109 protein-coding genes, 3 tRNA genes, 1 other RNA gene and 2 pseudogenes (1 of these 115 running past the window's edge) are annotated in these 110,009 nt (G+C 64.6%); 64 read left to right on the top strand and 51 right to left on the bottom strand.

Annotation, left to right across the window (positions count from 1 at the left end; all coding sequences use genetic code 11):
• Both ACKTEK_RS15795 and mutM read right to left on the bottom strand, forming a co-directional pair.
• Positions 1-400: the 5' portion of an enoyl-CoA hydratase gene (locus tag ACKTEK_RS15795; protein WP_409166277.1), read on the bottom strand. 374 nt of this gene lie to the left of the window's left edge; only the first 400 of its 774 coding nucleotides appear in the window; it begins with the start codon at positions 398-400; its stop codon lies off the left edge, out of view.
• Between the two features lie 102 nt (positions 401-502).
• A complete protein-coding gene (gene mutM, locus ACKTEK_RS15790; protein ID WP_409166276.1) occupies positions 503-1,390 on the bottom strand; it encodes a bifunctional DNA-formamidopyrimidine glycosylase/DNA-(apurinic or apyrimidinic site) lyase in 888 nt (295 codons plus the stop codon).
• Positions 1,391-1,522: 132 nt separating this feature from the next.
• Here mutM and ubiE point away from each other — a divergent pair, with 132 nt between their 5' ends.
• The 7 genes from ubiE to moeB all read left to right on the top strand — a co-directional run bounded on the left by ubiE (position 1,523) and on the right by moeB (position 8,041).
• Entirely contained in the window at positions 1,523-2,290 is a 768-nt protein-coding gene (ubiE, locus tag ACKTEK_RS15785) for a bifunctional demethylmenaquinone methyltransferase/2-methoxy-6-polyprenyl-1,4-benzoquinol methylase UbiE (protein ID WP_409166275.1), read from the top strand.
• 10 nt (positions 2,291-2,300) lie between these two features.
• On the top strand, positions 2,301-3,818 hold the full coding sequence (gene ubiB / locus ACKTEK_RS15780) for a 2-polyprenylphenol 6-hydroxylase (protein WP_409166274.1): 1,518 nt from the start codon (positions 2,301-2,303) through the stop codon (positions 3,816-3,818).
• A 63-nt stretch (positions 3,819-3,881) separates the two neighbouring features.
• Positions 3,882-5,117, top strand: coding sequence for a bifunctional phosphopantothenoylcysteine decarboxylase/phosphopantothenate--cysteine ligase CoaBC (coaBC, locus tag ACKTEK_RS15775; RefSeq protein ID WP_409166273.1), 1,236 nt, complete (start codon positions 3,882-3,884; stop codon positions 5,115-5,117).
• Entirely contained in the window at positions 5,114-5,584 is a 471-nt protein-coding gene (gene dut, locus ACKTEK_RS15770; RefSeq protein ID WP_409166272.1) for a dUTP diphosphatase, read from the top strand. The genes coaBC and dut overlap by 4 nt, the downstream gene beginning before the upstream one ends.
• Before the next feature lie 76 nt (positions 5,585-5,660).
• On the top strand, positions 5,661-6,104 hold the full coding sequence (locus tag ACKTEK_RS15765) for an RrF2 family transcriptional regulator (protein WP_409166271.1): 444 nt from the start codon (positions 5,661-5,663) through the stop codon (positions 6,102-6,104).
• Positions 6,105-6,231: 127 nt separating this feature from the next.
• A complete protein-coding gene (gene cysK / locus ACKTEK_RS15760) occupies positions 6,232-7,203 on the top strand; it encodes a cysteine synthase A (protein ID WP_409166270.1) in 972 nt (323 codons plus the stop codon).
• Positions 7,204-7,258: 55 nt separating this feature from the next.
• Positions 7,259-8,041, top strand: coding sequence for a molybdopterin-synthase adenylyltransferase MoeB (gene moeB / locus ACKTEK_RS15755; RefSeq protein ID WP_409166269.1), 783 nt, complete (start codon positions 7,259-7,261; stop codon positions 8,039-8,041).
• Between the two features lie 32 nt (positions 8,042-8,073).
• Here moeB and ACKTEK_RS15750 read toward each other — a convergent pair whose 3' ends face one another.
• From ACKTEK_RS15750 to ACKTEK_RS15740, 3 genes are read right to left on the bottom strand one after another with little or no spacing between them, the layout of a single operon-like run.
• Positions 8,074-8,631, bottom strand: a complete 558-nt coding sequence (locus ACKTEK_RS15750; protein WP_409166268.1) for a dihydrofolate reductase family protein — start codon at positions 8,629-8,631, stop codon at positions 8,074-8,076.
• 32 nt (positions 8,632-8,663) lie between these two features.
• The gene (locus ACKTEK_RS15745; RefSeq protein ID WP_409166267.1) at positions 8,664-9,140 is read right to left on the bottom strand and encodes a cupin domain-containing protein; all 477 of its coding nucleotides are present in this window, start codon (positions 9,138-9,140) and stop codon (positions 8,664-8,666) included.
• A 10-nt stretch (positions 9,141-9,150) separates the two neighbouring features.
• Positions 9,151-10,137: a 2-hydroxyacid dehydrogenase gene (locus tag ACKTEK_RS15740; protein ID WP_409166266.1), complete on the bottom strand. Its 987-nt coding sequence runs from the start codon at positions 10,135-10,137 to the stop codon at positions 9,151-9,153.
• Between the two features lie 225 nt (positions 10,138-10,362).
• Between ACKTEK_RS15740 and ACKTEK_RS15735 the strand changes: the two genes are divergently transcribed.
• Positions 10,363-10,992: an SH3 domain-containing protein gene (locus ACKTEK_RS15735; RefSeq protein WP_409166265.1), complete on the top strand. Its 630-nt coding sequence runs from the start codon at positions 10,363-10,365 to the stop codon at positions 10,990-10,992.
• Between the two features lie 68 nt (positions 10,993-11,060).
• On the opposite strand, the gene irrA is transcribed toward ACKTEK_RS15735, so the two are convergent.
• Entirely contained in the window at positions 11,061-11,486 is a 426-nt protein-coding gene (gene irrA, locus ACKTEK_RS15730) for an iron response transcriptional regulator IrrA (RefSeq protein WP_409166312.1), read from the bottom strand.
• 470 nt (positions 11,487-11,956) lie between these two features.
• On the opposite strand from irrA, the gene fabA reads away from it, so the two are divergent.
• The 3 genes from fabA to fabI are packed head-to-tail and all read left to right on the top strand — an operon-like array spanning position 11,957 to position 14,565.
• A complete protein-coding gene (fabA, locus tag ACKTEK_RS15725) occupies positions 11,957-12,472 on the top strand; it encodes a 3-hydroxyacyl-[acyl-carrier-protein] dehydratase FabA (RefSeq protein WP_409166264.1) in 516 nt (171 codons plus the stop codon).
• Between the two features lie 46 nt (positions 12,473-12,518).
• Entirely contained in the window at positions 12,519-13,739 is a 1,221-nt protein-coding gene (gene fabB, locus ACKTEK_RS15720; protein WP_409166263.1) for a beta-ketoacyl-ACP synthase I, read from the top strand.
• Positions 13,740-13,776: 37 nt separating this feature from the next.
• Complete coding sequence (gene fabI, locus ACKTEK_RS15715) at positions 13,777-14,565, top strand: enoyl-ACP reductase FabI (RefSeq protein ID WP_409166262.1); 789 nt, start codon at positions 13,777-13,779, stop codon at positions 14,563-14,565.
• Here fabI and ACKTEK_RS15710 read toward each other — a convergent pair.
• The 7 genes from ACKTEK_RS15710 to infC all read right to left on the bottom strand — a co-directional run bounded on the left by ACKTEK_RS15710 (position 14,562) and on the right by infC (position 21,128).
• Positions 14,562-15,359 (bottom strand): lipo-like protein, encoded by a 798-nt coding sequence (locus tag ACKTEK_RS15710; protein ID WP_409166261.1) that lies wholly within the window; start codon positions 15,357-15,359, stop codon positions 14,562-14,564. The two genes, fabI and ACKTEK_RS15710, sit on opposite strands and share 4 nt — an antisense overlap.
• An 82-nt stretch (positions 15,360-15,441) precedes the next feature.
• Complete coding sequence (pheT, locus tag ACKTEK_RS15705) at positions 15,442-17,850, bottom strand: phenylalanine--tRNA ligase subunit beta (RefSeq protein WP_409166260.1); 2,409 nt, start codon at positions 17,848-17,850, stop codon at positions 15,442-15,444.
• 24 nt (positions 17,851-17,874) lie between these two features.
• Entirely contained in the window at positions 17,875-18,504 is a 630-nt protein-coding gene (locus ACKTEK_RS15700; RefSeq protein WP_409166259.1) for a LysE family translocator, read from the bottom strand.
• Entirely contained in the window at positions 18,501-19,595 is a 1,095-nt protein-coding gene (pheS, locus tag ACKTEK_RS15695) for a phenylalanine--tRNA ligase subunit alpha (RefSeq protein ID WP_409166258.1), read from the bottom strand. The genes ACKTEK_RS15700 and pheS overlap by 4 nt, the downstream gene beginning before the upstream one ends.
• 140 nt (positions 19,596-19,735) lie before the next feature.
• Positions 19,736-20,092 carry a 50S ribosomal protein L20 gene (gene rplT, locus ACKTEK_RS15690; protein WP_409166257.1) on the bottom strand — a complete coding sequence of 119 codons (357 nt, stop codon included), beginning with the start codon at positions 20,090-20,092 and terminating at the stop codon, positions 19,736-19,738.
• A 39-nt stretch (positions 20,093-20,131) separates the two neighbouring features.
• A complete protein-coding gene (rpmI, locus tag ACKTEK_RS15685) occupies positions 20,132-20,329 on the bottom strand; it encodes a 50S ribosomal protein L35 (RefSeq protein WP_409166256.1) in 198 nt (65 codons plus the stop codon).
• A 187-nt stretch (positions 20,330-20,516) separates the two neighbouring features.
• A complete protein-coding gene (infC, locus tag ACKTEK_RS15680; protein ID WP_409166255.1) occupies positions 20,517-21,128 on the bottom strand; it encodes a translation initiation factor IF-3 in 612 nt (203 codons plus the stop codon).
• A gap of 115 nt (positions 21,129-21,243) precedes the next feature.
• Between infC and ACKTEK_RS15675 the strand changes: the two genes are divergently transcribed.
• On the top strand, positions 21,244-22,035 hold the full coding sequence (locus ACKTEK_RS15675) for an alpha/beta hydrolase (RefSeq protein ID WP_409166254.1): 792 nt from the start codon (positions 21,244-21,246) through the stop codon (positions 22,033-22,035).
• Positions 22,036-22,168: 133 nt separating this feature from the next.
• On the opposite strand, the gene ACKTEK_RS15670 is transcribed toward ACKTEK_RS15675, so the two are convergent.
• Genes ACKTEK_RS15670 through ACKTEK_RS15660 form a run of 3 tightly spaced genes read right to left on the bottom strand, consistent with a single transcriptional unit; the run spans position 22,169 to position 24,877 of the window.
• Complete coding sequence (locus ACKTEK_RS15670; RefSeq protein WP_409166253.1) at positions 22,169-23,032, bottom strand: SDR family oxidoreductase; 864 nt, start codon at positions 23,030-23,032, stop codon at positions 22,169-22,171.
• Positions 23,032-24,204, bottom strand: a complete 1,173-nt coding sequence (queG, locus tag ACKTEK_RS15665; RefSeq protein ID WP_409166252.1) for a tRNA epoxyqueuosine(34) reductase QueG — start codon at positions 24,202-24,204, stop codon at positions 23,032-23,034. The genes ACKTEK_RS15670 and queG overlap by 1 nt, the downstream gene beginning before the upstream one ends.
• On the bottom strand, positions 24,185-24,877 hold the full coding sequence (locus ACKTEK_RS15660; protein WP_409166251.1) for a glutathione S-transferase family protein: 693 nt from the start codon (positions 24,875-24,877) through the stop codon (positions 24,185-24,187). The genes queG and ACKTEK_RS15660 overlap by 20 nt, the downstream gene beginning before the upstream one ends.
• Before the next feature lie 159 nt (positions 24,878-25,036).
• On the opposite strand from ACKTEK_RS15660, the gene ACKTEK_RS15655 reads away from it, so the two are divergent.
• A complete protein-coding gene (locus ACKTEK_RS15655) occupies positions 25,037-25,843 on the top strand; it encodes an undecaprenyl-diphosphate phosphatase (protein WP_409166250.1) in 807 nt (268 codons plus the stop codon).
• 68 nt (positions 25,844-25,911) lie between these two features.
• Here ACKTEK_RS15655 and ACKTEK_RS15650 read toward each other — a convergent pair whose 3' ends face one another.
• Positions 25,912-26,889 carry a complex I NDUFA9 subunit family protein gene (locus ACKTEK_RS15650; RefSeq protein ID WP_409166249.1) on the bottom strand — a complete coding sequence of 326 codons (978 nt, stop codon included), beginning with the start codon at positions 26,887-26,889 and terminating at the stop codon, positions 25,912-25,914.
• A gap of 177 nt (positions 26,890-27,066) precedes the next feature.
• Between ACKTEK_RS15650 and ACKTEK_RS15645 the strand changes: the two genes are divergently transcribed.
• The 8 genes from ACKTEK_RS15645 (at position 27,067) to ptsN (ending at position 33,454) form a co-directional block, all read left to right on the top strand.
• Positions 27,067-27,153 (top strand) — tRNA-Leu (locus tag ACKTEK_RS15645).
• 89 nt (positions 27,154-27,242) lie between these two features.
• Positions 27,243-27,857 carry a ribonuclease D gene (locus ACKTEK_RS15640; RefSeq protein ID WP_409166248.1) on the top strand — a complete coding sequence of 205 codons (615 nt, stop codon included), beginning with the start codon at positions 27,243-27,245 and terminating at the stop codon, positions 27,855-27,857.
• A gap of 106 nt (positions 27,858-27,963) precedes the next feature.
• Entirely contained in the window at positions 27,964-28,716 is a 753-nt protein-coding gene (lptC, locus tag ACKTEK_RS15635; protein ID WP_409166247.1) for an LPS export ABC transporter periplasmic protein LptC, read from the top strand.
• A gap of 14 nt (positions 28,717-28,730) precedes the next feature.
• Complete coding sequence (gene lptA, locus ACKTEK_RS15630; RefSeq protein ID WP_409166246.1) at positions 28,731-29,276, top strand: lipopolysaccharide transport periplasmic protein LptA; 546 nt, start codon at positions 28,731-28,733, stop codon at positions 29,274-29,276.
• 151 nt (positions 29,277-29,427) lie between these two features.
• On the top strand, positions 29,428-30,552 hold the full coding sequence (lptB, locus tag ACKTEK_RS15625) for an LPS export ABC transporter ATP-binding protein (RefSeq protein WP_409166245.1): 1,125 nt from the start codon (positions 29,428-29,430) through the stop codon (positions 30,550-30,552).
• A gap of 29 nt (positions 30,553-30,581) precedes the next feature.
• Positions 30,582-32,117, top strand: coding sequence for an RNA polymerase factor sigma-54 (gene rpoN / locus ACKTEK_RS15620; protein ID WP_409166244.1), 1,536 nt, complete (start codon positions 30,582-30,584; stop codon positions 32,115-32,117).
• A 197-nt stretch (positions 32,118-32,314) separates the two neighbouring features.
• On the top strand, positions 32,315-32,896 hold the full coding sequence (gene hpf / locus ACKTEK_RS15615; RefSeq protein WP_409166243.1) for a ribosome hibernation-promoting factor, HPF/YfiA family: 582 nt from the start codon (positions 32,315-32,317) through the stop codon (positions 32,894-32,896).
• Positions 32,897-32,989: 93 nt separating this feature from the next.
• On the top strand, positions 32,990-33,454 hold the full coding sequence (gene ptsN, locus ACKTEK_RS15610) for a PTS IIA-like nitrogen regulatory protein PtsN (RefSeq protein ID WP_409166242.1): 465 nt from the start codon (positions 32,990-32,992) through the stop codon (positions 33,452-33,454).
• Between the two features lie 56 nt (positions 33,455-33,510).
• Here ptsN and ACKTEK_RS15605 read toward each other — a convergent pair whose 3' ends face one another.
• The 4 genes from ACKTEK_RS15605 to ACKTEK_RS15590 all read right to left on the bottom strand — a co-directional run bounded on the left by ACKTEK_RS15605 (position 33,511) and on the right by ACKTEK_RS15590 (position 35,229).
• On the bottom strand, positions 33,511-33,783 hold the full coding sequence (locus tag ACKTEK_RS15605) for a DUF1150 family protein (RefSeq protein ID WP_409166241.1): 273 nt from the start codon (positions 33,781-33,783) through the stop codon (positions 33,511-33,513).
• A gap of 35 nt (positions 33,784-33,818) precedes the next feature.
• Positions 33,819-34,259 carry an Hsp20 family protein gene (locus ACKTEK_RS15600; protein WP_409166240.1) on the bottom strand — a complete coding sequence of 147 codons (441 nt, stop codon included), beginning with the start codon at positions 34,257-34,259 and terminating at the stop codon, positions 33,819-33,821.
• A gap of 274 nt (positions 34,260-34,533) precedes the next feature.
• A tRNA-Ala gene (locus ACKTEK_RS15595) sits at positions 34,534-34,609 on the bottom strand.
• A gap of 137 nt (positions 34,610-34,746) precedes the next feature.
• Entirely contained in the window at positions 34,747-35,229 is a 483-nt protein-coding gene (locus tag ACKTEK_RS15590; RefSeq protein ID WP_409166239.1) for a TIGR02300 family protein, read from the bottom strand.
• Positions 35,230-35,453: 224 nt separating this feature from the next.
• On the opposite strand from ACKTEK_RS15590, the gene aroA reads away from it, so the two are divergent.
• From aroA to ACKTEK_RS15530, 12 genes are all read left to right on the top strand, one after another.
• The gene (aroA, locus tag ACKTEK_RS15585; RefSeq protein ID WP_409166238.1) at positions 35,454-36,800 is read left to right on the top strand and encodes a 3-phosphoshikimate 1-carboxyvinyltransferase; all 1,347 of its coding nucleotides are present in this window, start codon (positions 35,454-35,456) and stop codon (positions 36,798-36,800) included.
• Positions 36,797-37,429 (top strand): (d)CMP kinase, encoded by a 633-nt coding sequence (gene cmk, locus ACKTEK_RS15580; protein WP_409166237.1) that lies wholly within the window; start codon positions 36,797-36,799, stop codon positions 37,427-37,429. Before aroA ends, cmk begins: the two co-directional genes overlap by 4 nt.
• A gap of 295 nt (positions 37,430-37,724) precedes the next feature.
• Positions 37,725-39,437, top strand: coding sequence for a 30S ribosomal protein S1 (gene rpsA / locus ACKTEK_RS15575; protein WP_409166236.1), 1,713 nt, complete (start codon positions 37,725-37,727; stop codon positions 39,435-39,437).
• 115 nt (positions 39,438-39,552) lie between these two features.
• Positions 39,553-40,503, top strand: a complete 951-nt coding sequence (sppA, locus tag ACKTEK_RS15570; RefSeq protein WP_409166235.1) for a signal peptide peptidase SppA — start codon at positions 39,553-39,555, stop codon at positions 40,501-40,503.
• Positions 40,504-40,584: 81 nt separating this feature from the next.
• Positions 40,585-40,878 (top strand): integration host factor subunit beta, encoded by a 294-nt coding sequence (locus tag ACKTEK_RS15565; protein WP_409166234.1) that lies wholly within the window; start codon positions 40,585-40,587, stop codon positions 40,876-40,878.
• A 10-nt stretch (positions 40,879-40,888) separates the two neighbouring features.
• Entirely contained in the window at positions 40,889-41,230 is a 342-nt protein-coding gene (locus ACKTEK_RS15560; protein ID WP_409166233.1) for a LapA family protein, read from the top strand.
• Between the two features lie 19 nt (positions 41,231-41,249).
• Positions 41,250-42,206, top strand: coding sequence for an ornithine cyclodeaminase (locus ACKTEK_RS15555; protein ID WP_409166232.1), 957 nt, complete (start codon positions 41,250-41,252; stop codon positions 42,204-42,206).
• Positions 42,207-42,302: 96 nt separating this feature from the next.
• Positions 42,303-42,965, top strand: a complete 663-nt coding sequence (locus ACKTEK_RS15550; RefSeq protein WP_409166231.1) for a phosphoribosylanthranilate isomerase — start codon at positions 42,303-42,305, stop codon at positions 42,963-42,965.
• A 59-nt stretch (positions 42,966-43,024) separates the two neighbouring features.
• Positions 43,025-44,203, top strand: a complete 1,179-nt coding sequence (gene trpB, locus ACKTEK_RS15545) for a tryptophan synthase subunit beta (RefSeq protein ID WP_409166311.1) — start codon at positions 43,025-43,027, stop codon at positions 44,201-44,203.
• A 143-nt stretch (positions 44,204-44,346) separates the two neighbouring features.
• Complete coding sequence (gene trpA / locus ACKTEK_RS15540) at positions 44,347-45,180, top strand: tryptophan synthase subunit alpha (protein WP_409166230.1); 834 nt, start codon at positions 44,347-44,349, stop codon at positions 45,178-45,180.
• Positions 45,181-45,194: 14 nt separating this feature from the next.
• Entirely contained in the window at positions 45,195-46,139 is a 945-nt protein-coding gene (gene accD, locus ACKTEK_RS15535) for an acetyl-CoA carboxylase, carboxyltransferase subunit beta (RefSeq protein WP_409166229.1), read from the top strand.
• A gap of 7 nt (positions 46,140-46,146) precedes the next feature.
• On the top strand, positions 46,147-47,454 hold the full coding sequence (locus ACKTEK_RS15530; protein ID WP_409166228.1) for a bifunctional folylpolyglutamate synthase/dihydrofolate synthase: 1,308 nt from the start codon (positions 46,147-46,149) through the stop codon (positions 47,452-47,454).
• 67 nt (positions 47,455-47,521) lie between these two features.
• Here ACKTEK_RS15530 and trxA read toward each other — a convergent pair.
• Positions 47,522-47,845: pseudogene (gene trxA, locus ACKTEK_RS15525) on the bottom strand (thioredoxin); the annotation flags it as partial.
• 185 nt (positions 47,846-48,030) lie between these two features.
• On the opposite strand from trxA, the gene ACKTEK_RS15520 reads away from it, so the two are divergent.
• Positions 48,031-48,450 (top strand): rhodanese-like domain-containing protein, encoded by a 420-nt coding sequence (locus ACKTEK_RS15520; protein ID WP_409166227.1) that lies wholly within the window; start codon positions 48,031-48,033, stop codon positions 48,448-48,450.
• Here the strand turns inward: ACKTEK_RS15520 and ACKTEK_RS15515 are convergent.
• The 5 genes from ACKTEK_RS15515 to ACKTEK_RS15495 all read right to left on the bottom strand — a co-directional run bounded on the left by ACKTEK_RS15515 (position 48,447) and on the right by ACKTEK_RS15495 (position 52,170).
• Entirely contained in the window at positions 48,447-49,202 is a 756-nt protein-coding gene (locus tag ACKTEK_RS15515; protein WP_409166226.1) for an ABC transporter ATP-binding protein, read from the bottom strand. The two genes, ACKTEK_RS15520 and ACKTEK_RS15515, sit on opposite strands and share 4 nt — an antisense overlap.
• Positions 49,203-49,213: 11 nt before the next feature.
• The gene (locus ACKTEK_RS15510; RefSeq protein ID WP_409166225.1) at positions 49,214-50,227 is read right to left on the bottom strand and encodes a FecCD family ABC transporter permease; all 1,014 of its coding nucleotides are present in this window, start codon (positions 50,225-50,227) and stop codon (positions 49,214-49,216) included.
• A gap of 73 nt (positions 50,228-50,300) precedes the next feature.
• Entirely contained in the window at positions 50,301-50,897 is a 597-nt protein-coding gene (locus ACKTEK_RS15505; protein ID WP_409166224.1) for a TadE/TadG family type IV pilus assembly protein, read from the bottom strand.
• A gap of 12 nt (positions 50,898-50,909) precedes the next feature.
• Entirely contained in the window at positions 50,910-51,497 is a 588-nt protein-coding gene (locus tag ACKTEK_RS15500; RefSeq protein ID WP_409166223.1) for a TadE/TadG family type IV pilus assembly protein, read from the bottom strand.
• Between the two features lie 196 nt (positions 51,498-51,693).
• Positions 51,694-52,170, bottom strand: a complete 477-nt coding sequence (locus tag ACKTEK_RS15495; RefSeq protein ID WP_409166222.1) for a pilus assembly protein N-terminal domain-containing protein — start codon at positions 52,168-52,170, stop codon at positions 51,694-51,696.
• Between the two features lie 359 nt (positions 52,171-52,529).
• Between ACKTEK_RS15495 and ACKTEK_RS15490 the strand changes: the two genes are divergently transcribed.
• From ACKTEK_RS15490 to ACKTEK_RS15450, 9 genes are all read left to right on the top strand, one after another.
• Positions 52,530-52,691 carry a Flp family type IVb pilin gene (locus ACKTEK_RS15490; RefSeq protein ID WP_409166221.1) on the top strand — a complete coding sequence of 54 codons (162 nt, stop codon included), beginning with the start codon at positions 52,530-52,532 and terminating at the stop codon, positions 52,689-52,691.
• Positions 52,692-52,842: 151 nt separating this feature from the next.
• Positions 52,843-53,343 carry a prepilin peptidase gene (locus ACKTEK_RS15485; protein ID WP_409166220.1) on the top strand — a complete coding sequence of 167 codons (501 nt, stop codon included), beginning with the start codon at positions 52,843-52,845 and terminating at the stop codon, positions 53,341-53,343.
• Between the two features lie 124 nt (positions 53,344-53,467).
• Entirely contained in the window at positions 53,468-54,268 is an 801-nt protein-coding gene (gene cpaB / locus ACKTEK_RS15480) for a Flp pilus assembly protein CpaB (protein ID WP_409166219.1), read from the top strand.
• Between the two features lie 40 nt (positions 54,269-54,308).
• Positions 54,309-55,718, top strand: coding sequence for a type II and III secretion system protein family protein (locus tag ACKTEK_RS15475; protein WP_409166218.1), 1,410 nt, complete (start codon positions 54,309-54,311; stop codon positions 55,716-55,718).
• Between the two features lie 48 nt (positions 55,719-55,766).
• The gene (locus ACKTEK_RS15470) at positions 55,767-56,468 is read left to right on the top strand and encodes a CpaD family pilus assembly protein (protein WP_409166217.1); all 702 of its coding nucleotides are present in this window, start codon (positions 55,767-55,769) and stop codon (positions 56,466-56,468) included.
• Positions 56,465-57,763, top strand: a complete 1,299-nt coding sequence (locus tag ACKTEK_RS15465) for a CpaE family protein (protein ID WP_409166216.1) — start codon at positions 56,465-56,467, stop codon at positions 57,761-57,763. The genes ACKTEK_RS15470 and ACKTEK_RS15465 overlap by 4 nt, the downstream gene beginning before the upstream one ends.
• Positions 57,764-58,145: 382 nt before the next feature.
• Positions 58,146-59,504 carry a CpaF family protein gene (locus tag ACKTEK_RS15460; RefSeq protein WP_409166310.1) on the top strand — a complete coding sequence of 453 codons (1,359 nt, stop codon included), beginning with the start codon at positions 58,146-58,148 and terminating at the stop codon, positions 59,502-59,504.
• 20 nt (positions 59,505-59,524) lie between these two features.
• A complete protein-coding gene (locus ACKTEK_RS15455; protein ID WP_409166309.1) occupies positions 59,525-60,499 on the top strand; it encodes a type II secretion system F family protein in 975 nt (324 codons plus the stop codon).
• Between the two features lie 13 nt (positions 60,500-60,512).
• Positions 60,513-61,487, top strand: a complete 975-nt coding sequence (locus ACKTEK_RS15450) for a type II secretion system F family protein (RefSeq protein ID WP_409166215.1) — start codon at positions 60,513-60,515, stop codon at positions 61,485-61,487.
• Positions 61,488-61,595: 108 nt separating this feature from the next.
• Here ACKTEK_RS15450 and ACKTEK_RS15445 read toward each other — a convergent pair whose 3' ends face one another.
• Positions 61,596-62,402, bottom strand: coding sequence for a tetratricopeptide repeat protein (locus ACKTEK_RS15445; RefSeq protein ID WP_409166214.1), 807 nt, complete (start codon positions 62,400-62,402; stop codon positions 61,596-61,598).
• A gap of 127 nt (positions 62,403-62,529) precedes the next feature.
• On the opposite strand from ACKTEK_RS15445, the gene ACKTEK_RS15440 reads away from it, so the two are divergent.
• The 3 genes from ACKTEK_RS15440 to ACKTEK_RS15430 all read left to right on the top strand — a co-directional run bounded on the left by ACKTEK_RS15440 (position 62,530) and on the right by ACKTEK_RS15430 (position 65,288).
• Positions 62,530-63,945: a leucyl aminopeptidase family protein gene (locus ACKTEK_RS15440; RefSeq protein WP_409166213.1), complete on the top strand. Its 1,416-nt coding sequence runs from the start codon at positions 62,530-62,532 to the stop codon at positions 63,943-63,945.
• Between the two features lie 96 nt (positions 63,946-64,041).
• Entirely contained in the window at positions 64,042-64,392 is a 351-nt protein-coding gene (locus tag ACKTEK_RS15435; RefSeq protein WP_409166212.1) for a MarR family transcriptional regulator, read from the top strand.
• Entirely contained in the window at positions 64,389-65,288 is a 900-nt protein-coding gene (locus ACKTEK_RS15430) for an NlpC/P60 family protein (protein ID WP_409166211.1), read from the top strand. The genes ACKTEK_RS15435 and ACKTEK_RS15430 overlap by 4 nt, the downstream gene beginning before the upstream one ends.
• Here the strand turns inward: ACKTEK_RS15430 and ACKTEK_RS15425 are convergent.
• The 9 genes from ACKTEK_RS15425 to ACKTEK_RS15385 form a co-directional block, all read right to left on the bottom strand.
• On the bottom strand, positions 65,285-66,229 hold the full coding sequence (locus tag ACKTEK_RS15425) for a 2-hydroxyacid dehydrogenase (protein WP_409166210.1): 945 nt from the start codon (positions 66,227-66,229) through the stop codon (positions 65,285-65,287). The two genes, ACKTEK_RS15430 and ACKTEK_RS15425, sit on opposite strands and share 4 nt — an antisense overlap.
• 4 nt (positions 66,230-66,233) lie before the next feature.
• A complete protein-coding gene (locus ACKTEK_RS15420) occupies positions 66,234-66,848 on the bottom strand; it encodes an NUDIX domain-containing protein (protein WP_409166209.1) in 615 nt (204 codons plus the stop codon).
• Complete coding sequence (locus ACKTEK_RS15415) at positions 66,845-68,476, bottom strand: ABC transporter ATP-binding protein (protein WP_409166208.1); 1,632 nt, start codon at positions 68,474-68,476, stop codon at positions 66,845-66,847. The genes ACKTEK_RS15420 and ACKTEK_RS15415 overlap by 4 nt, the downstream gene beginning before the upstream one ends.
• A complete protein-coding gene (locus ACKTEK_RS15410; RefSeq protein WP_409166207.1) occupies positions 68,473-69,375 on the bottom strand; it encodes a cation diffusion facilitator family transporter in 903 nt (300 codons plus the stop codon). The genes ACKTEK_RS15415 and ACKTEK_RS15410 overlap by 4 nt, the downstream gene beginning before the upstream one ends.
• 11 nt (positions 69,376-69,386) lie before the next feature.
• Complete coding sequence (locus ACKTEK_RS15405; RefSeq protein WP_409166206.1) at positions 69,387-70,553, bottom strand: ABC transporter permease; 1,167 nt, start codon at positions 70,551-70,553, stop codon at positions 69,387-69,389.
• 3 nt (positions 70,554-70,556) lie between these two features.
• Positions 70,557-71,666 carry a microcin C ABC transporter permease YejB gene (locus tag ACKTEK_RS15400; RefSeq protein WP_409166205.1) on the bottom strand — a complete coding sequence of 370 codons (1,110 nt, stop codon included), beginning with the start codon at positions 71,664-71,666 and terminating at the stop codon, positions 70,557-70,559.
• Positions 71,667-71,674: 8 nt separating this feature from the next.
• Positions 71,675-73,558 carry an extracellular solute-binding protein gene (locus ACKTEK_RS15395; RefSeq protein ID WP_409166204.1) on the bottom strand — a complete coding sequence of 628 codons (1,884 nt, stop codon included), beginning with the start codon at positions 73,556-73,558 and terminating at the stop codon, positions 71,675-71,677.
• Between the two features lie 4 nt (positions 73,559-73,562).
• Positions 73,563-75,425, bottom strand: a complete 1,863-nt coding sequence (locus ACKTEK_RS15390) for an extracellular solute-binding protein (RefSeq protein ID WP_409166203.1) — start codon at positions 75,423-75,425, stop codon at positions 73,563-73,565.
• A 90-nt stretch (positions 75,426-75,515) separates the two neighbouring features.
• On the bottom strand, positions 75,516-76,424 hold the full coding sequence (locus tag ACKTEK_RS15385) for a c-type cytochrome (protein ID WP_409166202.1): 909 nt from the start codon (positions 76,422-76,424) through the stop codon (positions 75,516-75,518).
• Positions 76,425-76,629: 205 nt separating this feature from the next.
• Between ACKTEK_RS15385 and ACKTEK_RS15380 the strand changes: the two genes are divergently transcribed.
• Complete coding sequence (locus ACKTEK_RS15380) at positions 76,630-77,412, top strand: 3-deoxy-manno-octulosonate cytidylyltransferase (protein WP_409166201.1); 783 nt, start codon at positions 76,630-76,632, stop codon at positions 77,410-77,412.
• Positions 77,413-77,459: 47 nt separating this feature from the next.
• Positions 77,460-78,344, top strand: coding sequence for a prephenate dehydratase (locus ACKTEK_RS15375; protein WP_409166200.1), 885 nt, complete (start codon positions 77,460-77,462; stop codon positions 78,342-78,344).
• Positions 78,345-78,426: 82 nt separating this feature from the next.
• Here the strand turns inward: ACKTEK_RS15375 and ACKTEK_RS15370 are convergent, their stop codons facing one another.
• Both ACKTEK_RS15370 and nudC read right to left on the bottom strand, forming a co-directional pair.
• Positions 78,427-80,157 (bottom strand): methyl-accepting chemotaxis protein, encoded by a 1,731-nt coding sequence (locus ACKTEK_RS15370; protein WP_409166199.1) that lies wholly within the window; start codon positions 80,155-80,157, stop codon positions 78,427-78,429.
• A gap of 153 nt (positions 80,158-80,310) precedes the next feature.
• A complete protein-coding gene (gene nudC, locus ACKTEK_RS15365) occupies positions 80,311-81,222 on the bottom strand; it encodes an NAD(+) diphosphatase (RefSeq protein WP_409166198.1) in 912 nt (303 codons plus the stop codon).
• Between the two features lie 114 nt (positions 81,223-81,336).
• Between nudC and ffs the strand changes: the two genes are divergently transcribed.
• The 4 genes from ffs (at position 81,337) to recR (ending at position 84,264) form a co-directional block, all read left to right on the top strand.
• Positions 81,337-81,434: signal recognition particle sRNA small type (ffs, locus tag ACKTEK_RS15360), an RNA gene on the top strand.
• Between the two features lie 55 nt (positions 81,435-81,489).
• Positions 81,490-83,319: a DNA polymerase III subunit gamma/tau gene (locus tag ACKTEK_RS15355; RefSeq protein WP_409166197.1), complete on the top strand. Its 1,830-nt coding sequence runs from the start codon at positions 81,490-81,492 to the stop codon at positions 83,317-83,319.
• The gene (locus ACKTEK_RS15350; RefSeq protein ID WP_409166196.1) at positions 83,316-83,636 is read left to right on the top strand and encodes a YbaB/EbfC family nucleoid-associated protein; all 321 of its coding nucleotides are present in this window, start codon (positions 83,316-83,318) and stop codon (positions 83,634-83,636) included. The genes ACKTEK_RS15355 and ACKTEK_RS15350 overlap by 4 nt, the downstream gene beginning before the upstream one ends.
• A gap of 22 nt (positions 83,637-83,658) precedes the next feature.
• Positions 83,659-84,264 (top strand): recombination mediator RecR, encoded by a 606-nt coding sequence (gene recR / locus ACKTEK_RS15345; RefSeq protein ID WP_409166195.1) that lies wholly within the window; start codon positions 83,659-83,661, stop codon positions 84,262-84,264.
• A 12-nt stretch (positions 84,265-84,276) separates the two neighbouring features.
• Here the strand turns inward: recR and ACKTEK_RS15340 are convergent, their stop codons facing one another.
• From ACKTEK_RS15340 to ACKTEK_RS15330, 3 genes are all read right to left on the bottom strand, one after another.
• Positions 84,277-85,482, bottom strand: a complete 1,206-nt coding sequence (locus tag ACKTEK_RS15340; RefSeq protein ID WP_409166194.1) for a DNA recombination protein RmuC — start codon at positions 85,480-85,482, stop codon at positions 84,277-84,279.
• Positions 85,483-85,523: 41 nt separating this feature from the next.
• Complete coding sequence (locus ACKTEK_RS15335) at positions 85,524-86,057, bottom strand: hypothetical protein (RefSeq protein WP_409166193.1); 534 nt, start codon at positions 86,055-86,057, stop codon at positions 85,524-85,526.
• Between the two features lie 143 nt (positions 86,058-86,200).
• Positions 86,201-87,382 (bottom strand): NAD-dependent epimerase/dehydratase family protein, encoded by a 1,182-nt coding sequence (locus ACKTEK_RS15330; protein WP_409166192.1) that lies wholly within the window; start codon positions 87,380-87,382, stop codon positions 86,201-86,203.
• Between the two features lie 247 nt (positions 87,383-87,629).
• Here ACKTEK_RS15330 and hisD point away from each other — a divergent pair, with 247 nt between their 5' ends.
• The 3 genes from hisD to ACKTEK_RS15315 are packed head-to-tail and all read left to right on the top strand — an operon-like array spanning position 87,630 to position 92,703.
• Positions 87,630-88,958, top strand: a complete 1,329-nt coding sequence (hisD, locus tag ACKTEK_RS15325; protein WP_409166191.1) for a histidinol dehydrogenase — start codon at positions 87,630-87,632, stop codon at positions 88,956-88,958.
• Positions 88,959-88,982: 24 nt separating this feature from the next.
• Positions 88,983-91,568, top strand: a complete 2,586-nt coding sequence (locus ACKTEK_RS15320; protein ID WP_409166190.1) for a phosphatidylglycerol lysyltransferase domain-containing protein — start codon at positions 88,983-88,985, stop codon at positions 91,566-91,568.
• A 13-nt stretch (positions 91,569-91,581) separates the two neighbouring features.
• Positions 91,582-92,703: an extracellular solute-binding protein gene (locus tag ACKTEK_RS15315; RefSeq protein WP_409166189.1), complete on the top strand. Its 1,122-nt coding sequence runs from the start codon at positions 91,582-91,584 to the stop codon at positions 92,701-92,703.
• Positions 92,704-92,717: 14 nt separating this feature from the next.
• Here the strand turns inward: ACKTEK_RS15315 and yihA are convergent, their stop codons facing one another.
• Genes yihA through rpmH form a run of 4 tightly spaced genes read right to left on the bottom strand, consistent with a single transcriptional unit; the run spans position 92,718 to position 95,806 of the window.
• Positions 92,718-93,383 carry a ribosome biogenesis GTP-binding protein YihA/YsxC gene (yihA, locus tag ACKTEK_RS15310; RefSeq protein WP_409166188.1) on the bottom strand — a complete coding sequence of 222 codons (666 nt, stop codon included), beginning with the start codon at positions 93,381-93,383 and terminating at the stop codon, positions 92,718-92,720.
• Positions 93,384-93,387: 4 nt separating this feature from the next.
• Positions 93,388-95,220 (bottom strand): membrane protein insertase YidC, encoded by a 1,833-nt coding sequence (yidC, locus tag ACKTEK_RS15305; protein ID WP_409166187.1) that lies wholly within the window; start codon positions 95,218-95,220, stop codon positions 93,388-93,390.
• A complete protein-coding gene (rnpA, locus tag ACKTEK_RS15300; RefSeq protein WP_409166186.1) occupies positions 95,217-95,618 on the bottom strand; it encodes a ribonuclease P protein component in 402 nt (133 codons plus the stop codon). The genes yidC and rnpA overlap by 4 nt, the downstream gene beginning before the upstream one ends.
• A 53-nt stretch (positions 95,619-95,671) precedes the next feature.
• Positions 95,672-95,806 (bottom strand): 50S ribosomal protein L34, encoded by a 135-nt coding sequence (gene rpmH, locus ACKTEK_RS15295; protein WP_409166185.1) that lies wholly within the window; start codon positions 95,804-95,806, stop codon positions 95,672-95,674.
• Between the two features lie 410 nt (positions 95,807-96,216).
• Between rpmH and ACKTEK_RS15290 the strand changes: the two genes are divergently transcribed.
• The 4 genes from ACKTEK_RS15290 (at position 96,217) to ACKTEK_RS15275 (ending at position 100,252) form a co-directional block, all read left to right on the top strand.
• Entirely contained in the window at positions 96,217-97,035 is an 819-nt protein-coding gene (locus ACKTEK_RS15290) for a TVP38/TMEM64 family protein (protein ID WP_409166184.1), read from the top strand.
• A gap of 103 nt (positions 97,036-97,138) precedes the next feature.
• Entirely contained in the window at positions 97,139-98,563 is a 1,425-nt protein-coding gene (locus ACKTEK_RS15285; protein WP_409166183.1) for a dihydrolipoyl dehydrogenase family protein, read from the top strand.
• 15 nt (positions 98,564-98,578) lie between these two features.
• Positions 98,579-100,102 carry a sensor histidine kinase gene (locus tag ACKTEK_RS15280; protein ID WP_409166182.1) on the top strand — a complete coding sequence of 508 codons (1,524 nt, stop codon included), beginning with the start codon at positions 98,579-98,581 and terminating at the stop codon, positions 100,100-100,102.
• Positions 100,103-100,175: 73 nt separating this feature from the next.
• A tRNA-Arg gene (locus ACKTEK_RS15275) sits at positions 100,176-100,252 on the top strand.
• Between the two features lie 277 nt (positions 100,253-100,529).
• On the opposite strand, the gene ACKTEK_RS15270 is transcribed toward ACKTEK_RS15275, so the two are convergent.
• The gene (locus ACKTEK_RS15270) at positions 100,530-101,408 is read right to left on the bottom strand and encodes a LysR substrate-binding domain-containing protein (RefSeq protein ID WP_409166181.1); all 879 of its coding nucleotides are present in this window, start codon (positions 101,406-101,408) and stop codon (positions 100,530-100,532) included.
• A 98-nt stretch (positions 101,409-101,506) separates the two neighbouring features.
• Here ACKTEK_RS15270 and ACKTEK_RS15265 point away from each other — a divergent pair, with 98 nt between their 5' ends.
• The 3 genes and pseudogenes from ACKTEK_RS15265 (at position 101,507) to ACKTEK_RS15255 (ending at position 103,234) form a co-directional block, all read left to right on the top strand.
• Positions 101,507-102,211 (top strand): SDR family oxidoreductase, encoded by a 705-nt coding sequence (locus ACKTEK_RS15265; RefSeq protein WP_409166180.1) that lies wholly within the window; start codon positions 101,507-101,509, stop codon positions 102,209-102,211.
• Positions 102,201-102,452 carry a DUF6552 family protein gene (locus tag ACKTEK_RS15260; protein WP_409166179.1) on the top strand — a complete coding sequence of 84 codons (252 nt, stop codon included), beginning with the start codon at positions 102,201-102,203 and terminating at the stop codon, positions 102,450-102,452. Before ACKTEK_RS15265 ends, ACKTEK_RS15260 begins: the two co-directional genes overlap by 11 nt.
• Positions 102,453-102,622: 170 nt before the next feature.
• Positions 102,623-103,234, top strand: a pseudogene (locus ACKTEK_RS15255) (tyrosine-type recombinase/integrase).
• A 90-nt stretch (positions 103,235-103,324) separates the two neighbouring features.
• On the opposite strand, the gene ACKTEK_RS15250 reads toward ACKTEK_RS15255, so the two are convergent.
• The 4 genes from ACKTEK_RS15250 to ACKTEK_RS15235 are packed head-to-tail and all read right to left on the bottom strand — an operon-like array spanning position 103,325 to position 107,876.
• Positions 103,325-104,431 (bottom strand): SAVED domain-containing protein, encoded by a 1,107-nt coding sequence (locus ACKTEK_RS15250; RefSeq protein ID WP_409166178.1) that lies wholly within the window; start codon positions 104,429-104,431, stop codon positions 103,325-103,327.
• Between the two features lies 1 nt (position 104,432).
• Positions 104,433-104,885 (bottom strand): Mov34/MPN/PAD-1 family protein, encoded by a 453-nt coding sequence (locus ACKTEK_RS15245; RefSeq protein WP_409166308.1) that lies wholly within the window; start codon positions 104,883-104,885, stop codon positions 104,433-104,435.
• 13 nt (positions 104,886-104,898) lie between these two features.
• On the bottom strand, positions 104,899-106,644 hold the full coding sequence (locus ACKTEK_RS15240) for a ThiF family adenylyltransferase (RefSeq protein ID WP_409166177.1): 1,746 nt from the start codon (positions 106,642-106,644) through the stop codon (positions 104,899-104,901).
• Entirely contained in the window at positions 106,641-107,876 is a 1,236-nt protein-coding gene (locus ACKTEK_RS15235; RefSeq protein ID WP_409166176.1) for a nucleotidyltransferase, read from the bottom strand. The genes ACKTEK_RS15240 and ACKTEK_RS15235 overlap by 4 nt, the downstream gene beginning before the upstream one ends.
• Positions 107,877-108,188: 312 nt before the next feature.
• Between ACKTEK_RS15235 and ACKTEK_RS15230 the strand changes: the two genes are divergently transcribed.
• On the top strand, positions 108,189-108,863 hold the full coding sequence (locus tag ACKTEK_RS15230; RefSeq protein ID WP_409166175.1) for an FMN-binding protein: 675 nt from the start codon (positions 108,189-108,191) through the stop codon (positions 108,861-108,863).
• 160 nt (positions 108,864-109,023) lie between these two features.
• The coding region (locus ACKTEK_RS15225) for a 4Fe-4S binding protein (RefSeq protein WP_409166307.1) at positions 109,024-110,009 on the top strand (986 nt) is incomplete at its 3' end.

Raw genomic sequence — 110,009 nt, 5'->3', positions numbered from 1 at the left:
GATTGATTTCCGGCTGGCCGAATTTCGCCGTGGTCGAACACAGTATGAAGTCGCACATCATGGCCAGCTCGCACCCGCCACCCAGCGCATAGCCCGAAACCGCCGCGATCACCGGCTTGCGGGCGCGCGTGATGCGCTCCCAGCGCGAGATGAAATTGCCCAGGAACACCTCGGCAAACGTTCGGTCCTTCATTTCCTTGATGTCGGCGCCGGCGGCAAAGGCCTTCACGCTGCCGGTCAGGACCATCGCGCCGATGCGCTCGTCTTCCTCGAACTTGTCGAGCGCCTCGCCCAGTTCCTCGATCAGCGGAGTGGACAGCGCGTTCAGCGCGTCCGGGCGGTTGAGCGTGATGAGCCCGACATTTCCGCGCTCCTCGACGATGATGTGGTCATAGGCCATGAACGTTCGCTCCGGTCACGTTGCGCAGCGTTTCGTCCGCTGCGAAATTTGTCATCGACGCCACCATAAGGCGGCGGTTGGGGAATGAAAGCCCGCTCGCCTTCAACGCTGGCATGCCGGGCAGAAGAATGTCGAGCGGCCCGATTGCACGATCCGCTGCACGGTGCCGCCGCAGCCGGGTTTCGGGCAGGGCGCGCCCTCGCGGTCATAGACGGAAAAACGGTGCTGGAAATAGCCGAGCGACCCGTCGGTGCGCATGTGGTCGCGAAGCGTGGACCCGCCCGCCTCGATGGCCTCGGCAATGACCTCGCGCACGGCTTCAGCCAGCCTTGTGGAGCGGTCGGTCGCGTTGCCCCCGCGTCGCGCGATCGTTCCGGCCTTGCGGCGCGGCGAAAGCCCCGACCGGAACAGCGCCTCGCACACATAGATATTGCCGAGCCCCGCGATGATGCGCTGGTCGAGCAGCGCGGCCTTCAGCGGCGCGGCCTTGCCGACAAGCGCCTCCGACAACCAAGCGCCGTCGAGACGGTTGCCGGTCGGCTCAAGGCCGAGATCGCGGATCAGCGGGTGGGCCGCCATCTCGGGCGTTGTGATGAGGTCCATGTATCCGAAGCGGCGCGGGTCATTATAGATGACCTGCGCGCCCGGGCCTGCGGATGTCGCAAGGTCGAAGATGACATGATCGTGGGCCGGCAGCTTGCTGCGGGCATGGTGGAAGGCGTCTTCCCCGGTGACCTCGCCGGCGACGCGGAACGATCCGGACATGCCAAGATGCATCAGCAGCGTCTCGCCGCCGGATAGCTCCGCCAGCAGATATTTGGCCCGCCGGCCGAGCGAGACGACCGTCTGGCCCGCGATCCGCTCGGCAAAGCGCGGCGGAAAGGGAAAGCGCAGGTCTGCGCGGTTCAGCGTCACGCTGCGCACCTTCGCTCCGGCCATGACCGGTTCCAGCCCGCGCCTGACGGTTTCGACTTCGGGCAATTCCGGCATGATCGTATCTTCGTTAAACCCTTTCCGATTCAGCGCGGTTGCATACATAGCGCCGGGCGGGTCCATGCGCTATCGTCCCGCGCAATTGGCGGGCGAAAGCTCTCCTCACAGTCGCTTGAAACGCCAGGATTGATGACCATGCAGCCCAACGAGCGGACCCATTTCGGCTTTCAGGAGGTCGAGACCGGCGACAAGGCGCGCCTCGTCGGCGAGGTCTTCGACAAGGTGGCCCGCCGCTACGACCTGATGAACGATCTGCTTTCCGGGGGCCTTCACCGCGCCTGGAAAGACGCGATGGTGACCTGGCTCAACCCGCCGCGCGGCAATGCCGGTGCGCCCTTCCGCGTGGTGGACGTTGCCGGCGGCACCGGCGACATCGCGTTCCGAATTGCCGATACCAGCCCGCGCTCGGAAATCGACGTCATCGACATCAACCCGCAGATGCTGGGCGAGGGCGCGCGGCGCTGGGAAAAGCGCGGGCATGACGCGCACCTGCGCTTCACCGCGGGCGATGCGATGGCGCTGCCGCTGCCCGATTCCACGCGCGACGCCTACACCATCGCCTTTGGCATCCGGAACGTCACCGACGTGCAGAAGGCCATCGACGAGGCCTACCGCGTGCTGCGGCCGGGCGGGCGCTTCCTGTGCCTTGAATTCTCCGCCGTCGATACGCCCGGCCTCGACCGCATCTACGACCTCTATTCCTTCAACGTGATCCCGGCCATGGGCCGCGTCGTCGTCGGCGACCCGGAGCCGTACCGCTACCTGGTGGAAAGCATCCGCCGCTTTCCCGACCAGCAGACCTTTGCCAGCATGATCGAGAAGGCCGGGTTCAAGCGGGTCCAGTTCCGCAACCTCACCGGTGGTGTCGCGGCACTGCATTCCGGCTGGAAGATCTGAGGCGCACGCAATGTTCGGCCGCGATCTGATCTCGCTCATGCGGGCAGGCTACGTTCTGGCACGCGAAGGCGCCTTCGCGCCGGTGGATGCACGCGCGCTGCCCGCGGGCCCGCGCACGGCCATCACGCTCGCACGGCTGATCGAGCGCCGCGAGGGCGGGCGCCGGCTTGCCGGTGCGCTGGAGCGGCTCGGCCCGAGCTACGTGAAGCTCGGCCAGTTCCTTGCCACCCGCCGCGATCTCGTCGGCCAGCGTGTCGCCACCGATCTCTCCTCCCTGCAGGACCGGTTGCCGCCGTTCGACACCAGGGAGGCCCGCAAGGCCGTCGAGGATGAACTCGGCCAGCCCATCGAGGAGATGTTCGCCGAGTTCGGCGGACCGGTCGCCGCAGCCTCCATCGCGCAGGTGCACAAGGCCCGCCTGAAGGATGGCCGCGCCGTTGCCGTGAAGATCCTTCGGCCCGGGGTCGAGCGCCGATTCGCCCGTGACCTGCGCACCTTTGCCACCGCCGCCCGCCTCGGCGAGGCGTTCAGCGGCGAGGCGCGCCGCCTGCGCCTCAAGGCCGTTGGCGAGGAGCTTGCCCGTTCGGCCAAAATCGAGATGGACCTGCGCCTGGAAGCCGCCGCCATCGCCGAAATGGGCGAGAACACCAAGGACGATGCCGGTTTCCGCGTTCCCGCCGTCATCTGGGAGGCGACGGGCCGGCGCGTGCTGACCACAGAGTGGATCGACGGGCATCCGATGTCCGACCTCGAAGGCCTGCGCGCCTCGCACCACGACCTGCCGAAGCTCGCGGTCAATGCGATCCAGTCGTTCCTGCGCCATGCCATGCGCGATGGCTTCTTCCACGCCGACATGCATCCGGGAAACCTCTTCGTGGAACCGGACGGCACGCTGGTCGCAGTGGATTTCGGCATCATGGGCCGCCTCGGCAGCCGCGAACGCACGTTCCTTGCGGAAATCTTGTGGGGCTTCATCCGGCAGGACTATCGCCGCACAGCGGAAGTGCACTTCGAGGCGGGCTACGTGCCGCACACGCAATCGGTGGATGATTTTGCGCAGGCTCTGCGCGCCATCGGAACCCCCATTCGCGACCAGTCGGCCAGCGACATCTCCATGGCGCGTCTCTTGGCCCAGTTGCTTGAGGTGACGGAGCTGTTTTCCATGCGCACGCGGCCCGAACTGCTGCTGCTGCAGAAGACCATGGTCGTGGTGGAGGGCGTCGCCCGAAACCTCGATCCGCGCTTCGACATGTGGGCCTCGGCCGAACCCGTCGTCGGTGAATGGATCGCCCGCAACCTTGGGCCCGCCGGGCGCATCGCGGGAGCCGCAGATGGCCTCGGCACGGTGGCGCGCGTCGCCCAGCACGTGCCCAACCTGTTGCAGCGCGCCGAGCGGCTGGCGCAGGATTTTGCCGATGCCGCCGAGGAAGGCCGCCTGCGCGAACGCCAGACCAACCGGTGCCGCGACACCGCCTTGTGGATCGGGGCCGTCTCGCTGGCCGTGATCGCGCTGGCGCAGGTTTTCTGACAGTTTTGGGAACGGGCCGTCTGACATGGTAGAAAAGAGCAGAACCCGAACGGATCGCCGCACATGAACCTGCAATCCAAGCGCATCCTGTTGATCGTCGGTGGCGGCATCGCCGCCTACAAGGCGCTGGAGTTGATTCGCCAGCTTCGCAAGCGCGGCGCCAGCGTGCGCGTCATCATGACCTCTGCCGCCGGTGAATTCGTCACCCCGCTGTCGCTGTCGAGCCTGAGCGGCGATAAGGTCTATACCGATCTCTTCAGCCTCACCGACGAAGCCGAGATGGGGCATATCGAACTCTCGCGCGATGCCGACCTGCTGGTCGTCGCACCCGCCACCGCCAACCTGCTGGCGCGCATGGCAGCCGGTATCGCTGACGAACTGGCGACGACCGCACTGTTGGCAACCGACAAGCCCGTGCTGTGCGCGCCCGCCATGAACGTGCGCATGTGGGAACATGCCGCGACGCAGCGCAACGCCGAAACGCTGCGCGCTGATGGCGTCACCTTCGTCGGGCCGGACGAGGGCGACATGGCCTGCGGCGAGTACGGGCCAGGCCGGCTCGCCCAGCCCGATGCCATCGTGAGCGCCATCGAGACGCATTTCGCGTCTGCCTCGAAGGTCGGAAGCCTTGCCGGTCGCAAGCTGCTCATCACCGCAGGTCCGACCCACGAACCCATCGACCCGGTGCGCTACATTGCCAATCGCTCCTCCGGCAAGCAGGGCCACGCCATCGCAGCTGCTGCGGTTGCTGCCGGTGCGCAGGTCGTGCTCGTCACGGGTCCTGTCGCGTTGCCCGACCCGGCAGGCGTCACCACGATTCATGTCGAGTCGGCGCGCGAGATGCTCGCAGCCGTCGAGGAAGCGCTACCCGCCGATGCCGCCATCTTCACAGCGGCGGTTGCCGACTGGCGGCCGGATGCCGAAGGCGAGCAGAAGATCAAGAAACAGGCCGGTTCCGGCCCGCCGCAACTGGCGCTGACGGAAAACCCGGACATCCTTGCGAGCGTTGCCGCAGGCGACAAGCGTCCCGGCCTCGTCGTCGGGTTTGCGGCGGAGACGGAGAACGTCATCGCGCACGCCACCGCCAAGCGCGCGCGCAAGAAGGCAGACTGGATCGTCGCCAACGATGTGTCGCCGGCAACCGGCGTGATGGGCGGCGACACCAACACCGTGCATGTGGTCGGCGCGGACGGCGTTGAATCCTGGCCGCAGATGTCGAAGCGCGAGGTTGCCGAGAAACTTGTTGCGTGCATTGCCGAGGCGCTCGAGACCAGTCCGGCGGAAAGTGCGGCCAAGTGAGCGCGTCCCCGGTCGAAATCAGGTTTTCGCGGCTGGAGAACGGTGCGGGTCTGGACCTGCCGTCCTACAAGACAGCTGGTGCCGCGGGCATGGATCTTTGCGCCGCGCTGCCCGAGGGCGAGCCGCTGACGCTGGCACCGGGCGAACGCGCGCTGGTGCCCACCGGGTTCGCAATCGAAATACCGGAACACCACGAGGGGCAGGTGCGGCCACGCTCCGGCAATGCCCTGAACCGGGGCCTGACATGCCTCAATGCGCCCGGAACGATCGACTGCGACTATCGCGGGGAAATCGGCGTGATTCTCGTCAATCTCGACCAGAAGCCGCAGACCGTGACCCGCGGAGATCGTATTGCGCAGCTTGTTATCGCACCTGTCGCCCATGCTCGAATCGTGGAGGTGGATAGCCTCGGCGATACCGATCGTGGTGCCGGTGGTTTCGGGTCGACTGGGACGGGGGGTCCGTAACACCCCGCATTGCGCCGCAGCATGGACCCCAGTATTTGCAAGCTCTGCTTGTAAATTTGACCCAAGAGGAGCCGCGATGTTGTACTTGTCGCGAAAGTCCGTACTTGCGATCGAGGCGGTCGTCGATATCGCCCATCACAGCCGGTTCGGGCCAGTACCAAGCTGCGATTTTGCCGAGCGCATGGGCATTTCCCGCCGTCACCTGGAGCCGGTGCTGCAGGCAATGGTGCGCGAGGGCATCCTGAAGAGCATTCGCGGCCCGCGCGGCGGCTATGTGCTGGCGCGGGAACGCCGGCGCATCACCATCGGCAACATCGTGCGCGCCGCCAACTCGATCCGCGAGAGTGGCAAGCACGTGACGAGCAGGTTCTGCACGCAGATCATCGACCCCATCGTCGCGTCGGCATCGGCGGCGGCGGCGGAAAGCCTCGATTCCGAAACGCTGGAGGACATGCTCCAGCGCGCCGAAGAGAAAAAGCTGCTGCCCGCGCTCAAGCCGGCGCAGGATTTTGCTATTTAACTAAGCTTCTATGTGAATTATATATTTCTGCCTGGCCGAAGCGGTAAATATTGACGTTCCTCTCTGCGCACACGACATTGCCCGTAACCGGACAGCCGGATTGAACGCAGACGGGAGGAGCCTTCCAATGAACAAGCAGGATATCACGCAGCAGGTGCCGGGCCGCGGCCGCATCTATGATTCCATTACCGACACCATTGGTAATACGCCGCTCGTTCGCCTCTCCCGGCTGGGCAAGGCGCACGGCGCCAAGGCCGAAATCCTGGCCAAGCTCGAGTTCTTCAACCCGATTTCCAGCGTCAAGGACCGCATCGGCGTCGCCATGATCGACGCGCTCGAAGCCGAGGGTCGCATCTCCAAGGACACCGTTCTCGTCGAGCCGACGTCCGGCAACACCGGTATCGCGCTCGCCTTCGTGGCTGCCGCGCGTGGCTACCGCCTCATCCTCGTGATGCCGGAATCCATGTCGATGGAACGCCGCAAGATGCTGGCGCTGCTGGGCGCCGAGCTCGAACTCACGCCGGCCGAGAAGGGCATGAAGGGCGCGCTCGCCCGCGCCGCCGAGCTGGTCGAGACGATCCCGAACGCCATCATCCCGCAGCAGTTCCAGAACCCGGCCAACCCGGCCATCCACCGTGCCACCACGGCGGAAGAAATCTGGAACGACACCAACGGTGCGGTCGATGCCGTGATTTCCGGTGTCGGCACTGGCGGCACGATCACCGGCGTCGGCGAGGTGCTCAAGGGCCGCAACGACAAGATCAAGATCGTTGCGGTGGAGCCGGAAGACAGCCCGATCCTGTCTGGCGGTCAGCCCGGCCCGCACAAGATCCAGGGCATCGGCGCAGGCTTCGTACCGGAAATCCTCAACACCGACGTGATCGACGAAGTGGTGACGGTTGCCAACCAGACGGCCTTTGACCGCGCCCGCGAACTGGCCCGCGTCGAAGGCATCCCGGTCGGCATCTCGTCGGGTGCCGCGATTGCGGCTGCGCTGGAAATCGCCGCGCGCGATGACATGGCCGGCAAGAAGATCGTGGTCATCATCCCTTCCTTCGCCGAGCGCTATCTCTCGACGGCCCTGTTCGAGGGTCTGTGAGCGCGGCAACCTCGCAAAGCTTCTCATCGCGCGATTCCCTGACTAGTTTGGCGCGATGGCACTGAGCGACACCGAGCTTGAGCGCTTCGCGCGCCACATCGTCCTGCCGGAGATCGGCGGGCACGGTCAGGCGCGCCTTCGCCAGGCCCGCGTTCTGGTGATCGGCGCGGGCGGCCTCGGCGCGCCCGCGCTGCTATATCTCGCAGCCGCAGGCATCGGCACGCTGGGCATCGTCGACGACGATACCGTCGCGCTCTCCAACCTCCAGCGGCAGGTGATCCACGACACCGCATCCGTCGGGACGGCCAAGACGAAAAGCGCCGCCGACCGGATCGCAGCGCTCGATCCCGGCGTCACGGTCGAAACCCACGAACTCCGCATCACGCCAGACAATGCCGACGAACTGATCGGCGGCTATGACCTCGTCCTCGACGGCAGCGACAATTTCGCGACGCGCTACTGCGTGTCGGATGCCAGTTTCCGCACCGCCCGCAGGCTGGTGACGGGCGCGGTGGGCCGCTTCGACGGCTCGCTGACGGTGATCGCGGCCCACGAAACGGCTGCGGACGGCACGCCGAACCCGACCTATCGCTGCCTGTTTCCCGAAGCCCCGCCCGACGGCACCGTGCCGACCTGCGCGGAAGCCGGCATCATCGGTGCGCTTACCGGGGTCATCGGGTCGCTGATGGCGATGGAGGCGATCAAGGTGGTGACGGGGGCAGGCGAGCCGCTGATCGGCCGCGTGCTTTTGTACGACTCGCTCGCCGCGCGCTTCGACACGATCGGCTACAAGTGGAATCCGGCCAACCCGCTAAACGGCCAGCAGGCAGCGGAATAGCAGCCCTAGAAATAGCGTGGGCCTTGCCGCGTCTACGATGCGCGCCGGTAGTGCATGGCAACGGTACCGTTTGAAAGCGGCACCGTGGTCACCAGTTCAAGGTGCCGCGCGCCCGGCAAGCCGCCTTCAAAGAGCGTCGGACCGTGCCCCACGATCCTCGGGTGAACGAGGAACCGGTATTCGTCGATCAGCTCCAGCCGGTCCAGTTCGTTGGCAAGTTTGCCGCTGCCAAGCAGCACGCCTGAAGGCGTCGCCTCCTTCAGCGCCTGCACGCCCGCGCGCAGATCGCCTGCGATGTGGTGGCTGTTGGTCCACGGGAAGTCGCTTCGCGTGGTCGAGACCACGTATTTCGGCTTGTCTTCCAGCTTCACGGCCCAGTCGCGAACGGCCGGCGTTGCGTCCACCTCGCCGCGCGCGACGGCGGGCCAGTAGCTCTCCATCATCTCGTAGGTCACGCGGCCCCATAGCATGGCACCGAAGTCGTCCATCAGGTGGGTGAAATAGGCGTGGGTCTCCTCGTCCGCAATTCCCGCGCGGTGGTCGATGCAGCCATCGAGCGTCACATTGATGCTGAAGGTGAGGATACCCATCGAAAGAGCTTTCACTCAAATCCTGGCGCGAACTAGATCTCGCTGCCGTCCTTGCGCACGAAGTGCCGACCGCCCTTGCCGTTGGGGATAACGCGCAAGTTCAGACCGGGATAGTGCCCTTCGTCCACATCCATGCGCCGTGAACCGACTTCCATGATGCGGGCGGGCTTGTCCGAGCGATTGACGAAGGCGTGCCCCACCGCGACCCCGGCCTTGAAGCCGATGCAGTCGCCCGCGGTGAGCACTTCTTCCGTATCCCCCATCAGCAATGTTACCTCGCCCGCCATCACGTAGACGAACTCGTCTTCCTGGGTGTGATAGTGCTGGAGCGCGGTTGCCGCGCCCGGCGCAAGGTCGGTGAGGTTTACGCCGAACTGGTCGATGCCGAAGCCCTGCGCCAACGCGCGCTTGGCGCGGCCCTGCGTCACGTGGGCGAATTCAGCCGGGTAGACCGTCGATGTGCGCGCTGCGACGTCCTCGGCGCGGATCGACTTGCGGTCTTCACCCAACTCTGGCGCCTCAGAGCATCGATGGCAGGACGCGGTCCGGCGGACGGTGCCCGTCGGCGAAGGTCTTGATGTTGATGATGACCTTTTCGCCCATGTCGATGCGGCCCTCGATGGTGGCCGAACCCATGTGCGGCAGCAGCACGACGCGGTCCGACTTGACCAGCTTCGGGTTCACGGCGGGTTCGTGCTCGAACACGTCGAGACCGGCCCCGGCGATTTCCTCCGCCTCGATCATGCGCGCCAGCGCGTTCTCGTCGATCACCTCGCCGCGCGCGGTGTTGACCACGTAGGCCTCCGGGCGCAGCAGCTTCAAGCGGCGCGCCGACAGCAGGTGGTAGGTCGCGGGCGTGTGCGGGCAGTGCACGGAAATGACGTCCATGCGTGCCAGCATCTGGTCGAGGCTTTCCCAGTAGGTTGCCTCAAGTTCTTCTTCCACGCCCTGCGGCACGCGGCGGCGGTTGTGGTAGTGGATCTGCATGCCAAAGGCCTTGGCGCGGCGCGCGACGGCCTGGCCGATGCGGCCCATGCCGATGATGCCGAGGCGCTTGCCGTTGATGCGGTGGCCGAGCATCCAGGTCGGAGACCAGCCCTTCCATTCGCCGTCTTCCACCGCCGCGATGCCGTGCACGAGGCGGCGCGGCACGGCGAGGATCAGCGCCATCGTCATGTCGGCGGTGTCTTCGGTCAGAACGCCCGGCGTGTTGGTCACCGAGATGCCGCGCTGTGTGGCGGTGCCGACATCAATGTTGTCGACGCCGTTGCCGTAGTTGGCGATCAGCTTCAGGTTCGGTCCGGCTTGGCTCAGGATCGAGGCATCGATCCGGTCCGTCACCGTGGGAACGAGAACGTCGGCCTGCTGGGCGGCGGCGACGAGTTCCGACGGGCTCATGGGCTTGTCGTCGGTGTTCAGCCGCGCATCGAAAAGCTCGCGCATCCGCGTCTCGACGACATCCGGCAGCTTGCGTGTCACGATGACGACTGGCTTGAACTTGCCCATTGCACCCGCTTTCGTCCGATTGTTGCTTCTTCTTTTCCGCCGCGTCGGCGGCCGGTCCTTAAACCGGCGTTTACCCCTCCCCGTCACATTGAGCGAACAGGAAGCGCGGACGATCTGAAAGCCTCCATATCAGATGCCCCGTCAAAGACAAAGCGTCCGCGAATAAGCCATTTTTCCGATGCGCCAGCGCGCCATCGGTCCTTCAGAAGAGCGAGAGAAATCACCGTGCGCGATGCCATTGCCTTGAAGCCGGGACAACGCCAGCAAACGGGCGGCATCTGGCGGTTGGCGGTGCTGGCAGGCGTCGTCGTGCTGTCGACCGGCATTGCGGCTGCGCTGTTTGCATCGCGCGACCCTTCGCCGCGCGTCACCGGCTCTGTTGATGCCGGCGCGCTGCCTGCCGCCCCGCTGGGGCCGAGCGGGTTGCCGCTGCCGCGCTATGTCAGCCTGAAAAGCTCCCGCGTGAACGTGCGCATCGGTCCGAGCCAGGACCATGCCGTGTCATGGGTATTCCATTCCGCCGGCCTGCCGGTGGAGATCGTCGCCGAGTACGGCAACTGGCGGCGCATCCGCGACAGCGAGGGCTCCGAAGGCTGGGTCTACCACTCGCTGCTGTCTGGCCGCCGCACCGCGCTCGTCTCGCCCTGGCAGGGCGGCGAGGGCGACAAGGCGGAAACGATCCGCAATTCGCCGGACGAGGAATCTCGCGTCATCGCGCGTGTCGAGAAGGGCGCGATTGTCTCGGTGCGCAGTTGCGACGACAGCTGGTGCGAGGTCGCGGCATCCGGCGTCAACGGCTACATGCCGCAGCCGCTGCTGTGGGGCGTGTACCCGCGCGAACGCATCGACGACTAGGCCCGGGCAGGGCCGCGTCCGACGTCGCTCTCAATTGCAAAGAAAAGAAGTGCCGCGTGCGGCGGGCCTCAGCGCTTCGGCGCGCGCCGCAGGCGAACCACCACGTCCACGTGGGTGATTTCGTGGCCCTCGGGAATGTCCGGCAGCCCGTTGACGGCAATCGACGAACTGTCGATGTCCATCAGCTTGCCCTCGTTCTCGAGGTAGAAGTGGTGATGGTCGCTGGTGTTGGTGTCGAACTGGCTCTTGGAGCCTTCAACCGCAACTTCGCGCAGCAGCCCGGCGCCGACGAACTGATGCAGGGTGTTGTAGACCGTCGCCAGAGAGACCTTCACGCCGGCGGAGCGGGCCTGCTCGTGCAGCCATTCCGCCGTCAGGTGCCGGTCGTGCCCGTCGAACATCAGCGCGGCCAGGCTCAGGCGTTGGCGCGTCGGGCGCAGGCCGGAGCCACGCAGCGTGTCGGCAACCCGGCCTTCGCAGGCGCAGCCCTTCACGGTGCAATCGGAACTCTGGCAGGTGACCACGGTGCGTGCGCGCTCGATACCGGACCGCAATTCGGTGCTGGTTCGCGTGTTGATCGCGGTTCTGGCCGTGCCCTGTGTGCTCATCGTCGTTACGTTGCGTCCTGAAAACTGTTCGACCGGATCGGTCCGGCCAACGCGCTGCAGGCAAACTGCGCCGCGCGCGTTGAAAATGCTGTCATCTCTTTGCCATGACAGACGCGTCGTGCCAAGCGGTTCTGCACGGACAAACCTAGGCTAAACGCCGCACCTGGCAATGGCAATGCCCTGAAACCAAACGGTTTTGTGACCTTGGCCGCGAGGTCGCGACCGGGCGTGACGGTTTTTGCCCTGCTTGCCTTCCGGCGATCCGAACCTTGTGTTACCAAGCCTCGACATAACGGCATGTGCGCGCCGCGCGGGCACATGCGCACTCAAACGACAGCCGCGGATAAACAGGGCGCATGAGCGAAAATCAATCCAGCTACAGCTACGAAGAACTTCTCCAATGTGCGCGAGGAGAGCTGTTCGGCCCCGGCAATGCGCAATTGCCCGCGCCGCCGATGCTGATGTTCGACCGCATCACGGAGGTGTCCGAGGATGGCGGCGAGCATGGAAAGGGCGCGATCCGCGCCGAATTCGACATCAAGCCCGACCTCTGGTTCTTCCCGTGCCACTTCATCGGCAACCCCATCATGCCGGGTTGCCTCGGCCTCGATGCGCTTTGGCAGCTCACCGGCTTCTACCTCGGCTGGCTCGGCCTGCCCGGCAAGGGCATGGCGCTGTCCACCGGCGAAGTGAAGTTCAAGGGCATGGTCACGCCGTCCACCAAGCTGGTCGAGTATGGCGTCGACTTCAAACGCGTGATGAAGGGCCGTCTGGTCCTCGGCATCGCGGACGGCTGGATGAAGGCCGACGGGGAAACCATCTACAGGGCGTCCGACCTGCGTGTCGGCCTGTCCCAGCAGAGCGCCGCCTGAGGCCAATTGCAGGCGCGGCCGGCTCACCCGGCCAATGGAGACTGAAATGAGACGAGTCGTCGTCACTGGTATCGGTATCGTGTCCTCGATCGGCAACAACGCCGAGGACGTCACAACGTCGCTGCGCGATGCAAAGTCGGGCATTTCCTTTTCGCAGGATTTCGCCGACCACGGCTTCCGCTGCCAGGTCTGGGGCAACCCCTATCTCGACCCCACTGACCTGGTGGACCGCCGTGCCCTGCGCTTCCTGTCCAAGGGCGGCGCGTGGAACCACATCGCCATGGAACAGGCGATCTCCGATTCCGGCCTCGAGGACAAGGACATCCAGGACGAGCGCACTGGCATCGTCATGGGTTCCGGTGGCCCGTCCACCCGCACCATCGTCGATGCCGCTGCGATCACCGAGGAAAAGGGCTCGCCCAAGCGCATCGGACCGTTTGCGGTTCCCAAGGCCATGTCGTCGACCGCCTCCGCGACGCTCGCGACCTGGTTCAAGATCCACGGCGTGAACTACTCGATCTCGTCGGCCTGTTCGACATCGGCGCATTGCATCGGCAACGCCTATGAGCTGATCCAGTGGGGCAAGCAGGACATGGTCTTTGCCGGCGGCCACGAGGACCTCGACTGGACGATGTCGAACCTGTTCGATGCCATGGGCGCCATGTCGTCGAAGCACAACGACACGCCGGAAACCGCATCGCGCGCCTATGACGTGACGCGTGACGGCTTCGTCATCGCCGGCGGCGCCGGCGTGCTGGTTATCGAGGAACTGGAGCACGCCAAGGCGCGCGGCGCGAAGATCTACGCCGAGATCGTCGGCTACGGCGCGACGTCGGACGGCTACGACATGGTCGCCCCTTCCGGCGAGGGCGCGGTGCGCTGCATGAAGCAGGCGCTGTCGACCGTCGATGCGAGGGCCGACTACGTCAACACCCACGGCACCTCCACGCCCGTCGGCGACGAGCAGGAGATCAAGGCCATCCGCGAGGTGTTCGGCGACGACATTCCGCACATCTCCTCCACCAAGTCGCTGACCGGGCATTCGCTGGGTGCAGCCGGCGCGCAGGAGGCGATCTACTCGCTGCTGATGATGCAGGAAGGCTTCATCGGCGAGAGCGCCCACATCACGGAGCTCGACCCGCAGTTCGAGGGCGTGCCGATCGTGCGCGAGCGGATCGACAACGCGAAGATCGATACCGTTCTTTCAAACAGTTTTGGTTTCGGCGGCACGAACGCGACACTCGTGTTCAGCCGTTATAACGGCTGACGTTCAGGGGGAATTGGCTCAGATGCCAGAAGCGTTGATGAAAGGCCGCAAGGGTCTGGTCATGGGCGTCGCCAATGACCACTCGATCGCATGGGGCATCGCCAAGACCCTGGCCGATCACGGTGCCGAACTCGCCTTCACCTACCAGGGCGATGCCATCGGCAAGCGCGTCATGCCGCTGGCCGAGAGTGTCGGCTCGGACATGACGATCCCCTGCGACGTGGTCGACCTCGTCTCCGTCGACGAGATGTTCGCCGAGATCGAGAAGCGCTGGGGCAAGCTGGACTTCCTCGTCCACGCCATCGCCTATTCCGACAAGAACGAACTTCGCGGCAAGTATGCCGACACGACGCGCGAGAACTTCATCAACACCATGGTGATCTCGTGCTTCTCCTTCACCGAGATCGCCAAGCGCGCCGCCAACCTGATGAAGGACGGCGGTTCCATGGTGACGCTGACCTTCTCCGGCTCAACGCAGGTCATGCCCAACTACAACGTGATGGGTGTCGCCAAGGCCGGGCTGGAAGCAGGCGTGCGCTATCTCGCCGCCGACTACGGCCCGGACAACATACGCGTCAACGCGATTTCCGCCGGGCCCGTGCGCACGCTGGCCGGTGCCGGCATCACCGATGCGCGGTTCATGTTCAACTTCCAGCGCGACCACGCCCCGCTGCGCCGTTCGATCACCATCCAGGATGTCGGCGGGTCCGCGCTTTACCTGCTGTCGGATCTCTCCAACGGCGTCACCGGCGAAGTTCACTTCGTCGATGCGGGCTATAACACCATTTCCATGCCCCACCCCGACGACCTGCGCCCCAAGGACTAGGCTTCGCCTCCGGCGGATTCCGGGTCGCCTTCGTGCCAAACGAGTTCGCGGTAGTCGAATCCGAGCTCGATGGTCGGTTTCACCACCGCGAAATACGGCGACAGGTCGAAGTCGCGCGGCGTGAACAGCGAAAAGTGCCGGATGTGCAGGATTTCCTGCCGCGTGTAGTTGCTCTTGCGCTTATCCGGCCCCGGCTCCACCACTTCCACGCTCGGCAGAATGGGGTAGCGCACGCTCTGGAACGCTTGCGCGATCAACGTCGAACAGATGGCCCGCGTCGGGTCGCCTGAACCCAGCGCGATCATCCGGCGGCGCATGCGCACCGGCACCGGGGGCGTCGGCATCACGAAGCGCAGCAGGTCGAGCACGTTCTTCATGTCGTATTCGAGCCCGATGCGCTCGCGCATGTACCCGACCACGGCTTCGCAGTCTGGCTTGGTCAGGCCGATGGGCCGGCAGATGCGGATGTTGTGCTTCTCGTACTTGCTGAGCGGCGAGGAGATGCATCCGTCACCGACGAGGACCTCCACCAGCTGGTGCGGTTCGCCGTCAGATTCCGCTTTCCCCGGGATATCGCCCACGAACATCGCCGCGTGCGACCAGGTCGACATCGTCAGGTACTTGATGGCGGACGAGATGTACTGGTGGCCCTCGACGAGGATTATGTCGCCGGGTTCCAGCACCGCGCGCAGCCGGTCCGTGTCGATCTGCGCATAAGGCTCGTAGCCGGGAGACGGCTTGGTTAGAAGCTTCGCGACGGCGCGGCCAAGCTTGTCGAGCAGGTTCCACGGCATGTCGGCTCCCCGGAAGGCTTGAAGGTCGCTGAGGAGACTACGGCACCGGGCAGGCGTTGCGAACCGCCCGGTGCGTGGATCGTCAGTTGCGAAGCGTGCCGCCGGTTGCCTTGGCGACCTGCGCGACGATTCGCTCGGCGACCGCCTCGATATCCTTTTCCGTGAGCGTCTGCTCTCGCGGCTGCAGCGTGACCTCGATGCCGATGGACTTCTGGCCCTTGAGAGCCTCGCCCGTGTAGACGTCGAAGACGCGCACATCCGAGATGAGCTTCTTTTCCGCGCCGCGCGCCGCGCGCAGGATCGCCTGCGCCTCGACCTCGCCATCGACGAGGAAGGCGAAGTCGCGGGTCACCGGCATCAGGTCCGGCAGGTCGACAGCCGGCTTGGCGCGCGAATCGCGCTTCTTCGGCGCGGGCAGGGCATCGAGAAAGATTTCCGCGGCAACGACCGGGCCGTCGATATCCATCTCGTCGAGGACGCCGGGATGCAGCTCGCCGAAATGCGCGAGGATCATCTTCGGCCCAAGCTGCAATGTGCCGGAACGGCCCGGGTGGTACCAGTCCGGGGCGTTGCGCGTGACCTGCAGGTTGTCGACCGGCGCGCCGAGGCTCGCCAGCACCGCAACAGCGTCGGCCTTGGCATCGAATGCGTCCGGCGCACCTTCGCCGCCGCGCCAGTGCCGGCCGGTCGCCTCGATGCGAGAACGGCCCCGCCGTACAACTGTCGCCATCTCGACCTGGTCTTCCGGCTCGTCGCCGTGATAGGTGGCGCCGATCTCGAACAGGGCAACATCACCCATGCCGCGATTGACGTTGCCCTGTGCTGCCGCGATCAGACCGGGGAGATGGCTCGGGCGCATGTCGGTCAGGTCGGAGGAAATCGGGTTCGACAGCTTCACCGCAGCCGCGCCGCCGCCGAAGCGCTTGGCGTCCGCTTCGCCGATGAACGACCACGTCACCGCTTCCACCAGCCCGCGCGAGGCGAGCGTGCGGCGCGCATTGTGGGCGCGGGTCTGCGCCAGCGTCAGCACCGCTGCCGGAACGCCGTCCGGCTTGTCGAGCGGCACGGTGGGCACGGCATCGACACCGACGATCCGCGTCACCTCTTCAACCAGGTCTGCGCTTTCATGCACGTCCGGGCGCCAGCTCGGCACCGCGACCTTGATGTTGTCTTCCGGCCCCGACATCAGGAAGCCGAGTTCGCGCAGGATCGCCTTGATCTCGGCGGGGTGAAGCTTCAGCCCCGTCAGGCGCTTGACCTGCGAGAGGTCGAAATCGATGACCTTGTCGGCTTCAGGCACCTCACCGGCGAGAACGAGGTTGCTTGGCGTGCCGCCGCACATCTCGACCACCATCTGGGCGGCCAGCCTGGCGCCGGGCACAACGGTTTCTGGGTCCACGGTGCGCTCGAAACGGTAGCGCGCATCCGACTGGATATCGAGCGCGCGGCCCGTGCGGGCGGTCACCTTGGGGTCGAACCAGGCGGATTCGATCAGCACGTTGACGGTGGCCTCCGTCGAACCGGACTCCTCGCCGCCCATGATGCCGCCGAGGCCGAGCACGTTGGCGTCGTCGGCGATGACGCACATGGTCTCGTCAACTTCGTAGACCTTGCCGTCGAGCGCCTCGAAGCTCTCGCCCTGCTTGCCCATTCGGGCGCGCACGGTGCCGGTCAGCTTGTCGGCATCGTAGACGTGCAGCGGGCGGCCGCGGTCGTAGGAGACGTAGTTGGTGATATCCACCAGCGCGTTGATCGGGCGCAGGCCGATGGCCTTCAGCCGGCGCTGCATCCAGTCCGGACTGGGGCCGTTCTTCACGTCCTTCACGTAGACACCGGCAAAGACCGGGCAGACGGAATCGCCGTCGAACGCGATCTCGATGCCGACCGGGCTGTCGAAGGTGCCAGCGAGGTCCGGGGTTTTCAGCGACTTGAGCTTGCCCATGCCGGCAGCCGCGAGGTCACGCGCAACGCCGTGCACGCCGAGGCAGTCGCCCCGGTTCGGCGTGATGGCGATTTCGATCACCGGGTCGTCGAGCCCCAGAACCTGAGCGAACGGCACGCCGATGGCGGTGTCGGCATCCAGGTCGATGATCCCGTCATGCTCGTCCGACAGGCCCATCTCGCGTTCGGAAACCAGCATGCCGTTGGATTCGACGCCACGGATGACGCCGGGCTTCAGGTCCATGCCGGTGCCGGGAATGTGCGTGCCGGCGGGCGCGAAGACGCCGACCATGCCGGTGCGCGCGTTCGGCGCGCCGCACACCACCTGGTACTGCGTCGTGCCGTCATCGACGATGCATACGCGCAGCCGGTCGGCATCGGGGTGCTGTTCGGCCTTCACCACGCGCGCGGTCTTGAAGGGCGCGAAGGTTTCCGCCGGGTTCTCGATCGATTCCACCTCGAGCCCGATCAGCGACAGCTTGTCGGCAAGCGCCTCCAGGCTCTCGTCGGTTTCGAGATGGTCTTTCAGCCAGTTGAGCGTGAACTTCATGACAGTTCCCGTTGAGAATTCTCGTTAGCGCGCATCGACGGCGATGCGCTTTCCAGCAAGCAGCAGGGCGGCGAGAATGAACCCGCCACCGGCGGCCCGCTCCACAGTGGCTTCCCAGCGCCCGCGCACGAAACGTCCGATTGGTGCGGAGGCGATGGCATAGGCCGACAGGAAAGCACCGTCGACAATGATGTAGGTCGCGCCCAGCAGCGCGAATTGCGCTGCGAGCGGCTGACCGTGGTCGATGAACTGGGGCAGCAGGGCTGCGAAGAAGATCACCGCCTTCGGGTTGGCCGCAGACGTGATGAAGCCTTGCCAGTAGAGTTGGCGCAGGCTGGCGCGCGGCGTCGTTGCGCGCGCGGCGTGGCGCGATGCGTTGCGGATTTTCGCAATCCCGAGCCAGACGAGGTAGGCGACGCCCGCCCACTTCACCACTTCGAATGCGCCCTGCGCCAAGATGGTGAGGCCGGCAAGCCCGAGCGCGGCAGCAAGGATCTGCAACGTGTTTGCGCTGAGGTCACCGCCGGCGGTGGCCATGGCGCGCGCCGCTCCGTTGGTGACCGAGTTGGCCAGCATCAGGAGGTGACTCGGTCCCGGCGTCGCCATGAACACCAGCAGCACCGCCACGTATGACAGCCAGCTTTCGAGGCTCATCGGCTCAGGCCTCCCGCGAGGCTCGGCATGTCGAGGGCGGCGAAGCCGTAGTGCTTCAGCCAGCGCAGGTCGGATGCGAAGAAGGTGCGCAGGTCGGGAATGCCGTATTTCAGCATCGCGATGCGGTCGATACCCATGCCCCAGGCAAAGCCCTGATACTCCGCCGGGTCCAGCCCGACATTGCGCAGCACGTTGGGATGAACCATCCCGCAGCCGAGGATTTCCAGCCACCCGTCGCCCTCGCCGATGCGCAATTCGTTGCCGACGCGCTGGCAGCCGACATCCACTTCCATGGAAGGCTCCGTGAAGGGGAAGTGGCTGGCGCGGAAGCGCATCTTGACGTTGGGCACCTCGAAGAACGCCTTCAGGAATTCTTCCAGCACCCATTTCAGGTTGCCGAGATTGGCCTGCTTGTCGATGACGAGACCCTCGACCTGGTGGAACATCGGGGTGTGGGTCTGGTCGTAGTCGCAGCGGAAGACGCGGCCCGGCGCGATGATGCGGATCGGCGGCTTGCTCTCCAGCATGGTGCGGATCTGCACGGGGCTGGTGTGGGTGCGCAGCAGCCGGCGCGACCCGTCCTCGCGCGGATCGAAATAGAACGTGTCCATTTCCTGCCGAGCGGGATGGTCTTTGGGAATGTTCAGGGCGGAGAAGTTGTAGTTGTCGTTCTCGATATGCGGGCCTTCGGCAATCGAAAAGCCCATGTCGGCGAAGATCGTGATCAGTTCGTCGACGACCTGCGCCACCGGGTGCACGCGGCCCTGCGCAATCGCCGGCTCGCGAACCGGCAGCGAAACGTCGATCGTCTCGCTGGCGAGCCGTGCGTTGAGCGCTTGTGCCTTGAGGATGTCGCGGCGGGCGTTGATGTCGTCGCCGACGCGCGCCTTAAGCCCGTTGATGAGCGGGCCGTTGACCTGCCGCTCTTCCGGGCTCATGCCGCCGAGGCTCTTCAGCAGCGCGCTGACCGAGCCCTTCTTGCCGATTGCCGCAACGCGCACGTCTTCAAGCGCAGTCTCGTCTGACGCGCTTGAAATGGCGTTGGTAATCTCGGTTTCGAGCCGTTCGATATCGCCCGCGATGGAGGCCATCGTGTCGTCTCCGTTACTTCATTCGTGAGCAACGGGTCCGAAGCGGTCAGGTATTGGCTTCAGGACCCTGTTGCGGTTGGACCCGCGCCGCGAGTGCTGCGGCGCGGACGTGTCGCGTCAGGCCCCGAAAAGGCGGGAATTCAAGCGAGAGCGGATTCCGCCTTGCCGACCAGCGCCTTGAAGGCGTCGGGCTGATGGATGGCAAGATCCGCCAGCACCTTGCGGTCGACCTCGATACCGGCCTTTCCGAGGCCGTCGATAAATCGGGCATAGGTGAGGCCGTGCTCGCGGGTGGCCGCGTTGATGCGCTGGATCCACAGCGAACGGAACGTGCGCTTGCGGACCTTGCGGTCGCGGTACGCGTATTGCTGCGACTTCTCGACCGCCTGCTTGGCAGTGCGGATCGTATTCTTGCGGCGGCCGTAGTAGCCCTTGGCTGCCTTCAGGACCTTCTTGTGACGGGCATGTCCTGTGGTGCCCCGTTTCACGCGTGACATCGTGTGTCTCTCCGGATGTGTCTGGGTATCAGGTCAGGTTCAGGCGTAGGGCATGAACTTGCGGACGATCTTCGCGTCGGACTCGTCGAGAATGTACGTGCCACGCGCGTTGCGGATGAACTTGTTCGTCCGCTTGATCATTCCGTGCTGCTTGCCAGCCTGCTTGCCCCGGACCTTTCCGGAAGCGGTCATCTTGAAGCGCTTTTTGGCGCCACTCTTGGTCTTCATCTTGGGCATTTCGCTCTCCTTGACGCGGGCGCGTCGCGCCTGGTGACAGGCGCTTGCCCACTTGAGTTTCGATTGAGCAGATCACACGAGAACCACGGCATGCCCCGCCGGGTCGTGTGAGAAGCGTGCCTTATAGGGAAATCGTCGCGCGGGCGCAAGCGCATGGCGCGCGTTGCGTCCGGGCGGCATTGGCGGCCTATCGCGGTGCCAGGACCATGATCATCTGACGGCCTTCGAGCTTGGGCGAGAATTCGACCTTGGCGATCTCGTCCACTTCCTCTCGTACGCGCGTCAGAAGCTGCATGCCGAGCTCCTGGTGAGCCATTTCGCGGCCACGGAAGCGCAGGGTGACCTTCACCTTGTCGCCTTCGTCGATGAAGCGGCGCACGCTCTTCATTTTGACGTCGTAATCGTGGACGTCGATGTTCGGGCGCATCTTCACTTCCTTGACCTCGATGGTCTTCTGCTTCTTGCGCGCCTCGTTGGCCCGCTTCTGCGCCTGATACTTGTATTTGCCGAAATCGAGGATCTTGCAGACCGGCGGCGTCGAATTCGGAGCGATCTCGACAAGGTCGAGGCCGGCTTCCTGCGCCCGCTCGATTGCATCGGGGACACTCATCTCGCCGAGGTTCTCGCCTTCGGCGTCAATGAGCTGAACTTTCGGCGCTGTGATCTCGCCGTTGACGCGCGGTCCTTCCTTGACGGTGGGCGCGGCCTTGTGGGGACGACGTGCTATGGCCTTGTCTCCTTGTGCTGTTGCATCGAAGGCAGTTTCCCACTGCCAACACGAAAACCGTCCGGATGGCATGAACTCGCCGGTTCCGAACGTTTGCGCGCTTATAAAGTCGTCGTGATCCCTTGCGAAGTCAATCGGCTGCGTGTTGGCTGCGCGCAGATTTTCCGCCTCCCAGGAGCCCCGTTCGATGAAAACAGAAGCCCCCGTCCGTGAAATGACCGTCGAGACCGACGGCTACAGCCGCCAGATCGCCGTTGCCGACCGGGGCGGGGCCGCGCCAGGCGTCTTCTGGATGTCGGGGCTGATGTCCGACATGGCCGGCACCAAGGCGACCTCGCTCGACCTGTTCTGCGAGGCGCGCGGCATGGCCTGCACCCGCTTTGACTATTCCGCCCATGGCGCGTCCGGCGGCAGCATGGAAGAGGCCTCCATCACTCGCTGGCTGGAGGAGAGCGAGGCCGTGTTCCGAGACATTGCGAGCGGTCCGCGCATCATCATCGGATCGTCCATGGGCGGCTATCTCGCGACGCTGCTGGCAAAGCGCCTGTGCGAGGAAGACCCCGAGTGCCCGCAGATCGCTGCCATGGTGCTGATCGCACCCGCCATCGACATGACCGAGCGGCTCATGTGGGAGGAATTCCCGCAGACGGTGCGCGACGAGATCATGGAGAAGGGCCAGTGGTTCCGCCCCTCGCCCTATGACGAGAGCGGCTACATGATCACCAAGCGGCTCATCGAGGATGGCCGCAAGCATCTGCTGTTCGACGGCCCGATGCTGAAATTCCCGTTCCCGGTCGTCATCCTGCAGGGGCGGCTGGACGAGGACGTGCCACTCGACGTCGCGCTCGATCTCGTCTCGCTGCTGGATGCGGACGTCAGCCTGACCGTGGTGCCGGACGGCGACCACCGCCTTTCAAGGCCGCAGGATATCGAGATGCTGGAGGCGACCGTCCAGCGCCTCGCCGACGAAGCTGACTGACAATCTTACTGGTCAGGCTGAAGCCTTTTCTGCTTTCACAAGCGCCCGGATACCTTCGCGATACGTGCATCTTCCCGAAAAGTTGGAGACTTTCGGATGAGAAGATGCGGCAAGGAAAAGAGCGTATCGCGAACTAGGCTTTCTCTGATTCAACCAACGCGCGGATACCCTCGCGATACGTCTCGTATTTGAGGCCAAAGGGCAGCATCCTTTGTGCCTTCTTGCCGGACACGCGCTTGTTCTCCGAGTAGAAGCTGCGTGCCATCGGCGAAAGATCCGCCTCGTCGAAATCGACCTCCGGCGGCATCTCCACGCCCATCAGGTGCGCGGCGTATTCGATCACGTCCTGCGGCGGCGCGGGTTCATCGTCCACGATGTTGAAGACGGCGGTGCGCGGGCGCGCAAAGCCTGCATGAACCGCGCGTGCGATATCGGCGACGTGGATGCGGTTGAAGACTTGGCCCGGCTTGACGATGCGCCGCGACGAGCCGTCGCGGATTTTCTCGACTGGCCCTCGCCCCGGCCCGTAGATGCCCGCCAGCCGGAAGATCATCACGTCGATGCCGGTCATCGCGCCGAAGGCGATCCATTCGTTTTCCGCGTTCGCGCGCGCGATGGATCGCTGGCTCTGCGGGCTGATCGGCGTTTCCTCGTCGACCCAGTCGCCGTCGTGGTTGCCGTAGACGCCGATGGTCGAGAGGTAGATCACGCATTTTGGGTTTGCCGCGATGATGTCGTCGCGGTGGTGCGCCAGCACCGGGTCGCCGTCCTCGCCCGGTGCGATGGAGACGAGCACCCCCTCGCAGGCCTTCAGCATGTCGGCGATGCCTTCGCCCGGCGCGGTTCCGTCGAAAAGTGCCGTCTCGATGCCCTCATCGCGCAGGTGGGCGGCCTTGTCCGCGCCGCGCACGGTGCCGGCGACGTGCCCCTTGTTGTGCAGCACAATGCGGACAAAGGCCTGCGCCGAATATCCAAGGCCGAAACAGAAGATTCGCATCAGGCTTGCGCCTCCAGGCGTGTTCGCGCCGCGCGCCATTCATTCAGCACGTCGGCATCCTTTTCGCGTGACAGGCGGCGGCGCGCATTGGCGGCGATCTTGTCGCGCGCACCAAGCTGCGCCAGCGCCCAGACGGCCATCGCCCTCACCAGCGGCGAGGCGTCGTCCAGCAACCGCTCGGCCTCGTCGGCGAGCGCGGCGTCGCCGGAATTGCCGATGGCGATCAGCACGTTGCGCACGAAGCGGTCGCGCCCGGTGCGCTTGACCGGGGACTTGCGGAACATCTCGCGGAACGCCGGGTCGTCGAGTTTCGCGAGTTTCGAAAGTGGCGGCAGCGTCAGGTTCTTGCGCGCGGCAAGCCGTGTTTCGCGCGCCTTTTCGGCGAACTTGTTCCACGGGCAAACCGCGAGGCAGTCGTCACAGCCATAGATCCGGTTGCCCATGGCCGGGCGGAACTCCGCCGGGATGTGCCCCTTGTGCTCGATCGTGAGGTAGGAAATGCAGCGCCGCGCATCGAGCCGGTATGGTGCCGGAAACGCGTTGGTCGGGCAGATGTCGAGGCAGGCGCGGCAGGTGCCGCAATGATCCTCTTCCGCTGCGTCTTCCGGCAATTCGGCTGTGGTGAACATTGCGCCGAGGAAGAACCACGACCCCAGTTCGCGTGACAGCAGGTTGGTGTGCTTGCCCTGCCAGCCGATGCCCGCGGCCTGCGCCAGCGGCTTTTCCATCACTGGCGCGGTATCCACGAAGACCTTCACATCTTCGCCCGACACGGACGCAAACCAGTTGGCGATCTGCTTCAGCCGCCCCTTGATGACGTCGTGATAGTCGTCGCCGCGCGCGTAGACCGAGATGTTTCCGGCGCTCGTTGCGGCGAGATTGTCCATCGGGTCGTGGCCAGGGCCGTAGTTCATGGCGAACAGCGCGACGGAGCGCGCCTGCGGCCACAGCGCCTGCGGGTTGCCGCGCCAGTCCTGCCGGTCGGCCAGCCAGTCCAGTTCGCCGTGATGACCGGCCTCGAGAAACGCCGTCAAGCGTTCGGCGGCCTGCGGAATGGCGTCGGGCCGGGTGATGCGCATGGCCGCGAAGCCGTGCTCGCCCGCCCGCGCGCGTAAGGTCCGCAGCAGGTTTGCAGGTGATTTCGGTCCGGGATCAGAAGTCGAGGTCGACATAGCTCGCAGCAGGCCGCATGCCCGGCACCTGGTCAACCAGCAGCGGCCGGAACGAGGGCCGCGATTTCACCCGCGCGTACCAGTTCTTCGCCTGCTCGTACTCGTCCCACGGCACGTCGCCGAGATAGTCGAGGCAGGAGAGATGCGCCGCAGCCGTCACGTCGGCATAGCTGAAGCTGTCGCCGCCGAGCCAGTTCCGCCGCACGGCAAGGTGGCTGATATAGGCCATGTGCGTCTTGAGGTTCTTGGTGCCCGCAAGGATCAGCCGGGTATCCGGCCCGCCGCCGCCATCCTCGGCGCGCATGAAGCGCTTGAAGATCTTCTCGCGCACAAGATACTGCGTCACCTCGCCGTGGAAGTTGTCGTCGAACCAGTCGAGCAGGCGGCGCACTTCGGCCTTGTCATAAGGGTCCGTCGGCATCATCCGGCGCGGCCCGAGGCTCGGTCCCTTGGTTTCGTCCAGGAATTCGAGGATCGGGCGCAGGCCCACGATCCGGCCCGCCTGTCCGATCAGCAAAACGGGCAGCGTGTTGGCCGGGTTCATCTCGAGGAATTCGCGGCGCCGCTCCCATGTGCGCTGCTCGACGAATTCCGCGCCCATGCCGTACTCGCCCATGGCGATGCGCACGGTGCGCGAAAAGGGACAGAAGGGATGGTGATGAAGGGTGAACATGGCCGTGGGGGCTTGGCCTCGCCGGTCTTGAAGGCGATGAGCGTATGGGGGTGATTTGCGCTTCGCGGTTCATCCGGTATAGAGCCGCGCCAGCGGGTGAACAACCCGAATCGGTCGCTGCGGTTCCATGCAGGCAGGCCGTGAAACCGGGGGCCGCCGATGGACACCTACCAACTTCTGGAAGCCGCATTCCTGGGGCTGATCGAGGGGCTGACGGAGTTCATACCCGTTTCCTCCACCGGCCACCTGCTGCTGGCGGGCCACTTTCTCGGCTTCGAAAGCACCGGCAAGACGTTTGAAGTCCTGATCCAGCTCGGCGCGGTTCTGGCGATCCTGTCGGTCTATTTCGCCCGCCTCTGGAACATTGCCACGGCCCTGCCGTCGGACCCCGGCGCGCGCCGCTTCGTCATCGGCATTCTCATCGCCTTCCTGCCAGCGGCAATCATCGGTGTCATGCTGCACGGCTTTATCAAGGAAGTGCTGTTTGAATCGCCGATGCTGGTCTGCATCACGCTGATCGTCGGCGGCATCGCGCTGCTCATCATCGACCGCATGACCCTGGAACAGCGCCACACCGAGGCGACGGAATATCCGCTGTCGCTGTGCCTGAAGATCGGGCTTTGCCAATGCCTTGCCATGATCCCCGGCGTCTCGCGCTCCGGCGCGACCATCGGCGGCGCGCTGCTCATGGGCTGCGACAAGCGCTCGGCGGCGGAATTTTCGTTCTTCCTCGCCATGCCGACCATGGCGGGTGCCTTCGCCTACGATCTGCTGAAGAACATCGACCGGCTGTCAGCCGACGATGCCGCCATCATCGGCATCGGCTTCGTCGCCGCCTTCATTTCCGGTGTCTTCGTGGTGCGCGGGTTGCTGAACTTCGTCACCCGCCACGGCTTCGCGCCGTTCGCGTGGTGGCGCATCGTCGTCGGCACGCTGGGTATCGCAGGCCTGATGCTCGTCGGCTGAGCGCGCGCGCGGAACAAATCCCGCGCGCATCAACTCAAACTCGCAAAACAGATGAAACCGGGCGAGCCTCAGTTCGCCGGGCGGACGTTGTATTCGCCCGTGCGACGGAAGCGGCGCAGGTAGCTCGGCAGAATCGCGGCCATGCCGTGTGCGTCGATGCCAAGGCCCGCCAGCGTGCGCTTGTCGCGCTTGGCCTCTCCGCTGACCACGTTGTCGTGCTCAAGCTGCGTCACCTGGTCGCTGGTCAGCGGCGCGCCAGGCAGCACGCCGAGCACCGCGCCCATGGCATGGGCGACCGGCCACGGCACCGGGACGAGGAAACGGTCACGCTCGATGACCTTCAGCATCCGGCGCATCAGTTCCTCGAAGGATGCGACCTCCGGTCCGCCAAGCTCGTAGACCTTGCCGCCGGCGGCTTCGCCATCGGCAGCCATCGCGGCAGCGCGGCCAACGTCCTGGCAGTAGACCGGCTGGAACTTCGTCTCGCCGCCGCCGATCAGCGGCAGGGCGGGGGAGTACCGCGCCATCTTGGCAAAGCGGTTGAAGAATTCGTCTTCCGGCCCGAACACGATGGAGGGGCGCAGGATCGTCGCCTTCGGGAAGGCCTCCAGCACCGCGGCCTCGCCGGCTGCCTTGGAGCGGGCATACTCGGACTCGGACTCCGCATCCGCGCCGATCGCCGACATCTGGACGAAATGCCCGACGCCGGCCTTCTTCGCGGCCTGCGCGATGAGGCCGGGTGCCTTGCCCTGCACCACGTCGAATCTCTGCTTGCCGCTTTCCTGAAGGATGCCGACGAGGTTGATGACGGCGTCCGAACCGTGCGTCACCGCATCCACCGAGTAGGGCACGCGCACGTTCGCCTGCACGGCGTGGATCTGCCCCACCGAGCCGAGCGGCTGCAGGTGGCCGGCAAGGTCGGGGCGGCGAACCGCGACCCGGACCCGGTGCCCGCGCTCGACCAGCGCCCGCACCACGTAGCGCCCGATGAAGCCCGAGCCGCCGAAGACCGTGACAAGCTTGCCCGTGGGGAGATGTGCCGACATGTGTTCGTCCCTTGTCGCAGCGCCGCGGCGCGCGCGCCGCCCGATTGTGAGTTGAGCAGGTGATAGCGAAGCACAAAAAGACTGTACAGAGGGAGGCACCTGCCAGATTGACAATCGTCGCGCACGAAAGTATCGCTTCCCACCCATTCGTTGCCGACATTTTTTCCGGTCGCGATTGCCCAGGTGGCGGAATTGGTAGACGCGCTAGCTTCAGGTGCTAGTTTCCGTACGGAAGTGGAAGTTCGAGTCTTCTCCTGGGCACCATCCTTCTCCCGGATGTAAATCCGGCAGGACGATCATCTTGAATTGAGGGGCGTGGGATGCCCGCGCTGCAAGCGCGAGGTTTCGAGCCCATGACCATTCACGTTCACAAGGGCGATTTGCCCGATGGCCTCGCGTTCGGCGCGTCAATCGCGGTCGATACCGAGACTTTGGGCCTCAACCTTCATCGTGATCCGCTCTGCCTCGTGCAGATTTCCGCCGGTGACGGCGACGCCCATCTCGTGCAGCTCGACCGCAAGACCTACGACGCCCCGCGCCTGAAATCTCTGCTGGCTGACCAGCGCACCGAGAAGATCTTCCATTTCGCCCGCTTTGACGTCGCCATGCTTCGTAAATGGCTCGGCATCGCGGCCATGCCGGTCTACTGCACGAAGATCGCCTCCAAGCTGACGCGTACCTATACCGACCGCCACGGGTTGAAGGACCTTTGCCGCGAACTGATCGGTGTCGACCTGTCGAAACAGCAGCAAAGCTCCGACTGGGGCGCGGCCGATCTCAGCGAGGCGCAGAAGGAATACGCCGCCTCCGACGTGCTCTACCTGCACCGCCTGCAGGCCGCTCTCGACCAGCGGCTGGAGCGCGAGGGCCGGGTGCCTCTGGCCAAGGCCTGCTTCGCCTTCGTGCCGGTTCGCGCCGAACTCGATCTCGCCGGCTGGCCGGAGACGGATATCTTCGCGCATTCCTGATCGCGCACAGACGCACGATGCCACTGTCTTGGCGTAATCGGCTGCTTGTGATTTGTCAGGCCGACGCGCAAAATTGCGCGGGATCGCCTGGGGGACGCCCGTGACGATGAACATGACAGACGGCATGGACACCGCCCGCGCCGGCGCGCTGCCGGATCGGCGCCGCCAGCGGGCATTCCGCGCCGCCAAGAGCCACACCCGGCTTGTGCGCACCCTGCGCATCGGCTTGCCGGTGTTCTGCGTCCTGACCATCGCGGCGCTGTCGTTCTCCGGCCTGTCCTTTTCCATCCGCCTGCCGGAAGGCCAGTTCGATGTCGACAATATCGGCCTCGACGGCTCCACCCTCGTCATGGAAAGCCCGAAGCTGAGCGGCTACCGCGCCGGGCGCGGCACCTATCTCATCAAGGCCAACAAGGCTGAGCAGGACATCGCCCAGTCCAACATCGTCAACCTGTCGGGCCTCAACGGCAAACTGACCCAGGAAGACGGCCGCTGGGCGACCATTGATGCCGGCACCGGCAAGCTTGACACCGACACCCAGTCGCTGGAACTGCGCGACCGCATCATCGTGCGTGCCGATGGCGGCTACCGCGCCGTCCTCGACGATGCCGATGTCGATATGAAATCCGGGCGCGTGGTCACGGAAAAGCCCGTAAAGGTCGACATGCTCAACGGCAGCCTCGCCGCCGACCGCATGACCATCACCGAAAGCGGGCGCGCCATGGCCTTCGAGGGCCGGGTGAAGCTGCGCGTGATTCTCGGCGTGCCGGCCGGCCCCTTGCCCGGCGGGATCGGGTCGCTGGACGCGCCGCTCGAAGCAAATCAACAGAACGCGGTGCCGCAGCCGGCCCCGCAATAGGAAACGCAACCACAATGAAGCCCACGGCATTCATCGCAACGGCCCTGATCGCCCTTGCAGCCCTGTCCGCCCCGATGGCGGCGATGGCGCAGTCCGGCCAGCCGAACCTGGAAAGTCTCGGTATCGACGGCGGCCAGCCCGTGAAGATCGATGCCGACCGGTTTGAGGTCTTCGACGACCGCAAGCAGGCGATCTTCTCCGGCAACGTGATCCTGGAGCAGGGCCCGGTGCGCATGCAGACGCGCCAGCTCGTCGTCAGCTATTCCGGCGGCACCGGCCAGCAGCAGGGCCGCATCAACAGGCTGGAGGCGACGGGCAAGGTCATCGTCACCTCCAAGGACCAGACGGCGACCGGGGAAAAGGCGATCTACGAGGTCGGCACCCGCGTCATCCGCCTGACGGGCAACGTCGTTCTGACCCAGAACGACAACATCATTCGCGGCACGCAGCTCGTCGTGGATCTCAACACCGGCCAGTCGAAACTGGAAAGTTCGCAGGGCTCTGGCCGTGTCTCCGGCTCTTTCCTGCCGGGCGGCATGCAAAATCCCGGCCAAAATTAGTCCTGTTCACGCTAACCCCTCGACTTTTTCATCCCGCCGCGATTGATTGTGCCTCCACAAGATTCGCGTCTTGAGGATTTTTGGCGCGCGTTTCTGTCAGAAAACGCGCATTTCGGGGGCTTGAGGAGCGCAGGTGCGAGAGCAGCTGAACATGTCGCGGGATCGGATTTCCCGCGCAGCCCGCAATGTCGCCCGCCGGCTTCAGTCCGTTGATGTCGGTGGCGCGCTCGACGGCACGGTTGCGCGGCTTCGCGCCTCGCTGCCGGGAAGCGGCGCGTCTTCGCGCCGCCACGACGCGCCCTATCGCGCCGACGAGGACTATGGCGACTACGCCCAGCCGCAGGTCAACGGTGCCCATCGCCCGGTGCCACCACAGCCCGATGAAATGCCCTGGTGGAGTCCGGGCCGGCTGACGACGCTGTTCTCCGGTCTCCGTTCCGCAAAACCGGCCCGCAAGGCGCGCCCGGCCGCAAAGCCGCAGCTTGCCCAGCGCCAGCCGGCGGCACGCGCGCAGGCCCGCCCAAGGCCCCAGCCGACGCAGAACGAGCCGCGCACCCAGTGGTTGGCCGCCCACGGCCTTGTGAAGACCTTCGGCGGTCGCGCCGTCGTCAATGGTGTGACGCTTGGCCTGCGTAGGGGCGAGGTCGTCGGCCTCTTGGGCCCCAACGGCGCGGGCAAGACCACGACCTTCTACATGATCACCGGCCTGATCGCGGCCGATGCAGGGGCCATCGAACTCGACGGGTTCGACGTGACGCATCTGCCGATGTATCGGCGCGCGCGCCTCGGTGTCGGCTACCTGCCGCAGGAACCCTCCATCTTCCGCGGCATGACCGTCGAGCAGAACATCATGGCGGTGCTGGAACTGGTCGAGCCGGACAAGCGGGCGCGCGAGCACCAGCTGGATTCCCTGCTCGAGGAATTTTCCATCACCAGGGTGCGCAAGTCACCGGCCATCGCGCTGTCGGGCGGTGAGCGCCGCCGGGTGGAAATCGCCCGCGCGCTGGCATCGCGCCCGGTCTTCATGCTGCTCGACGAACCCTTCGCCGGCATCGACCCGATCGCGGTGAACGACATTCGCACGCTGGTGCGCCACCTCACCGGTCGCGGCATCGGCGTGCTCATCACCGACCACAACGTGCGCGAAACGCTCTCACTGATCGATCGCGCCTATATCATCCATGATGGCAAGGTTCTGATGGAGGGCACGCCGCAGGCGGTCGTTGCAAACGACGCTGTCCGCCAGAACTACCTCGGGCAAGATTTTTCGCTGTGAGCGCACAAGGGGGCAGGGGCGGATTTGCAATGGGGCCGCGGCTGGAGCTGCGGCAAAGCCAGTCCCTGGTGATGACCCCGCAGCTGATGCAGGCCATCAAGCTGCTGCAACTCTCCAGTCTCGATCTTGCTGCCTACGTGGAAAACGAGCTTGAACGAAATCCGCTGCTGGAGCGCGATGATGCCGAGGATGCACCCTCCGAGGCCCAGCGCGAGGCCTCGCGGCGTGACGAGGACGTGGACTCCAGCGGCGACGGCGATAGCGGCGATGCCTCGGACGGCACCGCGTCACTCTCCGATGGCGAACCCGGCGACCTCGTCTCCGCGAGCAGTTCCGACATCAACTCCCTGACGCCGTCGGTCGATGCAGATATCGGCGAGGCGATGGACGAGACCTCCGCCTTCACGCCGGGAACCGGCGCGCCGAGCGCCCTGCCGGGTGCAGGTGGCGACGACTACAATCTCGAGGAATTTGTCTCCGCCAACCTCACGCTGGCCGACCATCTTCTCGAACAGCTCGGCCAGGTGGTCGCTCCGCCGCTGGTCAAGGCTGTCTGCGAGCGGCTGATCGGCTACATGGACGACAACGGGTACCTCGCGACCTCGCTTGAGGAGTTCGCCGAACAACTCGGCATCGCCATGGCGGACGCCGAAGCGGCGCTCGAGATCGTTCACCAGATGGAGCCGGTCGGTGTCGGGGCGCGGTCGCTGGCCGAGTGTCTCGCCCTGCAACTGAAGGAAAAGGACCGGCTCGATCCGGTCATGCAGTGCCTGTTGGAAAACCTGCAGACCTTGGCAAAACGCGATTTCACCGCCCTGAAGCGCATCTGCGGCGTCGACCAGGAAGATCTCGCCGACATGGTGATGGAAATCCGGGCGCTGGACCCCAAGCCCGGATCGCGCTTCGGCTTTTCGCCGGTTCAGCCGGTGGTGCCGGACGTGTTCGTGCGCATGCGCGCCGACGGCGGTTGGGCCATCGACCTCAATGCCGACACGCTGCCGCGCGTCCTCGTCAATCGCGGCTATTATTCCTCCGTCATCGGCACCGTGAACGGAACCGACGACCGCATGTGGCTGAACAACTGCCTGCAGGAGGCGAACTGGCTCATCAAGAGCCTCGACCAGCGCGCCCGCACGGTTCTCAAGGTCGCGACAGAGATCGTGCGCCAGCAGGACGCCTTCCTGATGCGCGGAATTGCCTATCTGCGGCCGCTCAATCTGAAGCAGGTGGCGGAAGCCATCGACATGCACGAATCGACCATCAGCCGCGTCACGGCCAACAAGTACATGGCCACGCCACGCGGATTGTTCGAGCTGAAGTACTTTTTTCCAACGGCAATTGCGGCCACCGGCGGGGGCGATGCGCACTCCGGTGAATCCGTCCGCCACCGCATCCGCGCGATGATCGAGGCGGAAGGAAAGGCCGTTCTGTCCGACGACCAGATCGTGAAGGCACTGCAGGAAGACGGTGTCGATATCGCCCGGCGAACAGTTGCCAAGTACCGGGAATCATTGGGTATTCCATCTTCAGTACAGCGCCGGAGGGAAAGTCGGGCGCTGACATGACGCAGCGTGAGAGGCGGCTCTTGCAGGTGCAGAATCTGGTCATTGACTTGTCACCCGCCCGACACTAGGGTCCGCGCCTCATCGGGCAGGTCTTCCCTCGGAGGCATTGCAGCACCTGCCACGAAAGAGCTTGAGGCGATCCGCAAAGCGGCTTCAAATATCGCCATGTACAACTGACATTCAGGTGGTTACCGAAGATGACGCTGCGCGTGATCGGCAAGAATATTGACGTTGGAGATGCTCTGAGGGAACGCGCCGAGGAGCGCGTCACGGCCATGCTGGAGAAGTATTTCTCCCACGGCTATTCCGGGAAAGTCGCACTCGAAAAGACGGGCCAGTCCTTCAAGGCAGATTTTTCCATCCATCTCGATTCCGGCATCGACCTGCAGGCCGAGGGCGAAGGCGAAGATGCCTATCGCAGCCTCGACGCCGCGGCCGAGCGCCTCGAGAAGCGTCTGCGCCGCTACAAGCGCCGCCTCAAGGATCACCATAATGGCCGGGCAGCATCCGAACCGGTGATCGCACCGAGCTTCGTGCTCGCAGAGGTCGACGAGGAAGACGAGACCGTCGCGGGCACCGACGAAGCCCCGCTGGTGGTGGCGGAATCCTCCACCAAGATCCGCACGCAGACGGTCGGCATGGCCGCGATGGCGCTGGATCTTTCCACCGAGCCGGTCGTTGTCTTCCTGAATGCGGCGAACGGTCGCCTCAACATCGTTTATCGCCGCACCGACGGTAATATTGGTTGGATTGATCCGCCGGCGGCGGACAAGGCCTGAGCTTCAGGCCATGCGATGCCGGCGCCCGGATGAAGGTCCGCGGTCGCTGCATCTCGCGGCAACCAGCAAACCAGTGTCCGGGACACACAATGGATGAGCCTAACTGATTTGATCGGGCAGGACGCGATCATCGCGTCGCTCAAGGCGAGCAGCAAGAAGCAGGTGATCCAGGAGATGGCGGAAGTCGCCGCCTCGATCACCAATCTTCCCGTTCGCCTGATCTTCGAGCAGCTTTTGCAGCGCGAGCGCCTCGGTTCGACCGGCATCGGTCACGGCATTGCGATTCCCCATGCCCGCATCAACGGCATTTACCAGATCGCCGGCGTCTTTGCGCGCCTCGACCGCCCGATCGAGTTCGATGCGGTCGACGACGAGCCGGTGGACCTGGTGTTCATGCTGCTTGCGCCCGAGGGCGAGGGTGCCGACCATCTCAAGGCGCTGGCCCGCATCGCGCGCGTGCTGCGCGACCCCGAGAACACCGGCAAGCTGCGCGCCTCGCGTGATGCCGGCGCCATCTACGGCGTGCTCAACGCGCCCGCAACGTCAAACGCCGCCTGACGCTTCCGCCAGGCGACGTTCTTTCTTCCATTCGTATCCGGTTTGCAGTCGGCGCGTCAGTGCAGGCTGAGCGTGGTGAGTTCGTGCTCGCTCGCGCTGGCGACGGCCTGCGCGCGGCTAGTAGCCAGCAGGATCGGGTCGCCGGAGGCGCCATGCAGCGCAAAGAGCGGCGTTTCCGGCGGCAGGTCGCGCACTTCCGGCACCGATTCGGCGAGGTCGCCTGCGGAGACCTTGCGGATATAGGCGAGTTCGCCCGTGCCGAATTCGGCGAGAAGGGCGTTGTCGGGCAGTTCGCTCGCCGTCTGGATATGTGTCTTTTCGTCAGTCATGACGTACTCCTCTAACGGTCTGAACGCCCCCGCGATCAGGTTGCCGTCCGCGGTGCATCGATCTTGATGCGCCGTACGGCGGTGGTCTCCTCCGGCTTCGTCAGCGTAACAGTGAGCAGCCCGTTGTCGAGGGCCGCGCCTGAAACTTCCATCCCGTCCGCCAGCATGAAGCTGCGCTGGAACTGGCGCGACGCGATCCCGCGATGCAGGTAGTCGCGCCGTGTGGCTTCGCTCTGCCGCCCGCTGATCGTCAGCCGGGACTGTTCCACGGTGACGTCGAGATCGTCAGCCGAGAACCCGGCGACGGCCAGAACGATTCGCAGCCGTTCCTCCTGACCCTTCCGGGCTGGCACCCGCTCGATGTTGTAGGGCGGGTAGCCATTCGAGGCACTGCGGGCCGAAACTTGCTCCAGCAGGGCCTCGATATCCTCGAAACCAAGCGGAAACTGGCCATTGAAGCTTGTGAAACGTGACACGGGAATTGGGACCGTTCGTCCTTATGGCCCGCATTGAGGTGCGGACATCCAAGCAACTGACCGGTGGCACCCTCATGGCTTGAGCGATGCGCCGGCTGTGACCGGTCATTCGGCCACAGACGGGATATGGGGATTGCGGGCCCCCGCATCAAGCAGGCGGCGGACAGGGGCAACCCCTTCCAGGGCAACGTCCCGCGCCCGAGGGGCGAATGTCACATTGATGTGAGATCGCATCTGCCGATGCACGATCGGCTTGGCTGGACGGCGGAACGGGTGGTGGAGCCAGGCGGAATCGAACCGCCGACCTCTTGAATGCCATTCAAGCGCTCTCCCAACTGAGCTATGGCCCCGTGCATCCGTGGTGGCGAAGAATCGCCGGTCCGTGGAGTTTCGGGCCGCCCGTCTGGTCTGGCGCCGTCCGGCCGCGAAACGCGGCGCGAGCGGGGGTGTATGCCATTCCGCTTCTCAGGGCAAGCCCGCTTGACGATCAGTTGTCGTCGTCGTCGTCCTCGCCCTCGATGAGACCGGAAACGTCGTCATCATCGTCGTCTTCGAGGAAGACATCCTTGTCGTCGTCGTCATCATCATCATCGTCGACGTCGATTTCGGGGATGTCGTCATCCTCGTCCTCGTCGTCGTCATCCGTTGCTGCCGGTGCGACGCGACCGGTTTCGGTCTCTTCCTCGTCGATTTCCTCAAGCGTGACGGCATCCTCATCATCGATGTCGTCCTCGGCCTCGTCGTCGAGATCCTCGTCGAGATCCTCGTCCTCTTCTTCTTCAACGTCCTTGACGGGTTTCGGCTTCGGCTTCGGCTTGGCAACAGGCTTCGGCTTCGGCGGAGCCACCACTTCCTCGATCTCGAGAGTGGTTTCGCACTTCGGACAGATGACCGGGTCCTTGTTCAGATCGTAGAAGCGCGCGCCGCAATCCGGGCAGGTGCGCTTGGTTCCGAGTTCCGCTTTCGCCACGTTCTCTTCCTCTCAATGGATTCAAGGGCCAATCGGCGTGCCGTGGGGGCCCCGTATCGCTAGCGGCTCGGATAGACCGGTCGCACAGCGCTTGTCAAAACCAAATTTCGGCTTTTTCAAACACCTTTGCCCGGCTGCGTAGGGCCGGTTGGCGCACTGTACCTGCGATGCCCGGCCATGCTAGAGGCCTGCGACCGTTTCAACGAGAACCGTGTGGCCCGCCTGTGTCCAGTTCCGCCGAGCCTCTCCCCGTTCGCGCCAGCCGCTCCCCAGCCCTGTCGGGCAATGTCCGCGTGCCCGGCGACAAGTCGATTTCCCATCGCTCGCTCCTGCTGGGCGGCCTTGCACGCGGCGAGACCCGCGTCACCGGCCTGCTGGAAGGCGAGGACGTGCTGCGTACCGCCGATGCCATGCGCGCGCTCGGCGCGAAGATCGAGCGCAACGAGGATGGATCGTGGGTGGCGCGCGGCAACGGTGTCGGCGGGTTGCTGAACCCTGAAGCCGTGCTCGATTTCGGCAATGCGGGCACCGGCGTGCGCCTGATGATGGGCCTTGCCGCCGGGCATGGGCTGACCGTCACCTATGATGGCGACGCCTCGCTGCGCAAACGCCCCATGGGCCGCATCCTGACCCCCCTTAAGCAAATGGGCGCCCGCGTGGTGGACTGCGCAGAGGGTGAGCGCCTGCCGCTGACACTGGAAGGCCCGCAGGACGTGATCCCTGTCACGTACCGGCTGCCGGTCGCCTCCGCACAGGTGAAGTCCGCCGTGCTGCTGGCCGGCCTCGATTGCGCCGGCGATACCACCGTCATCGAGTCCGAGCCGACCCGCGACCACACTGAGCGGATGCTGGTGCATTTCGGCGCGGACCTGATCCGCGAGACGGAAGGCAGCGAGAGCCGCATCACGCTGAAAGGCCGTCCCGACCTCGTCGGGCGCGATGTCACGGTTCCCGCAGACCCGAGTTCGGCGGCGTTCCCGCTGGTTGCAGCACTTCTCGTGGAAGGTTCCCGCGTGCGGCTGGAAAACGTCATGGTCAACAAGACCCGCGCCGGCCTGCTGACGACGCTTGAGGAAATGGGTGCGAAAATCACCCGTGAGAACGAGCGCGAACTGGGCGGCGAGCCGGCCTGCGACCTGGTGGTTGAGGCGAGCGACCTGCACGGTGTCGAGGTGCCGCCCGAGCGCGCGCCTTCGATGATCGACGAGTACCCGGTGCTGGCGGTCGCGGCCGCCTTTGCCAAGGGCGACACAATCATGCGCGGCCTGTCGGAACTGCGCGTGAAGGAAAGCGACCGGCTGGCCGCCGTTGCCGCCGGCCTTGCGGCCAACGGCGTGCGCCACACCATCGAGGGCGACGACCTGATCGTGCACGGTGGCGAACGCGTTGCCGGTGGCGGAACGGTGGAGACGCATCTCGATCACCGCATCGCCATGTCCTTCCTTGTCATGGGTCTTGCCAGCGAGGAACCGGTGACGGTCGATGACGGCGCGATGATCGCGACCTCGTTTCCGGCCTTCACCGACCTGATGACCGGGCTTGGCGCGAAGATTGAAGGGGCGGCGGGATGATCATCGCTGTCGACGGACCGGCGGCTGCCGGCAAGGGCACCCTGACGCGCCGCCTAGGGCTGCACTACGGCTTCGACGTGCTCGATACCGGCGCGCTCTACCGCACCGTGGCCGCCATCATTCTCAATGAAGGCTCCGACCCCAAGGACGTTGACGCGGCACTGCGCGCCGCCGCCAACCCGGACCCGAAGCGCTTTGAATCCGATGACCTGCGCGCACCGGGCATCGCCGAGGCAGCCTCCATCGTGGCCGCCAACCAGGATGTGCGCTCCGCCCTGCTGGAATTCCAGCGCAGCTTTGCAGCCCGCGAGCCGGGCGCCATTCTCGACGGGCGCGATATCGGCACCGTCGTGTGCCCGCATGCGCATGTGAAGCTCTTCGTCACCGCAAGCGTCGAAGCCCGCGCCAACCGCCGCTGGCTGGAAATGTGCGCCATGGGCGAGGATCGCTCGCTGGACGATGTGCGTGCCGATGTGCTGCGCCGGGACGAGCGGGACGCGGCCCGCGCCGCCTCGCCGATGTGCGCCGCGGACGACGCCCACTTGCTCGATACGACCGAAATGGATATAGAAGCCGCGTTTCGCGCAGCCGTCTCGATCGTTGATACGGCGCGCTCCAACGCCCGCTGAGTGCGGGCGGCGGCGCTTTTCATGCAAAGGCACCGGACCGGTATGACGGGGCAACGCGCGCGCGTTGGCCCCGAAATCGCGTTTCCGGACCTGAACATGGCGCGAAACGATCGCGAAGCCTCGCTTCGCGCTTCAAGGCCAGGCATGTCGCATGAGGCGGCATCGCCCGACGGCCGTTCGGGAAGCGTGAATACGGGTGTTTGGGTTCAAGGCCCATTGAAGGTGCGGGATGCGCACGAGCGGGCTGAACCTGGATACTGGCGCAGGTTTCGAGCTGTCAGGAGACACAATCCACGTGGCTACAACCCAATCCAGTCCCTCCCGCGATGATTTCGCGGCGATGCTCGAAGAGAGCCTCAACGAAAATTCCCTCGCCGAAGGTTCGGTCGTTCACGGCCGTGTCGTTTCGATCGAGAAGGACCTTGCCGTCATCGACGTCGGCCTGAAGACCGAAGGCCGCGTCCCGCTACGCGAGTTCGGCGCCAAGGGCGTCGACGGCGCGATGAAGGTCGGCGACGAGGTCGAAGTCTATCTTGAGCGCGTTGAAAACGCGCTCGGCGAAGCCGTGCTGTCGCGCGAAAAGGCGCGTCGCGAGCACTCCTGGGTTCGCCTCGAAAAGGCTTTCGAAGACAACGAGAAGGTCGAAGGCACCATCTTCAACCAGGTCAAGGGCGGCTACACTGTCGACCTCGACGGCGCCGTGGCCTTCCTGCCGCGCAGCCAGGTGGACATCCGCCCGGTTCGCGACATCGGCCCGCTCATGGGCACGCCCCAGCCGTTCCAGATCCTGAAGATGGACAAGCGCCGCGGCAACATCGTCGTTTCGCGCCGGACCGTTCTCGAGGAATCCCGCGCCGAGCAGCGCGCCGATCTCGTTCAGAGCCTGGAAGAAGGTCAGGTGCTGGAAGGCGTGGTCAAGAACATCACCGATTACGGTGCGTTCGTGGACCTCGGCGGCATCGACGGCCTGCTGCACGTCACCGACATCGCTTGGCGCCGCGTCAACCACCCCACCGAGGTGCTGTCCGTCGGCGAGACGGTCAAGGTTCGCATCATCAAGGTGAACCAGGAAACGCAGCGCATCAGCCTCGGCATGAAGCAGCTCGAGGATGATCCGTGGCAGGGCGTGGAAGCCAAGTACCCGACGAATGCCAAGTTCACGGGCCGTATCACCAACATCACCGACTACGGCGCCTTCGTGGAGCTGGAGCCGGGCGTTGAGGGCCTGATCCACGTCTCCGAGATGAGCTGGACCAAGAAGAACGTCCATCCCGGCAAGATCGTGTCCACCTCCCAGGAGGTCGAGGCGATGGTGCTGGAAGTCGATCCGCACAAGCGCCGCATCTCGCTTGGTCTCAAGCAGTGCCTGGACAACCCGTGGTCGGCCTTCGCGGCTGAAAACCCGGCCGGCACCGTGCTCGAAGGCGAAGTCAAGAACCGCACCGAGTTCGGTCTCTTCGTCGGCCTGCCCGGCGATGTCGACGGCATGGTTCACCTGTCCGACCTGGATTGGAGCCGTCCCGGCGAACAGGCCATCGAGGACTACGAGCGCGGCCACACCGTGCAGGTGAAGGTGCTCGACGTCGACGTCGACAAGGAGCGCATCTCGCTCGGCATCAAGCAGCTTGCCGGCGATCCCTTCGAGGACTCCGGTGGCGAGCTCCGCAAGGGCGCCGTCGTGACCTGCGAAGTGCTCGAGGTGAAGGAAAACGGCATCGAAGTGAAGATCGCCGATACCGAGTTCACCGCCTTCATCCGCCGTTCGGACCTCGCCCGCGAGCGTTCCGACCAGCGTCCGGAGCGTTTTGCTGCCGGTGAGCGCGTCGATGCCCGCATCACGCAGTTCGACCCCAAGAAGCGCAACGTGTCGCTCTCCATCAAGGCCCTGCTGATGGCCGAAGAGAAGGAAGCCATCGCGCAGTACGGCTCCACCGACTCCGGTGCGTCCCTGGGCGACATTCTCGGCGCCGCGCTGAACAAGGCGAACAAGGACGACGACGACAACTGAGCGTCTTAGTTCAATGCAAGATTTGGCGGGCGCCGGATACTCTCCGGCGCCCGTTTCATTTTCAGGCGCCCTCGCTATAGTGGCGCCACTTCCAACACCCCGGAGTGCCTGACGCATGGCTCTTGATGCCGACACGCTCGTTGAACGCCGCAGCCTGCGCCGCAAGCTGTCGTTCTGGCGAATCGCCGCCTTCATCATCGCGGTTGGCGCCATCGTCGCCATTGCCGGACTGAGCGCGCGCGACAAGATCGTCGGCCAGATTGCCCGCGTTCCCGTCACCGGCGTCATCACCGACAGCTTCAAGCAGCGCGAGATGCTGCGAAAGCTCGGCGAAACCGACCGCGTGAAGGCGGTGATCCTGGCAATCGATTCCCCCGGCGGCACCACCAGCGGCGGTGAATCCCTGTTCAATGCGATCCGCGACCTAGCCGGGAAGAAGCCAGTCGTCGCTTCAATCGGCACGGTGGGCGCATCTGCGGCCTATCTCGTCGCGATTGCAGCCGACCACGTCGTCGCGCGCGAAACCTCCATCACAGGCTCTATCGGCGTTCTCTACCAGTGGCCGAACTTCAAGGAACTGGGCGACAAGGTTGGCGTCGACATGCGCGTCATCAAGTCGGACCCGCTCAAGGCCGAGCCCTCGCCCTTCAACGAGGACACCCCGGCCGAACTGCGCGTCATCGAGCAATTGATCGGCGACACCCACGACTGGTTCATCGAGCGCGTCAGCGAACGCCGCGGGCTGGAAGCCAACCGCGCGCGTGAACTTGCCGACGGGCGTGTCTATTCGGGCCGCCGCGCCGTCACCATGGACCTGGTCGATGAACTGGGCGGTGAGGATACGGCGCAGGCCTGGCTTGTCGCCGAGCGTGGCGTCCCTGAGGGTTTGCGCATCGTCCAGTGGACCGGCGATGCGGCGCTGGAGGAGCTTGGCCTCGGAGGGCGGCTGTCGCAGATGCTCGACGGCGCCGGCAAGTTTGCCGGCTGGCTTTCCGATATTGCCGAAGAAGCGGTGCCGCAACGCGGACTCGTCAGCATTTGGCGGTCTCAACCCATTGAAGATTAAGGTCTTCTGTGGCTTGATACGATCTCGATACGTCCGTAAACGGCCGGATTGATATAGACGAGGGGGGTGTCATCCGCCGCGATGATCAAATCGGAACTCATTCAACGCCTCGCCGCGGCGAGCCCGCACCTGTTCCAGCGCGACATCGAGCTGATCGTCAACACGGTGCTGGACGAGATCGTCGAGGCGCTTGCCACGGGTGACCGCGTCGAGTTGCGCGGCTTCGGCACGTTTTCGGTGAAGAACCGTCCCGCGCGCACCGGCCGCAACCCGCGCACCGGGGCCAGGGTGGAAGTTGCGGAAAAGTCCGTGCCCTTCTTCAAGATGGGCAAGGAAATGCGCGAACGCCTCAACGCGAACGGCGACGAGGGCTGACGGAAACAGCATGCTGCGCAAACTGTTCTCTCTCCTGATCCTGCTGCCGCTGGCGATCCTGCTGGTTGCCTTCACCGTCGCCAACCGCCACATGGTCAAGGTGGCGCTGGACCCGTTCTCGCCCGCAAATCCGGCCATCGGCTACGAGCTGCCGCTCTACGCGGTGATCTTCGCGAGCCTGTGCGTCGGCGTCATCGCAGGCGGCATGGCGACGTGGTTCGGCCAGGGCCGCTGGCGCAAGGAAGCGCGCGACAAGCGCACCGAGGCCGCCCGCGCCCGCCGCGAGGCCGAGAGCCTGCGCCGCGACGCCGACCGTCACGACGCGCTGCCGGCACCCCGCCCACAGGGCTAGGCCGCCGGGACGCCCTGCCATGCGGATCATCGGCGCCGCCGAGATCGAGGCGGCAATTGCCCATCGCGGCATGATCGAGGCCATGCGGCAGGGCTTCCGTTCGGCCATCGCCGTTCCCGCGACCTGCAACTTCGACGTTTCCCGTCCCGACCAACCCCATTCCGCCATTGCCATTGCACCCGCCTGGACGGACTTTTCCGCGCGCGGCCACTCCCAGCACGGCTACCAGGGCGTCATGATGCAGACGCGCACACCTGCAAATGCCGAGGCCGGGATGCCGGTCGAAATCGGCCTCTTCGTGCTCCTATCCGGCCAGACCGGTGCACCGCTGGCCATGATCGACGGGCGCGTGCTGTTCCAGTGGCGCACCGCTGCGGTGTCCGCGCTGGCCAGCCAGTACCTGTCGCGCGGCGATGCCTCCCGCCTGCTGGTGCTGGGGTCGGACGCGCAGGCAGCCTATCTCGCCCGCGCCCATGCCGCGGTTCGCCCGATCAGCGAAATCCTCGTGTGGGGTGATGCACCCGATGCCGCCGACAAGCTGGCGCACGCGCTGCGCCAGCCGGGCATTCACGTCAGCGCCACGCGCGATCTTGAAGGCGCGGTGCGCGGCGCGCATGTCATCACCTGTTCGGCAAGCGCCGGCCACGAGCCGATCCGCGCCGACTGGCTGTCGCCGGGCACGCACCTGGACTTGCCCGGAACCCTGAGCGAAACGCGGCGTGTCAAAGCGACGGTGTTTCACGAGGCGCGGCTTTTCGTGGACCGGCGCGACCCGGCCGATGGCCACGGGCAGGAACTGGGGCTGGCGATCGAGGCGGGAACCGTCACTAAGGGCGACATTGCCGCCGATCTGTGCGAACTGGCGCGCGGTGAAAAGTCCGGCCGGCGCTTCCATGACCAGACCACATTGTTTTTTGCCAATGGAAGTGCGGCAGAAGACCTCGCGGGCGCAGTTCACATCTTCACACAGCTCTGAGCAGCCTTAAGTGGGTGGACGAGGCGGCGCTTCCTGTGCGACCAGTTGCGCCTTCACACCGGATTGGCAGGAAAACCCCAAGTTGGCAGGAAAACCATGACAATCGACGTGAAAATCTGTGGCCTGAAGGATGCGGACTCGGTGCGCGAAGCCGTCGACGGCGGCGCGGCCTATGTCGGCTTCGTCTTCTATCCGCCGAGCCCGCGCGCGATCTCCGTGGAAGAGGCCGCCGTGCTGGCAGCGCCCGCGCGCGGCAAGGCGAAGATCGTCGCGCTCACCGTGGATGCCGACGACGATCTCCTGAACCGGATCGTCGAGGGGTTGCGCCCCGACATTCTCCAGTTCCATGGCAGCGAAACGCCGCAGCGCGTGCGCGCCGTGCGCGAAACCTACGACATCCCCGTCATGAAGGCGGTGAAGATCGGTGGCGAGGAGGACATCCTCGCGGCGCGCGCCTTCGACGGCTATGCCGACATGGTGCTGTTCGACGCGCGCCCGAAACCCGGCGAGGGGCTGGGCCTGCCCGGCGGCAACGGTGTATCCTTTGACTGGAAGCTGATGGCCGGCCTCGACCTCGATATTCCCTTGATGCTGTCCGGCGGTCTGGATTCCTCCAACGTGCCTGCGGCAATTTCGCAGAGCGGCGCGCGCGCCGTCGATGTATCATCCGGCGTGGAAAGTGCGCCCGGCGTGAAAGACCCCGCCCGTGTGCGCGAATTCCTCGCCGCCGTCCGCAACGCAGAAGGAGTGCCCGCGTGAGCGTTTCACCTGAACCCAATTCGTTTCGAACCGGACCTGACGAGCGCGGCCATTTCGGCATGTTCGGCGGGCGGTTCGTCGCCGAAACGCTGATGCCGCTGATCCTTGAGCTGGAAGAAGCGTGGGAAGCCGCCAAGGCGGACCCGGACTATGCCCGCGAACTCGCGGACCTCGGCAAGCACTATACCGGCCGTCCGAGCCCGCTTTATTACGCCGAACGGTTGACCGAGCATTGCCGCAAGCAGGGCGGCACCGGGCGCGGCGCGAAGATCTATTTCAAGCGCGACGAGCTGAACCACACGGGCAGCCACAAGATCAACAACTGCCTCGGCCAGATTCTGCTGGCCATGCGCATGGGCAAGACCCGCATCATCGCCGAAACCGGCGCGGGCCAGCACGGCGTCGCAACCGCGACCGTGTGTGCGCGTTTCGGCTTGCCGTGCGTGGTTTACATGGGCGCGACCGACGTCGAGCGCCAGAAGCCCAACGTCTTCCGCATGAAGCTGCTGGGCGCGGAGGTGATCCCGGTCACCGCCGGCGCCGGCACGCTCAAGGACGCCATGAACGAGGCCCTGCGCGACTGGGTCTCCAATGTCGAGGACACCTATTACCTCATCGGCACCGCGGCCGGCCCGCACCCATACCCGGAGATGGTCCGCGACTTCCAGTCGGTGATCGGCGCGGAAGCGCGCGAGCAGGTCATGGCCGCGGAAGGCCGCCTGCCGGATGCGATCGTCGCCTGTGTCGGCGGCGGATCGAACGCCATCGGCCTGTTCCACCCCTTCCTCGACGACAAGGACGTCAAGATATGGGGCGTGGAAGCCGGCGGCCACGGCGTCGACACCGACGAACATTGCGCCTCGCTCACTGCTGGTCGCCCCGGCGTGCTGCACGGCAACCGCACGTACCTGCTGCAGGACGATGACGGGCAGATCCTCGAAGGCCATTCGATTTCCGCCGGTCTCGACTATCCCGGCATCGGGCCGGAACATTCCTGGCTGAAGGACTCGGGCCGGGTAAACTACGTGCCCATCACCGACAGGCAAGCGCTGGACGCCTTCCAGCTCTGCACCCGGACCGAGGGCATCATCCCGGCGCTGGAACCCGCCCACGCGCTCGCCCACGTCGTGCGCATGGCGCAGGAGATGGACCAGGACGAGATCATCGTCATGAACATGTGCGGGCGCGGCGACAAGGACGTCTTCACCGTTGCCGGTCATCTCGGCGTGGACATGTGAACAGCGAGCCGTTGAGGGCGCTGTTCCGCCGCATTCATGGACATGGTGAGGAAACCCGGCTACCTCATGCAACGCTGTCGCGCTCAGCGCCTCTCGGTTGCGCGCGCAACGGCGGAAAAGACCTTTCTGGCAGGATCGTCTGAATGATCAACACACGGATCGATGCACGCTTCGCGGCATTGAAGCAGGAGGGCCGCTCCGCGCTGGTGACCTTCATCACCGCCGGCGACCCGGACTACGACACGTCGCTCGAGATCCTGAAGGGCCTGCCTGCCGCAGGTGCCGACGTGATCGAGCTCGGCATGCCCTTTTCCGACCCGATGGCAGATGGCGTCGCGATCCAGCTTGCCGGGCAGCGCGCGCTGAAGGGCGGGCAGACCCTGCGCAAAACGCTTCAGATGGTCCGTGACTTCCGCGAGGGCGACAACGAGACCCCCATCGTGCTGATGGGCTACTACAATCCGATCTACAGCTACGGCAACGAGGCATTCCTCACCGATGCCGCCAAGGCCGGTGTCGACGGGCTGATCGTGGTCGACGTGCCGCCGGAAGCCGACGACGAGCTGTGCCTGCCCGCCATGGAGCACGGCATCAGCTTCATCCGGCTGGCGACGCCCACCACCGACGAGAAGCGCCTGCCGCGCGTGATGGAGAACACCTCCGGCTTCGTTTATTACGTGTCCGTCGCGGGCATCACGGGCACGCAGGCGCCCGACCCGCAAAATGTTGCCAAGATGGTGTCCCACGTGAAGACGGCGACGCCGCTTCCCGTTTGCGTCGGCTTCGGCGTTCGCACACCGGAACAGGCAGCGGCCATTGCGCGCGCTGCCGACGGTGTGGTCGTCGGCTCGGCGCTGGTTGAAGCCGTGCGCACGTCCCTCGACGATGACGGCAAGGCCGGCAGCGCCACCGTTGCCGGCGTCCACACGCTGGTGTCCGAGCTTGCCGCCGGAATCGCCACTGCAAGTCCCGCCTGAAGGAGGCGTATCGCGTGAACTGGCTGACGAGTACGTTGCGACCCAAGATCCGGCAGATGCTGGGTGCAAAGCGCGACACGCCGGAAAACCTCTGGATCAAGTGCCCCGAGAGCGGGGAGATGGTCTTCCATCGTGACCTGGAGGCGAACCACTACGTGGTGCCCGTCTCCGGCTACCACATGCGCATGCCGCTGGAAGCGCGGCTGGAATGGTTGTTTGGCGGCACCAACTACACGACCATCGAAGTCAGCGATGTTCCGCTCGACCCGCTCAAATTCCGCGACGAGCGCCGCTACACCGATCGCCTGAAGGACGCCCGCGCCAAGAACGAAACCATCGACGCGGTAACGGTCGCGACAGGCAAGCTGGACGAACTCGACATCACCGCCGCGATCCAGAGCTTCGACTTCATGGGCGGATCACTCGGCATGGCGGCGGGTGAAGCCGTCGTCACCGGCCTCAACACCGCAGCCAAGCGCGACACGCCCTTCATCATGTTCGCAGCCTCCGGCGGCGCGCGCATGCAGGAAGGCATCCTGTCGCTGATGCAGATGCCGCGCACGACTGTTGCCGTGCAGGCCTTCCGCGAGACGGGCAATCCCTACATCGTCGTGCACACCAACCCGACGACCGGCGGCGTGACCGCCTCCTACGCCATGCTCGGCGACATCCATATCGCAGAGCCCGGCGCGCTCATCTGCTTCGCCGGCCCGCGCGTCATTGAGCAGACGATCCGCGAGCAATTGCCGGAAGGCTTCCAGCGCGCGGAATACCTGCAGGAACACGGCATGGTCGACATGGTCGTGTCGCGGCTGGAGATGCGCGAGAAGCTGAAGAGCATGTGCGCCATGCTGAAGCACAAGCCGGCTACGCAGACGCTGCCCGTCTCCGAGGCACTGCCGCCGCCCGCCCAGCAAGCCGAGCCGCCCGCAGCACCCCACGAAACGCCCGCAGACTGATCCAGCCATGGCGCAGTCCGATGCGATTCTCGACCGGCTCGCCGGTCTGCACCCGAAGATCATCGATCTGTCGCTGGACCGCATGTGGCGTATCCTCGACAGGCTCGGTCATCCGCACCTGAACCTGCCCCCGGTGATCCACGTTGCCGGGACCAACGGCAAGGGCTCCACGGTCGCCTTCATGCGCGCCATGCTGGAGGCTGCCGGCAAGGGCGTGCACGTCTATACCTCGCCCCACCTCGTCCGCTTTCACGAGCGCATACGCCTTGCGTCTCCCGATGGCGGCAAGCTGGTGGCCGAGCCGGTGCTTGCGGAAGCCCTCGAACACGCCGAGACGCTCAACGAGGGCGTGCCGATCACCATTTTCGAGATCACCACCGCTGCCGCGCTGCACCTGTTCGCGACCCATCCCGCCGACGTGCTGCTGCTGGAGGTGGGTCTTGGCGGGCGGCTCGATGCGACCAACGTCATCGACACGCCGCTGGCGAGCGTCATCACCCCCGTCTCCCACGACCATGCCGGCTATCTCGGCGACAGCCTGCCGGGGATCGCCCGCGAGAAGGCCGGGATCATCAAGCCGGGTGCGCCCTGCGTGGTGTCGCGCCAGCCCGACGAGGCGCTCGACGTGATCCTGGAGATCGGCGTCGAACGCGGCGCGCCGCTCTTCGTCTCCGGTCGCGACTGGAATGCGCGGCTGGAAAATGGCCGCATGATCTTCGAGGATTCATCCGGCCTGATCGACCTCACGGCGCCGCGCCTGCCGGGCCGGCACCAGATCGAGAACGCGGGCGCTGCCATCGCCACCCTGCGCGCTGCCGGGTTTGCGTTGCATACCGACGATATCGAGGCGGGATTGCAGTCCGTGCAGTGGCCGGCCCGCATGCAGGCCATCTCCCAGGGACCTGTCGTCGAGGCCGCCCCGCCTGGTTCTGAAATCTGGCTCGATGGCGGTCACAACCCGTCCGCCGGTGAAGTGCTCGCCGTGCGCCTGGCCGAGATGGAGGAAGCCTCCGCCCGCCCGCTGGTGCTGGTCTGCGGCATGCTGACGACCAAGACGGCGACGGGCTTCTTCGCGCCGTTCGCGGGGCTGGCGCGTGAAGTTCTCACCGTCGAAATTCCCGGCGAACCGGCGAGCTTCACGGCCGAAGCCCTCGCCGAGCAGGCACGCATCGCCGGCGTGCCGGCGCGACCGATGCCTGACCTGATGTCGGCGCTGGCAGCCATCGACACCGACGAGCCGCCGCGCATCCTCATCGGCGGATCGCTCTACTTCGCGGGCCACGTGCTGGCCATGCAGGACGCGGTTCTCGCCTAGAAGCCGACATGAAAAAAGGCGGCGCTTTGGGCGCCGCCTTCGAAATTCCTGGTCTGACCGGAAACGATCAGAGGCCGGACTGAACCCAGTCGGCCAGCTTGCTTTTCGACGAGACGCCGATCTGCGTCGAGGCGACTTCGCCGTTCTTGAACATCAGCAGCGTCGGGATGTTGCGGATGCCGTATTTGGCGGGCGTCTGCATGTTGGAATCGACGTCCATCTTGACGATTTTCACGCCGGACATTTCTTCCGAAATCTCTTCCAGCATCGGGGCGATCTGCTTGCACGGGCCGCACCATTCCGCCCAGAAATCGACGACGACGGGCTGATCCGCCTTGAGAACCTCGGATTCGAATTCGGCGTCGGTGACCTGTTGGGTAGCCATCTCTGTCTCCTGCTTGCGCCGGTTCGATCAGGAATCGGCTTGTCGAATTTGAAGCGAAGGTAGGTAGCCGGTCTGCGAGCGTCAAGGCGACGCGCAGGCGCCATGCGCTTCGGACTGCGCCGCGTCAACGTGGCCGCTACTCACGGCGCAGGCTGAGCGCTATTTTGCACATCATGAGAGTTTTTCCGCGCTTGCTCGCGCCACTCGTGGCGCTGCTGATCTGCTTGGGCGCAGCGGGTGCCGGCCCTGCGCTGGCTGAGCCGCGCCGCCTCGATGCCGTGGAAGCCTATAACCGCGCAGAGGCCGGGAAGCTCCTGCTCGTCGATATCCGCACGCCCGAGGAATGGCGCAGCACCGGGGTCGCCGAACCGGCGATCACGATCTCGATGATGGATCGCGGCTTCCTGCAAAAGCTCGATGCAGCGCTTGGCGGCGACCGGGACGCGCCGTTCGCACTCATCTGCGCAACGGGCGGGCGCAGTGCCATCGTTGCCCGCGCGCTCGAAAACTATGGCTATTCCCGTGTGCACGATGTGTCCGAAGGCATGAGTGGCTCGCCGATGGGGCCGGGCTGGCTGGCCCGCAAGATGCCGCTGCGCAAGCCGGACTAGGGCGTCGTCGGCTCCCAGACGGGGCCGTAATCGTCGCTTCCCTTGAACTGAAGCCCGAACGCCTCCTCCACCCGCTCGCGCGTCAGCACGGCGGACGGTGGACCGTCTGCGGTGATCCGGCCTGCCTGCAACAGCAGCACCGTGTCGCAATGGCGCGCGGCGAGCGCGAGATCATGCGAGGCGGCAATCACCAGCGTGCCGGCATCGGCGATGGCCCGCAGCCGCAGCATGATCTCGATCTGGTAGCGCGGGTCGAGCGCGGCAATCGGTTCGTCCGCGATCAGGACCGGCGCTTCCACCGCAAGCGCGCGCGCCAGCATCACGCGGGCGCGTTCTCCGCCCGACAGGGTATCGACCCGGCGGCCTTCCAGGTGCTGCGTTCCGGTCGCGCCCAGCGCCTGCGTCACCGCGTCCTGGCCGATCGGGCGCTCGCCGTCCCCGTGCGGCAGCCGCCCCAGCGCCACGAGGTCGCGCGCACTGACAGGCCATGAGACGGACGCAATCTGCGGCAGGTAGGCGATGCGCCGCGCCCGCTCGGCCGGAGCAAGGCTTTCGACCGGGTCGCCGAACAATTCAATTGTCCCTTGGTGCGCGATGACACCGGCAAGTGCGCGCAGCAGTGTTGTCTTGCCCGCGCCGTTGGAGCCGACCACACCGACGAAACCGGAGGTGAGGCTCAGGTCCACGTCGCGCAGGATCGCGCCTGCGGACATGTCTCGCGCGGAGATGGTCGGGACGCTGGTCGTGGACATGATCTCGACCCTCACCCGATGTCGCGCGAGGCGCGTTCGCGCGCCACCAGCAGGAAGAAGAATGGCGCACCCACCAGCGCGGTGAGCACGCCGATCTTGAGTTCGCCGATGGTCGGCAGCGCGCGCACCGCGATGTCCGCGATGCTGAGCACGGCGGCACCCGCGAGCGCCGAGGGGACCAGCACCTTGTCGGGCCGTCCGCCGGTCAGCGGCCGCACCAGATGCGGCACGACGAGGCCGATGAAGCCGACCACACCCGAGACCGCGACTTGCGCGCCAACCGTTGCCGCAACGCCCACGAGCAAGGCCGTGCGCCGCAGGGGCGTGTCGGTGCCAAGCGAGCGGGCGGTTTCCTCGCCAAGGGTGAGAGCCGCGATGAGCCGGCGCTGCGACAGCATCAGCGCCATGCCGCCCGCGATGAACGGCGCGGCGATGGCGACATGCACCATGGAGCGGTCGGAAAAGGAGCCAAGCAGCCAGAAGGCGATTTCCAGCGCCAGAAAATCGTTCGGCGCGAGGTTGAGCGTCAGTGCCACCAGCGCACCGGCAAAGGTCGACAGCGCAAGCCCCGCGAGGATGACGGTCAGCGGGCGCGCATCACGGCCGGACAGCCACAGGAGCGCGCCGATCGAAACCAGCGAGGCGGAGACGGCGGCCAGCGGCAGGATGAGCGAGCCGGTGCCCGCGATGCCGAGCGCAAGGATCGCGACCGCTCCGAAGGCGGCCGCATTGCCGGTGCCGAGCAGGTCCGGCGAGGCGAGCGGGTTGCGCAGCAGGCCCTGCAGGGCCGCACCTGCCATCCCGAGGCCCGCCCCGCACAGCGCGGTGAGCAGCGCGCGCGGCAAGCGCAGTTCCTGCATAATGAGGGTCGAGGAGGTGTCAGCCGTGCCGAACAGGCCGCCGAGCATTTGCGCGAATGTCAGGTCCGCAGGCCCGGTGACGAGCGACACGGCAAATGCGGCCAGTGCGACTGCGGCCAGCGCAATCGTCAGTCCGGTTGGTCCTGGGAAAACGCGTGTCGCCATCGCGCGCACTTAAGCGGGCAGGTGCGCCGGTGTGAAGCCATCGGGGTCGGGAATCGGTCAGTCGTGGACAGAATTATTTCCGGGCAACAGAATCCGAGATGCGCGGCACGTGGTAGTAGCTGTCCTTCAAAACCAGCTTTTCGGTGATGATCTGCCCGAAAAGCGGCGTGAAGGTGTACGAGCCTTCCGTGAAGATCACGCTGGTCGCATTGGCCGCGATGCTTTCGGGCACGAGGATCTCGGTGTCCTTGGCGTAGGCGCTCTGGTTCTTGCCGTCGCTCCAGATCACCTTGGCCTCGCGCTTCTGGCCCTGCTTCTTCTTGGTGATTTCCAGGCTCGAAACCCGCAGCTTGATGGTCGACTTGTCGTAGGGCGCCATCAGCGCGTTGGCGATATTGAAGATGTTGTTGATCTCCGGCGTGGTGATCTCTTCGGATTGGGCAACAAGGTCGCCGATGGCGCTGGTCATAACCGAGACCTTCCGGTCCACCATGACGCCCTGGGTCAGGTCGACGGAGCCAAGATAGGCCGCGACCATGACAGGTGCGACGAGGGCGAATTCCACCGCAGCGATGCCGCGTTCGTCGGAAACGAAACGCCCGATCAACGGCAGCCGCTGCAGGGCGCGGACGGCCTTGCAGGGCGTATCGGATTTTGAGCGGTTCAGCATCTTGTGCGATCCTCAGAAGGGTTCGTTGCGAAAGGTGATGGCGCTGGTGAGCATGAAATTGCCGTTGGCAAGGTCGCCCAGCTTCACGCCGTTCCCGTGTGGTACGGCCATCAGGGGCACCCAGACGGGCCATTCGTAGAAGGCGCGCACGACGACGATGTCCTCGCGGCCACCCATCTGGAAGGTGAAGTTCTTGTCGTCCAGTTCGCCCTTGTCGATGGGCTTGCTCATGTCGGTGGCGTTGAAGTCGGCATAGGTCCGCACATCCACCTTCAGGTTCGACTGGCAATCGAACAGCGTGCCGGACGACAGGCAGATCGCGGACTTGAAGTCGGCCGCGGTATAGCCCGATGCCTGCGCCTGGCCCGTGCGGATCAGGCGGGCGGCCTCGGTGGTCGCGTTGTCGAGAACCTGGCCGGAAAAGAAGATCAGGCCGATCTGGATGATGGCGAACATCAGCGCAAAGAAGGGGGCAGCGATCAGGCCGAATTCGACAGCCGTCGTGCCGCTGTCGTCGCGGCCAAAGCTGCGCCGGCCGGCGGATATCGCGCTCGTTTCGGGGAAGACCGTGTCGGCTTCGTGTTGCTCGTTGCTACGCATCTACTTGCCACCAGCACGCGTGTTGCAGGTCACGCCGCAGCGCTCGCGTGGGTGCCTCCGGCGCGCGGCAATCAGTACAGTGCCATTGCTAGCAGCAAACAGTTTCAGAACTGTTCGGGCTTCGGCGGCGAATTGTGGAAAGAAGCTAATGACCGGTTAACCGGTCCTTGGCCCGAGGCTTAAAACGACAATTGGCCTACTGGCTCGCCTGGCCCTTGCCCATGTCGAGCGTGGTGGAAACCTGGCCCTGCAGGTTGGTGAACTCGTCCACCGCGTCGCCGGCGCGCAACGTACGTTCACAGGCCGGAGCGCAGGTATAGGTGAGGCGCGCCGCGCCCTTGTGCATGGTCACCGTGTTGCGCGGCGTCGAAACCGCGACGTCAGCCTCGTGAACGATCTTGCCGAGCGAGTCGAGCACGATGAGGTTGGTCTCGCCGAAGGCCTTGCCGGTAATGATGAGGGTCGTCTGGTCGTAGACCGAGGCATCCGCGATGACCGGGTTGCCGATGACGATGGTGTCCACCGGAACATCGACCCGAACGAGCATCGCCCGGTCGACACCGACGACGAGCCGCTCCGCACGTGCCTGCGTGGCGAGCAGCAGGGCTGCACAGGCAACGACGGCGGCCCTGGCAAGCATTCCAGTGTGTGGGATCGGGTTGCGCGGGCGCATCAAGCTCTCCGTGGGTGGGTCACCTTTGGAGTGCAGTTAAGCCCTTGAATGGTTAATCAATCGCGAAGATACCGCCCCATCCGTCCTCACGCGTGTATGCGTGCGCGTACGGCACGCGATACATTATAGATTCCTGCGGCAATTGACGTTGCGTCCGGTTCGCCTCATGGCCGGCGGCGAACATTCGCGCAAAGCCCGAGACGGCTTGTTAACCCCGTTGAACGCGCGGCGCTGAAAAGACTTTTTTAGCCGTTCCGGTTAAGCCGTCCGAAAGGCGCCCCCTGTAGCTTCCAGTTCGTGCAGGGACGGAGACAAATACCGTTCCGCAAAACAATGGTTGGAACTAGGAGTAGAGTACAATGAAAGCCGTCATCAAGAACTTTGCCAAGGACGAATCCGGTGCGACCGCCATCGAGTATGGCCTGATTGCCGCCGGCATTTCCGTCGTCATCATCACCGTCGTCGGCCAGGTCGGCACCAGCCTGACCGCCACGTTCACGTCGGTGAAGAACGCGCTCTAGGTTTTTTCCAAGAGCGAAGAATTAGAGGGCCGCTGCGCGCCGCGCAGCGGCCTTTTTTCTATTGCGGCATCGGCCCTGGGGCAGAGAACCGAATCTTTAGGCTCGCGCGCTAGGCTCTCATTTAACAATGACCGAAGCCGGGGCCTGAACCGTGAAGCTGCTGATCGTCTACGTCTTTCCCTTCGCCATGATGATGGCGGCCTTCCTCGACCTGCTGACCATGAAGCTGCCGAACCGCTTCGTGATCGCCTTCGCGGCCGCGTTCTTTCCTGCCGCGCTCGCCGTGAGTCTGCCGTGGGAGGTGATCGGTTCGCACGCGGTTGCAGGCGGTGCCATGCTCGCCGTGACTTTTTCCATGTTCATCGCCGGCTGGATCGGCGGCGGCGATGCCAAGTTCTTCGCGGCGTCCGCACTGTGGCTCGGCTGGGAGCATCTGCTCGAATACAGCCTGCTCAGCGCGTTCCTCGGCGGAATTCTCACGGTCGGCCTGTTGTTTGCGCGCACCTACCCGCTGCCGATGTTCCTGGCCCGGCAGGAGTGGGTGCTGCGTTTGCACGCCCCGCGCACCGGCATCCCGTATGGCGTTGCCATGGCCATGGCGGGCATTCTCATGTTTTCCCAGACCCAGTGGGGAACGGCGCTCGGATTGTGATCGGTTGCAACCGAAGCCAAACGGCAAATTCCTGATTGATTAGACCCTGTTAACCATAAGTTGACTCTCGCAGGCGTAGGCTGCGCTCCAGTAGACCCAGTGTCATGTGACCCGGAGCATAGTTATGCGTTCTGCACGGTTGGTTATCCTCGCGATTGCGCTCTTCGCCGGCGCCGTCGCCTTCCTGATCGTTCGAAATATCGGCCAGGCCCCCGAAGCCGAAGTGGTCGAGGTCGAGAAGCGTATCGACGTCACCCAGGTGCTCGTCGCCTCCCGCGACCTGCGTCCCGGCACGATCATCAATCCCGATGATCTGGAATGGATCGAGTGGCCTGAATCGGGCGCTCCCAACCTGATCCGTCAGGATGCCAACCCGGAAGCCATCGAGTCCATGCAGGGCTCGGTCGTGCGCTCCGAACTGTTCCACGGCGAACCTGTCCGAAATTCCAAGGTCGTGAGCGTCGGCGGCGGCGGTTATCTCTCCGCCGTGCTGCCTGCCGGCATGCGCGCCATTTCCACCGCCGTGTCGCCCGAAACGGGCGCGGGCGGCTTCATCCTGCCCAATGACCGCGTCGACGTGATCATGACGCGCCGCGAGCAGGACCCCTACGAGGAGGGCCGCGAGATCGTCGTCTCCGAGACGGTTCTCAACAATGCCCGCGTACTCGCTATCGACCAGTCGGTCGAGGACAAGAACGGCGAATCCGTCGTCGTCGGCTCCGTGGCAACTCTCGAACTCGATCCCGAGCAGGCCGAGACGCTGGCTCTCGCCCAGCGCATGGGCGAGCTGTCGCTCACGCTGCGCTCGATACTTGATGGCAAGGACCCGAGCTCGTCGGCCAAGGGGCTTAACCCCAACCGCCGCGGCAACACGGTCAAGATGGTTCGTTTCGGCGTCGCCACCCAGGTGACCGGCGCGCAGTAAAACCAAGGTGTTTGGTGAAGCTATGTCGAACGCGAAAACAATGAACGCCCCTGCACGCTGCGCCGCAATCGCAAGGCGCATGTTCGCGGTCGCCGCGACGGTGTTCGTGATGGCGCTGGCCCAGCCGGCCACAACGCTGCTGGCTGCCGACCAGACGCTCGTGCTCGACGATTTCGCCGCACGCTCGGTGCAACTGGGCCTCAACAAGTCGCTGGTCGTCGACCTGCCACGCGATGCAGCCGACGTCCTCGTCTCCAGCCCCAAGGTGGCCGATGCTGTGATGCGCTCCTCGCGCCGCGCTTACCTGATCGGCATGGAGATCGGCGAGACCAACGTCTTCTTCTTCGATGATCGCGGCGAGCAGATCGCCGCACTGGAAATCGTCGTCAGCCGCGACCTGCGCCCGCTGGAGCACACCATCTCGCAGCTGATCCCGGGTTCGGACGTGCGCGCCGAATCCATGGCCGACAACATCGTGCTGTCCGGCATGGTGCGCTCGCCGCTCGATGCCCAGAAGGCCATGGACATTGCCGCCCGCTTCGTCGGCGACAAGGAGAAGGTTCTCTCCATGATCGGCGCGGAAGGCTCCGAGCAGGTCACGGTGAAGGTGCGCATTGTCGAGGTGAAGCGCTCGACGCTGAAGCAGCTCGGCATCGACTTCCCCAACGCCGTCATCGCGGCCGGCAGCTTCGCCTCCAGCATGTCTGTTGCCCATGCCTTCGGCGCAACCAACCTCTCGCCGCCCAACTCGGTGACCGGCACCTGGACCAGCGGTGGCAACTCGGTCTCCGCGACCGTGCGCGCTCTGGAAAAGCAGGGCCTGCTGCGGGTTCTCGCCGAGCCGAACCTCTCCGCCATCTCGGGTGAATCGGCAAAGTTCCTCGCCGGTGGCGAGTTCCCGGTTCCCGTTGGCCGCGACAGCGATGGCAACATCATTATCGAGTACAAGGAATTCGGTGTCGGGCTCGCCATCCAGCCGGTCGTCATGTCGGGCGAGCGCATCTCCCTGCGCGTGTCCTCGGAAGTGTCCGAACTGTCGGACGAGGACCAGATATCGCTGGGTTCGATCTCTCTGCCTTCGATCACGGTGCGCCGCGCCGAGACGACCGTGGAAATGCCCTCTGGCGGCTCGCTCGTCATCGCAGGTCTCATCCGTCAGGACCGCAACCAGGTCATCAACGGCCTGCCGGTGGTGAAGGACCTGCCCATTCTCGGCGCGCTGTTCCGCTCCACCGACTTCGTCAACAACGAGACCGAGATGGTCGCCATCGTGACCCCGCACCTCGTCAAGCCGGTTGCCGAGCGCGAGCTGTCCATGCCGTCCGACAACCTGCACGCACCCAACGACCACGAACAGTACCTGCTGGGCCGCCTCAACAAGATCTACGGCGTGTCCGGCGCCCAACCGGAAGGCCCCTATCACGGCCATATCGGTTTCATCGTCAAGTAAGCCGCAACGCCGGTGGAGAGTAAGATGTACATCAGGTCAAGAGACGCCATGCCCCGCCCGCCGCTGCGCCGCGCCCTGTGCGCTGCAGCCGTCGCGGCCCTCGCCATCGGCGTGGCCGGCTGCAAGACGACATCGGGCCACACCAGCTCGGTTCCCCTGCACTACGACCAGCGCCACCCGATCACCGTCGGCTACCAGCCGGTGGGCATCGTGGTGCACGCCGACCCGTCAACCCGCGGCCTGCATCCCGAAGACGCAACCGAGATCGCGGCGCTCGCCCGCCAGTATCGCAACTCCGGTCAGGGCGCGATCCACCTGCAGGCGCCCACCGGACCGGGCCTGGAAAGCGTCGTCCATGCAAGCTCGACGCAGATCCGCGAGATCCTGCGCCGCGAGGGCGTCGATCCCTCCGTCCTCAGCGTTCACACCTACCGCGCCGAATATGCCGGCCCGGCCGCCATGAAGCTGGTCTTCTACCGCTACGCCGCGGAAGCCGGCCCGTGCGGCAACTGGCCGGAGAACGTCGCGCACAACCCCGCCAACACCTCGCACTATGATTTCGGCTGCTCGACGCAGCGCAATCTCGCGGCGATGGTGGAAGACCCGCGCGACCTGCTCGGACCGCGCGGCCACGGCCCGCGTGACGCCATGCGCCGCGCCACCGTTCAGGACAAGTATCGCAAGGGCGAGGACACCGCGACGGTCTATACCGACGAGGGCGCCCAGGTCAGCGAGGTTGGCGGACAATGACGCTGGCGCACGAATTCGACGACCGCCGCGAACCCCAGTTCGAAGCGCCGCAGGCCACCAACGATGCCGCCCGGCAGGCGGCAACGCTGCTGCCGCGCATCTCGATACAGGCCTTCTGCGAGACACGCGACGTGTTCGGCGCGCTGGAGGAAGCCCGCGCCGACCGCCGCACCAGCCGCGCCCAGATGAGCGTCCAGATGGGCGGCATCGGCGCTGCGGTCGATCTCTACGCGGACTCCCCGACGCCCAATATCGTGATCCTCGAAACCTCGGCCACCGGCGACCGCCTGATGCAGGACCTCGCCGCGCTGGCTGATGTCTGCGAAGCGGAAACCGAGGTCATCATCATCGGTCACGCCAACGACATCATGCTCTACCGCCAGCTTCTGTCGCGCGGCGTGAGCGAATATCTCGTGGCCCCCATCGGCCCGGTCGATGCCATCGCCGCCATGTGCCGTCTCTATGCACAGGAAGGCGAGGACCACGCCGGCCGCTCGGTCGCCGTGATCGGCGCCAAGGGTGGTGTCGGTGCGTCCACGGTCGCGCACAACTTCGCGTGGTCGCTGTCGCAGGACATGATGAAGAATGTCGCCATCGCGGACCTCGACCTGCCTTTCGGCACCGCCGGCCTCGACTTCAACCAGGACCCCAGCCAGGGCATCGCGGATGCGATCTTCGCCGGCGACCGCCTCGACGAGAGCCTCATCGACAAGCTGCTGTGGAAGTGCACGGACCGGCTCAGCCTGTTCGCGGCCCCCGCGACGCTGGAACGCGACTACGACATCGATTTTGAATCCGTCGAACCGGTGATCGACCTGCTGCGCGGCCTGGTGCCTCAGCTGGTGCTCGACATGCCGCACCAGTGGAATGCGTGGACGCGCCAGACGCTGATGGCCGCCGACGATATCGTGATCGTCGCAGCGCCCGACCTCGGCAACCTGCGCAATGCCAAGAACCTCGTCGATCTGCTGGCTCAGCACCGCCGCAACGACCGCGAGCCGTTCCTCGTGCTGAACCAGATCGGCATTCCCAAGCGGCCCGAGATTTCGCCGCAGGAATTTGCCGGCGCGCTGAACCTCGATATCGCTGCGGAAATCGCGTTCGAACCGCAGATCTTCGGCATGGCAGCCAACAACGGCCAGATGATTTCCGAGACGCAGGCCAACGCCAAGGCGGCGGATGCCTTCCGCACGCTGGCGCGTGCCGTCGTCGGCCAGTCGGACGCGCCGCGAGGCGCCAACTCCCTGATCGCCCAGTTGATGGACCGGCTGAAACTCTCCAAGGCAGGCAAGTAGGCAGGCGCGGAAGCTCAAGATGTTCGGAAAGCGCGGAAACAAGGGAGCCGGTATCTCGGAGCGGCCGAAACAGGGTTTCGGACACGCAGCCGAGCGCTTGCCCGATCCCGAAGAACTGCCGGACGCACCGCGCGGCCAGGTTCAGCCCGTGCCGGAATACGTGCGGCCGGCCCAGTCAGAGGCACCGCCACCGCAATCCGCGCCGACGCCACAGCCCGCAGCGCCTGCAGGCGCTGAACCCGCAGCTTCTGCCCCGCCGCCAGCCCCGGCCGATTTCGGCACCATGCGCGAGGCCGACCCTTCCAGCCTGCCGCAGCCGACATCGTTCGGTTCCGGGCTGCAGGATGACGACATGCCGCTTCCCGGCACCAAGCCCGTGAAGATGGAAAAGGCTGCAAAGGCCGCGAAGCCGCAGCAGCAATCCAGCCAGCAGCGTCCGCGGTCCGAAGACTATTACGACATGAAGACGCAGATTTTCTCTGCGCTCATCGACGCCATCGACCTGTCGCAGCTTGCGCGCATGGATGCCGACACCGCGCGCGATGAAATCCGCGACATCGTCAGCGAGATCATCGCGCTCAAGAACGTCGCCCTGTCGATTGCCGAGCAGGAAGACCTGCTCGACGACATCTGCAACGACGTGCTCGGCTACGGCCCGCTGGAGCCGCTCCTGGCGCGTGACGACATCGCCGACATCATGGTCAACGGTGCCGAGACGGTCTACATCGAAGTCGCCGGCAAGATCCAGCAGACCAACATCCGCTTCCGCGACAACGCGCAGTTGCTCAATATCTGCCAGCGCATCGTCAGCCAGGTCGGCCGCCGCGTCGACGAATCCAGCCCGATCTGCGACGCGCGCCTCATGGACGGCAGCCGCGTCAACGTCATCGCCCCGCCGTTGGCGATCGATGGCCCGACGCTTACCATTCGTAAGTTCAAGAAGGACAAGCTGACCCTCGAGCAGCTGACGAAGTTCGGCTCGATCTCGCCGGAAGGCGCGCGCATCCTTCAGATCATCGGCCGCTGCCAGTGTAACGTCCTGATTTCCGGCGGTACCGGCTCGGGCAAGACGACCCTGCTCAACTGCCTGACGCAGTTCATCGACGCCGACGAGCGCATCATCACCTGCGAGGATTCCGCGGAACTGCAGCTCCAGCAGCCGCACGTTGTCCGCCTGGAAACCCGCCCGCCCAGCCTGGAGGGCACCGGCGAGATTACCATGCGCGACCTGGTGAAGAACTGCCTGCGTATGCGCCCCGAACGCATCATCGTCGGCGAAGTGCGTGGACCCGAGGCGTTCGATCTGTTGCAGGCGATGAACACGGGCCACGACGGCTCCATGGGCACGCTGCACGCCAACTCCCCGCGCGAGGCGCTGTCTCGTGTGCAGGGCATGATCACCATGGGTGGCTTCGCGCTTCCGCCGGCCACCATCCGCGAGATGATCGTGTCGTCGGTGGACGTCATCGTCCAGGCCCAGCGTCTGCGTGACGGTTCGCGCCGCATCACCCACATCACCGAGGTGCTCGGCACCGAAGGCGAAGTCATCACCACCCAGGACATCTTCGTCTTCGACATCGAGGGCGAAGACGCCAACGGCAAGATTCTCGGCAAGCACCGCTCGACCGGCATCGGCCGTCCGCGCTTCTGGGAGCGTGCCCGATACTTCAACGAGGAGCGCAATCTCGCAGCGGCTCTGGATGCCGCCGCCGCTGCCGAGCCCGACGGCATGGGGGTCTGACCGTGCCGTCCGATTTCCTGATGCAGCTTTCGGTCATCGTCTTCGCGATGGCCTGCGTGGGCGGTCTCGCCTGGGTCTTCGTCATGCCGCGTCTCGATGGCACGGCCAAGACGGCCCGGCGCGTTCACACCATCTCCACCCGCACGAATGCCTCGACCACAGCCGCCGGACGCGAGCGCGACAACTCGCGCCGCAAGCAGAAGGTCGAGGACACGATCAAGGATATCGAGCAGCGCTCCAAGAAGCAGCGCAAGCGCGATCTCAAGATGGACATTCGCGGGGCCGGCCTGCAGTGGACCGTGAAGAAGTTCTGGATCATCTCGGTCGTGATGGGCCTCTCCGCGACCCTTGCCAGCTTCATCCTCAAGGGGCCGATGCTGGTCACCCTGGCCTGCCTCGTCATCTTCACCTTCGGCTTCCCGCGCTGGCTGCTGTCCTTCCTTGCCCGCCGCCGCGAGGCTGCCTTCCTCAACGAGTTCGCCAACGCAGTCGACATCATCGTGCGTGGCGTGAAGGCCGGCCTTCCGCTCAACGACTGCATCCGCATGGTGGCTGCCGAATCCGCCGAGCCGGTGAAAAGCGAGTTCCGTTCGCTGGTCGAGACACAGGCACTCGGCGTCAACATGGGTGATGCCGTGCAGCGCATGTACGAGCGGATGCCGCTGGCGGAAGTCTCGTTCTTCGTCATCGTCATCACCATCCAGCAGAAGACGGGCGGCAACCTGTCCGACACCCTGTCGAATCTCTCCAAGGTGCTGCGCGACCGCAAGAAGATGAAGGCCAAGATCGTTGCCATGAGCCAGGAGGCGAAGGCCTCCGCCGCGATCATCGGAGCGTTGCCTCTGGTCGTCATGGGCCTCGTGACCATGACCAGCCCCGACTACATCTCGCTGCTGTGGACCGACCCGATGGGCCACCTGATGCTGATGGGCTCTGCCTTCTGGATGTTCTGCGGCGTGATGGTCATGCGCAAGATGATCAACTTCGACTTCTAAAAGGGCGCGAGCGATGCAGCTGACCACACTCTTCCTCGACCCGACCTTCCTGGCGAGCCTGCTGGCGGCGCTGGCCGTTGGCGCGACCGTGATGACGCTCGCAGGTCCGCTCGTACAGCCCGACAAGCTGAAGACCCGGATGAAGACGGTTGCGCTGGAGCGTGACAAGATCCGCCAGCGCGAGCGTGCCCGCCTCAACGAACAGTCGAAAAACCCCGTTGCACTGCGCAGCGCGCCGAAGGCTTCGGTCCAGCAGTTCGTCGACAAGTTCAACCTGCGAAAGCATCTCGAAGACGGCGAGTTGAAGGAGCGCCTGCGGATGGCGGGCCTGCGCGGCGACGCGCCGCTCTACACCTTCATCTTCCTGCGCATCATCCTGCCGCCGGTCTTCTTCGCGGTGGTGATGTTCTATTTCTTCGTGCTTGGCGGCTACTCGGACCGGCCGCCGATGCTGCGGCTGGGCCTTGGTGCAGGCATCGCATTGCTTGGCTTTTTCGCCCCCAACATCTTTCTCAAGAACCGCATCCAGAAGCGCCAGCTTGAAATCCAGCGTGTCTTCCCCGACGCCCTCGACCTGATGCTGATCTGCGTAGAAGCGGGCATGTCCATCGAACAGTCCATGCGCAGGGTCTCTGAGGAAGTCGGCGAACGCTCCGTCGCGGTGGCCGAGGAATTCGGCCTGTGCACCGCCGAACTTTCCTACCTCCAGGACCGTCGCGTGGCATACGAAAACCTCGCCAAGCGCACTGGCCTGCCCGGCGTGAAGGCGGTCACGACCGCGCTCATCCAGGCGGAACGCTACGGCACGCCGCTGGCCCACGCCCTGCGCGTCATGGCGCAGGAAAACCGCGACATGCGCATGTCGGAAGCTGAGAAGAAGGCGGCCGGCCTGCCGCCGAAGCTGACCGTGCCGATGATCTTGTTCTTCCTGCCGGTGCTATTCATCGTCATTCTCGGCCCGGCAGCGATCCGCGTCATGGAAATCTGACGCACAGCCGGCGCCGCACTTTGCAATGACCAACGAAAAAAGCCCCGGCCAACGACCGGGGCTTTTGCGTGTTCGGAGATGGGAACCGCCTGTGGGCGGTGACGTGCCTCAGCCGCGGCCGCGGCTCTTCTTGATCTCGTCCCAGGAATTGTTCTGCGACATCATCTTGCGCATGTAGCGCACGTTTTCCTGCGCCTGCGCGGGACCAAGATCCTTGGCGAGCTCGGCTTCGGCTTCCTTGAACTTGCCCTGCATGCCGTAGACCAGCGCGAGGTTCTGGCGAACCTGCGGCTCGGCCATAGGCTTGGCGCTGGCGCGTTCCAGTGTCTGCTGCGCGCCGCGAATGTCACCGGCGAGCGCCTGGGAAAGACCCATGTTGGATAGGATTGCCGGCTCGTCGGGTTTCAGCGCCAGCGCCTTCTTGTAGGCGTCCTGCGCGTCATCGTGGCGGCCGACGGAATCGTAGGATGCACCGAGCGCGGAATAGGCGGACCAGTCGCGGCTTCCCGCCTGGTCGGCGCGCTCCAGCACGGCAATCGCCTGCGGGCCGGGCTTGCGCTTTGCCAGCACCCGCCCGAAGGCGGAGAGAAGCTCGGCATCGTTGGGGTTGTGTCCGACCGCGTCGGCATAGACGCCGGCGGCTTCATCGCCCCGCCCAGTCGCGTCCAGCGCCTGCGCGTAGCCGAGCGCCACCTTCGCGTCCTTGGGGTCGCGCTTGTAGGCCTTGGCCCAGCGCTCGACGATGGAATTGTTCTTGGCAAGCTGTGCCTGCGCCTGGGGGCTGCCGCCGCTACCGGCGAGCGAACCGGTCGTCATGCGCTTCTGCCCGCAGGCAGTGAGCGTGAGCGCCAGGGCCGTTGTGGCCGCCAGCATCGCGATGCGCGAACGGCGGCTTCTCGAAACGCGAAGCAACATGATAACTCGTCCTGTACTTGCGCCGCCCGGAACTCACTGATGGCAGGCGCGACAGGTAAGAAATAAGCTGTTAACCCTAATTTCCCGTTAAATGACCTCCCGTTTCCTGCCCGAAAGGTTCGCCTCCATGCCCGCATCCCGCTCCTTCGCCTTCAACCAGACGGTGAGCCGTTGCCTCGTGAAGGACGCGAAGAACGCGGTGCCGATTGATGCGATGGACGCAAAGGCCTTCAAGGGGCTGAAGAAATCCGACAAGGCCGCCCACGGCTGGTGCGAGCAGACCGGCTTCAAGGGAAGTGCCGGCCAGATCGCGTTGCTCCCCGATGGCAACGGCAAGCTCGCCCGCGTGCTGTTCGGCCTTGGCGATGACCCGGCACCGTTCCTGCCGGGCAAGCTCGCGACCGGCCTGCCCGCCGGCACGTTCCGTTTGGGCGAGGGTTTCGAAGACCCGCGCATGGCGGCCATCGCCTTTTGCCTCGGCAGCTACCGCTTCGAGCGCTACACCAAGCCGAAGGACGAGAAGTCGTCACCTGTGCTCGTCTGTCCGCAGGGCGTCGACCATGCCGAGATTTCGCGCATCGCGTCGGGCGCGGCCATTGCCCGCGATCTGGTGAACATCCCCGCGAACGACATGGGGCCGGACGAACTGGAAGCAGCCGCGCGCGACCTTGCCGCCACCCACAAGGCGAAGATCAAGGTCATCAGCGGGGACGCGCTGCTCAAGCAGAACTTCCCGATGATCCACGCGGTCGGTCGCGCCAGCACCCGCGCGCCGCGCCTGATCGACATGACCTGGGGGCCTGCGAAGGCACCGAAGGTGACGTTGGTCGGCAAGGGCGTCGTGTTCGACACCGGCGGCCTCGACCTCAAGCCCTCTGCCTTCATGCGCCTGATGAAGAAGGACATGGGCGGCTCCGCCAACGTCCTGGGCCTCGCCCACATGATCATGGACGCAAAGCTCAACCTGCGCCTGCGGGTACTCATCCCGGCGGTGGAGAATTCCGTCGCGGGTGATGCCTTCCGTCCCGGCGACGTGCTGCCGAGCCGCAAGGGGCTGACCGTCGAGGTCGGCAACACCGACGCCGAGGGCCGTCTCGTGCTGGCCGACGCGCTCACCTACGCGGACGAGGAAAAGCCGGACCTGATCGTCGATCTGGCGACGCTCACCGGTGCGGCGCGCGTCGCGCTCGGTCCCGACCTGCCGCCGATCTTCTCGCGCGACGACAAGCTCTGCGAGGACCTGCAGGCGGCGGGCGAGGCGGAGAACGATCCCGTCTGGCGGCTGCCGCTGTACAAGCCCTACGCCAAGCTACTGAAAAGCCCGGTGGCCGATGTCTGCAACATCTCGAGCGGCGGCCATGCCGGGGCAATCACGGCAGCGCTGTTCATGGAGAAATTCGTGGAAGATGCCGGCGCGTGGCTGCACGGCGACATCTTCGCGTGGCGCCCGAGCAGTGACGCGGGCCGCCCGGAAGGCGGCGAGGCGCACGCCATCCGCGCGCTCTATCACGTGCTGTCGGCCCGCTACCCGTCTGGTGCATAGGCGTTTCGACTCGCAATCTACCCCTCCGGCGCGTTACTATAATTCGCCTCCGTAACGATCCTTGAATTCTCCCGTTGCGGGCAGGGAAATGCGTGAATGTCGGTCGAAATCACCTCCATCGAGGCTCTCAAGCTGTGGCATGACGTCCACCTGGATGTCGTGCGCGATGGTGATACCGACCTGACCGCGCGCCAGATGGCGATCCTGCTGACGATCTATCTCGACCCGCCGCCGCACACGGTGCGGGGGCTGGCTAAGAAGCTGAACGTCACCAAGCCGGTCATTACCCGCGCGCTCGACACCATGGGCAAGGCGGGTCTCGTCACCCGCCGCCGCGACGAGGCGGACAAGCGCAACGTCATCATCCAGCGCACGGTCGGCGGCTCGCTCTATCTCGACCGGCTGAGCGACCAGATCATCGCGCGCGCCAGGGCAACCGGGGCATGAGCACCGATCTCGACCGCAGGCTGAACGCGTTCTCTCCCGAACTGGCGGATGCCCGACTGAAAGGCCAGGTCGAGGCCGCACGCTTCGTGGAGGGTGAGCCGGCCCGCATCATCGAGCCGGTCGTTCGGCTTTTCCCCACGGCCCAGCACGGCGCAATCGCCGATACAGAGCTTCTCATGGGCGAGGCCGTCCGCGTCTTCGAGACGACGGACGAGGGCTGGGCATGGGTGCAGTCCGACGTCGACGACTATGTCGGCTGGTGTGCGGCTTCCGCGCTTGGGCCAGTTGCGCCCGAACCGACCCACCGCGTCACCGCCTTGTGGACCCATCTCTATGCCGCGCCCCACATCAAGACGCCGCCTGCGGGCTTTGCGCCGCTGAACGCGCATCTGTCGGTCGAGGGAACGGCGGCAGGGTCTTCCGGCACGGCTGCAGGCGGCGCGGCGGCAAGCGCCGAGCGCTTCGTGAAGCTCGCCGACGGACGTTTCGCCATCTCACGGCACCTCGCGCCACTCGATGCGTCTCCGCCGACCGACTTCATCGGGCAAGCGCGCAAGTTCATCGGCACGCCCTACATGTGGGCCGGACGCACCGCGCGCGGCATCGACTGTTCCGGGCTGGTGCAAATGGGGCTGGCCGCCTGCGGCGTGAAGGCACCGCGCGATTCCGACATGCAGGAACGCGGCCTTGGCACGCCCGTCAACGAGAGCGATCCCGGCGCGTGGCAACGCGGCGATCTCGTCTTCTGGAAAGGTCACGTGGGCATCGTGTCGGAACCCGGCACGCTGCTCCATGCCAATGCCCACCACATGGCGACGGTCGAGGAACCGCTTGGACCCGCCGTCGAGCGCATCGCCGGTGCGGGCCTTCAGGTGACGAGCGTGAAAAGGCTTTAATACCCGCGCCCGCGATCCACGATGTTGATGAGCGGGTCGTCGCGCTCATGCCGATCTATGGCTTCCACGATTCCTTCAACAATTGCCGCCGGATCGCTGTCGGCCGCGATATGCGGCGTGACCGTCACCAGCGGGTGCTGCCAGAACGCACTGTCCTCCGGCAGCGGCTCCTGCTGGAAAACGTCGAGGCTCGCCGCCCGCAGCACGCCGTTATTGAGCGCGTCGAGAATGTCGTCCTCGTTCTGGAGCGCGCCCCGCCCGGCATTGACGATTGCCGGAAAGCGCTGCGGCAGCACGCCGTCCTGCGCCAGCTTGCCGAGGAGCGCCTTGTCGATGATGCCTGCGGTGTCCGGTGTTGAAGGCAGCAGCACAACGAGAATGTCGGTGCGCGCGAGAAATTCATCCAGCCCGGCCTCGCCGCTGAAGCAATCGATGCCCGCGATCTGCTTCTCGCTGCGGCTCCAGCCCGCCACCTGGAAGCCGAGCGCGGCAAGCTTCTCTGCCGCATCGCGCCCCAGCACGCCAAGGCCCATGACGCCGACGCGCACCGCGTCCGCCGCCGGTTGCCACAGCGGCTCCCACTTGCCCTCCCGCTGGAAGGCGTCGTAGGCACGCTGCTGGCGATGGTGCATCAGGACCTGCAGCACCACCCACTCGGTCATGCGCATGGTGAGGTCGTCATTCACCACCCGCACGATCGGCACGTCGGGCAGGTCATCGCGCTTCAGCAGGTGGTCGACGCCGGCACCCAGCGAGAACATGATTTCGAGGTTCGGCAGGTTGCCGAGAAGGCCGTCGGGCGCGTTCCACGCTGCCACGTACTTGATCTCGGTCGGATCGTAGTCCTGATCGTGGGTGACGAGTTGCAGGTCGGGCGCAGCCTGTCGGAACCGCTCGACCCACGGGCCATAGTCCCATCCGGTCAGTGCAAGCAGGAACATCGGCTCAGGCCCCCTTCGTCAGTTCTTTGCGGTGCCGCGCGAACCACAGCAGCGCAATCGCCGTGTAGCCGTTGTGGAGCAGGCCGGCATCGAGCGCGGCGAGTGCTTCGTCCGGGTCGGCGAGGAACGGGCGGATGACTTCGCTCTCGGCCTCCAGACCGGATTCCTGCGGCAGCTCCGTGGCATCGACTTCGGCGAAATAGAGATGCCCGCGCTCGGCGATGAAACCCGGCGAGGGCACGAAATCGAAGGCACGGCGCAGACTGTGCGCTTCAAGGTGCGTTTCCTCTTGCAACTCGCGGCGCGCGGTGGCTTCCACGTCCTCGCCATCGTCAACGAGGCCCGCCGGTATCTCGATCATGTCGCCGCCGCCACCGGTCAGGTGCGCGCCGAGCCGGAACTGGCGCATCAGCACCAGCTTGTTGCGGATCGGATCGAAGGGGAGGATCGCGACCACGTCGCCGATCTCGAAGAGCAAACGCTCCTGCTCCACATCGCCGCCGCCGCTTCGCGGGATCTTGACCGTGTGCAGCGCCAGCGGACGGAAGCCGTCATAGGCGACACGTCGCGTGGTGGGAATGTCGAGGTCGGCGTCGGCGATCGTCTCGTCGCGGCTCATTGCGCGACGACGCTTTCGTCCACGGCCTCGATGTCGAAGGCGGCTGCCATCAGCGCCTTGGTGTACTCGGTTTCGGGCTGCTCGAAGACCTTCTCGGCGGGACCGGCTTCCACCACCTTGCCCTGCCGCATGACGATGATCTCGTTGGCGAGCGCGCGAACCACCTTGAGGTCGTGCGAGATGAAGAGATAGGCCAGGTTGCGCTTCTTCTGCAGGTCGCGCAGCAGGTCGACGATCTGCGCCTGCACGCTCATGTCCAGCGCGCTGGTGGGTTCATCCAGCATGATGAACTTCGGCTCCAGAACGAGCGCGCGCGCAATGGCGATGCGCTGGCGCTGGCCGCCGGAAAACTCGTGCGGGTATCGGTCCATGGTCGCCGGGTCGAGGCCGACTTCTTCCAGTGCGGCGGCAACGCGGGCGCGGCGCTCCTCGCGCGAAAGTCCCGCGCCGTGGACGTTCAGTCCCTCCGACACGATCTCGGCAATCGACATGCGCGGGCTGAGAGAGCCGTACGGGTCCTGGAAGACGATCTGGATGTCTTTTCTCAGCGGCCGCATCTGCTTGAACGACTTCTCGTCGATCTTCACGCCCTCGAACTCGATGTCGCCGTCGCTGGCGATCATGCGCGTCAGCGCAAGCCCGAGGGTCGTCTTGCCGGAGCCGGATTCACCCACCACGCCCAGCGTCTGCCCGGCGCGCACCGTCACGTCGATGCCGTCCACCGCCTTCACGTGGTCGACCGTCTTGCGAAAGAAGCCTTCCTTGATCGGGAACCACACCTTGATGTCGTCGCCTTCCATGACGACGTGCGCGCTCTCGTCCAGCGGCTGCGGGTCGCCCTTGGGCTCAGCGGACAGAAGGTGCTTCGTGTAGTCGTGCTGCGGGTCGGAGAAGATCTGCTTCGTCGGTCCCTTCTCGACGATCTCGCCGCCCTTCATCACGCAGACCTTGTCGGCGAATTTTTCCACGATGCCGAGATCGTGGGTGATGAGCAGGATCGCCATGTTGTGCTGCGCCTGAAGCTCCTTGAGCAGCTTCAGGATCTGCGCCTGCACCGTCACGTCCAGAGCCGTCGTCGGCTCGTCGGCGATCAGCAGGTCCGGTTCGTTGGCTAGCGCCATGGCGATCATCACGCGCTGGCGCTGGCCGCCGGAGAGCTGGTGCGGGTAGCTGCCGAGACGCTTTTCGGGATCGCGGATGCCGACCTGGTTCAGCAGTTCGATGACGCGGGTGCGGATGGCATCACCCTGCAGGCCCTTGTGCAGTTCGAGGATCTCGCCGATCTGCTTTTCAATGGAGTGCAGCGGGTTCAGCGAGGTCATCGGCTCTTGGAAGACCATGGTGATCTCGTTGCCGCGCACAGACCGCATCTCGCGGTCGGTCAGGCCCATGAGGTTCTTGCCCTCGTAGATGATCTTGCCGGAAGGGTGCTGCGCCGCCGGGTAGGGCAGGAGCTGCAGCACCGAGAGCGCCGAGACCGACTTGCCGGAACCGGATTCGCCGACCAGCGCCAGCGTCTCCCCGCGCGCGATGTCGAAGGAGACGTTCTTCACCGCGTGGGTGACGTTGCCGCCTTGCACGAAGTCGACGCTGAGGTCTTCGACCGTGAGGATGGTTTCGCCTGTCATGCGTGGGCCTCTGTGGGGGCGTCAGCGCAGACGCCGAATTCGATTTCGACCGTGGCGTGCTCGATGCCGAACCTGTCGTGCAGCAGCGTCTTGATGCCGCGCGTTGCGATGACAATGTCGGAGCCGGGTGTCAGCCGGGCATGAAGCGTCGCCATGGGCTTGGAGTCGGTCAGCATCCAGACGTGGACGTGGTGCACGTCCTCCACGTTCTCGATGTCGGCGACGAGCACGGGCGCGATGTCTTCAGAGGTCACGTGCTTCGGCGCGGCCTCGATGAGGACCCGGCCCGCATCCACCGTCACCGTGTAGGCGCTGCGCAGGATGATGAGCGCGACGACGACGGACAGGATCGGATCGATCGGCGTCCAGCCCGTCCAGATGATGACGGCGCCCGCCGTGATTGCCGCCAGCGAGCCCAGCAGATCGCCCATCACGTGGGCGGCGGCGGCGCGCATGTTGACGTTGTCCTCGCTGTGGCCGTGGAGCAGCGCGAAGGCCGCGATGTTGACAGCAAGTCCGATGATCGCGATGGCGAGCAGCATGCCGCCGGCCACCGGGACCGGGTCGTTGATGCGGTGCCAGGCTTCCCAGCTAATCCACAGTGCGATGGGCACCAGAGCCAGCCCGTTGACGAAGGCGGCCAGCACCTGGAAGCGGCCGAAACCGTAGGACCGCTTGCCGTCCGCCGGGCGGCGCGCCAGCCGCGTCGCCAGCAGGGCAAGCCCCAGCGACAGGAAGTCGGTGACCATGTGCCCGGCATCGGCCAGCAGCGCCAGCGAGCCGGACATGATGCCGCCGACAACTTCGGCCAGCATGAAGCCACCGATCAGCAGCGCGGCAAAGAGCAGCTTGCGCTCGTGACCTTCGTCTTCGTTGCCGTGGTTGTGTGAATGCGCCATGCGGGAAGCGTCTATTCGAACGTCTTGCGCGGGTCGAGCGCGTCGCGCACCGCCTCGCCGATGAAGATTAGCAGGCTCAGCATGATGGCGATGACAAAGAAGCCGGTGAGGCCGAGCCACGGCGCCTGCAGGTTCGACTTGCCCTGCGCCAGCAGTTCACCCAGCGACGGCGAACCCGGCGGCAGGCCGAAGCCGAGGAAGTCGAGCGAGGTCAGCGTGGTGATCGAGCCGTTGAGGATGAACGGCATGAAGGTCAGCGTCGCGACCATGGCGTTGGGCAGCAGGTGCCGCCACATGATCGTCTTGTTGCCGACGCCGAGCGCGCGGGCAGCCTGCACGTATTCGAAGTTGCGGGCGCGCAGGAACTCCGCGCGCACCACGCCAACGAGCGCCACCCACGAGAACAGCAGAAGAATGCCGAGAAGGATCCAGAAGGTCGGCTCGATGACGGCGGCGATGATGATGAGCAGGTAGAGCGCCGGGATCGACGTCCAGATTTCCAGGAACCGCTGGAAGATGAGGTCCGTCCAGCCGCCGAAATAGCCCTGCACGGCACCTGCCGCGATGCCGATCACGGACGAAATCCCGGTCAGCACCAGCCCGAACAGGACCGACAGGCGGAAGCCGTAGATCAGCCGCGCCATCACGTCGCGCGCCTGGTCGTCGGTGCCCAGCAGGTGCCAATTGCCGAAGGTGCAGTTTCGGTCCTCCACGCCGTTCTCGTACTGGACGCAGCGCTCTTCCTTTTCCAGCAACCAGAAGGGCGGCGAGGGTGCCGGCGTCGGGATCTCGTTGTTCACCGTGCGGTACGAGTAGCGGATCAACGGCCAGATCATCGTGCCGCCGTTGTCGAGGATTAGGTCCTGCACGAAGGGGTCGCGATATTCCGCTTCCGTCTCGAAGTCGCCGCCGAAGGCCGTCTCGGGATAGAAGTTGAAGATCGGCATGTAGGTTGCGCCGTCGTGGCGGATGAGGATCGGCTTGTCGTTGGCGATGAACTCCGCCCCGAGGCTGAGACCGAACAGCACCAGAAAGAGCCAGAACGACACGTAGCCGCGGGTGTTCTTCTTGAAGTTGTTCCAGCGCCGGCGGTTGAGCGGCGACAGCGCAAAGCGCGAACGGGCGGGCGCTTTCGTGTCGACCGGTTCGGCGGCCATGGTTTCAGGTGTCGTGTCCATGGCTCACACGTCCCGGCGTTCGAAGTCGATACGCGGGTCGATCCACGTATAGGTCAGGTCGGAAATCAGGTTCACCACCAGCCCCAGCAGGGAGAAGATGTAGAGCGTGGCAAAAACGACGGGGTAGTCGCGGTTGACGATGGATTCAAACGACAGAAGCCCCAGCCCGTCGAGCGAGAAGATTGTCTCGATCAGCAGCGCGCCGGTGAAGAAGGCGGAGATGAACGCGCCGGGGAAGCCCGCGATGATGATGAGCATGGCGTTGCGGAAGACGTGGCCGTAGAGCACCTGCCGCTCGGTGAGGCCCTTCATGCGGGCCGTCGTCACGTATTGCTTGCGGATTTCATCGAGGAACGAGTTCTTGGTCAGCAGCGTCGTGGTGGCGAACGCGCCGAGCGCCATCGCCGTGATCGGCAGGGCAAGGTGCCAGAAATAGTCGATGATCTTTTCGGGCCACGACATGTCCGACCAGTTGTCGGACGTCAGCCCGCGCAACGGGAACCAGTCGAAGAAGCTTCCGCCCGCAAACATCACGATCAGCAGCACCGCGAACAGGAAGCCCGGGATCGCGTAGCCGATGATGACGATGGCCGACGTCCACGTGTCGAAGGCGGTGCCGTCGCGCACCGCCTTGGATATGCCGAGCGGTATCGAGATCGCGTAGGAGAGGAACGTCAGCCACAGCCCAAGCGAGACGGAGACCGGCAGCTTTTCCTTGATGAGTTCGAGCACCGATATGTCGCGGAAGTAGCTCTCGCCGAAATCGAACGTGATGTAGTTCGTGATCATCAGCATGAAGCGTTCATGCGCCGGCTTGTCGAAGCCGAACTGCTTCTCAAGTTCCTTGATGAATTCCGGGTCGAGGCCTTGCGCGCCGCGATACTGCGAATTGACGGAATCGGTGCCGGCTCCGGGCGCCTGCGAGCCGAAGTCGCCGCCGCCCGAACCGCCGCCCACACGGCCGATGGCCGAGACGTCGCTGCCCTGAAGCTGCGCGATGATGCGCTCGATGGGGCCGCCGGGCGCGAACTGGATGATGGCAAACGACACCAGCATGATCCCCAGCAAGGTGGGGATCATCAGCAGCAGCCTGCGCGTGATATAGGCTCCCATCGGTACTCCTAGCCTGCCAGCCCGTTGCGGGCGGCCTTTTCGCTGTCATACCACCACGTGGAATCGAGGCCGAGGCCGTAGCGCGGCTTTTCTTCCGGGTGGGAATAGACGTCCCAGTAGGCCAGCGTATGCGCGGCCTTGTACCAGTGCGGCACCCAGTAGCGCCCGGCCCGCAGCACACGATCCAGCGCGCGCGCCGCCGTTTCCAGCTCCTCGCGCGACGTTGCGCGCGTCAGATGGCCCACCAATTCGTCCACCACCGGGTCGGCGATGCCGGACAGGTTGCGGCTGCCGGGAATCTCGGCGCTGTCGGATGTCCAGTAGACGCGCACGTCCTCGCCCGGGGTCGCCGGCATCACGAAGCGCTGAACTGTCATGTCGAAATCGAAGCTGTTGAGGCGCGCTCGGTACTGCGAGGCATCCACCGTGCGCGATTGCGCGTCGATGCCCAGCGCCTTCAGCCGCTGAATATAGGGCTGGACGATGCGCTCCATGGTCGGCTCGTCGTCCAGGAATTCGATGGTGAAGACCTCGCCCGAGGGCGTGTAGCGCACACCGTCGCGGATCTCGAATCCGGCCTCGCTCAGCAACCGCGATGCCGCGCGCTGCAAGGTGCGGTCGCGCCCGGAGCCGTCAGAGACCGGCGGCGAATAGGGTTCGCCGAACACCTCGTCGGGCAACTGGTCGCGGAATGGTACCAGCAACGCCAGTTCGCCTTCCGACGGCACGCCTTGCGCCATCATCGACGAGCTCTCGAAATAGCTGCGGCTGCGGGCATAGGCTCCGAAGAACAGCGCCTTGTTGGTCCACTCGAAATCGAACGCGTTGATGAGCGCCTCGCGAACGCGGGGATCGGCGAACTTTTCGCGGCGCAGGTTGATGAACCAGCCTTGCGCGCCCGAGGGGCGTTCGTCGGGCAGGGTTTCGAGCTTCACCTTGCCCGCCTCGACCGCTGGGAAATTGTAGCCCGTCGCCCAGACGCGCGAAGTGAATTCCTCGCGCAGGTCGTAGGCGCGGCCCTTGAAGCCCTCGAAGGCGACGTCACGGTCGCGGAAGAACTCGTAGCGGATGCGCTCGAAGTTGTGGTGGCCGCGATTGACCGGCAGGTCGCGCGCCCAGTAGTCCTCCACCCGGTCGTACTCGATGTATCGGCCGGCCTCGAACGCACCAACTTTGTACGGGCCGGAGCCGAGCGGGCGCAGCATCCCGGCATCCTCGAAATCGTGCGTATCGTAAAAGGCGCGCGACACGATGGGCAGCGTCGCGATGGTCAGCGCCAGGCTCACCGGCGCACCTTCGTCCAGCGTTACCGTTACCGTGCGTTCGTCCTCGGCAACGGCGCTTTCCATGCGCCGCATCGTCTGGCGGATGAGCGCGTGGCCCTTCTCCTTCAGGATATTGAGAGAGAACGCGACGTCCTCCGCCGTCAGTGGCGAGCCATCGTGAAAGCGAGGGCCGTCGCGCAAGGTGAAGCGATAGACGCGCCCGCCTTCGGACGCTTCCACGCGTTCGGCGACCAGCCCGTAGACGGCGTCGGGTTCATCCAGCGCGCGGGTCATCAGCGTGTCGTAGATGACGTCGAGCCCGACCGGCGCATCGCCCTTCTGCACCAGCGTGTTCAGCGTGTTGAAGGTCGTCGGGTTCTGGTTCCAGGCCCAGCTTGAGGCGATGCGTGACAGTGTCCCGCCTTTCGGAGCATCCGGGTTCACGTAATCGAACCGTTCGAAATCCGCCGGGTATTTCAGCTCGCCGAAGATCGACAACCCGTGGCTGGTCGTACCGGCCTGTGCCATCACGGGCCGCACGCCGACAGCCAGCGCTGAAGCCAGCGCCGCGCTGCCGCAAAGGAACTGCCGCCGGGTCGCGGTGAGGTGAGGGGGGACGCCTGTCATCGGCTCAATCGAGCTTCTTGATCTCGTCGGCCCGCTCGGCGTTCCACCACCAGTTGTCGGTGATGAAGCGGTAGTCGGGCATGGTCTCGGGCATCGCGAAGCGGTCCCAGCGCGCGGTGCGGATGTCGGCGGAGTAGAACTGCGGCACCAGATAGTGGTTCCACAGCAGCACCCGGTCGAGCGCGCGCGCCGCCGCGATCAGCGAATCCCGGTCCACCGCATAGACGATTGCATCGACCAGCGTGTCGACGGCCTCGTCCTTGATCCCGATGACGTTGCGGCTGCCGCGGCTGTCAGCGGCAGGCGACGACCAGTAGTCGCGCTGCTCGTTGCCCGGCGACAGCGACTGCCCGAAGCTCGCCGTAATGGCCTCGAAGGTGAAGCTGTCGGTGCGCTGCTGGTATTGCGGTGTATCCACCAGCCGGATCGTGCCCTTGATGCCCAGGCGCTGAAGCGACTGGATGTAGGGACCGAGAATGCGCTCGGAATCCTTGCTCGTGGTCAGGAACTCGATGGTCATCGCTTCCCCGGCCTCGTTCTTCAGCACGCCGTCCTGGATGGTCCAGCCGGCCTGCTCCAGCAGGTCCTTGGCATCGCGCAGGTTCTTGCGCATCTCGCGCGTGCCGCCGCCGACCGGGTTCTTGTATTCGGTGGTGAAGACTTCCTCAGGCACCTTGCCGCGCAACGGCTCCAGCAGGGCCAGTTCCTTCTCGCCGGGGAGGCCCTTGGCCTGAAGCTCCGACCCCTGGAAATAGCTCTCGGTGCGTGCGTACTGGCCGAAGAAGACGTTTTCGTTCATCCACTCGAAGTCAAAGGCGTAGTTGAATGCCTGGCGCACGCGCGGATCGGAAAACTTCTCAAGCCGCGTGTTGAACACGAAGCCCTGCATCGGCTCCGCCTGCTTGGTGCGGAACGTGTCGATGACGACGTCGCCGCGCTTCACCGCGGGGAACTCGTATTCCGTCGCCCAGCGCTTGGCGCTGTTTTCGATGTGGAAGTCGAAGGTGTCGGCCTTGAAGGCTTCGACCATGACGTTGAGATCGCGGAAATACTCGATGCTCAGCTCGTCGAAATTGTTCATGCCGACATTCACCGGCAGGTCCTTGCCCCAGTAGTCCTCGACACGCTCATAGGTGATGGAGCGGCCGGTGTTGACCTCGCCGATGCGGTAGGGGCCGGAGCCCATCGGCGGCTCGAGCGTCGATGCCTTGAAGTCGCGCGCCTCGCCGCCTGCGTCCTGCCCTTCCCAGAAGGCTTTCGGCAGCACCGGCATCTGGCCGACGATCAGCGGCAGCTCGCGGTTGCCCGTCTGGTCGAATGTGAAGGTCACCTCGCCGGGTGCGGACGCCACCACGCCGGTCACGTTGCGATAATAGGCATTGTAGAAGGGGTGGGCTTCCTTGAGCGCGCTCAGCGACCAGATCACGTCGTCGACGGTGATCGGCGTCCCGTCATGCCAGCGCGCTTCCTCGCGCAGCCTGAAGGTGACGGAGGAAAAGTCTGGCGGGTGCTTCACGGCTTCGGCCAGTAGGCCGTACTCGCTCGACGCCTCGTCGGCGGAATCGCTCAGCAGCCGGTCGTAGATGATGGTGGAGAGCGCCGCAGGGCTGCCCTTGATGTTGAAGGGGTTCAGCGTGTCGTAGCTGCCGACTGTCGCGCGGCGAAACCGGCCGCCCTTCGGCGCGTCCGGATTGACGTAGTCGAAATGCTGAAAGTCGGCGGGGTACTTCAGCTCACCGAAGAGGGAAAGACCGTGTTTCCAGTCGTCTTCCTGCGCGCTCGACGCGGGAATGCCGGTGCCCAGAAGGACTCCGGCAAGCGCGGTGACGGCAACGATCCGGACTCCGGCGACACGAAAAAACGTCATTTCCACCCTCTGCACATGAATTCGTCACATGCAGGCGAACATAGGACATCGATATGGCGATGTCCTGTCCGCCCCGAAGATGGATAAAAATTAATTCGCGGTCGTCGGCAGGCGGTCTTCGCCGGGCGTGTCCGAAGCCGGATCGTCGGAGGTCTGCGAGTCAGCCGCAGGCTCCTCGGCAGCCGGTGCATCGGCGGCAGGCTCCTGGGTCGCAGGCTCGTTTGCAGCCGGCTCGTCACCGGCGGGCGCATCGCCAGCCGGCTGGTCTGCCGCAGGTGCGTCACCGGCAGGCTGGTTCGCGGCAGGCGCATCACCAGCGGGCTGGTCTGCCGCAGGCGCATCACCGGCCGGCTGATCCATCGCCGGGGCATCGCCTGCAGGCGCGTCGCCTGCCGGAGCATCTTCAGCGGGTGCACCTTCGGCAGGTGCGTCTGCTGCGGGCTCTTCGGCGGCAGGCGCCTCGGCGACCGGAAGTTCAGCCGGGCTGTCGGACTGCTGGTTCAGGTAGAGCAGGATGTCGGCGCGGTCGTTCGGCTTCTTCAGACCGGCGAAGCTCATGATGGTGCCGGGAACGTGCTGCTTGGGGTTTTCAAGGAACGCGTTCAGTTCCTCGAACGTCCAGTTGCCGCCGTGCGAAGCCATGGCGTCGGAATAGTTGAAGCCCTCGTGCGAGCCGACCGGGCGGTTCACGACGCCGTAGAGCGCGGGGCCGACCTTGTTGGCGCCGCCGGCATCGAAGGTGTGGCAGGCCTGGCACTTCTTGGAGACGTTCGCGCCCTTTTCGGCGGACGCGTCGGCAAGCAGGACACCGAGAGGAATGGTTTCCTCTTCCTCGGCTTCACCGCCGGCTTCCTCGCCCTCGGCAACCTCGATCTCGTAGCCGGGCTGTTCCGGCATGTGCGCGTGGAACAGTTCGCTTGCGAGCGTGTTCAAGCCCAGCACCAGAAGGATGGTGGCGAAAACCGCACCGGCAATCTTGTTCAGTTCGAAGCTGTCCATGGTCGAGGTCCTGCAATCTTCTCTTCAAGCCTGTCGCAAACCGGCGCGCGCCTGCATGGCTGCCGCGCGCGCGTAGGCTGCCCCTTGCCGCTGTATGTGCGCCAAAAGGCTTGCGGTCAAGGTCGCAAAGGGCGAATTTGCGCCAAGCTATTTCACCTTTGGCGCCACTGCGGCGCTTTGCCGCCGCCTGTAGCGCCGCTGCCGCATGGCCGAGCCTCCAACACGGGGTCACCCCTTGAACGCCCTCGTCATCATCCCCGCGCGCATGGCCTCCACGCGCCTGCCCGGAAAGCCGCTCGCCGACATTGCCGGCGCACCCATGATCGTCCACGTGGCGCGCCGCGCGCTGGAAGCCGATATCGGTCCGGTCGCCGTGGCAACGGATTCCGACGAGATCGCCGACGCGGTCGCTCAAGCCGGCATGACGGCGGTGATGACCGCTGCAGACCACCCCTCCGGCTCCGACCGGGTGCGCGAGGCCGCCGACACGCTCGACCCCGACCGCGCCCATGACCTGATCGTCAATCTGCAGGGCGACCTGCCGGCCATCGACCCGGCGGCCATCCGTGCGGCCGCCGAAGCTGCAACAACGTCGGGTGCGGATATCGCGACGCTTGCCGTGGAGATCGAGGACGATGCCGAGCGCATCGACCCCAACGTGGTGAAGGCGGTTGTCAGCGATGTCGCCGCCGGCCCCATGCGCGCGCTCTATTTCACGCGCGCCACCACCCCCGCCGGCGACGGGCCGCTCTGGCACCATGTCGGCATCTACGCCTGGCGGCGCAGCGCGCTGGACCGTTTCGTGTCGCTCCCCCCGTCACCGCTGGAGCTGCGCGAGCGGCTGGAGCAGTTGCGCGCGCTGGAGCACGGCATGTCGATTGCGGTTGCCCCGGTTTCCGCCGTTCCGCTGGGGGTGGATACCCCCGGCGACCTGGAGCGCGTGCGCGCAATGTTTGCAGCACGGTTGGCGCAAGCCCCAAGCGTTTGATAAAGGCTGCGTCTCTTCAGCCAATCCGGACAGATCGAGTACACATGATGAGCCGCCCGCGCAGCATTGCCTTCCAGGGGGAACCTGGCGCCAATTCCCACATCGCCTGCCGGGACGTGTACCCGGATCACCAGGCCATGGCCTGCCCGACCTTCGAGGACGCCTTCCAGGCAATCGACAGCGGGACAGCGGCGCTCGGCATGATCCCCATCGAGAATTCCATCGCGGGACGCGTCGCCGACATCCACCACCTTCTGCCCGGTTCTGGCCTGCACATCATCGGCGAATACTTCCTGCCCGTGCACTATGCGCTGGTTGCCTGCAAGGGCGCGACGCTGGAGACGATCCGCAAGGTGCGCAGCCACCCGCAGGCGCTCGGCCAGTGCCGCAACCGCCTGCGCAAGCACGGCTTCGAGGCCGAGATCGGCGCCGATACCGCAGGCTCCGCCCGGCAGATCGCGGAGATGAACGACCCCGCCTATGCAGCGCTTGCGCCCAAACTGGCAGCGGAAGTCTACGGGCTGGAAGTTCTCGGCGAGAACTGGGAAGACGAGGACCACAACACCACGCGCTTCGTGGTGCTGGCCAAGGACAAGGCCTGGGCGGCGCGCGGCATCGGCCCCGTGGTCACGTCCTTCGTGTTCCGGGTGCGCAACGTGCCCGCCGCTCTCTACAAGGGCATGGGTGGCTTTGCGACCAACGGCGTCAACATGACCAAGCTTGAGTCCTACCAGCTCGACGGCGAGTTCTTCGCAACCCAGTTCTACGCCGATATCGAGGGCCACCCGGACGATGCCAACGTGGTGCTGGCGCTGGAGGAATTGCAGTTCTTCTCCCGCGAGTTCCGCATTCTCGGCGTCTACCGGGCAAGCCCCTTCCGCGAGCAGGCCGCAGCCCGCGCCGCAGCGCGCGAAGCCGAACGCACGGCCTGACACACAGCTCGGACGGTCACCAACGAAAAAGGGCGCAGCGGCCATCAGCCACTGCGCCCACTTTTTTCGGATTGAAGCGCGCTCAGTTGGAGGCGACAGCCTTCAGGAACTGGGACACGCCATCACGCAGCGAGGCTGACTGGCCCGACAGGTTGCGGGCAGCCTCTTCCACGCGGTAGGCGGATCCCGCCGTTTCGTCCACGGCGCTGGAGATGCCGTCGACATTGTGCGCGACGTCCTCTGTGCCAGCCGAAACATCGGTGATGTTGCGCGAGATATCCTGCGTTGCCGAGGCCTGCTCTTCCACCGCGCTGGCGATGGAAGCGGTGATCGCGTTGACCTCTTCCATGGTCTCCGTGATGGCCTGGATGACCTCTACCGCGCCCTGGGACGACGCCTGGATACCGCTGACCTGCTGCGAGATTTCCTCTGTTGCCTTGGCGGTCTGGCTGGCGAGCGCCTTCACTTCGCTGGCGACGACCGCGAACCCGCGCCCGGCTTCACCGGCGCGGGCCGCCTCGATGGTGGCATTCAGCGCCAGAAGGTTGGTCTGCTCGGCAATGTCCTGGATCATGCTGACGACTTCGCCGATGCGCTGCGCGGCCTGCGCAAGCTCCGCGACGTTCTCGTTGGAACGCACGGCCCGCTCGGTGGCCGAGGAGACGACCTCGGTCGCACGGGTGACTTGCGCGCCGATCTCGCCGATGGAGGCCGACAGTTCTTCCGCCGCGCTCGCAACCGTCTGCACGTTGGCCGAAGTCTGGTTGGACGACATGGCGACCGTGCCGGTGCGCTCGCGGGTGGAATCGGTGATGCGGGACAGGTTGCCGGCGGTCTCGCTCATCATCGTGGCGGAGGTGTCGATTTCGCTCACGATCGAGCCGATCTCGGATTCAAACCGCGAGATGAGGCTGTTGAGTTCGTCGGCGCGCGCCACGCGCTTCTGCATGTCTTCCTTCTGGGTGCCCTCGATGCGCGCCCGCTCGATGGCGTTGGCGCGGAAGACCTCCAGCGCATTGGCAAGCTGGCCGAGTTCGTCCGGGCGCTGCGTGTAGTCGATCTCGACCGACGTGTCGCCGGCGGCAAGCTGTTCGGTCATGCCGGTGAGGCGGACCAGCGGACGAACCATGCGGGCAACGAAGAAGACGGCAATCGAGAGCAGTGCGAGAAGCACCAGCGCAGCGCCGCCGAGCAGGATGTAGGTCTGCACCCGTGCGGCTGCTTCGCTTTCCGCTGACAGGGCAACGAGCTGCGCGTCGAGGCCGGCGATCACCGCCTCCTCGTGTTCGAGCATCGTCTCGACCGCCGTGTAGAGCGCGGCGGCGGCTTCGTCGAACGCGCCCATCATCTGGTTGCCCTGCTGCGGGCCGCCGTCGATATAGGCCTGCGCCATCTTCTTGCGGACGGCGTAGAACGGGCCGAACGCCGTCTCGATGGCATCGAGTTCGCTGACGATCTCGGGCAGGTCGAGCTTGGTTGCTGCTTCCTTGGCGTGGGCGATTTCCTCCGCGAACAGGCCGGCATGTTTCGCGGCCTCGTCAAATCCGTCGTTGAGGCCGTCCATGGCGCGCGTGGCGGAAATGTCCGTCAGCCACTGCTTGACCTGGATCACGTGGGTCTGAACGAGGCGCGCCGAATGCGCCAGCTTGGACGCAGGCCCCGAAATCTGTTCGGCAACGGCGAGCGCCGCGCGGTTCTTGGAGTCCGCCCGCAGGGCGGCGACTTCCGAGCCGGCAACGAAGGCGATGACCAGCAGGGTCACGAGGACCATGGCTGCGGGCGCGAGGAACTTCAGGCGAAGGAACTTTTTCATACGAGCACGACCTGCCATCAGGGGCGATTCACATCCCCGTTGCGTTGTTTTGTGTTCGTCCGAATGTCCTATCGCGTGGTTAATTTTGCGTGTCGCATTCTGTCCAACAAATTGCGCGTCCGTTGTTCATGAATGCTTGGCGATTGCGGCAGGTCAGATGCTCTCGCGATCGACGAAGCTGCGGATCAGCTGGTGGGCGATGGCCGTGGGCGGCGGCACGAACAGCCCGTCCGCGTGCCGGAATGCCAGCATGTCGGCCAGTTCCTCGCGCGAGAACCAGCGCGCGTGCTCGATCTCGTCCGGGTCGATGGTGATGTCGGTGCTTGCGGCGTCCGCCATGCAGCCGATCATCAGTGAAGACGGGAACGGCCAGGGCTGGCTGGAATGGTAGTGCACGCGCCCGGTTGAAATTCCCGCTTCCTCGCCAAGCTCCCGCCGCACCGCATCCTCGATTGTTTCGGCAGGCTCCACGAAGCCCGCAAGTGCGGAATACATGCCCGGCCCGAAATGCGGTGAACGCGCGAGCAGGGCATTGTCGCCGTCGGTCGCCATCATGATGACGACCGGGTCGACGCGCGGAAAGTGCGCTGCGTTGCAGCTTGGGCATTCGCGCCGCCAGCCGCCGTGGGCAACCTTGGTCTGCGCGCCGCAATTGGCGCAGAAACCATGCCGCGAATGCCAGGCGAGCAGCGCCTTCGCCCCGCCCACCAGCGACAGGTCTTCCTGCGCCAGCAGCCCCTGAGTCGCGATGGAACGCAGGTCGATGGCCTTGATGGCGGGATGCTTTTCTTCTTCCGGCAGGTCGGCACCCACCGCATAGACCGGGCCGGCCGAATCGTTGCCGAGGAAGATGCACCCCTCCGACGAGCATCCGAAGGCGGGCAGTTCGTCGGCGGAAAACAGCGGGCGAAAGCGGCTCTGCCCGGTGATCTCGAGAATCGCACGGTCGCCGTTGACGAGCACGAAGCGCGCGCCGGGTTCTTCCCCGCGCATTTCGCCGCGCGCCTTGTCGGCGCGGTCGGTGGAAAACTGCGCGTAGCCGTTGCGCCTGCTGCGTTCATCCATTGCTGTGTGCCTCCCGGTCTGCTGCCTCTTTTGCATCGGTTATGGGCCGCAGGCCCGTTGCGGGCAACTGCGCCTCTTGCCTTCGCCCGCCATGCGTCTGATATAGTCGCCTCGGGAGGCTGGCGGCGGACGAGCTCCTCGCCAACCGGGTCAGGTCCGGAAGGAAGCAGCCCCAACGAGTTTCTGCTCGGGTCGCATGTCCGGCCTCCCACCTCATCCCGCGGGCCGCCCGCGGCAGACCCGTTTCCGAAAACCGCAGCGATCTCGATGGATTCCGCCACCCGCGACACGTCTGACAAGGATGCCCGCGGCGAAGGCTACCGGGTGCTTGCCCGCAAGTACCGTCCCTCCAGCTTCGACGACCTCATCGGCCAAGAGCCGATGGTGCGCACGCTCGGCAATGCCTTTACGTCCGGTCGCATCGCGCAGGCCTACATGCTCACCGGCGTGCGCGGGGTCGGCAAGACGACGACCGCCCGCATTCTCGCTCGCGCGCTGAACTACGAGCCGAAGGACGGCGAGGGCGAAGGCCCGACGCTCGACATTTCCGAACCCGGCCGGCACTGCGCCGCGATCCTTGAATCGCGCCATGTCGACGTGATGGAGATGGATGCCGCCTCGCACACCTCCATCGACAACATCCGCGACATCATCGATTCGGTGCAGTACCGCCCGCTGGAAGCGCGCTACAAGGTCTACATCATCGACGAAGTGCACATGCTGTCGAAGTCGGCCTTCAACGCGTTGCTGAAGACGCTGGAAGAACCGCCCGACCACGTGAAGTTCATCTTCGCGACCACCGAAATCCGCAAGGTCCCGATCACCGTGCTGTCGCGCTGTCAGCGCTTCGACCTGCGCCGGGTCGATGCACAGGCGCTGGTGACGCATCTCTCCCGCATTGCCGAGACCGAGAAGGTCGAGGCCGATGCCGACGCGCTGGCGATGATTGCGCGCGCTGCCGAAGGCTCGGTGCGCGATTCACTGTCCATTCTCGACCAGGCCATCGCCCATGGCGGCGGCAGCGTCGATGCCGCGACCTTGCGCGCCATGCTGGGCGTTGCCGACCGTGCCCGCATCGCCGACCTGTTCGAGGCGCTGCTGCGCGGCGACACGGCCCGCGCACTGGAACTCTTCGACAATCTTTATGCGGAAGGCGCTGACCCGGTTGCTGTCCTGAACGATCTCGCCGGATTCACCCACACGGTCACGCGTCTGAAGGCCATCCCCGAAGCCGCGACCGATGCCGCGCTGTCGGAGGATGAGCGCACGCGCGGTGCCGGCTTCGGGCAGGTGCTGTCCATGGCCGCGCTCAACCGCGCCTGGCAGATCCTGACCAAGGGCATTTCGGAGGTGGACCAGTCGGCCCGCCCGCGCGATGCCGCCGACATGGTGCTGATCCGCATTGCCCATGCCGCGACCCTGCCCGACCCGCAGGAGGCTGCCCGCATCCTGCGCGAAGGCGGCGGCACGTCCGGCAGCAGCAGTGGTGCGCCGTCCGCAGGCGGAGGCGGTGGCGGTCCCGGCGGTGGGGCGATGGCCAGTGGTGGAGGCAGCGTGATGGCGAGCGGGCGCGGCGGCGCAAGCCTTGCCATTGCCACCCGCAGCGACCCGGCCCCGGCGGCCGTTGCCACGGCACAGGCGGCCCCTGCGCCGCAGGTGCGTCGGCTCAAGCATTTCGAGGAAGTGCCCGCGCTCTGCGCCGAGCATCGCGAATTGCGACTCAAACACGACATCGAGGGCTTCGTGCGGCTGGTGCGGTTCGATCCGCCGCGCATCGAGTTCGCGCTGGAACCGAATGCCCCCAACAACCTTGTGCAGGAGATCAGCGGCCGGCTGAGCGAATGGACAGGCGAGCGCTGGATCGCGATCCTGTCGCGCGAGAATGGCGACCTGCCGATCCGCGCGCAACGCGATCAGGCGGCGCGTGCCGAGATGGACGACGTCCTGCGCAGCCCGCTGGTGCGGGCGGTGAAGGAAAGTTTCCCCGACGCCGAGGTCGTGAGCGTCAAGACGCTCGCCGAACTGTCGGCACCCGATGGCGAACCGGAGGGCCTTGCGCCCGCCGATGACGGCGATGAGGAGGACGATTTCGAATGAAGGACATGTTCAACATGATGAAGCAGGCCCAGCAGCTTCAGGCCAAGATGGCCGAGATGCAGCAGCAGCTTGCCGAGACGGAGATCGAGGGCAGCGCCGGTGGCGGTCTCGTGTCCCTCGTCATGGACGGCAAGGGCATGCTCAAGCAGGTGAAGATCGACGACAGCCTGATGAAGCCCGAGGAGCGCGAGATCGTTGAGGACCTGCTGGTCGCGGCACATGCCGACGCCAAGACCAAGCTGGAAGAGACGATGCAGGAGCGCATGAAGGAAGTGACCGGCGGGCTGCCGCTGCCGCCCGGCATGAAGCTCTTCTGATCGCGCGAAAGCCTCTGCATCCATGAGCGGCACCGCCTCCGGGCCGGAAATCGAACGGCTGATCCAGCTTCTCGCGCGCCTGCCTGGGCTTGGGCCTCGCTCCGCGCGGCGCGCTGCGCTGGCGCTCGTCCAGAAGCGCGACACGCTGCTGCGTCCGCTCGCCGAAGCCATGCAGGTTGCGGCAGACCGCATCGTCATCTGCAGCCAGTGCGGCAGCATCGATACCGCCGACCCCTGCGCCATCTGCACCGATCCGCGCCGCGAAACCGGGCTGATCTGCGTCGTCGAGACGGTTTCGGACCTGTGGGCTCTTGAGCGCGCCGGCGCGGTCGCGGGCCGCTACCACGTGCTCGGCGGCACGCTGTCGCCGCTCGATGGCGTCGGCCCGGACGATCTCAACGTCGCCGGGCTGATCGCGCGGGTGAAGGCCGGCGGCATATCGGAAGTCGTGCTGGCGATGAACGCGACCGTCGATGGCCAGACGACAGCCCACTACATCACCGACCTGCTGGAAGGCACTGGGGTTACCATCTCGCGGCTCGCCCACGGCGTGCCGGTCGGCGGTGAACTCGACTATCTCGACGAAGGCACCCTGTCGGCGGCCATCCGCGCCCGCCGGCCGTTCTGAGCGCAGACCGGGCTACTCGCCTGCCGCCAGCGTGCGCTGCATCGCCTTGGGCAGCGGTTCTGCTTCTTCGGAAAATTCGAGGCTCTCGATCTTCGACCCGCGCCGCTCGACCTTGCCGGCGGAAATGACGATCTGCTCGATATCCGCGCTCGCCTGCCCGAAATGCGTCTGCAGCTTGTGCACCCGGTCGCGCAGCCGCCCCACGTCGCCGAGCAATTTCGTCACCTCGTGCTGGATGACGTGCGCCTGCTCGCGCATCCGCTGGTCGCGCAGGATTGCCTGCACAACCTGGATCGCAAGCATCAGCAGGCTCGGTCCGACGATGACGATGCGCGACTTGTAGGCGCGCTGGGCGATGTCCTCGAAATATTCGTGGAGTTCCGCGTAGATGGATTCCGACGGAACAAACATCAGCGCGATGTCCTGCGTCTCGCCGGGAATGAAGTAGCGCTCGGAAATGTCGCTCACATGCTTGCCGACATCGCTGCGCAGCCGGGTCGAGGCCGTCTTCTTGTCGGCATCGTTGTCCGCCTCGCGGAAGGCATTGAAGGCCTCCAGCGGGAACTTGGCATCCACCACGAGGCCCGGCGCGCCGTTCGGCATGCGGATCAGGCAGTCGGGCCGGGTCTGGTTGGAAAGCGTTGCCTGATAGGTATAGGAATCGCTCGGCAACCCGTCGCCGATGATGGCCTCCATCCGCACCTGCCCGAAGGCACCGCGCCGCTGCTTGTTGGAGAGAATTTCCTGCAGGCCGACCACGTCGCGCGACAGTTCGGTGATGTTCTTCTGCGCGTTGTCGATGACCGCGAGCCGTTCGTTCAGCTTGGTCAGGTTGTCGTGGGTTGCCTGCGCCTGCGTCGTCATGTTCTGGCCGAGCCGGTGGCCGAACCCGTCGAGCTGCTCGCGCAGGCCCTTGGCCAGCTCCGACTGCCGCGACCCGAAGACCTCCGCCATGGTCGACATGCGCCCGGTCATCTCCGCCTGCTGGCGCGTCAGTTCGCCGAGCCGGGTTTCCAGTTCCTGCGCGTGGATGCGGTCTTCGGTCGCCTGCTGGTACGCGGCGGCCTTTTGCGTGCGGGCCGAGCGCCACGCCGCGAGAATGGCGATCAGTGCCACCAGCGCGAGCGCGCAGAAGCCAGCGATGGCCCCGGTGAGAGCCTGCGCGTAGGTCAGCGTGTAGTCGCCGAAGGCGAGAAAGACGGTGTCGAGATCGAGCATGACGTGAGTCTAGCGCGATTCGTGCGGCCTCATCGTGATTGTCACTGGCCGGGGTTGCGGCGCAGGACGTCGAGCGAGGAGGGATCGAGCGCAATGATCACGCCAATGATCAGCAGCATCGCCAGCCCGCCGATGATCGCCATGATGATCCCGAATGACAGCCGGCTCTGCTCGTACTCATTGAGCAGCTCATCCACGTTTCGCCCCTGGCGCGGCGGCAGCCGCGTCGATCCGCCGTGATGTGGGTGTTCGTGGTGCGGCTGTTCGTGATGCGGCTCGTGGTGCTCGTAGGTTTCTTCGCGGGGCTGCGGGGCAGCCGGCTGTGGCGGTGCAGGGTTTGCCGGTGGCTTGCGCGCCGCGATCAGCTTGTCGAGATGGGCCTCGATGTCCTTGATCGCGGTTTCCAGGTCCTGCATTTGCTTCAGGCGCTGGTAGGCGGACAAGGGCGGGTCGGCCTTGGCGATCAGCTCGTCGAGCTGCGCGCGCGTGCGGGCATACAGCTCCTTGCGGGCTTGCGCGTTGTCCGCGCCAATCTCGACTGCCCGCCGCGCCAGTATCGCGTGAAACCGGTTCATATTCGAATTGTACACCAAGCCCCCGGGCCTCGGGATGCGCGCCGCCGCACGCCCGGCCCCTGTCAGGAATCACATGACAGGGTTAAGGCCGCCGGTGTCAACAATCCGGCGCGCAAAGTGGCGTACTTGGTGGCCGACCGTGCTCAAATTGCCGATGCGCGCGCCCGGTTCCAGGCTGAACGGCACGGGATCTTGGAGCGGTCACAGCGCTCCGCGTAGCGCCGCGCGATTTCCGTCACCTCGTTGAGCAACCCGCCTTCCAGCGTGATCGGCTCAAGCCCCATGGCAAGGAACCGGTCGTTCTTCACGTGAAGATCGTTCTCGTCGGCTTCCTGTCGAGGGTTGGCCACATAGTCGATCTCCGCGCCCGTCAGGTCGGCGACCATCTGCGCCAGGTCGCGCACCCGGTGGGTCTCGGTCATCTGGTTGAGGATGTTCACCCGCGCGCCCGTCTGCGGCGGGTTTTCGATGGCCAGCTGGATGCAGCGCACCGTGTCCTGGATATTGATGAAGGCGCGCGTCTGCCCGCCGGTGCCGTGCACCGTCAGCGGGAACCCGACGGCGGCCTGCATCAGGAAGCGGTTCAGCACCGTGCCGTAGTCGCCGTCATAGTCGAAACGGTTGATGAGGCGCGGGTCGAGCCGCGTTTCCGAGGTCTGCGTCCCCCAAACGATGCCCTGGTGCAGGTCGGTGATCTTCAGCTGGTCGTTCTTGTTGTAGTAGTGGAAGAACAGCTGATCCTGCGTCTTGGTCATGTGGTAGATCGAGCCGGGATTGGCCGGGTACAGGATTTCCTGCTCGATCAGTTCGCCGTCGTCGGTTTCCAGCTTGATCGGCAGGTAGCCTTCGGGAATGCGCATCCCGGCACTGCCGTAGCCGTAGACGCCCATCGTGCCGAGATGCACCAGATGCGCGTCGATCTCCGCTTCCACGATGGCCGCGCACACGTCGTTCGTCGCCATCAGGTTGTTCTGCACCGTGTAGCGCTTGTGCCAGCTCGACTTCATCGAGTAGGGCGCGGCGCGCTGCTCGGCGAAATGAACGATGGCGTCCGGCACCACTTCGCGGATCAGGCCCAGCAGGCGGTCGTAGTCCTCGCCCACCGTCAGCGTCTCGACGCGGATGTCGCGGCCGGAAATATCCTTCCACGCGGCGATGCGCTCGCTCATCGGGCTGATCGGCGTCAGGGAATCAACTTCCAGTTCCACGTCGATCTTGCGGCGCGACAGGTTGTCGACGATGACGACCTCGTGGCCGAGCTTCGACAGGTGCAGGGCCGTTGGCCAACCGCAGAAACCGTCGCCGCCAAGAATGATGATTCGCATGACACTTTCACCCCGCCTGCCCGGACTTGGCGTCTTTCGCGCCCGCCGGAAACATTCTGTCCTGTTTTCGGTGGTTTAAGCATATTCCGCGCCGCCGCCAAACCCTTCCAACGACGCATGGTTGACGCGAAACCGGGCGAGAAGCCGCGATGCGGCAATCGGGCAGGGGGAATGGGGGTGAATTTCGCCCCCCGTGCGACTAATGTGCGCGCAAATTGACGCACGAATTGCCGAAAGCATCGAGATCATGCCGACAAGCCCGCGCATCCTGCGCCTCGCCGAGCTGGACGAGGCGGCCTATGCCGCACTGCTGAGCCGCACCGAGGACGACCTCGAACCCTACATGGAGCAGGTTCGCCCGGTTATCGCCGACGTGAAGGAACGCGGCGACGCGGCCCTGATCGATTGCGCCGCGCGCTTCGATGGCGCGACGGTTCAGCCCGGCGCGGTGATGGCGACGGCTGCGGACTTCGAACGCGCCGAGGCGCGTCTCGAGGACGGCATCAAGGAAACGCTGCGCTTTGCCGCAGACGCGATCCGCCGCTTCCACGAGGCGCAGATGCCGGAAGACATGTGGATCAAGGAAATGGCGCCGGGCGTGCTGGCGGGCGAGCGCTGGACCTCGATCCGCGCTGTTGCCTGCTACGTGCCGCGCGGCAAGGGCGCGTTCCCCTCCGTTGCGCTGATGACGACGATTCCCGCCGTTGTCGCGGGCGTCGAGGAGATCGTGGTGCTGACGCCGCCGACGCCAGATGGCGGTCTCGATGACGCCACACTCTATGCCTGCCAGCTGTCCGGCATCACCAAGGTCTACAAGGCCGGTGGCGCGCAGGCGGTTGCCGCTGCCGCCTACGGAACGCAGAGCGTGCCGCGCTGCGACAAGATCGTCGGTCCCGGCAGCCCTTGGTTCATGGCGGCCAAGCGGTTGCTGGCCGGGCGCATCGACCCCGGTTCACCCGCCGGTCCCAGCGAATCCATCGTCTTGGCCGATGCCGGTGCTAACGTCCGCAAGGTCGCGCTCGACACCCTCAACGAGGCCGAGCATGGCGACGATTCCTCCGTCTACCTCGTCACCGAAGACGAGGCGATGGCGAAGGCCGTCGCCGGCGACATCGAGACGCTCTACGGCCACATGAGCGAGCAGCGCATCGCGTTCGCCTCCGCCGTGCTGTCGGGCGAGAACGGCGGCATCCTCATCGCGCCGGACCGCGCGGCGGCCTGCCGTTTCGTCAACGACTACGCTCCGGAACACCTGATGGTGCATTCCGCAGACCCGTGGCCCTATCTCTCGGACCTGCGTCACGCGGGTGAAATCCTGCTGGGCGAACATTCGGCCGTCTCGATTGCCAACTTCGTGCTTGGCCCCAACCACGTTCTGCCTACCTCAGGGGGCGCACGCACCGCTTCCCCGCTGTCCGTCTTCGACTACATGAAGCGGCAGACCATCGCGCACCTGTCGGAAGCAGGCTACCGGGCGCTCGCGCCCCATGCCCGCGAACTGGCGCGCTACGAAGGGTTCGATGCCCATGCCAATGCCGTGTCGGAGCTTCGCGAGGAAAAGGTCAGCAAGGGCTGACCGGCCGCAGGAGGGCCACCCCGAATGACCGAGATCGCGGCCCAGCAGTCCTCGGCGGCGCGCGAAAGGCTGTTTCGCTGGATCGCGGCGGGCGCAAGCCTGATCGTGTTCGGCGCGGCGCTGTTCGCGCTCAACCGCCTGCTGGCCGACGTGAAGATCGGCGAGGTGCTCAACGCGTTCTCTTCCGTCGAGCGCGATGCGTTGCTGCTCTCCATCCTGTTCACCGCGCTCAGCTACATCACGCTGACCGGCTATGACGCGGTCGCCCTCAAGCACCTCAACCTCAAGGTGCCCTACGGCCACACGGCGCTCGCCTCCTTCACCAGCTATGCCTTCTCCAACAATATCGGGCTGGCGCTGCTGACCGGCGGGTCGATCCGTTACCGCATCTACTCGCTGGAGGGGCTGACGGCGGTCGACATCGCCGCGCTCACCGGCATTTCGACGCTGACATTCATGCTCGGTGCGCTGGCAGCACTCGGCATCGCGCTCTGCGTCGAGCCGGACACGCTGGCAACCATCGACCGGCTGCCGATCTCGCTCAACCGGCTGATCGGCTTCACGATGCTGGGCCTGCTGGCGATCTACTGCATCTGGGTGTCGTGGAAGCAGCGCGCGGTCATGGTGCGCGGGTTCCGCCTGCGTCTTCCCGGTGCCGGGCTGACTCTTGGCCAGATCGGCATCGCCGTCACCGACATCGTGTTCGCGTCCGCCGCACTCTATGTGCTGATGCCGGAGGAACTCGGCGTCGAGTACACGACCTTCGCGGGCATCTTCGTTGCCGCCATCACGCTCGGCATTCTGGCCCATACGCCCGGCGGCATCGGCGTCTTCGAGGCGATGATCCTGCTGGCGCTGCCCTATGCGCCCCCCGACGTGCTGCTTGGCCGCCTGATCCTGTTCCGCTGCGTCTACTACCTGCTGCCGCTCGGCGTGGCCGCCGGGCTGTTCGCCCTCAACGAGGCACTGCACCCAGGCGGCGTCGCGCGGCGCATGGGCGACCGGGCGCTGGTCGTTGGCGGCGCTGCGGCCCCGCAGCTGCTCGGCGTCGTGGTGCTGGCCTGCGGCGCGCTGGTGCTGCTGTCGGGGGCTGCGACGCCCAACCTTCCCAACTTTCCGTGGCTTGCCGGTCTCGTGCCGGTCTGGCTGCGTGACTTCGCCCACCTCGCGGCGGGCCTTGCCGGCGTTGCGCTCGTCATACTGTCGCGCGGGCTGTTCCGGCGGCTGACGCGCGCCTGGCGCTTCGCCGTCATCGCGCTTGGTGTCGCGATCTTCGCGGTGATCCTGCGCGGCTTCGACTTCGAGGAAGCCGGCATCCTCGTCTTCGCGCTCTTCGTGCTGCTCGGCACGCGGCGCGGCTTCGCCCGGCGGGGCCGGGTGCGCTCGCAGACCTATTCCGCCCCGTGGATCGCCGTCATCATCACGGTCATCGGCTTCACGCTGTGGCTCGGCGTCCTCGCCTACGGCCAGCACGGCCTCGATCCGCAGGCGCTGCTGCGCTACGGGGCGGACGAGAACGCCGCGCGCTTCATGCGCACCTCGCTGGCCGTCGTTATCGTGGCCGTGGTTTTCGTCGCGGTCACGGCCCTGCGCCTGCACGAGCCGGCGCTGACGCCGCCCGTCATCCCGCACGCGGTGCGCGCCATCGTGCGACGCTCGGCCGATCCGACGGCCCGCCTCGCCTTTGCCGGCGACAAGCGCTTCCTGGTCGATGACGCCGACACGGCCTTCCTGATGTACGCGGTGCAGCGGCGAACCTGGCTTGCCATCGGCATGCCGCAGGGCGCGCCCGACGCGATACCCGGCCTGCTGTGGCGCTTCCGCGAACTGGCCGAAGCCGAAGGCGGCATTCCGGCTTTCTTCAACGTCGCGGAGTCCGACGGCAAGGCGCTGGAGGAAATCGGGCTGTCGCTGTCGCATATCGGCGACCGCGCGAGCCTGCCCTGTACCGACGGCCTGAGCCGCGACATCGCCTTGCCCGAGGGCTGGAGCGTGGAGACAGCCAGCGAGCGCGAACCGAGCGTCCCGCGCGCCCGCCTGCTGGAAATCGACGCCGCTTGGCAGCAGCGCCATCCCTTTGCCGAGAAGGGCGTGCTGCAGGGCCAACTTGACGCGACCGGCGAGGCGCGCGGCGACCTCGTATTGCTCAAGCGCGGCAAGCAGGTGGAAGGCTTTGCCGTTGTCTGGAACTCGCGCACCGGCGAAGCGGTCCTCGACCTGCTGCGCCTGTCGCGCGAGGCTGAAGAGGAAGACCGCGAGGCCCTGCTGCGGGTTCTGGTGGAAACGGCGCTGTCGCACGCGGCGCGCATCGGCGCGCAGACGCTGCGGCTCGGACTCATTCCCCCCAAGGGCCTCGACACGCTGCTGCTGGCGCCGGCCCTGAAACATGCAGGCCCCGGCTTCTGGTCTCACGGCGGGCATTTCCCCGATGCCGATGCGCTGCGCGCCTTCATGGAATCCTTCGGGACGGACCTGCAGCCGCGCTACCTCGCCTCGACGGGTGGCATTCCGCTGAGTGCGGCGGTGCTCGATGCGGCGACCCTGCTGACCGGCCACCCGCCGCCGCGCCGCACGGGGCTGAATTTCCGCGCCGAGACCTCTTCGGCCTGACGCGCACTTGTACATGCGCACCCCGCGACCCATTTTCGCTGCCATGACATTGCGCCGCTTCGCCTCGCTGCCCGCCCTGATCGCCACGCTGATCGCGCTCGCCCTGTTCCCCCTGCAGGCCAGCGCGCAGGACGAGGAGGCAGCGCCCGCCGAGGGGGAGGTGCTGTCGCTCTACATCTGGCCGAACTACATGCCGCCGGACCTGCTGCGCCGTTTCACCGAGGAAACCGGCATCCGCGTCGACCTCGACATCTACGACAGCAACGAGAAGATGATCGAGCGGATCGCCGATCCCGACCACGGCTACGATCTCGTGGTGCCCGGTGACTATGCTGTGGAACTGATGATCAAGACCGACATGGCCGAGCCGATGAACGTGGCCGACATGGCGAATGTCGCCAACATCGCAGCCCCCCACGATGCACCGCCCTACGATCCGGCGCGCGAATTCAGCGCCCCGTATCTCTGGGGCACGGTCGGCTTTTCCTACGACCAGTCTGCGCTCGGCGATTTCAAGCCGCAGGACAGCTGGTCGATGCTGTTCGAGGTTCCCGAAGCCCTGAAGGGCAAGGTCGGGATGCTCGACGACGAGGTCGAGGTGTTTGCCGCCGCCGCATTCTATCTTGGCCTCGATCCCTGCACGGCCGACGAGGAAGAGCAGACGCGCATCTTCAACCTGTTGCAGCGCCAGGCGCCGAATGTCGCCACCTATGATTCCAATGCGACCATCACCCGGCTGATGTCCGGCGCGGTGGGCGCGCAGATGCAGTGGAATACGTCGGCTCACAAGGTGCGCCGGTCGCTTCCCGGCGTCACCTACGTCTACCCGATCGAAGGGCTGAACTGGTGGCAGGACAATTTCGTGATCCCGAAGGGCGCGAAGAACGCCGAGGCCGCCCGCACCTTCGTCAACTGGATGCTCGATCCGAAGAACGCGGCCGCCGCCTCCAACTTCACCGGCTACATGAACACGGTGAAGGGGTCCGCCGAGCTGATGGACAAGGTCCTGCGCGAGGATGACGCGGTGAACATGCCGGAGCTTTATGCCAGTCGCCTGCGCTCCGTCCCGGTCTGCGCGCCGGAAGTTCAGGCGAAACGCCACGAATTGTGGACGCAGTTGCGCGCGGGCGAATAGCTAGCGGTTACGGCTCAGGCCGGGTCCAGCGCCAGCGTGTGGATGGCTTCCCGAAGCTCGGTGATGCCCGCACCCGTTTCCGATGATGTGGCGATGAGCGCCGGGAAGGCTGCCGGGTGCTTTGCCGCAGCCGCCTTCGTTTCCTCGATGCGCCGCGCCAGTTCGCCCTTCTTCAGCTTATCGCACTTGGTCAGCACCGCCTGCCAGGAGACTGCAGCCTTGTCGAGCGTCTCCATGACGGGCTCGTCGGCCTTCTTGATGCCGTGGCGCGCGTCGATTAGCAGGAACACGCGAGCGAGGTTCACCCGTCCGCGCAGGTAGTCGTGGATCAGCCCGGTCCAGGCCTGCACCACCGCCTTCGGCGCGCTGGCATAGCCGTGTCCAGGCAGGTCGACGATGCGAATGCGCCCGCCGACATCGAAGAAGTTGATTTCGCGCGTGCGCCCCGGCGTGCCGGAGGTGCGGGCCAGTTGCTTGCGGCCCGTCACGGCATTGATGAGGGTGGACTTGCCGACATTGGAGCGGCCCGCGAAGGCCACTTCCGGAATGTCGGTGGAGGGCAGTTGCGGCATCCCCGCAACGCCCAGCATGAAGTCGATCGGCCCGGCGAAGAGCTTGCGCGCGGCTTCCGCGGCCTCGGCCGCTTCCGCGTTCTCGCCGGCGTCGTCAGCGTCGTCCATGACGCTACTTCGCGTCCTCGGCCTTGGTTCGGCGGAACAGGGCCCGGGTGTTTTCCCAGATGTTCACGTCGACGCCCTGGCGCTTCATGATCGTGTACTGCTGCAGGATCGACAGGAAGTTGTTCCACGTCCAGTAGATGACGAGGCCCGCCGGGAACGAGGCCAGCATGAACATGAAGATCAGCGGCATCCAGGCGAAGATCATGGCCTGTGTCGGGTCCGGCGGTGGCGGGTTCAGACGCATCTGGATGAACATCGTGATGCCCATGAGAAGCGGCCAGACGCCCAGCATCAGGAAGGACGGCGGGTCCCACGGAATGAGGCCGAACAGGTTGAAGATCGTCGTCGGGTCCGGTGCCGAAAGGTCCCGGATCCAGCCGAAGAACGGCGCATGGCGCATTTCGATGGTGACGAACAGCACCTTGTAGAGCGCGAAGAAGACCGGGATCTGCAACAGTATCGGGAGACAGCCCGACAGCGGGTTGATCTTTTCCTTCTTGTATAGCTCCATCAGCAGCTGCTGCTGCTTCATCTTGTCGTCGGCATGGCGCTCGCGGATCTTCGCCATTTCCGGCTGCACCTTCTTCATGCCGGCCATGGACTTGTAGGACTTGCTGGCGAGCGGGAAGAAGATGAGCTTGAGGATGACCGTGACCAGCAGGATGGCGACGCCGAAGTTGCCGGTCAGGTGGAAGAAGTAGTCGATCCCGTAAAACAGCGGCTTGGTGATGAAATAGAACCAACCCCAGTCGATCAGCAGCTCGAAGCGGTCGATGCCGAACTTCTCTTCGTAGCCGTCGATGATCGAGACCTGCTTGGCGCCTGCGAACAGGCGGTTGGTGATCGTCGCCTCGCCCTGCGCGGGGACATTCACCGCATCGCGCAGGAAGTCGGCCTGGAAGGTCGGCGTCGTGGCGCCGGCGGCATTCACGCTGCCGGAGGCAAAGCGCGCCTTGAACTTGGAATCCTGCTCCGGGACCAGCGCGGTCGCCCAGTACTTGTCGGTGATGCCGAGCCAGCCGCCCGTGGTGGAGAAGGTCTGCGGTCCGTCGTCGGTCAGGTCGTCGTAATCAATTTCCTGCAGCCCGTCCTCGCCCAGGACGCCGATCAGGCCTTCGTGGAGAATGTAGAAATTCGCCATGTCCGGCAGGCCGTGGCGCGAGACGAGGCCGTAGGGGAACACGGAAACCGCATCGCCCGAGGCGTTCGTGACCGTGTCGGCGACGGTGAACATGAACTGGTTGTCGATGGAGATCGTGCGGCGGAACGTGAGGTCGCCGGCTTCGTGGCGCAGCACGACCGGGCTCGACGGCGTCAGCCTGTCGCCGGATTCAAGCTCCCAGATGGTATCGGCGTTGGGCAGCGCGACGTCCTGGCCCGAGGCCCCGACGAAACCGAACTCGGCGTAGTAGGGGCTGGGGCCGCCCGAGGGCGAAAGCAGCACGATCTGGTCGCTGCCCGGGTCCACCGTCTCGCGGTACTGGCGCAGTACGACATCGTCGATCCGCCCGCCCCGCAGCGAAATGGAGCCTTCGATTTCCGGCGTCTCGATCGGGATGCGCGGCGTGGCGGCAACGGCGGTTTCGCGGTTCGCCGGGGCAGCAGGGGTCGCCTGCGGCACTGCGGGCGCGCCCGTCTCGCCGCCGGGCTGCGGGATGCCGACACCATCGGACGCCGCGTCCTGCTGGCCTGCGGCCTCCAGCGCCTGCTGCTCTTCCAGCAGGGCCTGCTCCTGCTTCTGGCGCTCCATCTGCGGCGCGTTGACCGTGTAGTGCCAGGTGATCATCACCATGAACGAAAGCACGATCGCGATCAGATAGTTCTTGTTGTCGATCATCGGGAACTCTTCGGGTGTACTGCGGGCGCCGATTGGCGGTCTCGATGCAGGCCGAGGATGGCGGTTTCAAGGTCGCGGGCCAATGTCGCGAAGGGCAGGGCCAGCGCGCCGGAACGCGCGATGACCACGTAGTCGTGGCCGGGCCGCATGGCTGTGGGGTCGATAGTGCGCAGGGCGGCGCGCAGACGGCGCTTGATGCGGTTGCGCTGGACCGCGCCGCCGTTCTTGCGGCTCACGGTCAGTCCGGCACGGGCGGGCAGGTCTTCGCGCTCGGCGCGCTGTTGTGCGCGCAGCACGAAGCCGGGGCGCACGGCCTTGCGGCCCGATTGCGCTTTCAGGAAATCGGCGCGGCGCCGCAGGGTTTCATGGGCCGCGGGCTGGTCAACTTCGGCGTTCATGCTCGATGCTGCTCCCTCGGCCCGGCTGGATTACCGGTCGGCGGCAGGTCCGATCAGGCCGACAGCCGCTTGCGACCGCGGGCGCGGCGGCGTGCAAGAACCTTGCGGCCGTTCTTGGTGGCCATACGGGCGCGGAAGCCATGACGGCGAGCGCGCACCAGCCGGCTCGGTTGAAAAGTCCGTTTCACCGCACATCTCCATACAGTTGTCACAGTGCAGCGGTTGGCGACGGCCCTTGCCGTCCTGAGCCTTCCGCGCACGAGAAGATCATGTCTGCAGGTTTCGATACGATGTCGCTCGGAGAGCCTCGATAGCCCGGTTCTCCGCGCCTGACACATCCGATTGTTCGAAACGAAATGCCGGACGGCGTGCGCAAGGTTGCGCGCGCGCCGGTTCCGGCACCTGCGTTGGGCGGCTTATAAGGGAGCGAGGCGGCACAAGTCAACGCGCCTGAGCCACCGATAACGCCTCAAATCACGGCCCCGCGCTTGATTCTCACGTGTCGGTGAGAGTGGCCACGAATTTCGTGCATCTTCCGCGCGATCACATAACTAGGGGACATCGGGGCGCAAGCCGCGCAAACTGCAAGGCACCAACGATGGAATCCCAGACCGTGACAAAGCCCGACATCGCACCAGGCGAGACCCCGACCGAGACCAGGAAGAAAGGTCCCCTGCGGCGTTTCGCCCCTGTGATCGTCATCGTGGCCCTGATGATCGCGGCCTGGGCGACAGGCTTGCACGAATATCTCTCCCTGAACGCGCTCGCCCGCAACCGCGAGGCGCTCGACAATTTCGTGCACGAGAACATCGCGCTTTCGGTTCTGGCCTTCTCCGCGATCTACATCCTCGCCGTGGTGCTGTCGCTCCCCGGCGCGACCATCCTGACACTGGCCGGCGGCCTGCTCTTCGGCTGGTTCTGGGGCGGCACGATTGCCGTGCTGGCGGCAACGACCGGGGCGCTCGGCGTCTTCCTCGTGGCCCGCACTGCGCTCGGCGAAGTGCTGCTGCGCAAGACCGGCCCCTGGCTCGACAAGCTCGCCAAGGGGTTCCGCGAGGACGCGTTCAGCTACATGCTATTCCTGCGCCTCGCGCCGGTCTTTCCCTTCTGGCTCGTCAACCTGGCGCCTGCCGCGCTCGGCGTGCCGACAATGACGTATTTCCTGGCGACCCTCGTCGGCATCATCCCCGGCACCTTCACCTACGCGGTTGTCGGCGCGGGTTTAGGCAGCGTCATCGAGGCGCAGGCGGCAGGCTGCGAGAACGCCGAGACCTGCTCCTTCGACCTCAGCCTCTCCTCGCTGCTGACGGGCGAGATCATCGCCGCCTTCGTGCTGCTGGCGGCCCTTGCGCTGGTGCCGCCCATCGCGCGCCGGTTCCTGCGCCGCGGCGACAAGGCTGCGCGCGAGGCGGGCTGAGGGCTGAAAGCGCAAGAACCGAACACGGGAAAGCCCAAGTGGAGTGGCATGGCCATGCGCCGTGGCCCATATTCACTGCTCCCTCGAAGTGGAATTTGAGAGAATGTCCGAAACGATCAAGACAGATATCTGCGTCATCGGGGCCGGGTCCGGCGGGCTGTCGGTTGCCGCGGCCGCTGCCGCCTTCGGTGTCCCCGTCGTCCTCATCGAGAAGGGGAAGATGGGCGGCGACTGCCTGAACTATGGCTGCGTGCCCTCCAAGGCGCTGATCGCCTCGGGCAAGCGCGCCCACGCCATGCGCAACGCGGAAGCCTTCGGCATCGCCAATGCCCGCCCGCGCGTCGATTACGCAGCCGTCCACGATCACATCCATGAAGTGATCGCCTCCATCGCGCCCAATGACTCCGTCGAGCGCTTCACCGGGCTTGGCGTGCGCGTCTTCAAGGGCGAGGCCTTCTTCAATTCCAAATCCACCGTGCGCGTCGGCGACACGGTCATCGAGGCGCGCCGCTTCGTTATCGCGACCGGCTCCTCGCCCATGGTCCCGCCGATCCCGGGCCTCGACACCGTGCGCTATCTCACCAACGAGACCTTCTTCGACATGAAGGACCGTCCCGACAAGCTGATGATCATCGGCGGCGGGCCGATCGGCATGGAACTGGCGCAGGCTTCCGCACGGCTGGGCTCCAACGTCACCGTGATCGAGGCGCAGGCCCCGCTCGGCAAGGACGATCCCGAGGCCACCCGGCTGGTTCTGGACAGCGTTCGGGAAGACGGCGTGACGGTTCTGGCCGAAACGAAGGTCACGAAGGTGCGCAACGCAAAATCCGGCATCGAGCTGACGCTTGAAGGCCCGGACGGCGAACGCACCATCACCGGCTCGCACCTGCTGGTGGCGGCAGGCCGCAAGGCCAATGTCGACAATCTTGGGCTGGAAACCGCCGGCATCGCGTTCGACGGGCGCGGCATCAAGGTCAACAAGAGCCTGAAGACCAGCAACTCCAAGGTCTATGCGATCGGCGATGTCGCAGGCGGCCTGCAGTTCACCCACGTGGCGAACTACCACGCGGGGCTGGTGATCCGGAACGCGCTGTTCCGCCTGCCGGTCAGCAACGAGACCGCGCACATTCCCTGGGTCACCTATACCGACCCGGAGCTTGCCCATGTCGGCCTCAACGAGCAGATGGCGCGCGACGCGAAGAAGAAGATCAACGTGCTGCGCTGGCCCTACGCCGAAAACGACCGCGCGCAGGCCGAGCGCGAGACGTCTGGCTTCATCAAGGTGATCACCGATCCCAAGGGCCGCATCCTCGGCGCGACCATCGTCGGTGCACAAGCCGGCGAATTGATCCAGATGTGGGGATTTGCGATCCTCAACGGCATGAAGATCGGCAAGATGACGGAATTCGTGTCCCCCTATCCCACGCTCACCGAAATCGGCAAGCGCGCGGCCTTCAACCACTACAAGCCGAGCCTCGGCAATCCGTGGCTGCGGCGACTGATCTCTTTCTTGCGCAAGTTCGGCTAGGGGAGCGGCGCGGGCGTGCCGGACAACGTGCATATCGCTGACGACAACGACACCGGCCTGGTCGAGCCGCGCGCCCCGCGCGGGCTCGGGCTGTCGGCGAAGCTTTTGGGGCTGACGATCCTCTTCGTCATGCTCTCCGAAGTGCTCATCTTCGTCCCTTCGATCGCCAATTTTCGCCTCAACTGGCTCGATGACCGCCTCAACCAGGCCAAGCTCGCCGCCAACGTCTTTGACGCCGCGCCCGACGGCATGGTGCCGGAAGACCTGCAGCGCGAGATCCTCGCCTCCCTCGACGGGCTGACGCTGGCGCTCAAGCACGACGGGATGCGCCAGCTTCTCGCCGTCTCCGACATGCCCGCCAATGTCGACAAGGACGTCGACATGTCCGGCTATAACGTCTTGCCCGCGATCATGGAGGCGATCGAAACCCTGATGGCGCCGCCCGGCCGCATCCTGCGTGTGACCGGTGACACCCGCGAGGGCGAGATGGTCGAACTCGTCATCGCCGAAGCACCCCTGCGCCGCGCCATGTTCCGCTATGCCGCCAACATCCTGACGCTCTCGATCCTCATCTCGGTGGTCACGGCAGCGCTCGTCTATCTCAGCCTCAACGCCCTGCTGGTGCGTCCAATGCGCAGGCTGACGCGCAAGATGGTCGCCTTCAGCGAAAACCCCGAAGACGGGCGCAACATCATCCGCCCCTCGGGGCGCCGCGACGAGGTCGGCATCGCCGAGCGTGAGCTGGAGGCCATGCAGCGCCAGATCGCCGGAACGTTGCAGCAGAAGAACCGGCTCGCCGCGCTGGGCCTCGCCGTCTCCAAGATCAACCACGACCTGCGCAACCTGCTTTCGTCCGCGCAATTGATCGGCGACCGGGTCGGCGCGGTTGAGGACCCGACCGTGCAGCGCTTCGCGCCGCGCCTCATCGCAACGCTGGACCGTGCCGTCGCCTTCTGCACCAACACCCTGAAATATGGCCGCGCTCACGAGGAGCCGCCGGAGCCGCAGGTGTTTCGGTTGCGCGCGCTCGTCGACGAGGTCTTCGAGACGCTCTCGCTGGGCGAGGGCGAGGACGTATCCTTCCGCAACGATGTCGAGGCCGGCTTCGTGGTCGATGCCGACCGCGACCAGCTGTTCCGGGTGCTGATCAATCTGGGGCGTAACGCGCGCCAGGCGCTGGTCGGCAGGGGCGAGATCGACGCCGATGCGGACTACGTGCGCTTCGCCGCCAGCCGCTCCGGCGACACGGTCACGGTCCTGGTGGAGGACACCGGCCCCGGCGTACCGCCGCGTGCGCGCGAAAACCTGTTCCAGGCCTTCAAGGGGTCGAGCCGCGCCGGTGGCACCGGGCTGGGCCTTGCGATTGCCGCCGAACTCGTGCGCGCCCATGGCGGTGAACTGCGCCTGCTGGACGTAGGCGAGGGCGCGACCTTTGCCTTCACGCTGCCGCAGCAACCTGCCACCAGGCCCCGCGGCAACGTCCGACAGGTGTCGGGCGCGCGCGAAAGCGAGCCTGCCGCGCGCAACCCGTCGCGCTAGGTGCAGGCAAAGCCCCAATCGCAATTTCGCCTCTTGAAATGCGGCGCGGCTCCCGCTAGACAACGGCCTCCGCGCGCCCGTAGCTCAGCTGGATAGAGCACCAGACTACGAATCTGGGGGTCAGAGGTTCGAATCCTTTCGGGCGCGCCAATTATCTCAATGACTTAGCTGAATCGTGGAATCTGCCGGCAGAGTTTTGTCAGCAGAATGTCAGCGCTTGGATCGATTTCGCACTTTCGTGATTGGGCTGCGATGTGGAATTGGGTAGTGCGGTCTTCGCCCCCGTGCGGACGTTTAATCGTATCTAGGATGTTTTCCAAAAGCAGCCTTTGATCGAAATTACGGGAGAACACTGCCTAGATGACTGCAATGCGGACCTTGCCATTGTTCGTCCGAATGATCGGAATGGCCGCTTTGATCCAAGGCGTCAGGTATCTGGCGCGGAGCGCGACTTGAGCCACGTCAATACGTTGGTCACCGACCGCTTGTTCTTGGCGGTTCGCGGCATGAGGACATAGAAGTCACTTCTGTCCGCGTCCCAAGCGGGGCCAACTTCGACTAGACGGCCTGCTTCGAGGTCATGGGTCACCAGAAACCGGCTCACCAAGGCCACACCTTGCCCGGCGATGGCTGCATCGACCGCAAGCGACGTTTGGCTCAGACGAAGGTGCCGAGCTGATTGGTCCTTTACGCCCAGTTGCGCAAGATAGCTGGGCCATAGGTCATGGGTGTCATGGATCTTCGGCAGTTTGCTGAGCGTTTCTGGTTCAGGAGGGGTATCGCCCTCGTCCGCAAACATTTGCGCGGCGACTGCGATGAGCGATTGCCTGAACATTAGGGTTACGTCCAGTGACGCGCCGAACGGCGGCGATCCTTGGCGCACTGCAAGGTCTATCCCGTCGCTGTGGAAGCTGGAAACTTTCTCGGTCGCCATGATCCGCAAATCAATGTTCGGGTGTGCAAAGGTGAAGTCTGGTAGGTTGGGGATCAGCCACTTCGCAGCAAAGGTCGGAGTGACGCTAATAAGGACCTTGTTTGGCTCTGGCTTCAGCTCTGCCGTTGCGGATCGAAGGTCGGCAAAAATCTCTGCAATCCTGTTGTGGTAGCTGCGCCCGACCGATGTGAACCTCAGGCCTTTCGGCACCCGTTCAAACAAGACCACACCAAGTTGCGCTTCGAGTTGGCGCACGTGTTGCGCAACAGCCCCCTGCGTGACGCCCAGTTCTTCCGCTGCTGAGCGGAAACTGAGGCGGCGGCCTGCGGCATCGAACGCACGCAAACTGTTGAGTGGGGGAAGTTCGGTCATTCTGCAATAGTATTTCTACTGTCAAATAATATCAGTTCTCAATCGAAACTCCTCAAATAGTCCAATATGTATACCAAAACTGTAAAGGGATGCTCAAGATGGCAGTAGAAAAAGTAGCGCTGATTACAGCTGGCGGCAGCGGAATGGGTGCGGATGCAGCCCGTAAATTGGCAGAAGATGGGTTCAAAGTCGGCATCCTGTCCTCGTCCGGTAAGGGAGAGGCGCTCGGCGGCGAACTGGGCGGATTTGGCGTGACGGGCTCCAACCTTGATGGTGGAGCGCTGAACGCCTTGGTCGATGGTGCGAATGATCGTTGGGGCCGTATCGATGTCTTGGTGAACTCTGCTGGCCACGGCCCTAAGGGACCGGTTCTCGAAATCAGCGACGACGACTGGCATCAAGGCATGGAAGTCTACCTGATGAACGTCATCCGTCCGACACGGCTTGTCACCCCATTGATGCAGGAGCAGGGCGGTGGGGCAATCATCAACGTCTCGACCTTTGCCGCATTCGAACCCGACCCTCTTTTTCCAACGTCGGGAGTCTTTCGGGCCGGGCTCGCCGCATTCACGAAGCTCTATTCGGACAAATATGCGTCAGAGAACATTCGCATGAACAACGTCCTGCCCGGCTTCATAGACAGCCTGCCCGAAACAGAAGACCGCAAAGCGCGTATTCCCATGAGACGGTACGGTTCCGCTTCGGAGGTATCTTCTCTGATCTCTTGGCTCGCCTCGGAAGATGGTGGCTACATGACGGGACAAAACCTGCGTATCGACGGAGGGTTGACCCGTGCAGTCTGATGCCTTGGCTCTTGCAGCACCGCGGGGACGTCTTATCTTCACGGTCAAGTGGGGCGCATCCGCCCTTCAGATTTTGGGATACACCGCGACGGGGCTTAGCTGGACACCTTGGAACCTCTACCTGTTTCTTGTCGGTGTCGTGGGTTGGTTTGCCGTCGGAGCGCTATGGAACGACAAGGCGCTGATGGTTGTCCACCTTGTCGCGCTTGGCGCGATGATTGCTGGTATGGCAAGCGGCTGACGCACAAGAGCGGCCATTCGGGCACTGTGCAGCATTCAATAGGAATGGGCTCCATCTGGACACAGCGGTCCACCCGATAATGGCATAGTCTATGCTGCTCGAATGTCTTGAGCGGTGTGGTGTGGAGGGATCGGTTCGGAGGAACCGCTATGTGAGCTTCAAACCTGCCGATGGTCATCCCTTCACGGAGGGCTTGGAACTACGGGCGCATAGTCGGTCAGAAAAGACCATTGCTTCCCAAACACGTTTGGGCCATTCGCGTCCGACTCGAGTTAGCCGGTGCTACCCGCGACCTTGCCCTGTTCAACATGGCAGTCGATAGCAAACTGAGAGGTTGCGATCTCGTCCGTCTGAAGGTGGCCGACATCTATGCTGCCGGAGCAGTCAAGGAACGCGCGTCAATCTTGCAGACCAAGACCAAAACACCCGTGCGCTTCGAGATCACCGACGGAACCCGCCAATCGCTCGCCGATTGGATCTCACATCCGCTTATGTCAGGTCATCAATATCTATGGCAGGGGCGTTTCCATGACCGACCGCACATCTCAACGCGCCAGTAGGCGCGCCTTCTGAAAGACTGGGTGTGCTCAATCGGACTATAACCGAGCGCTTATGGAACGCACTCGATGCGGCGAACCAAAGTTGCGCAAATTTACAAGAAGACCGGTAACCACCGCGCGGTGCAGCTCTTGCTCGTTCACACGAAGATGGACAGCGCCGTCCGTTACCTTGGCGTTGACCTAGAGCACGCCCTTTCAATCTCAGAGAGCGTCGAAATCTAAATTGTCGGGCCGGTGGAAACACCGGCCCAAACTGGACTCTAACGATGTGTCTACAAAAACGTTCTGGCAGACGAACAACGCCATGGAAACTCATAGTGAACCAACAGCCTCTGAATAGAGCACCCGTGGCCGCTCGATCCCGGCAACCGGCATCAGCACACCCCACGGGTAGGCTGGAACCTCTCCGCGCTGGTATTGGTAGACGACCAACTCTGGCAGGTTTCGTTTGTCGTAGCGCCTGCCGAACGTGAACACGACGCTGTTCGGGGCAGCCAACACCAGATGAATTCGCTTCACGCCGTTCGCGCTCAAGCGCTTGGCGGCTTCGAAGAATTCCTGCCCCAGCCGACGCTGTTTTTTCTGTGACCAATGCGCGTCGGATGACATGCTCTCGAGTGTTAATCGGACGATTGGAAGGTTGAAAGTGGTCGCCAGATCATCATCCGTAACCGGATAGGAGAAGCCGAGCGCAACTACCACCTCCGCTTCTGTCACCGACCTGAAATCATCCACCGAAAAGCTGATGCCGTCGTCTTCGCCGTCGATCTTCCGCCAAGCCTCCTGTGCTCGGTCCCAATCGTAGGTAAGAATCTCACCCTCGTCATCGAGTAGTACCCCGGTCAGGAACGTGTAAGGCACAGAAGTCAGCCCGCCGTAGATCGTTGTGATGCTTGCACGATCGCCATCTTTCTTGTGTTGCAAAACGGAGCGGTGCGCGGCGGCTATATCCGCTATTGCGTTCTCGGGTTTGATGACCTGCCCGTCTAGTCGGTTGCGTAGGTCCAGTATGATTGGCGTAACGGCACCTTCATGATCGTTTGCAACTGCGTCGGCCAGCGGATTGCCATCGTCATCCCGCAAGCCCCGCGCTTCGATGACGACGTTGCGCTTCTTTGATCGCACCTTTGCATCAGAACGATATCGTGACACCGCGAGACCAACTCCTACGAGCAGGAGCACGGTACAGATTGCTAGGATCCATCCATCGACCAAGTCCAAGGTGCGTTGCGCCCTCAGAAAACCTTCCGGAACAGCGCCCAAGGCCGCTCTCAGTATGACTTCTATTAGCCGCGGACCGGCATAAACAGAGGTGATCAGCGCGAGTGAGCCGCCGATCATGAACCGCTCAATCGATTTGACGCGGAACCACCAATCAATCGCTTTGAGGGCGAAGTTTTCGAGAAGGCGCTTTAGCAAGTCAGTCCATTTCCATACTGTATGTGGACCGAGGGCTCATGGCGACATCAACGACAGTTGGTGCATGGCCTTGAACGAAAAGGTGCGCGCTGCAATCAAACCGACAATACCATTTGAGCCGCGATATGAAGAGAATGGCGAAGTTCACACCACCGGTCCCATCAACCAAATCCTGCATTGCGTGCGAGTCCTGCAGGCTTGGCTGCACGCTGAAGCTTGGATGGCTGTGCCATTCGCCCAGATAGTTGAACCTCGTATAATCTGATCCTGTCTTCTCGAAGAATGCAGACAGGGCCTGTTCATGTTCTTCCGCATTTCTATGAAAACTGGTACTCGTGCCGCTGTTGGTGTCGACCGAAAATTCGACGACCCGAAACCTCTGATTGCCCAGGTCTTCACCCATCACCATCCCACCGATTTCACGCCGACCGGCACGAAAGAGGTGCCGCCGCATAGTGCGTACGACGTCATTCGGCAACATTAATTGCATCGGGTTCTTCCTTGGGCGGCAAATGCTCCATGAAAATCTTCAATGCTGTTTTGGGGTCCGTAACGTCCATTGTCTCACCCCAGTCACCATCAGGCTGCAGGTCGATCGGTCTGGTGTCAAAAGGTTGATCGAACAGCCATTCTGAAGACAATCCGATCAGGTAAGCTGACATCGGAAAGATGCTGGCCTCCGGTCGCACCAGGATATCAATTGCATAGCGCGACGCGTGTGCGGAAACGACCGACACATCTGCGTCATCGGCAATGAGTTGAACTCCGCCCTGCGACCGCCCTTCATAGCGCCCCGGGTTTTCTGGTTTGATCCACGTAACACCTTGGTCTTTGCACCAGATTTCGATCTGTCCGCATGCAGCGAGGGGAGTGGGATCCCAGTCCGGCCGCGCACGGGCGATCAAACCACCTATCCCGCCTGAAAACACCTCCGCCCAGACCATCGGAACTTTCCGACGGGTCGCGATGGATGCGATCATGTTGAACGCTTCGGGCGATGCGGTAGCATCAATCAACACATCGCACTCGCCAAGTGCTTCCAACGCACCGGCCATGCTTGCGGCGCTTTCTTGACCACCAAGGCTCATTCGGAAGGTCCGAACATCGGTGCCGGGGGCAAGGTTTCTAAGACGTTCTCGGAGACCTGACGCCTTGTGGATTCCGGCGCACTTCAAATCGAGTTCGTTGCGGACCACGTTTCCGGGAAAGAGAATATCCTCGTCGACGAGAACGAACTTGCCGACACCTGTTCGGCAAAGGCTGGCGGCAATCTTCGATCCTATCGAGCCGCACCCCACAATCCCCGCCTTTTTCCCGCAAAGAACCTCGAACTGGTCTGGCAGACGCTGCCCATCCCGGGGCACGACAACTGTCGTGTAGTTGATGATCTTACGTTCCGCGGCCTTTCCGAAGATCCAGAATAGAGTCCAGTCACGTCCATCCCCGATCAGCAAATGGGTAAGAGCGTCCGTTTCAATTATCTCACCGAGGAGTTCTCGGAGCTCCGCCTTGTCAAGCAGAGGCCTCAGCTCATCGACCGAACGCACGCCGCTGGCAACGGCTTCGGGCACTCTAATCACCGTCCCCGCGTCGGGACCGTCTCCCGTAGGTAATGTCAGATCGCTGATCCAAAGGGGTTCGTCCTTTGGCCCGATCTGCTCAATCGATGCAATATAGACGGATGCGGCTTTGCTTTCGGAGAAGCTAAACGTATTTTTGGTGCGTTCCGGCAATCTATTCAAAGCGTGCAGGTCTTTTTCGCTTAGAAGCAGCCTGCAAGATTTCGAACGCAAATCTCGACCTAGAGAGCTTACATGCGCCGTACGGGCGTGAACGGTTTCTCCAGTACCGGGTTGCTCTTCGACCAGCAAACGTTGGCAGCTGGCCACCATGTCTGCTCCCGTAACCGATGGATGCCAGTTGTCGGGTCGGTGCTCGAGGCAAAGTTCGCCATCCGGACCGTACTGATGCAATGAAATCCGTGATTGATCTTCGGTGAAGATCATGGGTGGCGAGTCGGGAAAGACGCTCGGATACCGCATCCGAAAGCCAAGCTCTCTTTCCCCATGTGCGATCGAAAAAGTCACGCACATCGCCAACTCGCTGTCGGCCTGCCAGCTGGTGACTCGCAACCAATCCACGCACCCTTCGAGATCGGCGAGCGCCGCCTTTTCCATCACGAGCCGCGAGTTTTGAAAGACCCACCAAGTCATGCAAAACCGTCAGGTTTCTTCGGCGTGCGAGGTTCATCCGCGAACGAGACGCTTGGAGCTGCGGTGCCTGACGCTGCCGTCGCCTTGCCGAGGAGCCCAGCACTGCCAAGGCGTGTCGGCTGCAAAGCGGCATCGCTTGCTTGATCGGTGATGTCCCGTCCCATGCGGCTTGCCAAGACACTCGACATCCGACGGTATTCTACCAACCGCCCTGCAGACGAGAAGTCTTCCCGAGCCTGCGCTAGCCAACGAAAAAAAGCCTGGGCGCGTTCGGGATGATCCTCCCACTTGTCGGCGAAGTTTTCGAGGGCGTCGGTTGGATTTCGGATGATGTATTTCGCACCATCGTGTTCGATGGCGTTCTCCATACGACTCAAGATGGACAGCAGTGCCAAGCCAATCGTATCCTCACCTTCGTAGGCGTGAGCCGCCAGCGATGAGATGACGATCGATATCGGTTTGTCGGTCGGGTCATCCGCAAACATTATGTCGCGGTGCCGCTTGAGAATCATGATGGCAGACTGCAAAGGTGTTCGAACACGGTTCGTCGGGATATCCTCAACGCTGGCCGTAACGCCTTCTGCGCGCATTTCATTAAGCACCTGCTGGCGCCGCCGGATGAAGGCATCTCCCATCCTGGACTTGAACCATTTCGCGTATCCGCGAGGGTTTGAACGGGGCCAGTCTTCAGTGATTTCGTAAAACTCAGGAAGTTCGTTGTCGGTGATGGCGATCGCTGTGTCGGCAAAGCGTGCGTCGAGATTACGAGACTCAAGCAACAATCGCTGAGCTTGTGCGTTCGGAATGCACGGCACGATATCCATGTGGAACTGTGCGCCGTCAGCATATTCCAAGCGCCAGCATCGACGCCCCTCGTGGACCTCCTTTTGGATGCCCTTGCTCTCGCGATAGGCCTTAATTTCTTCTCCCAAGAGCTCTTTGAGTCGAGCTTGGGACAGACTAGACTTTGTCAGTTTTGTCAGTGAACAGGCACAATCCACATCGTACTCTTCTCCATCAGACTCAGGCTTGATGACCGTGCCGAGGCGGAAAGATCCTTGCACGAAGACGTCGGGGCCATAGTTCTTGACGGTGGAATCATCGCGATGAAGCCACTTGCCGAGCGACTTGTAGCTCCTCTCCGCCTGTTCGTAACGCGCTGGTGGGATCTCAAGCGTCTTCGCCAGAGCTTCCAAATATGCTTCCGCTTGCTTCGTGATCGTGACCGTCATCGCACATTTCCCTTCTGTCCGAAGAAAAAGTGGCAGGTAAAAGAGACCATTTCAACAGCGAGGAAGTTACTATGTCCATATTTGCTTCACGGAAATTTGTGACCACCGATCCTTCTGGTTAGATGTCTGCTTCCCGCCCAAACGAGCCATTTTCATCCGCTCACGATCCACGCCCCGGATATTATTTGAAGCTTCAAGGGCGCTATCAGGGAATTATATAGCTTCTCCAACTTGTTTGCAGTTCTGCAAAGAAGGCGAAGAGCGCGGACAATAATTGTTGGTCAGAAATTTTCCTCAAGCTGATCAACCCGCATGTCGCAGAAACCAAATTCGACCAACCGCATTCGCAGTTATCGCAAGGGGCATTCGCCTCGCGGGTCGTTTAGAGATCTGGCTTGCGCAATTGCGCAGATTACCCGCGCCCTTCTGGTTTCCTGCATTGCCTGGTTTGGCCTTGCCGCGGAGGCGACAGCCGCCCCCCTCATCTCCGATTTCATCGACAAGGTCGAGCTTCAGGACATCGTCCCGGAAGCCGATGCGCTCGGGAATCTGCGAGCTGATCTGCCTGTTTATGAAGCCCGCAAGGGCAACAATGTTGTCGGCTACGTCTTCCTGACTTCGGACTTCGTCACCACGACAGGGTATTCGGGCAAACCTATCCATGTGGTCATGGGCGTAGATCCGGACGGCAAGATCACCGGCGTACGGCTGATCAAGCACTCCGAGCCGATCGTGCTTGTGGGCATCCCGGAAAGCTCGATACGCGCGGTGATCGAAAAATACACCGGCCTCGATCTGGTGGCGGAGGCGGAATCGAGCGGTTCCGCGCATGATCTCGATATCGTTTCCGGCGCCACAGTCACAATCATGGTCATCGACGATTCAATCGTGCGCGCAGCGTGTTGCGCGGCAACTGGGCCTCGGCGGCCTGCAGGCGGACAAGGTTTCCGAAGGCCCGGGGAAGCGGATCATTCCGTTCGAGACTGATAATGTTCCTGTCTCCGACTGGCAGACGCTTGCAGGCGACGGCTCGATCCGCACGCTCAAGCTCGATGTCGGCCAGGTCAATCAGGCCTTTATCGCATCAGGCGATCAGCGCGCCATTGCACGGCCCGAGCCCGGCGATGACAGCGATACATTCATCGACATGCACATGGCGCTCGTCAGCGCGCCGGAGATCGGCCGGACACTGCTGGGCGACGACGAGTACGCCAATCTCACCGAATGGCTGGGCGACGGCGAACAAGCCATACTTGTCCTTGGCCGCGGGCGTTATTCCTTCAAGGGTTCCGGTTATGTGCGCGGTGGCATTTTCGACCGCATTCAGCTGATCCAGGGCGACAATTCCGTCCGTTTCCATGACAAGATGCACCGCCGCCTCGGTCGGCTGGCGCCCGAAGATGCGCCCTCCTTTGCCGAACTGGATCTGTTCCGCATACCCGCCGATGCCGGTTTCGATCCGGCAGATCCCTTCCGTCTGCAATTGCTGGTGCAACGTGCGGTCGGCGCGATCGACAAAGCCTTCATCACCTTCGATCTCGGCTACAATCTTCCCGACCGCTTCCTCGAAGCGATCCCGTCGGAGACACCGAAGACTGCCCATGACGGCAGTGCTGCTGCGCAGGATGCGGCCTCGGACCCCGGCGAACTGAGCCACTTGTGGAAACGCATCTGGTGGCAGAAGCGCTACGAGGCCGGAATCCTTGCCGCCGCGATCATCGTTCTGACCGGCGTCTTCTTCTTCCAGATGCAGGTCACGCGAAGCGAGCGCTTCGTCTACTGGTTCCGCATCGCATTCCTGACGGTCACGCTGGTCGTGCTCGGCTGGCACGCCAACGCGCAGCTTTCTGTCGTCAACGTGCTGGCTTTCTTCAACGCGGCGATGAGCGACTTCACCTGGTCCGCATTCCTGATGGACCCACTGATCTTCATCTTGTGGTTCTCGGTCGCTGCATCGCTGCTGTTCTGGGGACGCGGCGTCTTTTGCGGTTGGCTCTGCCCCTTCGGCGCCCTGCAGGAACTGACCAACAAGATCGGTCAGTATTTCAAGATCCCGCAATACAAGCTGCCCTGGGGCCTGCACGAACGGCTGTGGCCGATCAAATACATGATCTTCCTGGGCCTGTTTGGTCT

It is taken from the genome of Tepidamorphus sp. 3E244, assembly GCF_046159835.1.
Lineage (GTDB): Bacteria > Pseudomonadota > Alphaproteobacteria > Rhizobiales > Tepidamorphaceae > JACKJK01.
The sequence above is the reverse complement of the archived record's forward strand: the minus strand, read 5'-3'. Positions and strand labels throughout refer to the sequence as shown.

What these genes read in the sequence shown, in the direction of transcription:
- mutM (WP_409166276.1), bottom strand. Translation starts at nt 1,390, where the DNA reads ATGCCGGAATTGCCCGAAGTCGAAACCGTCAGGCGCGGGCTGGAACCG.
- ubiE (WP_409166275.1), top strand. Translation starts at nt 1,523, where the DNA reads ATGACCATGCAGCCCAACGAGCGGACCCATTTCGGCTTTCAGGAGGTC.
- ubiB (WP_409166274.1), top strand. Translation starts at nt 2,301, where the DNA reads ATGTTCGGCCGCGATCTGATCTCGCTCATGCGGGCAGGCTACGTTCTG.
- coaBC (WP_409166273.1), top strand. Translation starts at nt 3,882, where the DNA reads ATGAACCTGCAATCCAAGCGCATCCTGTTGATCGTCGGTGGCGGCATC.
- ACKTEK_RS15765 (WP_409166271.1), top strand. Translation starts at nt 5,661, where the DNA reads ATGTTGTACTTGTCGCGAAAGTCCGTACTTGCGATCGAGGCGGTCGTC.
- cysK (WP_409166270.1), top strand. Translation starts at nt 6,232, where the DNA reads ATGAACAAGCAGGATATCACGCAGCAGGTGCCGGGCCGCGGCCGCATC.
- moeB (WP_409166269.1), top strand. Translation starts at nt 7,259, where the DNA reads ATGGCACTGAGCGACACCGAGCTTGAGCGCTTCGCGCGCCACATCGTC.
- ACKTEK_RS15750 (WP_409166268.1), bottom strand. Translation starts at nt 8,631, where the DNA reads ATGGGTATCCTCACCTTCAGCATCAATGTGACGCTCGATGGCTGCATC.
- ACKTEK_RS15740 (WP_409166266.1), bottom strand. Translation starts at nt 10,137, where the DNA reads ATGGGCAAGTTCAAGCCAGTCGTCATCGTGACACGCAAGCTGCCGGAT.
- fabA (WP_409166264.1), top strand. Translation starts at nt 11,957, where the DNA reads ATGAGCGAAAATCAATCCAGCTACAGCTACGAAGAACTTCTCCAATGT.
- fabB (WP_409166263.1), top strand. Translation starts at nt 12,519, where the DNA reads ATGAGACGAGTCGTCGTCACTGGTATCGGTATCGTGTCCTCGATCGGC.
- fabI (WP_409166262.1), top strand. Translation starts at nt 13,777, where the DNA reads ATGAAAGGCCGCAAGGGTCTGGTCATGGGCGTCGCCAATGACCACTCG.
- ACKTEK_RS15710 (WP_409166261.1), bottom strand. Translation starts at nt 15,359, where the DNA reads ATGCCGTGGAACCTGCTCGACAAGCTTGGCCGCGCCGTCGCGAAGCTT.
- pheT (WP_409166260.1), bottom strand. Translation starts at nt 17,850, where the DNA reads ATGAAGTTCACGCTCAACTGGCTGAAAGACCATCTCGAAACCGACGAG.
- ACKTEK_RS15700 (WP_409166259.1), bottom strand. Translation starts at nt 18,504, where the DNA reads ATGAGCCTCGAAAGCTGGCTGTCATACGTGGCGGTGCTGCTGGTGTTC.
- pheS (WP_409166258.1), bottom strand. Translation starts at nt 19,595, where the DNA reads ATGGCCTCCATCGCGGGCGATATCGAACGGCTCGAAACCGAGATTACC.
- rplT (WP_409166257.1), bottom strand. Translation starts at nt 20,092, where the DNA reads ATGTCACGCGTGAAACGGGGCACCACAGGACATGCCCGTCACAAGAAG.
- rpmI (WP_409166256.1), bottom strand. Translation starts at nt 20,329, where the DNA reads ATGCCCAAGATGAAGACCAAGAGTGGCGCCAAAAAGCGCTTCAAGATG.
- infC (WP_409166255.1), bottom strand. Translation starts at nt 21,128, where the DNA reads ATGCCATCCGGACGGTTTTCGTGTTGGCAGTGGGAAACTGCCTTCGAT.
- ACKTEK_RS15675 (WP_409166254.1), top strand. Translation starts at nt 21,244, where the DNA reads ATGAAAACAGAAGCCCCCGTCCGTGAAATGACCGTCGAGACCGACGGC.
- ACKTEK_RS15670 (WP_409166253.1), bottom strand. Translation starts at nt 23,032, where the DNA reads ATGCGAATCTTCTGTTTCGGCCTTGGATATTCGGCGCAGGCCTTTGTC.
- queG (WP_409166252.1), bottom strand. Translation starts at nt 24,204, where the DNA reads ATGTCGACCTCGACTTCTGATCCCGGACCGAAATCACCTGCAAACCTG.
- ACKTEK_RS15660 (WP_409166251.1), bottom strand. Translation starts at nt 24,877, where the DNA reads ATGTTCACCCTTCATCACCATCCCTTCTGTCCCTTTTCGCGCACCGTG.
- ACKTEK_RS15655 (WP_409166250.1), top strand. Translation starts at nt 25,037, where the DNA reads ATGGACACCTACCAACTTCTGGAAGCCGCATTCCTGGGGCTGATCGAG.
- ACKTEK_RS15650 (WP_409166249.1), bottom strand. Translation starts at nt 26,889, where the DNA reads ATGTCGGCACATCTCCCCACGGGCAAGCTTGTCACGGTCTTCGGCGGC.
- ACKTEK_RS15640 (WP_409166248.1), top strand. Translation starts at nt 27,243, where the DNA reads ATGACCATTCACGTTCACAAGGGCGATTTGCCCGATGGCCTCGCGTTC.
- lptC (WP_409166247.1), top strand. Translation starts at nt 27,964, where the DNA reads ATGAACATGACAGACGGCATGGACACCGCCCGCGCCGGCGCGCTGCCG.
- lptA (WP_409166246.1), top strand. Translation starts at nt 28,731, where the DNA reads ATGAAGCCCACGGCATTCATCGCAACGGCCCTGATCGCCCTTGCAGCC.
- lptB (WP_409166245.1), top strand. Translation starts at nt 29,428, where the DNA reads ATGTCGCGGGATCGGATTTCCCGCGCAGCCCGCAATGTCGCCCGCCGG.
- rpoN (WP_409166244.1), top strand. Translation starts at nt 30,582, where the DNA reads ATGGGGCCGCGGCTGGAGCTGCGGCAAAGCCAGTCCCTGGTGATGACC.
- hpf (WP_409166243.1), top strand. Translation starts at nt 32,315, where the DNA reads ATGACGCTGCGCGTGATCGGCAAGAATATTGACGTTGGAGATGCTCTG.
- ptsN (WP_409166242.1), top strand. Translation starts at nt 32,990, where the DNA reads ATGAGCCTAACTGATTTGATCGGGCAGGACGCGATCATCGCGTCGCTC.
- ACKTEK_RS15605 (WP_409166241.1), bottom strand. Translation starts at nt 33,783, where the DNA reads ATGACTGACGAAAAGACACATATCCAGACGGCGAGCGAACTGCCCGAC.
- cmk (WP_409166237.1), top strand. Translation starts at nt 36,797, where the DNA reads ATGATCATCGCTGTCGACGGACCGGCGGCTGCCGGCAAGGGCACCCTG.
- sppA (WP_409166235.1), top strand. Translation starts at nt 39,553, where the DNA reads ATGGCTCTTGATGCCGACACGCTCGTTGAACGCCGCAGCCTGCGCCGC.
- ACKTEK_RS15565 (WP_409166234.1), top strand. Translation starts at nt 40,585, where the DNA reads ATGATCAAATCGGAACTCATTCAACGCCTCGCCGCGGCGAGCCCGCAC.
- ACKTEK_RS15560 (WP_409166233.1), top strand. Translation starts at nt 40,889, where the DNA reads ATGCTGCGCAAACTGTTCTCTCTCCTGATCCTGCTGCCGCTGGCGATC.
- ACKTEK_RS15555 (WP_409166232.1), top strand. Translation starts at nt 41,250, where the DNA reads ATGCGGATCATCGGCGCCGCCGAGATCGAGGCGGCAATTGCCCATCGC.
- ACKTEK_RS15550 (WP_409166231.1), top strand. Translation starts at nt 42,303, where the DNA reads ATGACAATCGACGTGAAAATCTGTGGCCTGAAGGATGCGGACTCGGTG.
- trpB (WP_409166311.1), top strand. Translation starts at nt 43,025, where the DNA reads ATGTTCGGCGGGCGGTTCGTCGCCGAAACGCTGATGCCGCTGATCCTT.
- trpA (WP_409166230.1), top strand. Translation starts at nt 44,347, where the DNA reads ATGATCAACACACGGATCGATGCACGCTTCGCGGCATTGAAGCAGGAG.
- ACKTEK_RS15530 (WP_409166228.1), top strand. Translation starts at nt 46,147, where the DNA reads ATGGCGCAGTCCGATGCGATTCTCGACCGGCTCGCCGGTCTGCACCCG.
- ACKTEK_RS15515 (WP_409166226.1), bottom strand. Translation starts at nt 49,202, where the DNA reads ATGTCCACGACCAGCGTCCCGACCATCTCCGCGCGAGACATGTCCGCA.
- ACKTEK_RS15510 (WP_409166225.1), bottom strand. Translation starts at nt 50,227, where the DNA reads ATGGCGACACGCGTTTTCCCAGGACCAACCGGACTGACGATTGCGCTG.
- ACKTEK_RS15505 (WP_409166224.1), bottom strand. Translation starts at nt 50,897, where the DNA reads ATGCTGAACCGCTCAAAATCCGATACGCCCTGCAAGGCCGTCCGCGCC.
- ACKTEK_RS15500 (WP_409166223.1), bottom strand. Translation starts at nt 51,497, where the DNA reads ATGCGTAGCAACGAGCAACACGAAGCCGACACGGTCTTCCCCGAAACG.
- ACKTEK_RS15495 (WP_409166222.1), bottom strand. Translation starts at nt 52,170, where the DNA reads ATGCGCCCGCGCAACCCGATCCCACACACTGGAATGCTTGCCAGGGCC.
- ACKTEK_RS15490 (WP_409166221.1), top strand. Translation starts at nt 52,530, where the DNA reads ATGAAAGCCGTCATCAAGAACTTTGCCAAGGACGAATCCGGTGCGACC.
- cpaB (WP_409166219.1), top strand. Translation starts at nt 53,468, where the DNA reads ATGCGTTCTGCACGGTTGGTTATCCTCGCGATTGCGCTCTTCGCCGGC.
- ACKTEK_RS15475 (WP_409166218.1), top strand. Translation starts at nt 54,309, where the DNA reads ATGAACGCCCCTGCACGCTGCGCCGCAATCGCAAGGCGCATGTTCGCG.
- ACKTEK_RS15470 (WP_409166217.1), top strand. Translation starts at nt 55,767, where the DNA reads ATGCCCCGCCCGCCGCTGCGCCGCGCCCTGTGCGCTGCAGCCGTCGCG.
- ACKTEK_RS15465 (WP_409166216.1), top strand. Translation starts at nt 56,465, where the DNA reads ATGACGCTGGCGCACGAATTCGACGACCGCCGCGAACCCCAGTTCGAA.
- ACKTEK_RS15460 (WP_409166310.1), top strand. Translation starts at nt 58,146, where the DNA reads ATGGAAAAGGCTGCAAAGGCCGCGAAGCCGCAGCAGCAATCCAGCCAG.
- ACKTEK_RS15455 (WP_409166309.1), top strand. Translation starts at nt 59,525, where the DNA reads ATGCAGCTTTCGGTCATCGTCTTCGCGATGGCCTGCGTGGGCGGTCTC.
- ACKTEK_RS15450 (WP_409166215.1), top strand. Translation starts at nt 60,513, where the DNA reads ATGCAGCTGACCACACTCTTCCTCGACCCGACCTTCCTGGCGAGCCTG.
- ACKTEK_RS15445 (WP_409166214.1), bottom strand. Translation starts at nt 62,402, where the DNA reads ATGTTGCTTCGCGTTTCGAGAAGCCGCCGTTCGCGCATCGCGATGCTG.
- ACKTEK_RS15440 (WP_409166213.1), top strand. Translation starts at nt 62,530, where the DNA reads ATGCCCGCATCCCGCTCCTTCGCCTTCAACCAGACGGTGAGCCGTTGC.
- ACKTEK_RS15435 (WP_409166212.1), top strand. Translation starts at nt 64,042, where the DNA reads ATGTCGGTCGAAATCACCTCCATCGAGGCTCTCAAGCTGTGGCATGAC.
- ACKTEK_RS15430 (WP_409166211.1), top strand. Translation starts at nt 64,389, where the DNA reads ATGAGCACCGATCTCGACCGCAGGCTGAACGCGTTCTCTCCCGAACTG.
- ACKTEK_RS15425 (WP_409166210.1), bottom strand. Translation starts at nt 66,229, where the DNA reads ATGTTCCTGCTTGCACTGACCGGATGGGACTATGGCCCGTGGGTCGAG.
- ACKTEK_RS15420 (WP_409166209.1), bottom strand. Translation starts at nt 66,848, where the DNA reads ATGAGCCGCGACGAGACGATCGCCGACGCCGACCTCGACATTCCCACC.
- ACKTEK_RS15415 (WP_409166208.1), bottom strand. Translation starts at nt 68,476, where the DNA reads ATGACAGGCGAAACCATCCTCACGGTCGAAGACCTCAGCGTCGACTTC.
- ACKTEK_RS15410 (WP_409166207.1), bottom strand. Translation starts at nt 69,375, where the DNA reads ATGGCGCATTCACACAACCACGGCAACGAAGACGAAGGTCACGAGCGC.
- ACKTEK_RS15405 (WP_409166206.1), bottom strand. Translation starts at nt 70,553, where the DNA reads ATGGACACGACACCTGAAACCATGGCCGCCGAACCGGTCGACACGAAA.
- ACKTEK_RS15400 (WP_409166205.1), bottom strand. Translation starts at nt 71,666, where the DNA reads ATGGGAGCCTATATCACGCGCAGGCTGCTGCTGATGATCCCCACCTTG.
- ACKTEK_RS15395 (WP_409166204.1), bottom strand. Translation starts at nt 73,558, where the DNA reads ATGACAGGCGTCCCCCCTCACCTCACCGCGACCCGGCGGCAGTTCCTT.
- ACKTEK_RS15390 (WP_409166203.1), bottom strand. Translation starts at nt 75,425, where the DNA reads ATGACGTTTTTTCGTGTCGCCGGAGTCCGGATCGTTGCCGTCACCGCG.
- ACKTEK_RS15385 (WP_409166202.1), bottom strand. Translation starts at nt 76,424, where the DNA reads ATGGACAGCTTCGAACTGAACAAGATTGCCGGTGCGGTTTTCGCCACC.
- ACKTEK_RS15380 (WP_409166201.1), top strand. Translation starts at nt 76,630, where the DNA reads ATGGCCGAGCCTCCAACACGGGGTCACCCCTTGAACGCCCTCGTCATC.
- ACKTEK_RS15375 (WP_409166200.1), top strand. Translation starts at nt 77,460, where the DNA reads ATGAGCCGCCCGCGCAGCATTGCCTTCCAGGGGGAACCTGGCGCCAAT.
- ACKTEK_RS15370 (WP_409166199.1), bottom strand. Translation starts at nt 80,157, where the DNA reads ATGAAAAAGTTCCTTCGCCTGAAGTTCCTCGCGCCCGCAGCCATGGTC.
- nudC (WP_409166198.1), bottom strand. Translation starts at nt 81,222, where the DNA reads ATGGATGAACGCAGCAGGCGCAACGGCTACGCGCAGTTTTCCACCGAC.
- ACKTEK_RS15355 (WP_409166197.1), top strand. Translation starts at nt 81,490, where the DNA reads ATGGATTCCGCCACCCGCGACACGTCTGACAAGGATGCCCGCGGCGAA.
- ACKTEK_RS15350 (WP_409166196.1), top strand. Translation starts at nt 83,316, where the DNA reads ATGAAGGACATGTTCAACATGATGAAGCAGGCCCAGCAGCTTCAGGCC.
- recR (WP_409166195.1), top strand. Translation starts at nt 83,659, where the DNA reads ATGAGCGGCACCGCCTCCGGGCCGGAAATCGAACGGCTGATCCAGCTT.
- ACKTEK_RS15340 (WP_409166194.1), bottom strand. Translation starts at nt 85,482, where the DNA reads ATGCTCGATCTCGACACCGTCTTTCTCGCCTTCGGCGACTACACGCTG.
- ACKTEK_RS15335 (WP_409166193.1), bottom strand. Translation starts at nt 86,057, where the DNA reads ATGAACCGGTTTCACGCGATACTGGCGCGGCGGGCAGTCGAGATTGGC.
- ACKTEK_RS15330 (WP_409166192.1), bottom strand. Translation starts at nt 87,382, where the DNA reads ATGCGAATCATCATTCTTGGCGGCGACGGTTTCTGCGGTTGGCCAACG.
- hisD (WP_409166191.1), top strand. Translation starts at nt 87,630, where the DNA reads ATGCCGACAAGCCCGCGCATCCTGCGCCTCGCCGAGCTGGACGAGGCG.
- ACKTEK_RS15320 (WP_409166190.1), top strand. Translation starts at nt 88,983, where the DNA reads ATGACCGAGATCGCGGCCCAGCAGTCCTCGGCGGCGCGCGAAAGGCTG.
- ACKTEK_RS15315 (WP_409166189.1), top strand. Translation starts at nt 91,582, where the DNA reads ATGCGCACCCCGCGACCCATTTTCGCTGCCATGACATTGCGCCGCTTC.
- yihA (WP_409166188.1), bottom strand. Translation starts at nt 93,383, where the DNA reads ATGGACGACGCTGACGACGCCGGCGAGAACGCGGAAGCGGCCGAGGCC.
- yidC (WP_409166187.1), bottom strand. Translation starts at nt 95,220, where the DNA reads ATGATCGACAACAAGAACTATCTGATCGCGATCGTGCTTTCGTTCATG.
- rnpA (WP_409166186.1), bottom strand. Translation starts at nt 95,618, where the DNA reads ATGAACGCCGAAGTTGACCAGCCCGCGGCCCATGAAACCCTGCGGCGC.
- ACKTEK_RS15290 (WP_409166184.1), top strand. Translation starts at nt 96,217, where the DNA reads ATGGAATCCCAGACCGTGACAAAGCCCGACATCGCACCAGGCGAGACC.
- ACKTEK_RS15285 (WP_409166183.1), top strand. Translation starts at nt 97,139, where the DNA reads ATGTCCGAAACGATCAAGACAGATATCTGCGTCATCGGGGCCGGGTCC.
- ACKTEK_RS15270 (WP_409166181.1), bottom strand. Translation starts at nt 101,408, where the DNA reads ATGACCGAACTTCCCCCACTCAACAGTTTGCGTGCGTTCGATGCCGCA.
- ACKTEK_RS15265 (WP_409166180.1), top strand. Translation starts at nt 101,507, where the DNA reads ATGGCAGTAGAAAAAGTAGCGCTGATTACAGCTGGCGGCAGCGGAATG.
- ACKTEK_RS15245 (WP_409166308.1), bottom strand. Translation starts at nt 104,885, where the DNA reads ATGCGGCGGCACCTCTTTCGTGCCGGTCGGCGTGAAATCGGTGGGATG.
- ACKTEK_RS15240 (WP_409166177.1), bottom strand. Translation starts at nt 106,644, where the DNA reads ATGACTTGGTGGGTCTTTCAAAACTCGCGGCTCGTGATGGAAAAGGCG.
- ACKTEK_RS15235 (WP_409166176.1), bottom strand. Translation starts at nt 107,876, where the DNA reads ATGACGGTCACGATCACGAAGCAAGCGGAAGCATATTTGGAAGCTCTG.
- ACKTEK_RS15230 (WP_409166175.1), top strand. Translation starts at nt 108,189, where the DNA reads ATGTCGCAGAAACCAAATTCGACCAACCGCATTCGCAGTTATCGCAAG.